The sequence below is a fragment of the Flavobacterium sp. N1719 genome (assembly GCF_025947045.1).
Classification (GTDB): Bacteria; Bacteroidota; Bacteroidia; order Flavobacteriales; family Flavobacteriaceae; genus Flavobacterium; species Flavobacterium stagni.
Genome location: NZ_CP109993.1, coordinates 1326445 through 1441787, shown reverse-complemented (window position 1 = coordinate 1441787; position 115343 = coordinate 1326445). Strand labels below are relative to the sequence as shown.

Here is a 115343-nt window from a genome sequence, read left to right as displayed (position 1 = left end):
AACTTGTGCCCGTCCGTATGAAGATTTCAGCAGCAGGGCACCTATCCCAAGGAGATACAGTACCTTTTTCATCTTACTTCATTTTTTGGATTAGCAATTCCACTTGAGCTTTTAAGGTCTCAATTTCTTTTTGTTGTTGGCTTAAAGTAGCTTGTTGTGTTTCAATTTTTTTATCTTGATCGATGATATAAAGTGTCAACTCTTCAATTTTTTCCATGTGTTTTGCTTGCATAGCAGCAAGATCCAAACCTTCAGCAGCTAATTGATCTGCAGAAGCTACACCGGGTAAATGTTTGTTTTTTTCAATAAATGTAGCAACTTCTTTTAAAGGCATTAATTTATAATCTTTTGCGAAAACATAATCCGCCCAGTTGTTTGAGCTACGTAATGCCACTTTCACTTTTTCAGTCAAAATACCTCCTTCTACATACAATCTATAATTTCCAGTTGTAGTTGGATAAGCCGTCGTATTTCCAATATAAATTTTTCCATTAACTGTACTAGTCGAAGTATTGAACCAAATATTTCTACTGTTCAAATTCACTACACGATTTGTACCTGTAGTTGTTGCTTGGTTGATGCTTCCATTAGCAGCATACAAACTTGTATCGATTGATGAAATCAAATACGGTGTTGCTGCAGAACCATTTCCTGACACGGAGATATTGGATCCGCCTTGAATTACCGTTTGCGGCAAAGTCACAGTATTACCATTCGATATTGCCAATACATTTCCAGTTAAAGAAAGAGTTTGTGCATCGGTATCCGTATCGGTTGGCAAAGTAAAAGACCCACCACCGTTGGAAAGAGTAACAACATTACCGTTTTGCGTCAATGTTTGTAATTCATTAGTCGGATTAGAATCTCCGTCGGCTGGTAATGTTACTGAGTTTCCATTTGAAATGGACAAGACATTACCCGCTAAAGCTAAGGTTTGTGCGTCAGTATCGGTATCTGTTGGTAAAGTTATGGTCCCACCACCGTTGGAAAGAATAACAACATTACCGTTTTGCGTCAATGTTTGTAATTCATTAGTCGGATTAGAATCTCCGTCGGCTGGTAATGTTACTGAGTTTCCATTTGAAATGGACAAGACATTACCCGCTAAAGCTAAGGTTTGTTCATCGGTATCAGTAGGGATTGGAATCGTAACAGGCGCACTGGCAACTCCATTAACAATAGTAGTTAATTGATTATTTTCTGCAAAAATAGTGGCTACTGAATTCACGATAGGTGCATTAGAAGACACCCCGTTTACAGTACTGGTCAATGTATTTTGATCGGACAATAAGGAATTTGTTGTTCCTACATTCTCTAAAACTACATCTCCTGATGCGTTTACAGTTAGAAATTTACGACTAACACTTGTAGTAGCTGGAACAAAAGCATTCGTTAGATTGGTAAAACGCAACCCTGAAAACCCATTTGTACCTTGGGTGATTTCTACTTTATTATTGGGAGTTGAAGTGCCAATTCCAACTCTTCCTTCAACGAGTAGACCATTTGCTGGTGCAGTTAAACCAGCCATCGGACTAGCATTTGAAACAAAACTTTTTCCAATGACTACTCCTCCATTTACTTCAAGTCGGTTGGACGATAAAACATTATTCCCTAATCCAATACCCACATTCCCTGTATTAGAGATTGTCATGCGTTGTGCTCCATAACCATCTGCAAAAATGATCGTTTTGTCCGCATCGTTCCCAATTAGAACTTGCGAAGATGCAAAAGGATTTACAATCACTTTTCCTAAAAAAACATTACCGTTTCCTCTTTCAAGGTTAACAGCCGTTTCTGTTCCAATAAATATATTATTATTTCCTGAAGCCAAATGTCTGGGTGAAAAATATCCCAATGCAATATTACCATCACCAGCATTGATTTTTAATGCTGAATATCCTATGGCTGTGTTCATATTCCCAGGCTCAGACAAATCTCCCATGGTTCTGTGTCCAATAGCTACATTGAAACTACCTGATAAATTGTTTTCTAATGTACGTGTTCCAAATGCTGAATTGAGCGAACCGGTATCATTACTCTTCATTGAACTTGCACCAAAAGCAGCATTAAAACCACCTTTCGGACTCATTAAAGCTTGAATACCGAAACCAGTATTACTATTACCCCCATTATTCATTAAGGTGTTTACACCAAATCCACAACTAAAATTCCCAGAATTATTAATCCCAGAATTTTGTCCATAAAACGTGTTGTTGAAAGTTTGTGTAGTCGTTGTTGTTTGTGCGAAAAACATAAAAGGAGCACCTAAGGTCAGGCACAACCATACTAAAGTAGTTTTTTTCGTTTTCATAGGCGATAGTTTAGATTTGGGACGAATTAAGTTTTTGTAATTTTTACATCTTAATTTATTAATTGAGTTTGACTTATAATGTGTGTGTTTTGATTATAACAAAGGAACATAAAAAAACCCTACCTATCAAGATTAAATACACGTTAAAATCGATATATTACACTGTTTTTAATTTTTTATATTATTTTTCTTACAAATATGAGCATATGCAAAAAAAAACTCCCCGAAGGGAGCTTTCTGTAAAAAATAACTTATTTTTTATCGTTTATTTATCTCAACAAATGAGCGCAACGGGTACCCTGTATAAACTTGACGAGGACGTCCAATTGGTTCTTTATTCACACGCATTTCTTTCCATTGCGCAATCCAGCCTGGTAAACGACCTATGGCAAACATTACCGTAAACATTTCTGTTGGAATTCCTAATGCACGGTATATAATCCCTGAATAAAAATCAACGTTTGGATATAGGTTACGTGATTTAAAATAGTCATCTTCCAAGGCAACTTGCTCTAATTGTTTTGCAATAGACAATAAAGGGTCATTAACACCCAATTTTGTCAACACTTCATCAGCCGCTTTTTTTATGATTTTTGCACGTGGATCAAAGTTTTTATATACACGGTGACCGAATCCCATCAAACGGAATGGATCATCTTTGTCTTTTGCTTTTAAAACATATTTGGCTACATCACCACCATTATTGTTTATTTCTTCAAGCATTTCTAAAACTGCCTGGTTAGCTCCACCATGAAGAGGTCCCCATAATGCCGAAACTCCGGCAGAAACTGAAGCAAATAAACCGGCATGAGATGAACCTACTATACGCACTGTAGAAGTTGAACAGTTTTGCTCGTGATCGGCATGAAGAATAAACAGTTTATCCAAAGCATCAACGATTACAGGATCCGTTACATACGGTCCAGTTGGCAATTCAAACATCAATCGCATAAAGTTTTCTACATATCCTTTTGTATTATCGTAATAATTTAAAGGATAACCCATTGATTTACGATAGGTCCATGTAGCAATTACAATGAATTTCGCCATTGTTTTACATACAGCAATGTACATTTCTTTTTCATTGTGTGGATCAACCGATTTTGGATTAAATGCCGTTAATGCACTGGTCAATGACGCAAGTACCCCCATTGGGTGCGCTGTTTTTGGAAAACCATCGATGATATTTTTCATCTCTTCATTCACCAAAGTATATTTGCGAATATCTTCTTCAAATTGATTTAACTGAGCCTGTGTTGGCAATTCTCCAAAAATTAACAAATAGGATACTTCCAAGAAGCTCGCTTTTTCGGCTAGTTCTTCAATGGAATACCCACGGTAACGAAGAATTCCTTCTTCACCATCCAAAAAGGTAATTTTACTTTCGCAGGAACCTGAATTTTTGTATCCTGGATCAATAGTAATCGCTCCTGTTAAGGCACGTAACTTTTCAATGTCGATGGCTGTTTCATTTTCACTCCCAACAATTACAGGGAACTCATACTTTTGGCCATCCAACTCTAATATTGCAGTTTTTGACATGATATAAATAGGAAATTAAATCTGATAAATAATATTTTAACAAATTTAGAGAATTAACATCGAATTAAAAAAGAAAGATTCTAACGATTTCGTTAAAAAAACAATAAATTTTGCAAGATTGCTATAGTTAAAAATTAAAGATTGTCTAAACACCTCGAAAGTCAATATTGAATCAAGGTGTTTAGCAACCTACTCTTTATTCTTTTACTACTTTTTTCACAACCATGCCTTCAGCTGTATATATTTTTAAGAAGTACGTCCCCACTTTATACGTTGAGAAATCCAATTGAACTGTTGGCATAGAATCAAAATGAATCTGAATTAATCGCCCTTGCACATCAAAAACCGCTACTTTATCAATAACTTGAGAAGCAACAATAGTTAAACTATTTACAATTGGATTCGGACTTACAGTACAAGTTATAGATTCTGGATTTTCCACCTGCAAATCTTGATAAACCGTCTGTGATATTCCAGTATCCACTGGATTACTATAATCGAAAAAGATATCAGCTCTTCCATTTACAAAATCTCCATTATTCAGATTGTCCTTAGAGCGCACTTTCATCAATACATTTCCATGACCGCCCGTATCAACTTGTAAGTTGGGAAAAAATATTTCTACAATATTATCCTTTTGACGGGTATAACTCGTGGCGGATGTTTCTAAAAGCTGAACAGAATCCACAGCATACTCGGCAGGATTAATATTTAATCGAACGACAACCTGTTGCGCTGTTTGTGATCCTGTATTTTCAAAATTAACCATGTAATGTAAATAAGAACCGACTGCACTTAACGGCAACTGATTCCCTTCCAGACAGATAATATTATTTGGCTCGTAGGTTGCTACCGCAGTTTCTGTAAAAACTAAGGCATTATCCTGTGGTTGTGCATCTGCACTAGGTGTCATCCCCACTTCAAATTGTAAAGAATCCCCCACATTAACCGCAGGAACTTGATTTGGAGAATTGACGTATACTTCTAATTCCACTAGTCGGGACTCAAAGGGTTGTAAATCGGTGTAAACCCAAACCCATTGCCCTTGGGTTTGATTAGTAGGCGGAACTGTTGATGATAAAAGGGTTACTTTACCCCATTCATAATTTAAATAAAAAAGTCCGTTAAGTATTTGATTCCCTTTATTGCGAATTAATAACCGCATCGTAGAAGTATATCCGGGGCGTAACCGTAATTCGGGCGCAATAGTAATTTCACCGTCGGGAAAATTCCCATTGGCACTAATGCAAAAATCTTGCGTACTCACTTGTCCATTGGGCTGTGAAAAACTCAAAATGGCTGCATTCGGATTAATCGAAAAATAGGAAGGATTTTCTAATTGTGGGAGTAATTGAATTGGAGTATTTGTTACTGTGGGATAAAAAGTATATCCATTACCAACAGCGCTGAATGTTGTTCCATTTTCGCTAGTATTTTGAAAATTAATTTTCACCAACGAAGCCAAACTATCAGCACTATCGCAACCATTTTGATCTCCATCGTAACGGAATACTCCAGTGACGGTGTTGTAATTTCCTCCCGGATATAACGTACAATAATCGTTTACTTGCGCATTGCTCCCTCCTAGGCTTACGGCTTGTTGGAATTCAGCAATGGTCGCTTGGTCGGTACAAACATATTGCAGCGACGAAAGACTTTGTAATGATAGCATTTGATAGAATGTTCTACCATTTTTAGCATTGATAAATTGTAATTGCGGTGCATTACTAATTTCCAGATAACTGAGCGCTGGCAAATCATCGACATTAACACTTTGCAACACATTACAATTGTTTAAAGTCAATGTATTTAAACTAGGCAAGGCAGGCAACACCAATTGTTGAAAGTTATTTTCACTCAAATCTACCAACAATAAGTTGCTATTGGTTGACAAATTAATAGTGGTCAACCCCATTCCTTTGGCTAATAGTGTTTTTAAATTCACTAAAGGATTTAAATTGGGGACAAACGCATTATCGGATATTTTCAAATAAATCAAATCAGGCACTTGATTAAAATCCAATCCCGTCAACTGACAACTTTGTAGCGATAATGTCGATAAATTGGAAACAAACTCCAAATTCACATTTTGCAACGGATTGAAGTCGGCTTTTAGTGATTCTAACAAACCTACCGGTTGCAAGTCTATTGCAGTCATTTGATTATTAGAACAATCCAAATCTTTTAATAATGGTACTCCTGATAAATTTAAACTAGCAATTGAATTTTGATTAACTTTTAACAGCTCAAGATTGGGAAGTGAAAAGTTAAAACTAGTCAAAGCATTATAACCCACCTGCATTTCTCTCAAATTATCAAAAGCTTCAATCCCGGTTAAATCGGCAATCGAAGTCGCATTGGGAAAGGATGTATTGTTGATTTTTAAACGTAGAACAGCTTGTGCTTCTACGACTTGGATTTCTCCGTCATCATTTGTATCTGCATCACCGTCATAAATCCCGTCATTATTAAAGTCAGCACACAATGTACTGGTCAATTTATTTTTAAAAATAGCATCCGGAATCACCACATTTTGTGCCGTTGCCGAAAGTCCCCCCCATAGAACCCAGAAAAGTAAAAGTTGCTTCATACGCCTGGATTTATAATGTTTTTGTTATCAATTCTTGTAACCTTTCTTTATTGCGTTGTGAAATGGGCAAATGCGTTTGATCCGCCATAATCACATAGCCTCCGTTTTTTTTGACATAACTCTTCAAAAAAGTTAGGTTAATCAAATGCGACTGGTGAATACGCACAAAACCATGATCACGGAGTAATTCTTCAAATTCTTTTAATGTACGAGACACTAAAACAGGTTTGTTATTTCGAATATAAAAGGTTGTATAATTATCTTCACTTTCACAACGAATAATATCGGCAATTTCAAACAAATGGATTCCGTCAGAATTAGTCAACGCAATTCGTTTGAAGCTGTTGGTTTGTCGTTTAATATTTTCCAACAACAATTCTACATGGGAAATACCCGTAGCATCATCTTGTGATTTTTTTACTTTTTCTATGACCGATCGTAAATCATCCGGATCAACAGGTTTTAGTAAATAATCCAACGCACTAAAACGGAAGGCTTTCACGGCATACTGCTCGTGAGCGGTAATGAAAACAACCTGACTTTCCAATCGGGTAGTACTTTGGGTAAAATGTTCGAGCACATCAAAGCCAGTACCGTCATTCAATTGAATATCCAAAAAGATAAGCTGCGGTTTCCACTTTTCAATAGCAGCAATTCCGGATTGCACATCTTCGGCTTCGGCCACAATTTCAACTTCAGGAGCAACCATGGATAAAAGCCCTTTCATTCCACTGCGTAGAATTGGGTCGTCGTCGATTAAAAGTGCGGATATTCTCATCTTATTGCTCTAAAAATTGCAACGGAATAGAAAGAACAACTTCCGTTCCTAAAACTTCTCCGTTTTGTGTTAATTCATTAATAGCTATTCCAGCGGATTTCCCCGTAGTTGAGGCGATTTTTTCCAAACGCATTCGAATAATTTCGATGGCCATGGATTTATGTACAGAAACCGATTTTTCCTTAATTTTTTGAGAGGCAGTGATTCCTATTCCATTATCTGTCACATAACATTTTAATTGGTCATCGACGACATCAAATTGAATGGAAATTACACCCGAATGTTTTTTGGGGACAATTCCATGTAAAATCGCATTTTCTACAAAGGGTTGAATCAATAAAGGAGGCAATCCCATATTGTCTTCAATCTCCTCAGATTTTTCTATTGTGAACGTAAAAACTGCATTAAAACGCAATTGTTCTAATTCCAAATAATTTTGTAATGCATCGATTTCTTTGTCAATTGAAATCAGGGATTCCTTCGAGAACTCAAGTGTGAGACGCATTAATTTGGAAAACTTAGCCAAGTATTTAACGGCCGATTCTTTTCCATTATTTACAATAAAACTTGAAATCGAACCCAAACAATTGAATACAAAATGCGGATTCATCTGTAAATGTAAGGCCTTTTGTTCATATTCTGCGAGTTCTTTTTGCAAAGTGAGCGTTTTTTTAATCTGTAAACGATTGTACCACAGGAATCCGAGTCCGAACAACAACACGGCAATCAACACCGAATATATTAATTGCAAGCGATTTCTCTTCGCTGATTCTTGTAGCAATAAGTCCTTTTTCAACAAGGCTTCTTTTTGCAACAAATTGCGTTTATCAAATTCAAAATTCAATTCGGCTTCTACTCCTCGTCGAATGGACGCTTCATTTTGAATACTGTCTTTGAGTTGGGTGTAGGCTTTATAATGCCGATACGACTCGTCTACATTGCCCTCTTTTTCGGCCAATTCGCTCAGCAACTTCTCTACCAACATTTGTTGTTCCAACACTTGATTGGTTTTCGCAAGCGACATGGTTTTTTGAGCAAAGGAACGAGAATTCGCGGTATTCCCTTTTGTTTTCCAATATTCCGCCAAATAATAATAGGTATCGGACAAACCAAATGTTTCACCAAATGTCGTAAACTCTTGTTCCGCATCTCGCCAAGCTTGTAAAGCGGCGGTATCGTTATGCAACTTTTGATGGAGTAAACCAAGGTTGTTGTAGAGTTCGCCCAATCCTCGCTTATCTTCATTTTTCTCTAAAATCGCTTTAGCTTTGGTATAATAGCCTTGTGCTTTTTCAAGCTGTCCTATCCCCATGTAAGAATTTCCAATATTGGTATACGTGACACCGAGTATGGGATCTTGCTTTTTCTTTAAAATTTTCTCTGTCTTGGCAAAATAAGACAAGGCCTTGTAATAGGATTTTTGGGATTGGTATAAAACACCAATATTATTGAAAAGCTTAGCACAACGATCTTGATCGCCAATAGCTTCATAAATCGTTACCGATTTCAGATAGAATTCGAGGGCTTTGGTATAATTACTTTGTTCCGAAAAAATAATCCCTAAACTCCCCAAAGATTTGGCTAAACCAATTTTCACCTCGGGATCAGACTGATTTTCAGTTTCGAAAATTTCTTTTGCTTTTTGAAATAAGGCTAAAGCTTTTCTGTAATCGGATTGCAAAACAAAAGAATTCCCCAGGTTAATGTAGGCATCACCTTGCCCTTTTCGATCATCAATCTTTTGAGACAATTCTAACGCTTGTTGGCCAAATTGCCGCATCTTTTCGGGCATGCTGGGCTTATAAGCATCACTTAGGGCGTTTAAAAGATGAACCCGATTCACTTCATTGTGTTCGGACTTCAAAATTTTCTGAATACTATCTGCTGCTCGGTTTTGTGCAAATGCACTTCCGAGTCCAAAAAACAAGAGTATCCATAAGTAGGTTCGCATCATGAAAAAAATCTGGAGAATCAAAGATAAATAAATCCTTTAATCAGCCACGAGTTAATGAGCATTTGCGGTCGAAAACCGAGAATTTGACGCATAAAAAAACCCTACTTGTTGAAAAGCAGGGTTTTTGCTATAAATTAGAAACTAAATTATTTCTGTTTGAACGCTTTTTCAGCTGGGAAATATGCCGTATCAGCCAGTTCCTCTTCAATACGAAGTAACTGATTGTATTTAGCCATACGGTCAGAGCGAGAAGCCGAACCGGTTTTTATTTGACCACAATTCAATGCAACAGCCAAATCAGCGATGGTCGTATCTTCAGTCTCTCCAGAACGGTGTGACATTACTGAAGTATAACCCGCATTGTGCGCCATAGAAACGGCAGCAATGGTTTCCGTCAAGGTTCCAATTTGGTTTACTTTAACCAAGATTGAATTAGCGATTCCTTTTTCGATCCCTGTAGACAAACGACTCACGTTCGTTACAAACAAATCGTCACCCACTAATTGAACGCGATCGCCAATTTTATCGGTTAACAATTTCCAACCTTCCCAATCGTCTTCGTACATACCATCTTCGATAGACACGATAGGATATTTTGTGGCTAATTCAGCTAAATAATCAGCTTGCTCTGCTGAAGTGCGCACTTTTCCTTGAGCCCCTTCAAATTTTGTATAATCGTATTTACCGTCTACATAAAATTCTGATGCCGCACAATCTAATGCAACTTTCACATCCTCTCCAAAGGTATAGCCCGCTTTTTCAACAGCCAACTTAATGGAATCCAAAGCGTCTTCTGTTCCTCCTGCAAGATTGGGAGCAAAACCTCCTTCATCACCTACAGCAGTGGATAAATTTCGATCGTGTAATACTTTTTTCAGGTTATGGAAAATCTCAGTTCCCATTTGCATAGCATGCGTAAAAGATTTTGCTTTTACGGGCATAATCATGAATTCTTGAAAAGCAATAGGCGCATCAGAATGTGATCCCCCGTTGATAATATTCATCATCGGAACCGGTAATGTATTGGCTGAAACACCACCTACATAGCGATATAAAGGCAATCCTAATTCATTGGCAGCCGCTTTTGCTACAGCTAAAGAAACACCTAAAATAGCGTTAGCACCTAAATTGGACTTGTTGGCTGTACCGTCCAATTCAATCATTGCTTTATCGATAGCGTTTTGTTCAAACACTGAAGTTCCAATAATTTCTGGAGCAATTTTAGTATTTACGTTTTCAACCGCATTTAACACCCCTTTACCCATATAACTTTTGCCGCCATCACGCAATTCAACAGCTTCATGTTCGCCAGTTGAGGCGCCACTCGGAACTGCAGCACGTCCTAACACACCATTTTCTGTGATAACATCAACTTCAACAGTAGGATTTCCACGGGAATCCAAGATTTGACGCGCATGTACTTTAATAATAATACTCATTATGTATGAATTTAATAGTTATTCGTTGTTTATTTCACAAATTTAATTAATCGTAAGTGACTAATTTATCAATTCATTAAAAACTTATAAACTCAAACGTTTTAGCTAAAATTTGACAGTAAAATGTTGCAAGAAAGGAAAAACAATCTACTTCATTTTTTATATGTATTTTCTTACTTTAAAACAAACTTTAACATTTACACCGATATTTTTAGACATTTTATCGATATTATATTTGGTAGATTGATTGAAAATGATGTATTTTTACTCAACCAAATCAAAATCAAACAATTCAAGGAATGAAAAACCTACTAAAAATCATCGTTTTTACATGGATTCTCTTTTGCAGTTCCATCCTTTTTGCCCAAAATTACCGCAATGCCAAAGCCTACATAAATGATTTTGGCAAGAATGAATTGTTTGTCAAAGAGTCGTTAATGGAATATTCAAAATCGATTATCGATTTTACACCCGACTCACGTGTAAATACTACTTTGGAACGGATTTATTTAAAGTTGGAGGACATTAATGAAAACTTACTTCGCAATGACAAAGGTGTTGATGGCGATATGACCTTACGCGATGCTTTTATTCGTTTGAACAACAAGACCATTGAATTACTTAAAAACAAATCATTAAAACTGAACGATTATCAGATTCAAAGTGGCCTAGACTACTCCGAAATTTTTAAAAATTTCGCGCACAAAGAAATAGAAATTTCAAAATACTATGCCGAAATCTTAGCCTATGAAACGGCGAAAAAAGAATTTGGATTAAAGCATAAAATCATTATTCGCAGTTTTAACAAACGTAATGTTTTTGAATACAATGCCTACCAGAACTTAATTTTCTACAAAATAAATGTTTTGGATGACAAATTGGTCCAATTACTGAAATACCGTGACACCGATAAAGTCATGGAATGTATCAATTTCATGAGTGGAATAGCTCAAGAATCCTTAGTAAAAACCGACCTGCTTAAAGACGATTACGAAGATCAATCCATGGTAGAAGCCAATATTGAATTTGTCAATTATATCATTCAACAAAACGAAACACTGCTGCCTTTATTTCAAAAATACGTTACGGTTTATGAAGATTTTCAAAAAATAAAAAAGCAATTTTTAGAAAGTAATACTCCGATTAAAGTAGAAGATTACAATGCGGAAGTACGCCGATATAATGAAATAAAAAACACTTTTTTTGACGCGCTTTATGTAAATCAGGTCAAAAAAAGTGATTTGATAAAACGTTGGTACATTACCAACAGTCAATTCTTAAAAAACAATATCGAGTTTGAAGATCTGTACGAGAAATTCACCAACGTCGATTAAACGTTTATTGTTTTTGTCTCGTGCATAGCGGCTACAAACTCGTCAAACAAATACGATGAATCGTGTGGTCCCGGACTTGCTTCAGGATGGTATTGCACTGAAAAACAAGATTTTGATTTCATTCGCATACCGGCTACAGTTTGATCATTCAAATGATAATGGGTGATTTCCAAATCGGGATGTTGTTCCAATTCTTCACGATTTACCGCAAATCCATGATTTTGAGAAGTAATCTCACCCTTACCCGTTTTAATATTCATTACTGGATGATTAATACCGCGGTGACCGTTAAACATTTTGTAGGTGCTAATACCATTGGCTAAAGCTATAATTTGGTGACCAAGACAAATACCGAATACGGGTTTGTCTGAAGCAATCATTTGACGTGCGGTCTCTTGGACTTGCGTTAACGGATCGGGATCGCCTGGACCATTGGATAAAAAATAACCATCGGGATTAATAGCAGCTAGTTTTTCAAAAGGAGTATCGTAGGGAAATACTTGAATATAACAATCACGTTTTGCCAAATTGCGCAGAATATTCTTTTTGATTCCTAAATCCAGTGCAGCAATTTTATACGAAGCCTTTTCATCTCCGAACGAATACATTTCTTGAGTAGAGACTTTAGAAGCTAATTCCAATCCTTTCATGTCTGGAATTAGAGCCAATTGCTTTTTCAATTCTTCAATTGGGGTGCCATCAGAACAAATTACCGCATTTTGCGCACCGTGATCTCTAATATAGCTTACTAAAGCTCGGGTATCAACATCGGCAATAGCTACACGATTTTGTTGGATAAAATAAGACAACAAATCGCCTTCTGAATCGGGACGAGAATGCGTAAAACTAAAATTTTTACACACCAATCCAGCAATTCTAATTTGATCCGACTCCGTTTCTTGGTTATTGACCCCATAATTACCAATATGTGCATTGGTGGTCACCATAATTTGACCAAAATAAGAAGGGTCGGTGAAGACTTCTTGGTAACCGGTCATTCCGGTATTGAAGCAAACTTCACCAAAAGTAGTTCCTGAAATACCAATGGATTTGCCATAAAAAATGGTTCCATCGGCCAATAATAAAAGTGCCTGAGGACGTGTAGTATATTTCATGAATGTTGTGTTGTTGGTTGCAAAATTAGGTTTTAGAATTTGGACTCAAAAATTCTTTTGTAAAACTTTATAAACAAAAAAAAGGATAAACTCGAAAGCTTATCCTTTATATTTAAAGTGATGAATTCATTATTCTGCACTTTCAGAAGTTTCTTCAGAAGAAGTTTCAGGTGCTTCAGGAGCAGCCTCAGCAGCTGGAGCAGCAGTTTCCGCTTTTTTAGCTTTACCACCACGACGGCTTTTTGCTTTTTTCTCTTCTTTCTTACCACCGTTGTATAGTTCGTTGAAGTCTACTAACTCGATCATTGCCATATCAGCGTTATCTCCCAAACGATTACCCAATTTAATAATACGAGTATATCCACCTGGACGATCACCTACTTTAGCAGCTACTTCTCTGAACAATTCAGAAACTGCGTATTTATTTCTTAAGTAAGCGAAAACGATACGTCTGTTATGCGTAGAATCTTCTTTTGATTTAGTGATAAGAGGCTCTACAAATACTTTTAGAGCTTTAGCTTTAGCAACAGTAGTGTTAATACGTTTGTGCTCAATAAGAGAACAAGCCATATTTGCTAACATTGACTTTCTGTGTCCGCTCTGTCTGCTTAAGTGATTTACTTTTTTACCGTGTCTCATTTTAAAATCTTTTTATTCAATAAAGAAACTAGTCTTTATCTAATTTATACTTTGACAAATCCATTCCGAACGTAAGGTTTTTGTTAGCAACCAATTCGTCCAATTCGGTTAATGATTTTTTACCGAAGTTGCGGAATTTCATCAAATCGTGTTTGTTAAAAGAAACCAAATCGCCAAGTGTTTCCACTTCAGCTGCTTTTAAGCAGTTCAAGGCTCTCACAGATAAATCCATGTCAACCAATTTGGTTTTTAGCAACTGTCGCATATGAAGTGATTCTTCATCGTAGGTATCCGTTTGTGCAATTTCGTCTGCTTCAAGTGTGATTCTTTCGTCAGAGAAAAGCATAAAGTGGTGGATCAAAACTTTAGCTGCTTCAGTCAGAGCATCTTTAGGATTGATAGAGCCGTCGGTTTTGATTTCGAATACCAACTTTTCATAGTCAGTTTTCTGTTCCACACGGAAGTTTTCGATGGCATATTTCACATTGATTACCGGAGTAAAGATGGAATCAATGTAGATCGTACCGAATGGAGCATTTTGTTTTTTATTCTCTTCAGCGGGAACGTAACCTCTACCTTTTTCAATAGTTAATTCAATATTGAAGTTCACTTTTGAATCAAGGTTACAAATTACCAATTCAGGGTTCAATACTTGAAAACCTGAGATGAACTTTTGGAAGTCACCCGCAGTAATCTGATCTTTACCGGATAAAGAAACGGTTACTGATTCGTTATCAATTTCTTCGATTTGACGTTTGAAACGCACTTGTTTCAAATTCAAAACGATTTCAGTTACGTCTTCTACAACACCAGAGATAGTTGAAAACTCATGCTCAACACCCTCGATTCTTACAGAAGTAATTGCGTAACCTTCTAAAGCTGATAACATTACTCGACGTAACGCGTTACCAACGGTCAATCCATATCCGGGTTCTAAAGGTCTGAATTCAAACTTACCTTCAAAATCGGTTGAATCGATCATGATTACTTTGTCTGGTTTTTGAAAATTAAATAATGCCATAATTTCGACAGGTGTCAGTTATTATTTGTTGTACAACTCTACGATCAATTGTTCTTTGATATTTTCAGGAATTTGAATTCTTGCAGGGACAGAAACAAAAGTTCCTTCTTTTGTATCATTGTTCCAAGTAATCCACTCATAAACTGATGATGAATTAGCTAAAGAACGCTCAATTGATTCTAGAGATTTTGATTTCTCACGAACGGCAATTTTATCGCCTGGTTTCAAATGGTAAGAAGGGACATTTACCACTTCACCATTAACGGTAATATGACGGTGAGATACGATTTGTCTAGCGGCTCTTCTTGAAGAAGCGATACCCATACGGTAAACCACGTTATCTAAACGTGCTTCACACAATTGTAAAAGGATCTCACCCGTTACTCCAGAAGCAGCAGATGCTTTTTCGTAAAGATTTCTAAATTGTTTTTCTAGGATACCGTACGTGTACTTCGCTTTTTGCTTTTCCATTAATTGTACTGCGTATTCTGATTTTTTACCTCTCTTTTTTGCCAAACCATGTTGTCCTGGAGGGTAATTTCTTTTTTCGAAGGCTTTATCGTCTCCGAAGATTGCTTCGCCGAATTTACGGGCGATTTTTGTTTTTGGACCAGTATATCTTGCCATTTTTGTTTTAATTTGGGATAGAGATTATGAATTCAGGTCAAATCCTCCGATAATCTGGAATCTATCCGAGTTATACTTTAAATTATACGCGACGTCTTTTTGGAGGACGACAACCATTGTGAGGCATTGGAGTTACATCAATGATTTCAGTAACTTCGATACCACCGTTGTGAATTGAACGGATGGCAGATTCTCTACCGTTACCTGGACCTTTAACATACACCTTTACTTTCTTAAGTCCGGCTTCCAAAGCCACTTTTGAACAATCTTCAGCAGCCATCTGCGCAGCATAAGGAGTGTTCTTTTTAGAACCTCTGAATCCCATTTTACCTGCAGAAGACCAAGAGATTACTTCACCTTTCTTGTTAGTCAAAGAAATGATGATGTTGTTAAAAGTAGCATTAATATGAGCCTCACCAGAAGATTCAACAATAACTTTACGTTTTTTTGTATTTGCTTTAGCCATACTACTTATTATTTAGTTGCTTTTTTCTTGTTAGCAACAGTTTTTCTCTTACCTTTTCTAGTTCTTGAGTTGTTTTTTGTTCTTTGACCACGTAATGGAAGACCCGCTCTGTGACGGATACCACGGTAACAACCGATGTCCATTAAACGTTTAATGTTCAAAGAAGTTTCAGAACGTAATTCCCCTTCAATTTTGTAGTAAGATACTGCATCACGGATCGCTCCGATTTCAGCGTCATTCCACTCTTGAACTTTTTTATCTTCGCTAACGTTTGCTTTCGCTAAGATTTCGCTAGCTCTGCTTTTACCTACACCGTAGATGTAAGTTAAAGCAATTACCCCTCTTTTATTTTTAGGTATATCTACCCCTGCTATTCTTGCCATAATTATCCTTGTCTTTGTTTAAATCTAGGATTCTTTTTGTTAATAACGTATAATCTTCCTTTACGACGCACAATGATACATTCTGCGCTTCTTTTTTTAACTGATGCTCTTACTTTCATTTTTTAATAACTTTAGTATCTGTAAGTGATTCTTGCTTTAGACAAATCGTAAGGGCTCATTTCCAGTTTCACTTTGTCGCCAGGCAACAACTTGATGTAATGCATACGCATTTTTCCAGAGATATGAGCAATTACTACATGCCCGTTTTCTAATTCCACACGGAACATCGCATTGGATAATGCTTCAATGATGGAACCGTCTTGTTCTATTGCTGATTGTTTTGCCATAAAAATTAAGCTACTGCTTTTCTATTTTTACCACTTTTCATCAAACTGTCATAATGTTGATTCAATAAATACGTATTGATTTGTTGAATCGTATCAATTGCAACACCCACCATGATGATCAACGAAGTACCTCCGTAAAACATCGCCCATGATTGTTGTACATCCACACTAACAACAATCGCAGGAAAAATAGCAATAAGTGCTAAGAATAACGAACCTGGGAAAGTTATTAATGACATGATTTTATCAAGGTAATCTGAAGTTTCAACTCCGGGTTTAATTCCGGGAATGAATCCACCACTACGTTTTAAATCGTCTGCCATTTTGTTTGTTGGAACTGTAATTGCAGTATAGAAATAAGTAAAAATGATGATTAGTAATGCAAAAACAACATTATACCACAAACCAAAAATGTTACTGAAAGCACCAGCAATGGATTGTGACGTATCTGATTTTGACAAACCTGCCACAACACCAGGAATGAACATAATTGCCTGAGCAAAGATGATTGGCATAACTCCAGAAGCATTTAATTTTAAAGGAATCCATTGTCTATTGCCACCTGTAGCATCCTGTTCAAATTCACCGGCAGTAGTTCTGCGAGCGTATTGTACAGGAATTTTTCTAACAGCCATTACTAACAGTACACATGCAATGATTACCAATAACCAAACAACAATTTCGAAAACCAAAAGCATTGGTCCACCGTTGTTGTTTGTCACACGAGATGAGAACTCTTGGAAAAGAGCTTGAGGTAATCGGGCTAAAATTCCGACCATGATTAACAGGGAGATCCCGTTTCCAATACCTTTATCCGTAATTTTTTCTCCTAACCACATGGCAAAAATGGTACCTGTAGTTAAAATTAAAACAGATGAAAATAAGAATGCAAACGAATCAAAACCTAATAAAAAGGCACTTGAAGGAATGGTTTGGTATAGGTTATAAATGTAACCAGGACCTTGTAACAAGGTGATACCGATGGTTAACCAGCGGGTGATCTGATTTAATTTCTTTCTCCCGCTTTCTCCATCCTTCTGTAACTTTTGAAGATAAGGAATTGCAATCCCCATTAATTGAACTACAATCGAAGCAGAAATGTAAGGCATGATACCCAAAGCAAATACAGAAGCTTTTGAGAAGGCTCCACCTGTAAACATGTCAAGGATTGAACCTAAACCTTTATCAGTTTGACCTGCTAAACTAGCTAATTGATTTGCGTCGATACCGGGAAGAGTTACGTGAGCGCCAAAACGATACACCAATAGTAAACCTAAAGTGAAAACGATTCGGTTTTTCAACTCTTCGATTCTCCAAACACTCTTAATTGATTCAATAAAATTCTTCATAAAGTCAGAATATTATAAAGTTACCGCTTCTCCACCAGCTGCTTCAATAGCCGCTTTTGCAGTTGCAGTAAATTTGTGTGCAGTTACTTTTAATTTTGCTTTCAATTCACCTCTACCTAAAACTTTTACAAGTTCGTTTTTAGTAGCTAAACGGTTTTCCACCAAAACTGTGAAATCTACAGTGTCAGTTACAAGTCCGTTGTCTACTAAAGCTTGAAGTGTATCAAGATTTACACCTTGATATTCTACTCTATTGATGTTTTTGAAACCAAACTTAGGAACACGTCTTTGAAGCGGCATCTGACCTCCTTCAAAACCAATTTTCTTAGAGTAACCTGAACGTGACTTAGCTCCTTTGTGACCTCTTGTAGAAGTACCTCCTTTTCCGGAACCTTCACCACGACCAACTCTTTTGTTTTGGTTATGCGTAGAACCTGCAGCAGGTTGTAAGTTACTTAAATTCATAACGTATCGTGTTATTTAACTTCCTCAACGGAAACTAAGTGTTTAACTTTATTTATCATTCCAAGGATAGCTGGGTTAGACTCATGCTCCACAACTTGTCCTATTCTACGAAGACCTAAAGCAACTAAACCTCTTTTTTGAGATTGAGGGCAGTTGATCTGACTTCTTACTTGTTTTACTAATAACTTTGCCATAGCGAATTATCCTTTAAAAACTTTATCCAAAGATACTCCTCTTTGCTTAGCTACAGTAGCCGCGCTTCTCATTTGTAATAAAGCATCAAAAGTTGCTTTTACTACGTTATGAGGATTGGATGATCCTTGGGACTTAGACAATACATCGTGAATTCCTACTGATTCTAATACGGCACGAACGGCACCACCGGCAATTACTCCGGTACCATGAGAAGCAGGCATTAAATAAACGCGAGCTCCACCAAATTTACCTTTTTGTTCGTGTGGTACAGATTGACCACTCAAAGGAATTCTAACTAAGTTTTTCTTTGCATCTTCAACTGCTTTCGCAATCGCTTCAGAAACATCTTTAGATTTTCCTAATCCGTGTCCTACCACGCCGTTTTCGTCACCAACTACTACGATAGCAGAGAAACCGAATGCTCTACCTCCTTTAGTAACTTTAGTTACACGATTAACACTTACCAAACGGTCTTTCAACTCTAGTCCGCTGGGTTTTACTAGTTCGATATTTTTGTACTTGTACATAAATTAGAATTTTAGTCCAGCAGCTCTAGCGCCTTCTGCCAATGATTTAACACGTCCATGGTATAAATAACCTCCACGATCGAAAGTTATCGTATCGATTCCGGCTTTCAACGCTTTTTCACCAACAAGTTTTCCAACTTGTTCTGCGATTTCAACGTTAGTACCTTTAAAATCTACTCCCTTATCTCTAGATGAAGCAGCTAATAAAGTAACACCATTTACATCGTCTATGAGCTGTGCATAGATTTCTTTATTACTTCTGAATACAGAAAGTCTTGGTTGGGTAGCAGTACCTTTCACAATCTTTCTGATTCTGAACTGAATTCTTTGTCTTCTTTCAGATTTTGATAATGACATAACCTTTATTTTTAAGCTGATTTACCTGCTTTTCTTCTTAATACTTCACCTACAAACTTGATACCTTTTCCTTTGTATGGTTCAGGCTTACGGAATCCTCGGATTTTCGCAGTTACCTGACCTAAAAGTTGTTTATCAAAAGAAGTAAGTTTTACGATAGGGTTTTTACCTTTTTCAGAGATTGTTTCAACAACTACTTCAGGAGCAATTTCTAAAACAATATTATGAGAGTAACCTAAAGCTAAGTCTAATTTTTGACCCGCGTTAGAAGCTCTGTATCCAACCCCTACAAGTTCCAATTCATTGGTAAAACCGGTAGATACACCTGTAACCATGTTACTGATTAACGCGCGGTATAAACCGTGTTTTGATCTTTGATCTTTGTAGTCAGATGATCTTTCAACTGTGATTTGATCACCTTCAACTTTTACAGTTACGTCCGAAAACTCCTGTGTAAGTTGACCTAATTTTCCTTTTACTGTAATCACACCTTCGCCTAGAGTTACCTCTACACCCGCTGGGATTGTAATTGGGCTTTTACCTATTCTTGACATCGTTTCCCCTTTTTATTAGTATACGTAACAAATAACTTCACCACCAACATTAAGCTGTCTTGCTTGTTTTCCAGTCATCAAACCTTTTGATGTAGAAACAATAGCAATACCTAAACCGTTTAAGATTCGAGGTAATTTAGCAGCACCGGCATATTTACGTAAACCTGGTTTACTAATTCTTTGGATATCTCTAATTACGGACTCTTTAGTGTCTTTGTCATACTTAAGAGCGATCTTGATGGTACCCTGAACGGTATTGTCCTCAAATTTGTAACTAAGGATATATCCTTGATCAAATAAAATTTTTGTGATTTCTTTCTTCATATTAGAAGCAGGAATTTCAACCACTTTGTGGTTGGCCTTTGCTGCATTTCTAATTCTCGTAAGAAAATCGGCAATTGGATCTGTATACATATTGATTTATTTGTGGTTATGGTTTTCGCAGAACCCTCAGTTCTGCGAACCTTTAACCCATTAAACTATTTTTTACCAACTAGCTTTTTTCACCCCTGGAATTAATCCTTGGTTGGCCATTTCACGGAAAGTTACACGTGAAATACCGAATTGACGCATGTACCCTCTTGGACGTCCAGTTAATTTACAACGGTTGTGTAAACGAACAGGAGATGCATTTTTAGGTAACTTTTGCAATCCTTCATAATCGCCAGCTTCCAAAAGAGCTTTTCTTTTCTCAGCATATTTCGCAACGGTTTTTTGTCTTTTAACCTCGCGGGCTTTCATTGATTCTTTAGCCATATCTTAATTCTTTTTAAAAGGTAAACCTAATTCAGCTAATAATGATTTTGCTTCTTTATCTGTAGCAGCAGATGTTACAAAAGTAATATCCATTCCGGCAATTTTATTTACTTTATCAATATCAATTTCTGGGAAAATGATTTGTTCAGTAACACCTAAATTGTAATTACCTCTACCGTCGAATCCGTTAGCTTTGATTCCACCAAAGTCACGTACACGTGGTAATGCAGAAGTGATCAAACGATCTAAAAACTCATACATTTTTTCACCACGTAAAGTTACTTTAGCACCAATTGGCATTCCTTTTCTTAATTTAAAAGAAGCAACGTCTTTTTTAGACAAAGTTGCTAATGCCTTTTGACCTGTGATTTTAGTTAACTCTTCAACAGCGTGATCTACTAATTTTTTATCAGATACAGCTGCACCTACTCCACGGCTTACAACAATTTTTTCAAGTTTAGGAACTTGCATTACATTTTTGTATCCGAATTCTTCTTTAAGAGCAGCGACTACGCGACTCTTATATTCTTGCTTTAGTCTTGGAATATATGCCATAACTATAATACTTGATTAGATTTTTTTGAAAATCTTACTTTCTTATCTCCTTCAGCTTTGAATCCAACTTTAGTAGCTTCTTTTGATTTTGGATCAACTAAAGCTAAGTTAGAAATGTGAATAGGAGCTTCTTTCTTAACAATTCCGCCTTGAGGATTTTTAGCACTTGGTTTAGTGTGTTTGGAAACCATGTTCACACCTTCAACGATTGCTTTATTATCTTCACGGATAACACGTACCACTTTACCTTCAGCACCTTTATGGTCACCTGCGATAACTTTTACTACGTCTCCTGATTTAATTTTAATCTTTGTCATCATCAATCGAATTAAAGCACTTCAGGTGCCAATGATACAATTTTCATGAATTGCTTCTCACGAAGCTCTCTGGCAACCGGACCAAAAACACGCGTACCTCTCATTTCTCCAGCAGCATTTAACAATACACATGCGTTATCGTCAAATCTGATGTAAGAACCATCGGCTCTGCGTACTTCTTTTTTGGTACGTACAACAACTGCAGTAGAAACCGCACCTTTTTTCACGTTTCCGTTTGGTGTGGCGTCTTTAATAGAAACTACAATTTTATCTCCAACAGAGGCATAACGACGTTTCGTTCCTCCTAACACGCGGATAGTTAGTACTTCTTTAGCACCTGTGTTATCCGCAACTTTTAATCTACTTTCCTGTTGTACCATGATTACTTCGCTCTTTCAATGATTTCAACTAATCTCCAACATTTGGTTTTACTTAATGGACGAGTCTCCATAATTCTTACTGTATCACCAATGTTACAGTCATTTTTCTCGTCGTGTGCAACATATTTCTTTGTTTTTAACACGAACTTACCATATAAAGGGTGTTTTACTTTTTTAGTTTCAGCAACAACAATGGATTTCGCCATTTTGTTACTAGTAACCACACCAACTCTTTCTTTTCTTAAATTTCTTTTTTCCATCGTTCAGCGGATATTACAATTATTGTAACTCTCTTTTGCTTAATTCAGTTGCCAATCGTGCCACTGCTCTTCTCATCGAACGGATTTGTAGCGGGTTTTGGATTGGAGAAATAGCATGTGCTATTCTTAAATCAGCATAAGACTTTTTCAATTCACTAAGTTTTGCTTGCAACTCAGCTGTAGACAGATTGATAATTTCTGATTGTTTCATAATAAAATTACTTGATTATGCTTCGAAATCTCTTGCAACAACAAACTTAGTTTTCACAGGAAGTTTCTGAGCAGCTAAACGTAAAGCTTCTTTGGCTACTGACAGAGGCACCCCTCCTACTTCAAACATGATTCTGCCTGGTTTTACAACGGCAGCCCAGTATTCAACGGCACCTTTACCTTTACCCATACGTACTTCAAGTGGTTTTTTGGTAATTGGTTTATCCGGGAAGATCTTAATCCATAACTGTCCTTCACGCTTCATGTAACGGGTAGCAGCGATACGAGCAGCCTCGATTTGACGGGATGTTAAAAATGCTGAATCCATAGATTTGATACCAAACATTCCGTTAGAAAGTACGTGACCTCTTTGAGACACCCCTTTCATTTTACCTTTCTGTACCTTGCGGTATTTTGTTCTTTTAGGCTGTAACATTTTTCTTTAGTTTAAAAAATTACTTTCTTTTACGGGCACCTCCCGATTTACCTGATTTACCATTTCTTGGCGCATCACCTTTTCCTCCAGCAGCTTGTTTTTTGTCCATGCCTACTAATGGAGATAAATCGCGTTTTCCGTAAACTTCACCTTTCATGATCCATACTTTGATACCCATTCTACCGTAAGTAGTATGTGATTCTGCCAAAGCATAATCAATATCGGCTCTGAAAGTGGATAGAGGAATACGTCCTTCTTTGAAATTCTCAGAACGTGCCATTTCAGCACCATTCAAACGACCTGAAATCATAACTTTGATTCCTTCCGCATTCATACGCATTGCAGCGGCAATAGCCATCTTGATCGCTCTACGGTATGAAATACGACTCTCAATTTGACGAGCAATACTAGAAGCCACTAAAAAGGCATCTAATTCTGGTCTTTTGATTTCAAAGATGTTAATTTGAACCTCTTTGTCCGTAATTTTCTTAAGTTCTTCTTTTAACTTGTCTACCTCTTGACCGCCTTTACCAATGATGATACCTGGACGAGCCGTAGTGATAGTAACGGTTACAAGCTTTAAAGTTCTCTCGATGATTACTTTTGATACACTAGCTTTTGATAAACGAGCATGGATATACTTTCTGATTTTATAATCTTCAGCGATTTTATCGCCGTAATCATTTCCACCATACCAGTTTGAATCCCATCCTCTGATGATACCAAGGCGATTTCCAATTGGATTTGTCTTTTGTCCCATACTGTTTATTAATTACTTTGTGTGTTATCTACTTGTCCTAACACGATTGTTACGTGATTTGAACGTTTTCTGATTCTGTGTGCGCGACCTTGTGGAGCTGGACGTAATCTTTTTAACATTACACCACCATCAACTTTGATCTCTTTTACAAATAAGCCTGCTTCAGCTACATTGCCTTCACTGTTTTTCTGCTCCCAATTATTGATTGCAGATAATAACAATTTTTCCAATTTTCTTGAAGCTTCTTTTGAGCTAAATCTTAGGATACTAAGTGCTCTTTCCACTTTCTGACCTCTTACCAAGTCTGCTACTAAGCGCATTTTTCTAGGTGAAGTAGGGCAGTTATTTAACTTAGCAAAAGCCAAAGACTTGTTCGCCTCTTTTCTTGCGTCTGCTGTATTTCTTTTACGAACTCCCATTTCTTCTTATTTTTTACCTTTATTTTTAGCTCCAGCATGACCTCTAAAAGATCTTGTTGGTGAAAATTCTCCTAACTTATGACCTACCATGTTCTCAGTTACATAAACGGGAACGAATTGGCGACCATTGTGAACTGCGATTGTTTGTCCAACGAAGTCTGGAGTAATCATTGAGGCTCTTGACCAAGTCTTCACCACATTTTTATTTCCATTCTCTGCGTTTTCTAAAACTTTCTTTTCTAATTTATAGTGAACGTAAGGTCCTTTCTTTAATGAACGTGCCATGTCTATCTAATTATTTCTTTCTGCGTTCAACAATATACTTGTTACTTGGATTAACTAAAGAACGTGTTCTATATCCTTTAGCTGGTAGACCTTTTCTAGAACGTGGGTGACCTCCTGAAGAACGTCCTTCACCACCTCCCATTGGGTGATCAACTGGGTTCATCGCTACTGGTCTTGTTCTTGGTCTTCTACCTAACCATCTGCTTCTACCTGCTTTACCAGATACGATCAATTGGTGGTCAGAGTTAGAAACTGCTCCAATTGTAGCCATACAAGTCAACAAGATTAAACGTGTTTCTCCAGAAGGCATTTTAATAGTAGCATATTTACCGTCTCTCGCCATTAATTGAGCGAAAGTACCTGCAGAACGAGCAATGATAGCTCCTTGACCTGGACGTAATTCAATACATGAAATTACAGTACCCAATGGAATTTTGCTTAACGGTAAAGTGTTTCCGATTTCAGGAGCAGCATTTTCTCCTGAAGTTACTGTCTGACCTACTTGAAGACCATTTTGAGCAATGATGTAGGTTTTCTCTCCATCTGCATAAGCTAATAATGCGATAAAGGCTGTTCTGTTTGGATCGTACTCAATCGACTTAACGGTTGCAGGGATACCAAACTTAGTTCTTTTGAAATCGATAATACGATATCTTTGCTTGTGACCACCGCCTGTATAACGCATGGTCATTTTTCCTTGACTATTTCTACCTCCTGAGCTTTTTTTCGGTGCGATCAACGAACGCTCCGGCTTATCAGTTGTGATGGCGTCAAAACCATTCACGACTCTAAAACGCTGGCCAGGGGTAATAGGTTTTAATTTTCTAACTGACATTGTTTAATTAGATATTAGAATAAAAATCAATTGTTTCACCTTCCTGTACTTGAACGATTGCTTTCTTGTAAGAAGCAGTTTTTCCTTGGATCAATCCACTTTTTGTATATTTAGTAGAACGATCAGGACGTACATTCATCGTATTTACTTCAACAACGGTAACGCCATAAGCAGCCTCAACAGCTTTCTTAATCTCAACTTTGTTGGCTTTCTTATCTACAACGAAACCAAAACGATTGAAAAGTTCACCATCTTTGGTCACTTTTTCGGTAATAATAGGTTTAATTATGATACTCATGGCTCTGTTATTTACTTAAATTTTCTACAATTCCCTCTACCGAACCCTCAGTAAGCACTAAACTATTAGCATTTAAAATGCTGTAAGTGCTTAATTCTGAAGAAGTTACAACCTTAGAGGCTTTTAAATTGCGTGACGACAAATATACATTTTTATTTGAATCACCCAACACGAATAAGGATTTTTTACCCTCTAACCCTAAAGCATTCAATACACTAAGGAAATTTTTAGTGCTTGGCGCGTCAAAGTTGAAATCCTCAACAACGATCAAATTCGACTCTTTTGCTTTCAAAGACAATGCTGATTTACGAGCTAATCTTTTTAAACCTTTGTTCAATTTGAACGAATAACTTCTTGGTCTTGGTCCGAAGATAGTACCTCCACCTACAAAAACTGGAGATTTAGCACTACCTGCACGAGCCGTACCGGTACCTTTTTGTTTTTTAATTTTGCGTGTACTTCCAGCAACCTCATTACGCTCTTTCGCTTTGTGAGTTCCCTGTCTTTGGTTAGCAAGGTATTGCTTAACATCAAGATATACCGCATGATTGTTTGGCTCAACACCAAATACAGCGTCAGAAAGTTGTACTTTTCTGCCTGTATCTTTTCCGTTAATATCTAAAACTTTTACTTCCATTACTTCTGAATGATTACATACGAGTTTTTGTGTCCAGGAATCGCACCTTTAACCACCAATAGGTTTTTGTCAGCTACGACTTTCAAAACTCTAAGATTTTGTACTTTAACATTTTGACCACCCATTCTTCCAGCCATACGCATTCCTTTGAATACACGTGATGGATACGAAGATGCACCTACAGAACCTGGCGCTCTTAAACGGTTGTGCTGACCGTGTGTAGACTGACCTACCCCACCGAATCCATGACGTTTTACAACCCCTTGGAATCCTTTTCCTTTAGACACTCCCTGCACATCCACAAACTCTCCTTCGCTGAACACATCAACAGTGATGTTATCACCAAGTTTGTACTCTGTTTCGAAACCTTGGAATTCAACGACTTTTTTCTTAGCAGAAGTTCCCGCTTTTTTAAAGTGACCTACAGCCGCTTTAGTTGCGTGTTTTTCTGTTTTGTCATCGAAACCAAGTTGTAACGCTTCATACCCGTCAACCTCTTTGGTTCTGACTTGGGTAACGACACATGGTCCAGCTTCGATTACGGTACAAGGAATGTTTTTCCCGTTCTCGTCGAAGATGCTGGTCATGCCGATTTTTCTTCCAATTAACCCAGACATAAAATTTATTAATTAATTAAACATTTATTAGTAATGGCAACTAGCCATTTTTTTGAGCGTGCAAATATAGAGATTAGAATCCATCAATCAAAATAATCTAAGTAATTATTTTTCAGCAAGTAATCCACAATTTATTATAGCTCAGAATTGATTATAAGTGAAAAACTCAATCAATCCCTAAAACCTAGTGATAGCAAGACTTAAGAGAAAAAACAATCTTTAATTTAATCAATTAGATAGCCTTATTTTTTAAAAAAATAGTTATCAACAAAATGCGACTCAACCCTTTCATCCTGATTTTTATCTCAAAAAAAAGCGCTAAGACTGTCTGATAATTACAAAAAAAATGACCGACTCAATAGCCGGTCATTCTATCTTTAAGAAGTGATCTATCACACTTTGATTTCAACTTCAACACCACTAGGCAATTCTAACTTCATTAAAGCATCAATCGTTTTTGAAGAAGAACTATAGATGTCTAATAAACGTTTGTAAGAACTAACCTCGAACTGCTCACGTGATTTTTTGTTTACGTGAGGAGAACGCAATACGGTGAAGATTTTCTTGTGTGTAGGAAGTGGAATTGGACCCGTTACTACAGCACCTGTGCTTTTCACTGTTTTTACGATCTTCTCAGCAGACTTGTCTACCAACATGTGATCGTAAGATTTCAATTTTATTCTGATTTTTTGACTCATTTTTTCTAAGATTAAGCGTTACCTTTTGCTTTTTTGATTACCTCTTCAGAGATGTTAGAAGGAGTTTGCTCGTAGTGAGAGAATTCCATAGTGGAAGTTGCTCTACCTGAAGACAATGTTCTCAAAGTAGTTACATAACCAAACATTTCTGATAATGGCACGTGTGCTTTGATCACTTTAGATCCCGCACGGTCACCCATGTCGTTCACTTGTCCTCTTCTACGGTTAAGGTCACCTACGATATCCCCCATGTTTTCTTCTGGAGTAATCACTTCAATTTTCATGATCGGCTCAAGGATTACAGCACCGGCTGCTTTCGCAACTTCTTTGTAACCTAACTTAGCTGCCATTTCGAAAGAAAGCGCATCCGAGTCAACAGGGTGGTACGAACCATCCAATAACGTAACTTTCAAGCTATCCACAGTATAACCTGCTAAAGGCCCTTGTTTCATTGCTTCTTTGAATCCTTTTTCAACAGCAGGAACATACTCTTTTGGTACGTTACCCCCTTTTACCTCGTTCACAAACTGAAGACCCACGAAACCTTCTTCGGCTGGCTCCAAACGGAAAACGATATCCCCGAATTTACCACGACCCCCTGATTGTTTCTTGTACACTTCACGGTGTTGAGCCGTTTTAGTGAAAGCTTCTTTGTACTCTACTTGAGGCTCACCTTGGTTTACTTCAACCTTGAACTCACGTTTCATACGGTCTATTAAGATATCCAAGTGCAACTCACCCATACCCGAGATAATAGTTTGCCCTGAAGCCTCGTCTGTACGTACAGTAAACGTTGGATCTTCTTCAGCCAATTTAGCTAAAGCCATACCCATTTTATCTACGTCCGCTTTTGTTTTAGGCTCAATAGCGATACCAATTACAGGATCAGGGAATTTCATCGATTCAAGGATGATTGGGTGTTTTTCATCACACATAGTGTCACCTGTTTTGATATCCTTGAAACCTACTGCCGCTCCAATATCACCTGCCTCGATGTATTCGATTGGGTTTTGCTTGTTTGCGTGCATTTGGTAGATACGAGAAATACGCTCTTTATTACCTGAACGCGTGTTCAAAATGTAAGAACCTGCATCCAAACGACCTGAATACGCTCTAAAGAATGCCAAACGACCTACATAAGGATCGGTTGCAATTTTGAAAGCCAAAGCCGCGAAAGGCTCCGTTACATCAGGACGACGTAAAATTTTTGTTTGCTCTTCTTCTGGAAGATCAGCATCATCAGGGTGGATACCTTGGATACCGTCTTTATCTACTGGAGAAGGCAAGTATTTACATACTGCATCCAACATGAATTGAACTCCTTTGTTTTTGAATGAAGAACCACACATCATCGGAATGATTGCCATGTCGATGGTAGCCGCACGCAAGGCATTGTTGATTTCTTCCTCAGTAATCGAGTTCTCATCTTCCATATACTTGTCAAGTAGATTTTCATCATACTCGGCAACTGCTTCAATTAAAGTTGAACGGTACTGACGTACTTCATCAACCATATCAGCTGGGATATCAATGATATCGAAAGTAGCTCCTTGTGATTCTTCATGCCATACAATAGCTTGATTTTTCACTAAGTCCACTACTCCTTTGAAATCTGCTTCTTCACCGATTGGCAAAGTAATCGCTACTGCGTTTGATTTCAACATGTCGCGAACTTGCTGACAAACAGCCAAGAAGTTAGATCCTTGACGGTCCATTTTGTTCACGAATCCCATACGTGGAACACGGTATTGATCCGCTAATCTCCAGTTGGTTTCTGACTGAGGCTCAACTCCGTCTACCGCTGAAAATAAGAATACCAATCCGTCCAATACACGTAATGAACGGTTTACCTCAACGGTAAAGTCAACGTGTCCGGGAGTATCGATAATATTAAAGTGATACCCTTTCGTATCTGCTAAGTTCTTTCCTTGTTCCGTTGGGAAATTCCAAGTACAAGTAGTAGCTGCAGAAGTAATGGTAATACCACGCTCTTGCTCTTGTGCCATCCAGTCCATAGTTGCTGCACCGTCGTGTACCTCACCAATTTTGTGTGATTTACCGGTGTAGAACAAAATACGTTCTGTGGTTGTCGTCTTTCCAGCGTCAATGTGCGCTGCAATACCGATGTTTCTGGTGTATTTTAAATCTCTTGCCATCGCTTAAATATTAAAATCTAAAGTGAGAGAATGCTTTATTTGCTTCAGCCATTTTGTGAGTATCCATTCTCTTTTTCACTGCAGCACCTTCTTCTTTAGCCGCAGCTAAAATTTCAGACGCTAAACGTGCAGCCATGGATTTCTCATTTCTTTTACGGGCATAAAGAATTAACCATTTCATCGCCATAGAGATTTTACGGTCTGGACGAATTTGCATTGGGATTTGGAAAGTAGCTCCACCTACACGACGAGAACGAACTTCTACGTGAGGCATTACGTTTGTTAACGCATCTTTCCAAATTTCTAAAGCAGATTTCTCTGCATCTTGTTTCTTAGTCTCTACGATGTCTAAAGCAGCGTAAAAAACGTTGAAAGCAATTGATTTTTTACCATCCCACATTAAGTTGTTCACAAAACGTGTTACCAATTGATCATTGAATTTTGGATCTGGTAAAAGAGGTCTTTTTTTGGCCTGTCTTTTTCTCATTTCTTCTGATTAAAAGTTCTTAATTACTTTTTGTCTTTTGGGCGTTTAGCACCGTACTTAGATCTTCTTTGTAGACGACCGTTAACACCAGCCGTGTCTAATGCACCACGTACAATGTGGTATCTAACTCCCGGTAAATCTTTTACCCTTCCACCTCTCACTAATACTATCGAGTGCTCTTGTAGGTTGTGTCCTTCTCCAGGGATGTATGCATTCACCTCATTACCATTTGTCAAACGTACACGCGCAACTTTACGCATTGCAGAGTTTGGTTTTTTTGGTGTAGTGGTGTAAACACGCGTACAAACCCCTCTTCTTTGAGGACAAGAATCCAAAGCAGCCGATTTACTCTTCTTAGTGATTTTGGCTCTTCCAGTTCTTACTAATTGTTGAATTGTTGGCATAATTTAAATAATAAATTTACTTATGTTTACTTTTACCCGCATTTTACGGGGTTGCAAATGTACTAATTAATTTCAATAAAAAAAATGTTGATAAATTATTTTTTACAACCATTAATTTACTGACTGTTAACCGACTATCAACCTCTGTAATTTTCTCTTTTTTTCAACGTTGTACACCAAAGAAAAATCTCAAAATTTATTTTTTTCCGCTACTTTTACAACAAATCCATGTTATGAATAAGCTCTTCGCGCTACTATTTGCTCTTGTTTCTTTCCTTTCAAACGGACAAGAATGGCAATTAAACATGGTAGGGAGCGAACCCAACGACCGCCAACTTCTTCTTAACTTCCCACATGAAAAGACTTTTGACACAGAAAAAGAGTTAGCAAAGTACACCCAACAATATTTAACCACTTTACACCAAGCTGGGTTTACCTCAGCCTTTTATCAATCTATTCAAAAAAACAGTCCAAATAGATATACATATATTATACATTTTGGAAACGCTATTCGCTACCTGTATATAAAGGAGTACAAATCATCCGCTACCACTGCTTTTGCTTTTATACCTAAAGAAAATATAATTCCATTCTCCAAAAGTGAACAATACCTAAATCAACTACTCCAAAACTTTGAAAAATCAGGCTATGCTTTTGCGAAAATTCAACTAACACAACTCCAAGCTCAGCATGACACTTTATACGCTCTTCTTGACTATGAGCCTGGAGTCAAAAGAAACGTCAATGCAATTGTCATCAATGGTTATGACAAATTCCCTGAAAGCCATAAAAAAGAATTGGAACGCCTATTTCGCAACAAAATCCTAAATCAAGTCACTATTGAAAAACTGCATAAGACGATCAATCAATTTCGTTTCGTTCGGTCTGTAAAATATCCCGAAATTCTTTTTACTAAAGACGCCTCCCAAATCTACACCTACGTAGAAAAAGTAAAAGCAAATACCTTTGATGGTTATATCGGATTTACCAACAATGAAAATGGCAAACTCATTTTTAACGGTTATGTTGATGGAAGCTTACTCAATGCGTTGAACAACGGAGAAAAAATCAATGTGTATTGGAAAAGCAATGGCCAAGCCCAACGCACCTTTAATTTACTCTGGGAACAACCCTATATTTTTAAATCGCCTCTAGCCCTAAAGGCGCAGTTGAATATTTTTAAACAAGACAGCACTTTTCAAACCACCCAAACCAATTTTGATCTAGGGTATTGCCTTTCTTTTAATTCCCGGATTTACCTAGGTTATCAGTCGGCCGAATCCAGTGACATCAAAAATGTGAATACCGCTAACTTAAAAGATTTTAAAAATAATTTTCTCACTGCCCAATGGAATTGGAATGTAAAAAATGACCAAGAAGATGCCGCTCTTTTTCCAGAACGGACTCTAATTAATTTCAAAATAGGAACGGGGAAAAGAAAAACGAGTTCGATTTCCAACACTCAACTCATGGCACAACTCGCTATTCAACATCAATTTTACATCAATCAGCGCAATAGTATCCAATTAAAAAACCAATCGTTCCTTCTCCAAAGCGAACACTACTTGACCAATGAATTATTTCGTTTTGGCGGAATAAACTCCGTGCGCGGATTCAATGAAAACACGTTACAAGCGAACTTCTTCTCTGCCTTATGTAGTGAATACCGCTATACCCTCTCAGATAATTTATACCTCCACAGTGTTATTGATTACGGCTATTTTCAAGACAAAACCACCCAAACTTCGGGCAACTTGCTCGGACTCGGATTCGGTTTTGGACTTTTGAATAAAAATGGACTGCTCAATTTTGTGTATGCCAATGGGTCTACCAACAATCAAGCTATAAAACTTGCTAACTCAATTGTGCAAATTAGTTTAAAAACTACGTTTTAAATTTTCTTTACAATTTGTACAGATAATGAATTGACTGTCATCATGAAATCATAAAACATCATTGAATAAAAACTCATAATATTTGGTGGTTTTTATAAATTAACATGTGCTTTCCTTGTTTTGTTAAGTTTTTTTTAAGAATTTTAACTTATTATTAACTATACCAAACAAAATAATGAAAAGAAAACTACATCAATTTTTAGTCCTGTTTGCAGTATTTATGCTGCAAAGTGCATTCGCACAAAGGACAGTCAGCGGAACCGTTTCCGATGACAGTGGGCTCCCTATTCCTGGAGCCAATGTTATGATTAAAGAAACCAAAACAGGGGTTCAAACCGACGCGGATGGAAAATTTTCTATCAAAGCGGAGGCAAATCAAACATTAGTTGTCAGTTTCATCGGCTACATTACCAAAGAAGTAGCCGCTAGTGAAACCAATTTAAAAATCAAACTGAAATCAGATGCCGTAGGTCTAGATGAAGTTGTAGTTACCGCACAAGGAATCAAGCGCGACAAAAAATCGTTGGGTTATGCTTCTCAACAAATTGCTGGTGGCGATCTAAACGGCGGGGCTTCTGATGCCAACGTTTCCAACTTACTTTCAGGTAAAATTGCTGGGGTTGAAATTCGCCGAAACAACAATATGGGTGGATCGACCAACGTAGTCATTCGCGGAAGCAAATCGTTAACAGGAAACAACCAAGCTTTGTGGGTTATTGATGGTGTGCCAATTGACAACTCCAACACGAACTTAACCAGCCAACAACAGGGTAGTTCAGGATACGACTATGGAAATACAGCCTCGGATATTAACCAAGAGGATATTGAAAGCATTAACGTTTTAAAAGGTGCTGCCGCAACGGCGCTTTATGGTTCTCGCGCTGCCAACGGTGTAATTTTAATCACTACAAAAAAAGGCCGTAGCAAAGACAAAGGAATTGGAGTAACTTTTAATTCAAGTTACACTGTAGGTTCTATTGATCGCTCAACTTTCCCTAAATATCAAGATAAATATGGTGCTGGTTATGGGATGTATTATGGCGACCCATCGGGATACTTTGATTACTTTGATGTCAATGGTGATGGTATTGATGACTTAGTGGCGCCAACCTACGAAGATGCTTCGTATGGAGCTCCATTTCAAGGACAGTCGGTTTACCAATGGACTTCTTTCACTCCGTATTCAAGCAATTATGGTCAACCTACTCCATGGAGAGCCGCTGCCAACGGACCAATTACATTTTTCAACAAATCCATCATTTCAAACAATAGTGTAACATTAGAAACAGCCAATGACAAAAGTTCGCTGTTGATGACATTGACAAACTATGATGAAAAAGGGATTATGCCCAATAGTAATTTGAAGAAAAATCAAATCAGTAGCCGCTTCAGTCATAAAGTGAACGACAGGTTTACTGTAAATTCTTATGCTTCTGTTACATTACAAAAAACAACAGGACGTAACTCAACCGGTTATAACGACAACATTATGTCCAATTTCCGTCAATGGTGGGAAACTAATGTAGACATCAAAGATTTGGAACAAGTTTACAATAATTCAGGAGGACAAAACATCACTTGGAACTTTGCAGATGTTTCAAGTCCTGATGGATTAGTGCCTATTTTCTGGGACAACCCTTATTTTACACGCTATAAAAACTATTCTAGCGACCGAAGAAATCGTTTAATCGGTTATATTTCGGGAACGTATGAAATCACAAAATGGTTAAATGCAACAGGTCGTATTTCATTAGACACTTACAATCAATTGCAAGAAGAACGTCGTGCGATTGGATCTATTGCAACAGGTTTCGGTTTATCTCCAGTAGATGAAAGTTCAGGATACCAACGTTATTCTAAAGGTTTCACAGAAATTAACTATGATTTCATGTTAAATTTCAACAAGAAATTTGGAGAAAACATCAGCCTTACCGGAGTTTTAGGAACCAATGTACGTCGTCAAAACCTTGATGCTGTTTTGGCTTCAACAATTGGTGGTTTAGTTGTTCCTGAATTGTATGCCTTATCGAATTCAATGTATGAATTACCTTTCCCAGTTGAGACTAAGTACCACTGGGGAGTTAACGGTATTTATGCCCAAGGCAGTTTAGGTTACAAAGACACTTATTTTATGGAAGCCTCATTACGTAGAGATGCCTCTTCAACACTTCCTGTAGGACAAAATGTGTATTATTATCCCGCCTTATCAGGTTCGGTTATTTTATCTAACTTACTAAAAGTTGATGCTTTAAATTTTGCTAAATTTAGAGCCAATTATGCTGAAGTAGGTAATGACGCTCCTCCATTAAGTCTAGTAAATACGTTCCAACGTGATTTAAATTTCCATGGAAATCCTGTGTATACTTTACCAAACGTCAACAAAAATCCTCAATTAAAACCTGAAAGAACAAAATCATTTGAGTTAGGTCTTGAAGCTAGTTTCTTGAAAAAACGTTTAGGTTTTGATGTGAGTTTCTACAATAACCGTTCGGTTGACCAAATCGTTTCAGGTGCAGTTTCTTCAGCATCTGGTGTAACCAATGCCGTAGTAAACGGTGGAGAAATCCAAAACCGTGGTTTGGAATTACAACTAACAGGTACTCCTGTAAAAACGAATGATTTCCAATGGAACGTTACTGTAAACTGGTCACGTAACCGCAATAAAGTAATTTCGTTACCCGCAGGTTTAGAAAACTTACAATTGGGTAGTTTCCAAGGAGGTATTACAATCAATGCTGCACCTGGTGAACCCTATGGCTCAATCAAGGGAACTGACTTCATTTACCATCCCAATGGACAACCTATTATCGATCAAAGTACAGGTCGATACTTAGAAACATCTACTTCTGATAACATTATTGGAAATATCAACCCAGATTGGATTGGTGGTATTCGTAATAATTTAACCTATAAAAATATAGCGTTAAGTTTCTTAATTGATATGCAAAAAGGGGGAGATATTTTCTCTCTAGACATGTATTATGGTTTAGCTACGGGTCTTTACCCAGAAACAGCAGACAATGGTGTTCGTGAAACAGGTGTTGTTCTTCCAGGTGTAGCGCCAAACGGTAGTCCGAACACCGTGTATACAATAGCACCAGAATATTACGGAAACAACTACGGTTACCGCCGTACTCCAGACAAAGCGTTTGTTTATGATGCTTCTTTTATCAAATTACGTGAAGTTGCGTTAACCTACAACTTCAATAAAAAATTCTTGAAAAATGCATTTATAAAAGATGCGAAAGTGAGTTTAGTAGGAACTAATTTGTGGATTATTCACAAAAATCTTCCTTACGCAGATCCAGAAAGTGGTTTAACTTCTGGTAACCTTTCTCGTGGTTACTCGGTAGGTTCTTTACCCACAACTCGTAACATTGGTGTTAACTTAACTTTAAAATTCTAGCCATGAAAAAGATCTATTTATTTTTGGGGCTTTCCCTTATGCTGACATCCTGTTCCGACAATATGGAATCGTTGAACAATGATGACAAGAATCCCGCTGTAGTTCCAGCAAGTACACTTTTTACTAGTGCAGAACGAACGTTGAGCGATCAAATGATTAACTCAAACGTGAATCGAAATATTTTCCGTTTGCTTTCCCAACAATGGACCGAAACTACCTATACCGATGAATCCAACTATGATTTTGTTACCCGTAAAATTTCGGATAACCATTGGAATGAATTGTATGCAGGTGTTTTGGCAGATTTATACAAAGCAAAAGAATATGTGACTGCAGAGTCAATTCCTGCTAACGACCCTGCCTTTGCTGAAAAAACAGCGATCAAAAACAACAAATTAGCGCAAATCGACATTTTGATAGTGTATACGTACCAAGTTCTGGTTGACACGTTTGGAGATGTTCCTTACACGCAAGCTTTATTAGGTGGTGCTAACTATCTACCCAAATACGACAAAGCTATCGACATCTACAAAGATTTGATCACTCGTCTTTCTAATGACGTCAATCAAATGGACAGTTCCTATGCTGGCTTTGATAGCGCTGATGTGATGTACCATGGCGACATGGATAACTGGATGTATTTCGCCAATTCTATCAAATTAAAATTGGGTGTAAATCTTTTAGCTTCTGGTCAAGAAAGTACAATTGCTACCAACGCCATTACTGCTGCAATTAATGATGGATTGATAACTTCAAATGCAGATAACGCAAAAGTACCTTACATGAGTGCTGTGCCAAACACCAACCCTATCTTTAATGATTTGGTAAACTCAGGACGTCACGACTTTGTGGTTACCAATGTGGTTGTAGATAAAATGTTGCCCTTGAATGACCCGCGTTTCTTAATCTATACCAATGGAAATCCAGATGGTGGAATTGTAGGGGAATCCAACAGTTTCTCAGGCAGTACTCAAGTGGGCGATAAAATCCAAGAACCTGATTTCAGTGGAACTTTATTGGATGCCGCCGAAGTAGAATTCTTATTGGCTGAAGCTGCAGAACGCGGCGTGGCTGCTGCAGGTTCTGCTGAAACACATTACAACAATGCCATCTTAGCTTCTATGGATGACTGGGGCGTAAGCGCTATTGATGCAGCTGCCTATTTAGCACAACCTGCTGTTGCTTACAGTACAGCAGCTGGAACTTGGCAACAAAAAATTGGAGAACAAGCTTGGTTAGGTTTGTATAACCGCGGATTTGAGGCGTGGACTTCTTACCGTCGTCTTAACTATCCTGCTCTTGTAGCACCTCCAACAGCGGATGCAGCCGCTGAAGGTTTAGTACCTGTTCGTATGCAATACCCAATTCGCGAACAAACCTTAAACCCTACCAATTACAATGCAGCAGCAACAGCAATTGGTGGTGATAAATTAACAACCCGTTTATTCTGGGACGCGAATTAATCCAAACCATAATAAACAACCTCATAAAACCGTCACTTCCGTGGCGGTTTTTTTTATCTTTGCCCCATGGAAAAAGAAAACCAAATCTTCGGCATCCGTGCCGTCATTGAGGCAATACATGCCGGTAAAGAAATCGATAAAATCTTCGTACATAAAGAAGCGCAAGGCGAATTGATGCGCGAACTCATGAAAACATTGAAGGCCAACAACCTTCCGTTCACCTATGTTCCCGTTGAAAAACTCAACCGCCTCACGCACCTCAACCACCAAGGTGTTGTAGCCACAATCGCACCCATCAAATTCCAATCCCTGGAAACATTGGTCGAAAATTTATTGGAAAACGAGAAAAAACCGTTACTACTTATTTTGGACCAACTCAGCGATGCCCGCAACTTTGGAGCCATCATCCGTACCGCCGAATGCACCGGAGTCGATGGCATAATTATTTCAAAAACCGGAGCAGCTCCCGTCAATGGCGATACCGTAAAAACCTCTGCCGGAGCCGTTTTTAATGTGCCCATTTGTAAAGTTGACCATATCAAAGACGCTGTCTTTTACCTGCAAGGTAGCGGCATTAAAACCGTAGCCGCAACTGAAAAAACGGACGATACGCTTTATGCCGTCGACTTTACCGAACCCGTGGCCATCATCATGGGAAGCGAAGACCGCGGTATCAATCCGTCCGTGTTGAAAATTGTGGATGAAAAAGCCAAACTCCCGCTATTTGGAACCATCGGTTCGTTAAATGTATCCGTGGCCTGTGGCGCCTTTTTATACGAAGCGGTACGCCAACGTTCCTAAAGATTGGGAGCATCATCCTATTGCTTTCTCGGGAAATAATCACCCGCTTTCCGCTGTATCCCTTCACTTCGTTACGGGGATGCCGCTGCAATCGGGGCTAAAATAGACCGCTTATCGTTCAAAACAAAAACGCCGAAGTACTATTCTTCGGCGTTTTTGTAAATATAATTGATTTGGACGGGAACAAAATGGGAACCCAATTCTTCTTCATAGTCAACCATAATTTCCTCGGGTTTCGGCGGATTCACAAATTGACCGTTTTCGTCAAAGCGCCGCATGAAGGGATCCAACTCAGGATCAAAGTCGGGACGCTCCCAGTCGTACCGGTATTCCGATACATAATCGGGAGTTTTAAACACAAAAGCAAATACCATCCCAGCAAGAAAGCCTCCCAAATGCCCTTCCCATGAAATTTTTGGATCGACCTCGGGAAAAACATACCACACCATGCCACCATAGACTATCACCACCGCAAACGATAACGCCATCAAGCGGTAATACCCCGTACGTAATCCTTTGAAGAAAATAAACGAAACCAACACATAAATCAATCCACTTGCACCAATATGCACACTGGACCGACCCACTGCCCACGTAAACAATCCCGAAAGCAACACTCCATATACCAAAACTTTCAACGACAACTCCCGATAGAAATAAACCAACGCCATCGTCAAGACAAACAAAGGCACACTATTATTGGTCAAATGCTGCCAGTCGGCATGCAAAAACGGACTCAACACAACGCCCTGCAAACCCGAAAATGTCCGCGGTACGATTCCATGATCATTCCCATGATAATGGCCATAAAGATTGATTAAAAAAGCACTCCAAATGGTGAGCAACAAAAAGGTAGGCACCAACCATACCGATGGAGAATATTTAAAAATTTGTGCGTCTTTCATACTTCAAGCTACACAAATATATAACCAAAGTTGGTTTTCTGCTAAAATGGCAGTAGTAGTTAAAAGTTTGAAATCTGAATCTTTCCTCCTTCCCTCCTTTTTTTTACCTTTATCCCACAAAACAATCCTCATGGAAGCACCCTTAGCCGAACGCGTTCGCCCGCATCAATTAGAAGATTACATCAGTCAGTTGCACTTGGTGGGACCGCACGGTTCGCTAACCCAGCAAATTGCCCGAGGCGTGATTCCTTCCATGATTTTCTGGGGTTCGCCGGGAACGGGTAAAACAACCTTAGCGCAAATCATTGCGCGTCAAAGCGACCGCCCGTTCTATGAATTAAGTGCGATCAATTCGGGAGTAAAAGACGTTCGGGAGGTAATTGATAAAGCCAAACAGAGCGGCGGAATTTTTACGGCTAAAAATCCCATTTTGTTTATTGATGAGATCCACCGTTTTAGCAAATCTCAACAAGACTCACTATTGGGTGCAGTAGAAAAAGGGTGGGTAACTTTAATCGGAGCCACTACCGAAAATCCGAGTTTTGAAGTCATCCCCGCATTGTTGTCACGTTGTCAGGTTTATGTGCTCAATCCGTTTACCAAAGAAGATTTATTGGCCTTGTTGGATCGCGCGATGAAAATTGATCCGCAGCTGTCCCAACGAAAAATCACCATTGAGGAACACGAAGCCTTGTTGCGATTATCGGGTGGTGACGGCCGTAAATTATTGAATATTTTCGAACTTGTGGTCAACGCCACAGCGGGTGACGAAGTGGTGATTACCAATACCAAAGTGCTAGATTTGGTCCAACAAAATACGGTTTTATACGACAAAACGGGAGAACAGCATTACGACATCATTTCGGCTTTTATCAAATCCATTCGTGGTAGCGATCCCAATGGAGCGGTGTATTGGTTAGCGCGCATGCTAGAAGGTGGCGAAGATGTGAAATTTATTGCCCGCCGGATGCTTATTTTGGCCAGTGAAGACATTGGTAATGCCAACCCTACAGCCTTAATTATGGCCAACAATACCTTTCAAGCCGTCACGGCGATTGGCTATCCTGAGAGTCGGATCATCCTGAGTCAGTGTGCGATCTATTTGGCTACTTCAGCCAAAAGCAATGCGAGTTATATGGCCATTGGCGAAGCACAAGCTTTGGTTAAACAAACAGACGACTTACCCATCCCGTTGCATTTACGGAATGCTCCCACGAAATTGATGAAAGAATTGGGCTATGGGGAAGACTATGCCTATGCTCATAATTACACGAATAATTTCGTAGCACAAGAATACCTTCCGGAAGCGATTCAAGAAACAAAATTTTACGAACCGGGAAATAATGCTCGGGAAAACGAACTGCGTAAATTTTTACAAAACCGTTGGAAGGACAAATACGGGTATTGATTAGAGCCCTTTGATGAATTGTTCTCTTGAAATCAATCGGTTGTTTTCATAATATTCCCAAAACCACTTTTGATTTTGATACAGCAAAACACCGGCTATTTTTCCGTTAACTTCTACCAGAAAACAGTCGCGCGAACTGGTTTTATACAACACCATTTCAGGTGAAGTTGCTTTTTTCTTAAACAATCCTATCGAAGATTCCGTAAGGGTTTGTGCTTGTAAATAAACATCTTCTTCGGTAATCATTGCAGGCATTTCATCAACTGCAGTAGATTTTGAAGGAGATTCAATCGGTTTAAGTGCTGGATTTGCCTCGGTTTGCGAAACAGGCAATGTATGATTCTTAAAGGCTGAAAATTGATCCATTGCATTACGTAAAGCGTTGATGTAAGCCATGCGTGTATTTTTATCGCGGTCACTCCCTTCGGGCGAACTGGCTACAATTGTACCATGACAATCAACAAATTGCACCGTGACTTTGGTGACAAACATATTGCTTTTGGTTGCTAATTTCACGCCCCATTCCTCACAATTCAAGGATTTCGGAAAAGCTTCTTCTTTCAAACCCACTTTCAACTCGGATGCATATTGGTATTTATCCATATACATTTGTAGAAGCGTTCCTAAACCGTAGAGATTGGGTTCGCGCATGAACGAAAACTGCTCTGGAATAATGATTTTCGGTTGATTTTGGGCGTAGCCCATGGTTGCAACAAAAAGTAAAAGTAAAATTCGTTTCATTTTAAAAGTAATTTTTTAATTGAGATAAATGTGTCACAGCAGTAATTCCGTTGGGTACCTCCACCTCAAACTCGTTAAAAAAAATTGCGCTCATTCCTACCTCCAACGCTCCTTGGACATCGGCTTCCAGGCAATCGCCAATCATGATGGATTGTTCAGGCAATGCGCCTGCCCGTTCCAACGCTTTTTCAAATATCATAGGATGGGGTTTCTTCACACCTGCGGTTTCCGAATTGGTCACCGTTTGAAAAAACTTCCCTATTCCTGAATTGTTCAATTTACCATCTTGCACGGATTGAAATCCGTTGGTAATAATATGCAAGCGGTAGTTGGGTTGAAGATAGGTCAACAAATCTGTAGTGCCCTCATACAAATGATTGTTCAACGGCAATTCTTGAATATACTCTTCGGACAATAGATGGATAACTTCGTCAGAAACCGCATAGCCTAATCGATCAAAAGTATCTTTCAACCGACCGTAACGCAGTGTTGCCTGTGTAACCAAATCTTTACGGTATTGCTCCCAATACCATTTGTTCAAGGGCACATAATGCTTTAAAAATTCGGGCAAAGCCACTTCGATGTTATTTCGATGAAGCACCGATTCGAATGCCAAGGCTGAATTGCGCTCAAAATCCCAAAGCGTGTGATCTAAATCAAAAAAAATATCGGTTATCTGTTGCACTTTTTTTATAAAATTCCTTCGTCGGCAAAACTGAGGTAGCCCGTTTCGGTAATGATTACATGATCCAAGACTAAAATATCCAACTGTTGTCCGGCTACTTTTAGGCGTTGGGTAATCTCTTTATCGGCATCGCTGGCTTGCAATTTTCCCGAGGGATGATTGTGTGTCAAAATTAGGGAAGTTGCTTTGTATTCCAATGCCGATTTGAAAATTAAACGAATATCGACGATGGTTCCCGTCATACCCCCTTTAGACATGAGTTCTTTATGCAGTATTTTATTGGAATTATTTAGAAACAACACCCAAAACTCTTCGTGCGGTAATTCTCCAATAATTGGCTGCATGATTTCAAAAACCGATTTGCTCGAACTGATCTTAAAGCGCTCTTGGACTTCTTCCTGTCGTCGTCTTCTCCCTAACTCAAGCGCAGCAGCAATGGTAATCGCTTTGGCTTCGCCGATGCCTTTAAATTCCATAAGTTGAACTACGGTGCGTTTGCCGAGTTCGTTGAGATTTTGCTGGGATTGGGATAAAATGCGTTGGGCCAATTGCACGGCACTTTCGTTGCGCGAACCCGAACCGAGTAAGATGGCTAATAATTCAGCATCGGATAATGCCGCTTTACCTTTTAATAAAAATTTTTCACGTGGGCGGTCGTCTTCGGCCCATTGGGGAATTGGTGTATACATAATATCTTGGCTTATATTGAATTACGAAATAACTGCTTTTTTTTATTTCTTCAAAATAAACTAATTAACAATAGCGTTTCTCTGTAAAATCAACCGTATGCCTTACTTATTAATCGTTGCCTTACTTTTTATTTCTTGCCAACAAAAACCAGAGCAAACAGGTCATGTGCGCACTGAAGTCCAAGAAAAAAACTCCGAAATTACGCCACTACCCCACCCTAAAAATTTTGGTGAACGTTTATCCAATGCTGCACTTCAAGTGATTGATTCCACAGTAGTTTATACGCCTGCTTATGTTTCCATTCCCTATCCCATGGGCGATGTGCCAGCCAAAACAGGAGTTTGCACCGATGTAGTCATTCGGGCATACCGTAAATGTACTATTGATTTGCAAAAAGAAGTCCATGAAGACTTGAAAGCACATTTTAATCTTTATCCTAATTTGAAAAAATGGGGACTTAAAAATCCGGACAAAAACATTGACCACCGAAGAGTACCCAATTTGGAAGTGTTTTTTACTCGAAAAGGAAAAAAACTTCCCGTAACCCAAAACAGTGCCGATTATTTACCCGGTGATATTGTAACTTGGATGATCAATGATAAATTACCGCATATTGGAATAGTAACCCATCTCAAAGAAGACGGCACACCTCTCGTCGTGCATAATATCGGCGGTGGGCAAAACCTTGAAAATTTTCTTTTCAACTACCCTATTGTAGGGCATTTTCGGTACGGTGAAAACTAAAAATCTCCGATACTTGACCGGAGATTTTTACTTATTGAATTAAACTTTTTACTTCATCAAAATGGAGTCCTCCGTAATTCCCCGAACTCATGAGCAACAAGGCGGTATTCTCGAGATTGTAATTGAACAAAAACGCTTTAAATTCCTCTGGATTTGTGTAAATGATTAAATCATTTCGTTGAAAGGATTGTGCAATTTGTTCGTAGGTGACTTCTTCCAATTGCTTGATTTTTACCGCATCGGGCGAATAAAAAACAACGGCTACATCAGCAGCATCAAGTGCACCTTCGTATTCTTTCAAAAACTCGGCATTCAAACTGCTATAGGTATGCAATTCCAAGCAAGCCACCAATTTTCGGTCGGGATATTGATTCTTCACGGCTTTGGTGGTAGCAGAAACTTTACTCGGGGAATGGGCGAAATCTTTGTAGGCTACTTTATTCGAACTCTCGGCAATTTTTTCCAACCGTTTGGAAGCGCCTTTAAAAGTGGCAATGGCTTCGTAGAAATCGGCTTCATCGACACCCATACACTGGCACACCCATTTCGCTCCGGCCAAATTATTTAAGTTATGCGCCCCAAAAACTTCAATGGGCATAGCGCCTTCGGGAGTTTCTAATAATGTCGTTCCATTTTCAACTGTGTATGCAGCCGTTTGGTATGGAATTTTACGAATGGTATTTTCAGAAGCTTCTGCGACTTTTTTAACGGTTGCATCTTCTTCATTATAAATCAAAATACCGCCTTTGGTAATTTGGTTGACAAACGTTTCAAATTGCTGTACATAATTTTCAAAGGTGGGAAACACGTTGATATGATCCCATGCAATACCCGACAATAAGGCTATATTGGGTTGGTACAAATGAAACTTGGGTCGGCGATCGATGGGTGACGACAAGTACTCATCACCTTCCAAAACGATAAAATCATTTTCTTCGGTAAGATGCACCATAGTGTCAAATCCCTCCAATTGGGCGCCTACCATATAATCCACTTGAACATTGTGGTAATGCATCACATGCAAAATCATGGACGTTATCGTGGTTTTTCCATGAGAACCGCCAATGACCACACGGGTTTTATTTTTGGATTGTTCGTATAAAAATTCAGGATACGAATAAATTTGCAACCCTAATTCTTGGGCGCGCAAGAGTTCGGGATTATCGGCTTTGGCGTGCATACCAAGAATTACGGCATCAATATCGGCGGTAATTTTCTCAGGGAACCAACCCATTGCAGCGGGCAACAAGCCGTGTTTTTGCAAACGCGACAAAGACGGTTCAAAAATCGCATCATCGCTTCCTGTAACGTGATACCCTTTATGATGTAAGGCCAAAGCCAAATTGTGCATGGCTGCGCCGCCAATGGCGATAAAATGTGTTCGCATATTATGATTCTTTTCCTTCGAAAGCTTCTTTCAATTTACGGGCTTTCTCGGTATTTTTTAATTTGATTGAATATAAAGTATACAACTTTTGATAGGTTGTTTTGGAATTTCCGATTTCGTGTGCTTTGATATAATGCACCTCAGCTTTGGCATAGCGTTTAAAATATTCGTCTATATATCCTTTGGACAAATAGCCATCGACTTTGGACAACGCCATTAATTCGGTGGCATATTTCTGCGCTTTGGTTTCGCTACCGCCCAGAATTCCGGGTAATTCAAGATACAACATGACCAAGGCCCATCGGGAATCGATATGTTTGGGATCCAGTTGGGCGGCTTTTAAAAAGGCAGCTTCCACATCGTCAATTAATCCTAAGGCTTTGAATTTATTCACGGATTTGGCTTTCATTCCCATGGCACCACCGTATTTGTACCAATAATTGGCATTTCCATTTTGCAGCGTTTTGAGTTGGCCATAGTATTTTATGGCTTCGTCCCAATTTTTCTGATGGCCAGCAATATCGCCCAAACATTCCAACACATAATTATTATTAGGTGAAGTTTTTAAACATTTTTCAAAAAGGACTTTGGCTTGTTCCCAACGTTGGGCTTTAAAATGCTGTTCTGCTTTTTCCATATCGGATTGCGCCGATGCGGAAAAAGTGATTACCAACAGTAACATTACTATATGCTTCATTGCCCAAGATTAAGTTATCAAAAATAAAAAAACTCCGGCGATTGACCGGAGTTTTTAAAATAGATTATGATAAAATTATTTTACCAAAGTCATTTCATCCACAATGTGTTTTGCGCCTGAGAAATTCTCGATTACCCAAAGTACATAACGGATATCTACGTTGATGGTGCGTTGTAATTTTTTGTCAAAAATAACATCTCCAGCCATCGCTTCAATATTTCCATCAAAAGCCAATCCGATTAATTCTCCTTTACCGTTTAATACCGGAGAACCCGAGTTACCACCCGTGATATCATTATCAGTTAAGAAATTAACGTGTAACGAACCGTCTTTATCGGCATAACGACCGAAGTCTTTTTTGGCATTCATTTCTAATACACGTGCAGGTAAATCAAATTCATGATCACCTTTTTTGTATTTTTTTACTTGACCTGCTAATGTAGTGTAGTTGTTAATTGCTACATCATTGCGTTTGTCAGCAGGTAAAGAGCGAACTTTTCCGTAGGTCAAACGTAAGGTTGAGTTGGCATCAGGATATTTGATCGAACCGATTTTCGATTCGCGTAACCCTTCAACCAACAAACGGAAAGCGGCACCAAAATCATTTTGGGCTTTGGCTACTTCGTCTGATTTTGAATTCATGTGTGTAATCAAATCACTTGACAACGCATATAATGGATCGTTAGTCAATTGACCTTCAGAAGGTACCACTAAAAAGGCTTTTACGCGCTCTGGCGAACTGAACATTGACAAATCAAAAGCGGCATTCACATACCCAGCAAATTCATTGTTGTTGGCCTCACCGATTTTTTTCACGGAAGGAGCAATGTTGTATCCCACCGATTTTGTAGCATACAATTTCAATTGAGCGGCTAAGATATCTTTCTCAGCTGGAATGTGCATTTCTTTGTACATTTCATCAATCATCTCAGTCAATTGAGGTAACATTTGTGCACGTTTAGCAGCGTCTGCTTTCGCATAAGCTTCCAATTGACGTCCTAAAGAACGAGAGATTGTTCCTATCGCTGATGTGCGCAACAATTGTTGTAAATAGTTATCGTGACGCGACTTTTCATTGGTTAAAGCATAATACTTGTTGATGGTTTCAACTACAGTTCCGTATTTTGCTTTGTTTTCGGGTTTGTTCGCCCATTTGTTGAATTTGGCTTCTTGAGCGGCTTTAGCTTTAGAAGTTTCAAATTTGGTTAACGCATCAATCATTCCTTGACGGTTTTTCCAATAGTTAGCCGTAGAAGCATATTTTGAAGCATAAACCAAGTTCAAAGCATCACTTTGATCCATGTATTTTTTCATGTTGTCCATACCTGTTTTAGCTCCTTCAACCCAAGCAGGATAAGCAAATTTTACATTTTGCTCAATTCCGCCAGCGGGCATCCAACGGTTGGTACGTCCTGGATAACCCAAGATCATTGCAAAATCATTTTCTTTTACACCACCTAAGTTTACAGGTAAGTAATGTTTGGGATGTAAAGGCACATTTTTATCGGAATAATCGGCTGGATTTCCGTTCGCGTCGGCATAAATACGGAACATCGAGAAATCAGCGGTATGACGTGGCCATTCCCAGTTATCGGTATCTCCACCGAATTTACCTAAGCTTTCTGGTGGCGTTCCTACCAAACGAACATCTTTATAATCTTGATAAACGAAATAGTAGTATTCATTTCCTTGGAAAAAGGAACGAACCGAAACCACATATTTTCCACCTTCGTTATTTTCTTTTTCGATTTTAGCAATTTCAGCAGCGATGGCTTTTTCGCGTTCAGCTTCCGTCATTTTATCGTTCACCACGCCTAAGATGCGTTTTGAACAATCGTCCATGCGCACGAAGAAACGCACAAATAAACTGGATGGTTTTAATTCGCCTTTTTTATCGGCAGCCCAATAGCCATCTTTCAAATAATTTTTTTCGGCAGAAGACAATTCTGCAATGGCATCGTAACCACAGTGGTGGTTGGTCAATACCAAACCGTCTTTTGAAATTAATTCAGCGGTACATCCCCCATTGAATTGCACGATAGCATCTTTCAAGCTATGGTGGTTGATACTGTAAATTTCTTCAGCGGTCAATTGTAGACCCATTTTTTGCATGTCGCGGTGATTCAAACGTTCGATAAACATTAAGAACCACATCCCTTCATCGGCCTTCATGGTGAAAGGCATCAATAGCACTGCGGATACCAGTGTAATTACAATTTTTCTCATTGTTGTTTGCTTGTTTTAATCTATAAAAAAAGAATTGTAAATAAACGGATTTACTTACAATTCTTCAATGCTTTTACGAAAATATTATTCTACGATTACTTTTTTAGTAACGATTCCTTCTTGGGTTCGAAGTGTAACAAAATACACTCCTCTTTGCGCTGAAGGTAACTGAATATTTTTTACCAAGTCTTGGTTGTTTGCATTCTCTTCATCCACCAATACACGACCTGTTGAATCGTATACTTGCATTGCGTAGTTGGCAACTGGATTGGCAAATTGAATAGCGAATGAACCTTTGTTTGGGTTGGGAGCAATCGCAAATTGGTTTTTCAACACTTCTTCGTTCCCTAAGGTATTCATATTAAATTGCGAAGAAATAGTATTGTACCATGCTTGCATACGTGTGGCTTGACCTGCTGTAAACATATACATACATGCATCTTGTACATAATCCATATAGTTCATGGTTAATTGAGGATCTCCCGTACAATTACTCGCTACCGAACCAGCTGGATCACAATTATAATAAGGAGTGCTTGTTGGTTCTGTATCACAAACACGATCTCCAGAAGTTAAACAGTTGGCACCGTCACAGGCTTGGAAGGTATGATTCAAGTTAAAAAAGTGACCCAACTCGTGTGTCAATGTTCGACCTAAATTATAAGGAGCTCCAGGCGCATATCCTGAACAAGTGGCAGGAGTCGTTGTCATTGTTTTACCGAAGGCATTGTTATCGATTACAACAGTCATCCCTGCTGATGGCGAACCTCCAAGTGGAGAATAACCTAAAATTCCACCTGAAATATTACGCACAACCAAGTTCATATATCCTGACCAAGTTGTATCGGTATCGGCATTACTTAAATAGTCGGTTCCAAAAGTAACCGCCATATCGCCATTCACTAAACCTGTCCCTGAAGGATGGTTTTGCGTTGCAATGATAAACTGAACATCCATCATTCCTGTATTAGTACCAGGATAATATTGGCTGTCTGCCGCCCAATTTGAAATATCGGCATTGGTACCGTTGTAATCAGCATTCAAGATATTTACTTGTGTTTGCGCTAAAGAACGTAAACAATCTTTTAATGAAGCTGAAGATGATGAAGCTACAGACGGATAGTGTACTGCTACAGGAATACGAAGTGTTACGTTAGGCGATGCAGTTGTAGCTTGACCCGAACGCGCTTCCAATTGTGCGGTAACCAAACGGCGTAATTCGTTTTCAAATTTTTCTTGTTGCTCCATGTATTGCTGCTTCATCATTGGATTCTCCATGATTTTTGCCATATACGCATCTACACCACACGTTCTTTGTTGGGCCCAACCCAATTGAACAAGACATAAAGCGAAAAGTAATCGTAATTTCATAAGTTGTTAATTTAGTTTTTTTGTTTTTTTCAAATTAATAGCGAACGGCAAATTTATTCTATTTTTCTTTAAATCAAAGCAATATGAACAAATGTTTACTAAATCTTTACGAATTTAACATCGACCACAGGCGATCTTTCAATTCTTGAATTCCTTGTTGCGCGACCGATGAAATAAATAAATAAGAAATCCCTTTAAATTCTTTATCTAAAAGCACTTTCATTTCAGCTTTTAATTCATCATCCAACATGTCACTTTTGGAAATGACTAAGAGACGATCTTTATCCAACAATTCGGGATTGTAGCGGCGCAATTCGTCCAATAAAATATCGTATTCTTTTTTGATATCATCGGCATCGGCGGGCACTAAAAACAACAACGTTGAGTTTCGCTCGATATGACGCAAGAAATAATGTCCCAATCCTTTCCCTTCAGCAGCACCTTCGATGATACCGGGAATGTCTGCCATCACAAACGATTGAAAATCGCGGTACGACACGATTCCTAAATTGGGTTTTAAAGTCGTAAATGGATAATCGGCAATTTTGGGTTTCGCCGAAGTCATCACCGACAACAAGGTTGATTTCCCTGCATTGGGAAAACCAACTAAACCGACATCCGCCAATACTTTTAATTCCAAAATAACATCCACTTCTTCGGGAGGCATACCGGGTTGGGAATAGCGGGGCGTTTGGTTGGTGGCACTGCGAAAATGCCAGTTTCCTAAACCACCTTTACCGCCACGGGCTACGATTTTCTCTTCGCCATGTTCGGTTATTTCAAACAAAACTTCTTCCGTTTCTTGGTCTTTCACTACAGTTCCCAGCGGCACTTCGATGATTTTATCTTCACCATCGTGGCCCGTACTGCGGCTGCTACCGCCGTCTCCGCCGTGACCTGCTTTTACGTGTTTGGTAAATTTCAAATGAAAAAGCGTCCACAGGTTTTTGTTACCGCGGAGGATAACGTGACCGCCACGACCCCCGTCGCCGCCATCGGGTCCGCCTTTTTCAATAAATTTTTCGCGATGTAAATGCGTAGACCCTTTCCCTCCTTTTCCGGAGCATACATAAATCTTTACATAGTCTACAAAATTTCCTTCTGTCATGATTGTATTCTTTGGCAAGTTGCCTTGCACTAGTGTTAATTTTTTTAGCCGAATGTCTTTGAACATTGGCACTTCCTATTTAGCCCCGATAGAGCCGGTATCCCCGAATTTATGAGGGATAAAGGCGAAAGCGGGAAGGCACTTGTAAAGTTCTCCTTACTTGTGCTCCTAATCTTCGTTTACATAAGGAGCCACCTTCACTTTTTCCACTTTGGCGCCTGCGGTTTCTAAAATGGTAAACAGCATTTTATTCCAAATGAGTTCCTCTCCTTGCTTCGGTATGTACCCCATTTCAGTGGTAATCAAACCACTTACGGTGGTCACTTCGTAATCGCCGATTAAATCGTCCATATCGAAATAGGTCAGGAAATCGTGCAACGAATATTGGCCGTCCACCGTCCAAGACCCATCCGCTTCCGCCACCAATTGGTACTCGTCTTCATCAAAATCGGACGCATCCCCCACCAGCGCTTCCAAAATATCATTCAGGGTAATAATTCCCTGAAAAATTCCGTGTTCGTCCACGATTAACGCTTGGTGATTTTTGGTGGTTTTAAAATTTTCTAAGGCCTTGTAAGCCGAAGTATGTTCGATTAAATACGACGCTTCGCGCGTGATTTCGTTCAATTTAAAATCCTTTTGCTCCAAGCCAGCGAACAAATCTTTCAAGAGTACGATTCCCGTTACCTCATCCAAATTGTCTTGACAAACGGGATAGACGGAATGCATTTCAGTTAAAATCTTCGCTTTGATTTCTTCAAACGAATCGGTATGCGTGAGATAGACCACATCGTTGCGGTGGGTCATGAGCGAATTGACTTTGCGGTCGCCAATGTGAAATACGCGTTCTACGATGTCTTGTTCGATTTCTTGGACTTCCCCGACTTCGGTACCTTCTTTGATAATCGCTTTGATTTCTTCTTCGGTGACTTTACCGTCGGCTGTGGGTTTGATTTGGAACAATTTCAACAAGCCTTCGGTGGAAGCGGTTAACAACCAAATGAACGGCATGGTGATTTTGGACACCAATTTCATGGGTACGGCCACGGCTTTGGCAATCCCTTCTGGAAAATTGAGTCCGATACGCTTGGGCAACAATTCCCCCAACACCAACGAGAAAAAAGTCAATACAACAACGACAATTCCAGTGGCTAATGAATCGGCATAGGGTTTTAAAATGGGAAAACTGGCTACAAAATCCTGAACATCTTGGGTTACTTTTTCTCCGGAATAGATACCGGTTAAAATTCCGATTAAGGTAATTCCGATTTGTACTGTTGATAAAAACTCATTGGGTGAATTGGCCAAATCCAAAGCGGCCTTCGCGTTGGCATTGCCTTTTTTGGCAGCAGTTTCCAAACGGTTTTTACGTGCGGATATCAGGGCGATTTCCGACATGGAAAACACGCCGTTGAGTAGAATCAAAAATAAAATAATCAGTATTTCCATGGTATAGTGTACAAAAAAAGAGCCCTCGTCCTATAGTCCGAAAATGCTCTTTTCTGGTGTGCAAATATCTTAAAAAATATTGAATACGCCTACTTTTCAGGCGTTTCCTTCTTAAAAAGTGTCCAATACAGCGCTTAAACGTGCGGTAACTTCTTCGATGGAACCGATTCCGTCCACGGCATAAAACTTCCCTTGACCTTCATAATACGCCATTAAGGGAGCGGTTTTTTCATTGTATTCTTGGTAGCGGTTACGAATTTTCTCTTCGTCTTGATCGTCAGGGCGACCGGAGGTTTTTCCGCGCTCCAACAAGCGTGCTACTAGAATTTCATCGTCCGCTTCTAAGGCTACTGTGGCACGAATGGATTCTCCTTTAGTAGCTAAAAACGCATCCAAAGCTTCGGCTTGAGCGATGGTTCGTGGAAATCCGTCGAATAAGAATCCGGCTGAATCTTGATTTTTATCCACTTCGCTTTGTAACATTTGAATGGTCACTTCATCCGGCACCAAATCGCCTTTATCCATATAGGTTTTGGCGAGTTTCCCTAATTCCGTTTCGTTTTTGATATTAAAGCGAAAAATATCACCGGTTGACAAATGTGTCAAATTGTATTTTGCTTTCAAAAATTCGGCTTGGGTTCCTTTCCCTGCTCCAGGTTTCCCAAAAAGAACGATGTTAATCATTACAAGAAGTTTAGATTTAGATTTTAGAATTTAGACTTTAGAATTTAGACTTTAGACTTTAGTCGTTGGACATTAGTCATTAGATTATTGGGCTAATTGGTAGACATCGGGCAAGTTGCGTCCGAGTCCGTCGTAATCCAACCCATAACCTACAATAAATTTATTCGGAATGCGAATGCCTACATAATCAATTTTCACATCGTGTTGGTAAGCTTCGGGTTTGAAAAACAAGGTAGCAATTTTAAGGTGTTTAACCTTTTGTGCTTTCAACAATTGTTTTAACTCCACAATCGTATTTCCTGTATCGATGATGTCTTCCACGATCACTACGGTGCGGCCTTCCAAATTTTCGTTGATGCCAATCAAATGTTTGATTTCGTTGGTGGTTTGTGTACCTTCATAAGAAGCTACTTTGATAAAACTTACTTCACACATCCCGCGATAGGCTTTCATCAAATCGCCCATCACCATAAAGGAACCGTTAAGAACTCCAATAAAAATTGGGGTTTCGTCAAAAAAATCATCAGCCATTTGTTTGGCCATATTTTGAATCGCAAAGTCAATTTCTTCAGAAGAAATAAACGGCTCAAAGGATTTGTCGTGTAAGTGAATCATGTGTTGTTGTGTTGGAAATAAAGGTGCAAATTTAGCAACTAAAACCTATTAAAAATCAAGTCGTTCGGAAAATTTGCAAATTTGATATATTTACGACATGAATTCGGAACACTATACCCAAATTGCAGGAATTAAAGCCTATCGAAAAACGCGGGATTACTACAAAGATAAGGCATTTTTGGAACCACTTTTTTTGGAAAGTTTGGTTGCTGTAGGTTGTAATCCAGCGGATAAAAACCATTACAAAGCCTTATGGATATTGGAGTTGGTTGCGGAAGAACAAATTACGCTGTTGTTACCTTATTTGGATTCGTTTTGTAGCCAATTATCACACTTTCATTTGGACCCCGCGGTGCGACCTGCAGCCAAAATTTGTTTGTTTTTGGTTTCAAAAAAAGGGGTCCAACTGAGTCCTTTTCAAGAAGAAAAAATCATTGAAGGTTGTTTGGATTTTATCATTCGGGAGGCCAAAGTAGCGACCATTGCCTATGCTTTACGGGCCTTGTTTCGATTGGGTAAAAAATATCCGTGGGTGCATGATGAGTTGCGCTTGATCCTTTCGCGCGAATTGGACAACCCTTCACCGGGAATGAAATTTGTAGTAAAAGAAACCTTGATGCATTTGAAAAATGCGGATAACGGTAGTTCCTAAAAGAAACGCGCCCAACACTTCCGAGAAAATTCTATCTTTGCGCCACAAACAACACAACCCATGAATTATTTCTCTTCTGATTTCCGATTAGGAATTTTGGGCGGGGGCCAATTGGGCAAAATGCTCCTTACCGACACCCGCAAATTTGACATTCAAACTTTTGTATTGGATCCAAGTGCCGAAGCGCCATCGCGTTTTGGCTGTACCGCTTTTTACCAAGGCAGTTTGTTGGATTATGACACGGTGTACAAATTTGGTAAACTGGTGAATGTGTTGACCATCGAAATTGAAAATGTCAATTTGGAGGCATTAGAGCAACTGGAATCCGAAGGGCTACCCATTTATCCGTCACCTAAAACCTTACGTTTGATTCAAAACAAAGGAAAACAGAAAGATTTTTATGTCCAACATGGGATTCCGACCTCAACGCATCAACGCTTTGTCGGAAAGGATGCTGTACACCAAGCACTTGCCGACGATTCGTTAAATTTTCCTTTTGTATGGAAAGCGGCTACTGGCGGCTATGACGGTAACGGTGTAAAAGTGTGTCGCTCCACTATGGATTTGCAAAACCTTCCCGATGTGGAATGTGTGGCTGAAGCGATGGTGGATTTTAAAAATGAATTGGCCGTCATTGTTAGTCGATCGGTATCTGGAGAAATACGTACGTATCCAGTAGTAGAAATGGAATTTCACCCCGAAGCCAACCAAGTGGAATATGTGATTTGTCCGGCGCGTATCGATGCCGCTGTGGCACTAAAAGCGCAAGAAGTTGCCTTGAAAGTGTCGGAAGCGTTTGACCATGTAGGATTGCTTGCAGTGGAAATGTTTCAAACCCAAGACGACCAGATTTTGGTCAATGAAGTCGCACCACGACCACATAATTCAGGGCACTACAGCATTGAAGCGAGTTATACTTCCCAATTTGAAAACCATTTGCGTGCGATTTTGAATTTACCTTTGGGAAATACCGAGAGTAAAGTCGCAGGCATCATGGTAAATTTAGTCGGCGCAGAAGGCCATTCGGGTCAGGTTGTTTATGAAAACATCGATAAAATCATGGCGATTGATGGGGTAACTCCGCATATTTATGGTAAACGCGAAACCCGTCCGTTCCGAAAAATGGGTCATGTGACCATTGTCAATGCGAATATGGCAGAGGCACGTCGTGTGGCAGAAGAAGTGAAGAATAGTATTCGGGTGGTTAGTATGCAGTAGGCAGTGGGCAGTGGGCATTGGAAAGTATAAAATAGCAAGCCGTAAAATTGTTTCAATAGAATTGAAATCTGTTGTCACTTTTTATCATTTCTATTTAAAAAAACCAAAGAAAATTGTTTTTGTCAACGAACTCTCTTAGTTGACATCAATTAGAAGTAAATCCAGAAGTTGCTGCATAAAATGTTTCCGGAATAGATTCACCTTGTTTTCGCTGTTTGGCTAATAAATTGTACCTTCGTATTCGATCATTTAAAATGTAAAATTTACAATTTATAATAACATGAAAGTAGCCATCGTCATGGGAAGTAAAAGCGACTTGCCCGTTATGCAAGAAGCCATTGATATACTACAATCCTTCGGAATTACGACTGAAGTTGATATTGTTTCGGCACACCGTACGCCTGAAAAATTAGTGGATTTTAGTTCGAACGCCCACCTCCGCGGCATTAATGTCATCATAGCAGGTGCCGGTGGCGCTGCCCACTTACCCGGAATGGTGGCGTCTATGAGTCCGCTGCCCGTCATTGGCGTTCCCGTTAAATCCAGTAATTCCATTGACGGATGGGATTCGGTACTTTCCATCTTACAAATGCCCGGTGGCGTTCCTGTTGCAACAGTGGCTTTGAATGGTGCTAAAAACGCCGGGATTCTAGCCGCCCAAATCTTAGGCAGTCAACATCCGGAAATCCTTCAGAAAATTGTCGATTACAAAAACGAATTGAAGGATGTGGTTTTGAAAGCTGCGGAGACACTAAAAGGGTAAAGAACCTCATTTCTTTTAAAATTTCATAAAAATCATAACGTTATTGCTCCGTTACTGAATTCAGTTCGGACGCCTTAATTTTTAGTAAAAAATGTTTACAGAAAAATTCAACACTCCCTATACCGCAGCTCCTTTTCGTCAAATACAACTCGACGATTATGTACCTGCTTTTGATCAAACGATTGCCCAAGCCCGCGCTGAAGTAGATGCTATTATCAACAATCCCGAAGCACCTACTTTTGAAAACACCATCGAAGCTTTAGAGTTTTCGGGACAAGCTTTGGATCGTCTATCGTCGATTTTCTTTAATTTAAATTCGGCCGAAACCAACGACACCATGCAACAGATTGCACAGGAAGTCTCCCCAAAACTAACGGCCTTTGGCAATGACATTGCTTTAAACGAAACCTTATTCCAACGGGTAAAAACAGTCTATGACCAACGCGATACTTTATCCCTTTCACCAGAACAATTGATGTTATTGGAAAAGAAATACAAAGGATTCAGTCGGAACGGTGCTTTGTTAAATGAAGAGAAAAAGAACCGCTTGCGCGAAATCGACACGGATTTGGCCCAACTCAAATTAACTTTTGGCGAAAATGTATTGGCCGAAACAAACAACTATTTCAAGCACATTACCAATGCTGAAGATTTGGCAGGTTTACCGGAAGGTGCCCAAGAAGCGGCTGCCGCTTTAGCACAATCCAAAGGACTCGAAGGTTGGGTCTTTACTTTGGACTTCCCGAGTTATATGCCGTTGATCACCTATGCTGACAACCGTGAGTTGCGTAAAGAGTTGGCCCTAGCCTTTGGGAAAAAAGCCTTTCAAGACAATGCCCATAACAATACCGAAATTTTGAAAAAAATTGTGGCATTGCGTCATGAACGCGCCCAACTATTGGGTTACGATTCCCATGCGCATTTTGTTTTGGAAGAGCGTATGGCACAACATCCCGAAACGGTAAAAACGTTTTTGAATGATTTATTAGCCAAAGCCAAACCGGCTGCCCAACGTGAATTTGCGCAGTTATCGGCATTCGCCAAAGAAAAAGACGGAATGGACCATTTGGAAAAATGGGATGGCGCTTATTATTCAGAAAAATTAAAACAAGAATTGTTTGATTTGGACGACGAACTCTTGAAACCGTACTTCCAATTAGAGAAGGTTCTGCAAGGTGCTTTTACGGTGGCGGAGAAGTTGTTCGGACTCACATTTCATGAAATCGATACGGTTGACAAATACCATCCCGATGTACAAACCTATGAAGTACGTGGCGAGGCGAATGAATTTGTGGCATTATTTTATGCCGATTTCTTTCCGCGCGCAGGCAAACGTCCCGGTGCTTGGATGACCTCTTTCAAACCGCAATACATTCAAAACGGAGTCAATGATCGACCACACGTGTCGATTGTTTGCAACTTCACGCCGCCAACAGCCTCCAAACCGTCGTTGTTGACGTTTAACGAAGTGACCACGTTGTTCCATGAATTTGGACATGCGCTTCATGGCATGTTGGCGAATACCACTTACCCGAGTTTATCGGGTACTTCTGTGTATTGGGATTTTGTCGAATTACCGAGTCAGGTCATGGAAAACTGGTGTTACGAACCCGAGGCATTGGCGTTATTTGCTCATCATTATGAAACGGGCGAAGTGATTCCGCAGACCTATGTCGATAAAATCAAAGAAAGTGCGAGTTTCTTGGAAGGCATGGCTACGGTGCGCCAATTGAGTTTTGGTTTATTGGATATGGCGTATCATGCACAAGTCCCTACAATTGACGATGTAAAAGCCTTTGAAGTGGCGGCGACACGTGAAACTGCTTTATACCCAGATGTTGCAGCCAATTGTGTAAGTCCGGCCTTTTCGCATATTTTCCAAGGCGGTTATTCGTCGGGATATTACAGTTACAAATGGGCCGAAGTTTTGGATGCCGATGCGTTTGCTTATTTCCAAGAAAAAGGAATTTTCAATAAAGAAGTAGGAACCCAATTTAAAGAAAACGTACTTTCTAAAGGTGGTACAGCCTTACCGATGGAATTGTATAAAAAGTTCCGCGGACAAGAGCCCAAACCGGAAGCGTTATTGAAACGCGCTGGACTATTGTAGTTATGAGTTATGAATTTAGAGTCGTGAAAGCGGCTCTTTTTTATTACTAATTACAGCTCCTAACAAACATTATCATCTCCCAAATCCATAAACCATAACCGCCCAAACCATCGGAAGTGCTTCTACCCAAAAGGCTGTAAACGATTTCGATTGGTGGGGCTGGGTTTTGTATATGGCTCCCATAATGAGTAGCGCAATACTTCCGGAAGTTAATACTTCTTGAGCACCATGATTAGAGCATACTAGTCCCCAATATACAACCACTAAAAAATACCCAAACCGCTTTGTCCATGATACTCCAAATCGTTGGGGTAATGTCCCTAATTGAGGGGGATCGTGTACACTATCATATATTTCAAAAGGTATCATCAAAGCGCTTAGTAATACGAAGCGAAGAAAACCTTCTAAAACTAGTATATTCAAAGGTTGTTTACAAGATAATAAAGGAACAACAACCGTAAAATACATAATTGTACCACTGACCCAAAATAGTTTAAGCCATCCTAACTTTCGAACCCATGGATAAAGAATTACAAGACAAAATCCTGTGACTAAACTTTTTTGAATCGCTATTGGCATCCTGAGAAAAGCCATGAGAAAAAAAAAGATTGCCAGAATAGTAATTCTATAAGTAAATCGATGTTGGAAGGAAATTGGTATTTGATACCACCAAATTTTTCCATATTTCAATCCATTATAAACGACAAGGGTCCCAGTAAACATAAGTCCAACATACCCTTGACTCAAGAGTATATCATTTTGCATGTAGGTAATTAAGGTTAAACAACCTACTGCGAGTGCAACATGCAAAGAAGCATTCAGGTAAACGTTTGTAACTTTATTTCCAAAAACCATGTTTCAAAAGTAATTCAACTTGTTAATAAGCACAGGATTCAGTTGAAAAATTCTCAAAATATTAGCAAATGTGCGCTGTAAAATAGAAGTTTAATAAGTACTTTTGTTTGCGATTTCGAATTTGAAAAAAATTCAACACAACACAACAAAACAGACTAATTTACCCAACTTTAATGAGAACAGATTTATTTGCATCACGTCACATTGGGCCGCGCGAATCCGACCTACAGCACATGTACCAAACCATCGGGGTGGCCGACATGGATCAATTAATTTATGAAACGATTCCAGATGATATTCGATTGAAACAACCGTTACAATTGGATGCTGCTTTGTCTGAATATGAATACCTAACCCATATCACTGAATTGGGTAAAAAAAATAAAGTATTCCAATCCTATATTGGTTTGGGCTACCACCCTACAGTCATTCCTGCGGTTATTCAACGTAATATTTTTGAAAACCCAGGATGGTATACCGCCTACACACCCTATCAAGCGGAAATTGCACAAGGTCGTTTGGAAGCGATTTTAAATTTCCAAACTACAGTAATTGAACTAACGGGAATGGAAATTGCCAATGCCTCACTTCTTGATGAAGGAACAGCTGCTGCTGAGGCGATGGCGCTTCTCTTTGATGTACGCACACGTGATCAAAAGAAAAACAATGCCAACAAATTCTTTGTTTCGGAAGATATACTACCACAAACGTTATCGGTTTTACAAACACGTTCGACTCCTATTGGTGTTGAATTAGTTGTGGGTAATCATGAAATGATAGAATTAACCGCTGATTTCTTTGGTGCAATTGTACAATACCCTGGCAAATACGGTCAGATTTACGATTACACAGGATTTATTGCCAATGCAAAATCGAAAGATATTAAAGTAGCTGTGGCTGCTGACATTTTATCATTAGCAAAATTAACGCCTCCTGGAGAAATGGGTGCGGATGTTGTAGTAGGAACTACCCAACGTTTTGGTATTCCTATGGGATATGGCGGACCACATGCCGGCTTTTTTGCTACGAAAGAAGAATACAAACGTTCGATGCCCGGACGTATCATTGGGGTAACTATTGACGCGAATGGGAACCGTGCTTTACGTATGGCTCTACAGACACGTGAACAACATATTAAACGCGAAAAAGCAACATCCAACATTTGTACCGCTCAAGTATTGTTAGCCGTTATGGCTGGAATGTATGCAGTGTACCACGGACCCAAAGGGTTACAATACATCGCCAATAAAGTACACGCTTCTGCAGTAACCTTAACCGACGCATTGAATCAGCTAGGCGTTTATCAAACCAATACGGCCTTTTTTGATACCATCGTGGTGAAAGCGGATGCTGCAAAAGTTCGCCCAATCGCAGAACAACACGAAATCAACTTCTATTATATTGATGGGGAAACCATTTCGATTGCGTTAAACGAAACGACTTCTATTGCGCATTTGAACCAAATCGTAAATGTATTCGCAACGGCTTTAGGCAAAGCACCTGTGACTGTTACTGAATTGAGTGCACAATCGCAAGTTCCAGCCCAACTTGAGCGTCAATCGGCATTTTTACAACATGAGGTTTTCAATAGTCACCATTCAGAAAGTCAGTTAATGCGTTATATCAAAAAATTAGAGCGCAAAGACTTATCCTTGAATCACTCGATGATTTCATTGGGTTCATGTACGATGAAATTGAATGCTGCCGCAGAAATGTTGCCTTTATCCATGCCCAATTGGAATAGCATTCACCCGTTTGCTCCAATTGAACAAGCGGAAGGTTATCAAATCATGTTGAAACAATTGGAACACCAATTGAATATTGTGACCGGATTTACAGGCACAACTTTACAACCCAACTCAGGTGCACAAGGAGAATATGCCGGATTGATGGCGATTCGTGCCTACCATTTATCAAGAGGCGACAATCACCGTACAGTGTGTTTGATTCCGTCTTCTGCCCACGGAACGAATCCCGCTTCTGCGGCGATGGCTGGTATGGATATCATTGTTACCAAAACAACCCCTGAAGGAAATATCGACGTAGAAGATTTGCGTGCTCGTGCCATCGAATATAAAGATCGTTTGTCAGCTTTGATGGTGACGTATCCTTCTACGCATGGTGTGTTTGAGAGTTCGATTATCGAAATCACCAATATTATTCATGAAAATGGCGGTTTAGTCTATATGGATGGCGCCAACATGAATGCCCAAGTAGGTTTAACCAATCCAGCGACCATTGGTGCGGATGTGTGCCACTTGAACTTACACAAAACCTTCTCCATTCCTCACGGTGGTGGTGGACCGGGTGTTGGCCCCATTTGTGTGAATGAAAAATTGGTTCCGTTTTTACCCACGAATCCGATTATCCCAACGGGTGGTGACCAAGCGATTACCGCTATTTCGGCAGCCCCTTACGGATCGGCTTTGGTTTGCTTGATTTCCTATGGTTACATTATGATGATGGGATCGGAAGGATTGACCAATGCTACAAAATATGCGATTTTGAATGCCAATTATATGAAAGCGCGTTTAGAAAACCACTACCCTGTATTGTATTCAGGAGAATGTGGACGTGCGGCTCACGAGATGATTTTGGATTGTCGTGAGTTCAAACAAAAAGGCATTGAAGTTACCGATATAGCCAAACGTTTGATGGACTATGGTTTCCACGCACCAACGGTTTCCTTCCCTGTTGCAGGAACGTTAATGGTGGAACCAACAGAATCAGAAGACTTAGCCGAATTAGATCGTTTTTGTGATGCCATGATTGCCATTCGCAAAGAGATTGAAGCGGCAACCGCAGAAGATACGAATAATGTTTTGAAAAATGCTCCACATACCTTAGCTATGTTAACGGCTAACGATTGGAACTTCCCGTATTCGCGTGAAGCGGCAGCATTCCCCTTGGAGTATTTGAGTGAAAACAAATTCTGGCCTAGCGTTCGTCGTGTAGATGATGCGTATGGTGACCGTAATTTGGTTTGTTCATGTGCACCGATTGAGGCGTATATGTAATTGAGTGATTAGTGATTAGTAATTAGTGACTAGTGACTAGTGACTAGTGATTAGTCTTAAAACTTTAGAAAATAAAAAAAACCGCTTTTAACAAGCGGTTTTTTTATGGGTTTACTTTAATTGCAAGGAATCAAAATAACCTTTCAATTCATCTAGGGTCGCTTTATCAACTAAATTGGTATCAATTACAATAGTTGTATCTTTTGAAGTGACCGTATGATCGCCGGCAAAATATCTATAAGCAGTAATTTCATGCACGCAAATTGTTTTCTTTTTAAAAAGTCCGTTGAAGACAATGAAATCCAGTGTGAGTTCGACCATCACTCTATTTTTGGTATAAAAATATTGAACGATAAAGACCAATCCTAGTCCGCCGAGCCCTACCAAATACTGACTAGCGGTTGTGAATAACGAACCAAACCCGATGATTACATTTCCGATTCCGATATATAATACCCGTTTTAACTGACTTTGATTGTGTAATATTTTCATATCGTATAGGTATCTTTTATTTCAATCGCTCCAGCTTCCCTTTGCGTTTTACAATATTTTTATAATCCCACTGAATGATTTGTGCCTTTTGCAACCAACGCACGAGGGCAACGGTATCTATTTGAGAAACATCCGTATAAAAAACCGAAGCATCTTTAAATTTTTCCCCTCGAATAGTTAAATCCGGTTCGTCAAAATCTTGCCCACTCCAAAACATTAAACGAATTCCGCGTTTCTGTTTACTGTACCCAACAATCGGATTCTCTTCAATAAACCAAACGGGATGCGAATGCCATATTTTTGACTCAGCTCCCGATAATTGGGACTGAATAATCGTACTGAGCTGCTCACAGATTAAGAAGTAATCTTCCTCTTGTAATTGGTTATAAGCAATGATTGAATTGTGTACCATTTTTCTTTTATAAAAAAATAAAGGTAAGAAAATAGTTGCGATATTTCTTTTTATCGTAATATTGCAATATAATTATACATCAAGAACAATGGGCGTTACTAAAACGGAACATTTTACCGAGTCACAAAATGAAATGGCTATTCTAATTAAAGCCCTTGCCCACCCGGCAAGGATTGCCATAATGGAATATTTATGCGAAGTCAATTCTTGCATCTGTGGAGCTATCGTTAACGAATTACCCTTATCCCAACCAACGATTTCCCAACATTTGAAAGAATTGAAAAACGCCGGGCTCATCAAAGGAACAGTTGAAGGCACCTCGATTTGTTATTGCATTGATGAAAAGGGAATTGCAAAATTGCAGTCTTATTTCAATCAATTTACAATGCAACTTCTTGATAAAAAACAATGTTGTTAACTAAAAATACCTACTTATGAAACTTTCTGCATTACAAAACCAATTAAAATCGCTCTCAAGCATCCAACTTCAATTACCTGACGGACAATGGGTACCAGAGCATTTTCACATAACCGAAGCGGGTTTAACAACCAAACGGTTTATCGATTGTGGCGGAACCTTTCGCACAGAAAAAACAATCAACATGCAAGTTTGGGTCGCTGAAGATGTGGATCACCGACTGACACCTACGAAACTTTTGGGGATTTTGAAAAAAGCCGAACCCTTGTATCAAGAAGAAGATTTGGAGGTAGAAGTTGAATACCAAGGCACGACAATTAGTCGCTATGGATTGACCTTTGAGAATGGAGTTTTTCGCTTCGAACCCAAATTCACGGATTGTTTAGCAAAAGACCATTGTGGTATACCAGAAAATCAGATGCCTCAAAAGAGAGAAACTTCAGTAACGGCTTCTTGCACCCCCGGAGGAGGTTGTTGTTAATTTTTCGACTGATGAAAAACGAACTTTTTCCCGACTTACGCCACTACCTTGAAGCGAGTGATTTTGAAAGTATAACACCTGAACGGTTGTCGTTGCTTGAACCTATAATAGCTTTAGGACGCGAGGAATTAAATGCTGGACGTTCTCTTGTATTGAATTGTATTTGTACCCACAATTCGCGACGCAGTCACCTTACACAGGTTTGGGCACAAGCTGCAGCCGATTATTATCGCATTCCGGTCACCGCGTATTCGGGAGGGACGGAGGCTACTGCACTTTATCCCGTCATTCTCGAAACACTACAGGTCGCCGGAATTCAGAGTCAGACCTTATTAACAGGCGAAAATCCAGTTTACGCCTTCCGAACGGGTCCAAACAACATCCCCATAATTGGATTTTCAAAACATTACGACCATCCATTCAATCCCCAAGCTGGATTTATTGCTTTGATGACCTGTTCGAGTGCCGATGAAGGCTGTCCTATTGTTCATGGAGCAAAGGCCCGTTTTCCACTTCGATACATCGATCCGAAACACGCCGATGGAACGCCGGAACAAGCAACGGTGTATAATGCAAGTAACCGACAAATTGCCACTGAAATGATGTATATAATGAGTCAAATTCAAACAACAATATAATGAGTGCTCAAGATTGTACCCCTGTCGTCAACCGAAAACGACTATCCTTTTTAGACCGTTACCTAACGCTTTGGATTTTCTTAGCCATGGCTTTAGGGGTGAGTTTGGGTCATTTTTACCCCTCTGTGAGTGAAGACATTGAAAACTTATCCCATGGTACGACCAATATTCCATTGGCTATTGGTTTGATTCTCATGATGTATCCTCCCTTGGCAAAAGTGAATTATAGCAAAATGAGACCCGTTTTTAGAAACATCAAAGTACTTTCGGCTTCCTTAATTCTGAATTGGATTGTAGGGCCTATCCTTATGTTTGCTTTGGCGTTGCTATTGCTACCGGATTATCCAGAATACCGTAATGGTCTGATATTAATCGGCTTAGCACGATGCATTGCCATGGTGGTTGTTTGGAATGATTTGGCCGAAGGAGACCGCGAGTATGGAGCCGGACTCATTGCTTTAAACAGTATTTTTCAAGTCCTTTTTTACAGTGTCTATGCCTATCTCTTTTTGGGCGTTTTACCTCCCTATTTTGGATTAACCGGAATAGAAATAAATTTATCTATAGGTGTCATCGCAGAAAGTGTGGGTATTTATTTGGGAATTCCATTTTTACTTGGTATAACTTCACGCTATGTTTTGATCCATCAAAAAGGGGAAACTTGGTTTCAAGAACGGTTTGTTCCGTTGATATCACCCTTTACTTTAATTGCTTTGTTAGCAACAATTGTATTGATGTTTAGTTTAAAAGGGCAACTCATTCTTGAAATTCCTTGGGATGTAGTGCGTATTGCAGTGCCTTTGGTAGTATATTTCGCCATCATGTTTGTGCTCAGTTTTATCTTGGGTCGTAACTTTGGTGCCAACTATGCCCAATCGACGGCAGTGGCTTTCACGGCAACGGGGAACAATTTTGAATTGGCGATTGCGGTTGCCATTGGTGTATTTGGATTACACAGTGGAGAGGCTTTTGCAGGTGTTATCGGACCTTTAGTCGAAGTCCCCGCTTTGATTGCACTTGTTCATTTAGCTTTTTGGTTTCGTAAACAATGGAGCATGAATTAGCAATACATTAGACAACTTTACATTTATTAATTACAATAAAAAGAAAATGACCGACATACAAACCCAAGAAGACATCTATCGCATAGTCGCTGAATTTTATAAAAAACTTTTTGCGGACGAACGCATCAGTTATATTTTCACCGATGTGATTCCGGTTCATGAAAAACTGGAAGAGCATTTGCAGATTTTGGTCAAATTTTGGTCGCAATCGCTTTTGGGGACAGGCGGTTATTTCAACAATCTTACCCAAATTCATTTGGATGTAGACACCCTCTCGGCACTTACTAAAGATCATTTTGACATTTGGTTATCACACTTCGAAACAGCAATTGATGAGAACTTTGAAGGTTTCACTTGTGAACGCATGAAGAATATGGCCCACAATTTATCCACGATTATGCAAATTAAAATCAAACAGAAGAACGGATGATTATTTAGAAATTCTAAATTTTAAATGCAGTCTATTGAAAATTCAATAATTCGAGTCGAAATCTCGTCCTCAAGAATTTCTCTTGAATGATTTATTACTAACTTCGTTGTAAATCAATAGGATTATGCAGATTAAAATTACCGGTTCGGGCTGTTACATACCCTCAGAAGTTATCACCAATCTTGACTTTGCCCGACATGAATTTTTGAACGAAGATGGCACACCATTTCCGTATTCCAATGAAGTTGTAGCTGAAAAATTTTTAGAAATTACAGGAATTCAAGAAAGGCGTTATGCCACTGAAAATTTACTGACTTCTGATATTGCAACCATTGCAGCACAACGCGCGATAGAAGATTCGGGTATTGACCCAGAAACATTAGACTATATTATTTTCGCTCACAATTTTGGCAATGTCAAACAAGGAGCGATTCAATCAGACATCTTACCGAGTTTGGCCACCCGTGTCAAATATGATTTGAAAATCAAAAACCCAAAATGTGTCGCCTACGACATTCTCTTCGGTTGTCCGGGTTGGGTAGAAGGTGTCATTCAAGCCTATGCATTTATTAAAGCGGGAATGGCCAAAAAATGTTTGGTAATTGGCGCTGAAACCCTTTCACGGGTCGTTGACATTCATGACCGTGATTCCATGATTTATTCCGATGGAGCTGGCGCTACTATCATTGAAGCAACGGATGCAACGGGTGGAATTTTGGCTCATGAGTCGGCTACATTCGCCCATGATGAAGCCTATTACTTATATTTCGGAAATTCTTTCAATAAGGACCACGACCCTAATGTGCGGTATATTAAAATGTATGGTCGCAAAATTTATGAGTTTGCGCTGAGCAATGTCCCCAAAGCGATGGCCGCTTGTTTGGAAAAAAGTGGCATAGACATCAGTCAGGTAAAAAAAGTGCTGATCCATCAAGCCAATGAGAAGATGGATGAAGCGATTATTCATCGTTTTTTCAAACTTTACAAACAAACCCCTCCCGAAGGCATTATGCCCATGAGTATTCATAAACTGGGAAATAGTAGTGTGGCGACTGTACCTACTTTATATGATTTATTGGTAAAAGGTCAAATTGAAAATCAAGCTTTGCATCCGGGCGACGTGGTTTTGTTTGCCTCAGTAGGCGCAGGAATGAATATTAATGCTTTTGTATATAAAATGTAAAACGAGGACCAAAATCCTCGTTTTTTTATTTAAAAATTAAAACACCTACTCCGAAAAGTCCGGCGTATAAAATAAATAACGTAATCTCTAGTCGGTATTTATTTATCATGATATTTTGTTTAGACTTTAAATTTACTAAAACCATTTGAATGGTTATGTTAAAATTTACAAGTAACTTTTATAAATTGGTGAACCAGGAAATTGGTTGAGAATTTGAGCAATACTAAATTATTTATAGGGCAAGAGGTAATTTATTTATAATTTTGTCCCGCTTCAAAATAAATTCTGAAGCTTCATTTCATGTACGAGAAAACATACCCTTCCAAACGATTCCGCATTACATTGGAATTTTTAAAAAAACATATTAACGTCCACGAACGCATTTTTGATTTGGGTGTACCCAATCCGTTTTCGAAAATCATGGAAGAACAGGGATATTCGGTACAAAACACTACAGGTGAAGACATCGATAACGATACAAGCGCATTGAAAAATAACGAATACGAGGTGTTTACTGCTTTTGAAATCTTCGAGCATTTATTAAACCCTTACACGGTTTTGCAAAATGTAAAGGCAGACAAAGTATTGATCTCCATCCCGCTGCGTTTATGGTTTTCACCTGCTTACCGCAGTAAAACCGATATGTGGGACCGTCATTATCACGAATTCGAAGATTGGCAATTGGATTGGTTGTTAGAAAAAACGGGATTCAAAATTGTAGACCGTATCCAATTTACTCATCCTGTAAAAAAAATTGGGATACGTCCTTTATTGCGTTGGATTACTCCGCGCTATTATTTGGTGTATGCCGAACGAATTAAATAATTAAAAGTGCTTACTAAATCATCCTTCGGGATGATTTTTTTATTCAAAAGAGTCATTTCTCCTTTTTAAAAGCAATCAAGAATCTTAAATTCTTACATTTTTATCAATTTTTCTTACAATTTATCCGATCTGATTATTTTATCTCCAAAATCTTAACGGAATCCATTTGTTTATTGCAATAGCCCTTTTGTAATCTTTTACTTGCTTTTTAGGTCATTTTTGAGTAATTTTATGCATTTCATCGATTTATTTTGTCACTTTGTCGAGCGTTGCCGTATGTTTGACCCGAAGTTAAACTCAACTCTAAATCTACTATTAATTATGAAAAAATTAGTTACCCTAACATTGACTATGGCAGTATCCACTGCATTTGCACAAAAATTATTCATTGTTAAATCCGATGAAAAATTTGGTATCATCAGTGAAACCGGAATTGAAATTGTTCCACCCAAGTACACTTCTATTGAAGAATACGACAAACTTCATGTAAATTGGGCCAAAATTGAATCCAACGGACTTTTCGGATTCGTGGATAAAAATGGTAAAATCGTGGTGGAAACCAAATACCAATCAGTTGGTAATTATGATGTATATAACCAAGGTTGGTCGTTAATTGAAAAAGATGGCAAATTTGGATTCATGAACGCTGCAGGTAAAGAAGTGGTTCCCCCAATCTATGACAAAATTGGTTCTTTTGGTGAATTCTCAAAAGAATGGGCAATGATTGAATCACAAGGCTTGAAAGGCTTTATCGACCGTGATGGAAACATTGTAGTTCCTGTTAAATATGTGGATGTTGCCAAATTTGACGATGTTCGTAAAAACTGGGCTTTGGTGAAAGACCGTAAAGAAAAATTAGGTTTCATCGACAAAACAGGAAAAGAAGTTATTCCTGTAGTTTACGACAACATCGAAGCTTTTGAAAAAAAGAAAACATCGCAAATCGCTGATGCCGATTAATTCAGCAACCCCTTAAACTAGTCTATATCTTTAAAGGATTTCCTTATGGGAAATCCTTTTTTTTATCTTGAAATGTTACTTTTGTAAACCAATAGTTATCCATGAAATATTCTATCATTATTCCGACCTACAATGAAGAGGCATTCATTCGACTCACTCTAGACTCTCTGGTGAATCAAACGGTGACGCCTTCCCAAATTATTGTAGTGAATGACAATTCAACCGATCAAACCGGAAAAATTGTAGATGAATTTGTGGCCAATTATCCATATATAAGTCAAGTACATAAACAATCGGATGCTATCCATTTACCGGGCAGTAAAGTCATTCAAGCGTTTCACGAAGGCGAAAAATACTGTATTTCCGATTTTGACATATTGGTCAAAGTTGATGCCGATCTGATTTTTCCCTCTAATTATTTTGAAAAAATAATCGGCCATTTTAATTCCGACTCAACCATTGGCATGGCGGGCGGATTTTGTTACATTGAAAAAAACGGGGAATGGGTACTTGAAAATTTAACCGACAAAGACCATATTCGCGGCGCGCTCAAAGCCTATCGAAAAGAAACCTATCTCCAAATTGGTGGATTGCGAGCTAATATGGGTTGGGATACGGTGGACGAACTGTTGTGCCAATTTTATGGATGGAAAATCAAAACAGACCCTTCATTAAAAGTAAAACATTTAAAACCAACCGGCGCGAGTTACAATCAAGCGGCACGCTATAAGCAAGGAGAAGCATTTTATACATTGGGCTATGGTTTTTGGATTACAGCCATTGCTTCGCTCAAATTGGCAATGCGCAAAAAGAAACCCTTGCTCCTATTGGATTATTTAAACGGATTTTGGAAAGCGAAACGCGAACAAAAAGCGCTTTTAGTGACTCCTGAACAAGCCCGATTCATCCGCAATTACCGTTGGCAAAAAATGAAAGCCAAATTGTTTTCCTAAGATCCATTGCGTGATTGTTGGAATGTTAATGCATTGCTGTATTCAAAAATAAGCCCTACTTTTGCGCATATACTTTATTATGATATTACTGCGCTATCTCACCCATATCGGTCGCTACTTTTTGATGATACGAGAAGTATTCGTAAAACCTACCAAATGGTCGGTGATGCGCGGATTAATTTTTAAAGACATCGACGACTTAGTCATTGATTCGTTGGGCATTGTTTGCTTCATTTCCTTTTTTGTGGGAGGTGTAGTTTCCATCCAAACGGCCCTAAATTTAACCAATCCTCTTATTCCAAAATACCTTATTGGTTTTGCTACTCGTCAATCGGTAATTTTAGAATTTGCACCCACTTTTATCTCCATTATTATGGCGGGGAAAATGGGGTCTTTTATTACCTCAAGTATAGGAACAATGCGGGTTACCGAGCAAATTGATGCCTTAGAAGTAATGGGGGTGAATTCACTGAACTATTTGGTTTTTCCTAAAATGGTCGCCTTAATCCTGTATCCTTTTGTTATTGGCATTTCTATGTTCCTGGGAATTCTTGGGGGCTGGATGGGCGGCGTTTATGGCGGATTTACAACCAGTGCGCAGTTCATTCAAGGAATTCAAACCGAATTTATCCCGTTTCACATTGCTTACGCATTTATAAAAACAATCATGTTTGCCTTTTTATTAGCCACCATTCCCTCCTACCATGGCTATTATATGAAAGGTGGCGCATTAGAAGTGGGTAAGGCAAGTACCGTTTCGTTTGTTTGGACATCAGTTGTGGTGATTTTATCCAATTATATTTTAACCCAATTACTTTTGGCATGATCGAAGTTCGCAACGTTGAAAAATCATTTGGCACTGCCAAAGTATTAAAAGGGATTACAACCACTTTTGATACTGGAAAAACCAATTTAATTATTGGGCAAAGCGGTTCGGGGAAAACGGTATTATTAAAATCTTTATTGGGAATACACACCCCTGATTCCGGCATAATCTCTTTTGATGGTCGGGTTTTATCTCAAATGGATTCGGACGAACGACGGGAATTACGAACTGAAATTGGAATGGTTTTTCAAGGAAGTGCTTTATTTGACAGTATGACGGTTGAAGAAAATGTGGCCTTTCCCTTGAAAATGTTTACCCAAAAAACACCAGCAGAAATTAAGGAGCGCGTTGATTTTGTAATTGATCGTGTCAATCTTGTTAATGCACACCATAAAAAACCCTCCGAACTTTCTGGAGGGATGCAAAAACGGGTCGCTATAGCCCGAGCGATAGTAAACAATCCGCGGTATTTATTTTGCGATGAACCCAATTCAGGATTGGACCCCAAAACTTCGATTGTTATTGATAATTTGATTCATGAAATTACCGTTGAATACAACATTACGACTGTAATTAATACACACGACATGAATTCAGTTATGGAAATTGGGGATAAAATTGTATTTCTTAAAGAAGGGATTTTAGCTTGGGAAGGGACTAAAAAAGATATTTTTAAAACGGATAACGAGGCCGTTACCGATTTTGTGTACTCGTCAAATTTGTTTAAAAAAATCAGAAAATCTCAGAATAAAGAAGATATCTAATTCCCTCTATTTACCATTACCCAACCGTTTTTATTATGCCCATCCCGTAAAGTAATCAAGTAATAATAGACGCCGTCAGGTAAAGTTCCGCCATGTTGATTTTGCCCTCGCCACTCGTTAATGTAATTGGATTTATCATACACCTTTCTTCCCCATCGGTTGTAAATTTCGAGTAACTTCACCTCAAATCCCGTCAAATCAAAAGCATCGTTATTTCCATCGTCATTGGGCGTGATTATGTTGGGAAAATCACACATCGTAGACGTGATTTCAAATGGCAAATTTGCGGTACATCCATTATTATCCGTTACCGTCACTGAATAATTCCCGGCGGGTTGTTGTTGCAAGAAAATAGGATTATCTGTTGAGGAAAAACTTGCCGGACCCGTCCAATTGTAGTTGGCCATAGTCGGATCAAATGAATTATTAAGTGGTAGCAATTCCACTTTGTATTGTCCACCAAAACAGCCTTGAACTAACGTAAATTCAGGCAAAGCATGAACGACCAATTCAACGGATGTTGTTTTTTGACAACCGTTTCGCGTAACTACTAATTGATATATTCCCGAATCTACAGCTGAAGTCGTCGAAAAACTGGGCTCTTGAACTACTGATGAAAATCCATTGGGACCCGTCCATAGGTATTGTGCATTGGTCACCGTTGTCATTGTAAACGCAACGGGGGTACCTGAACAGACTTCGATAAAATCGGTTCCAACTAAATCCGGTATGGGTTCTTTGAGAATTAATGTTAGTTGCGCTTCATCTAAGGTATTACAAACGCCTGCAACCTGATAGGTAAAAACATACGTTCCATGAGTTACTCCAGTTGCATCCCAAATTGCACCTGTCAAATTACCGCTCGGCACCACTTGATTCCAATTTCCACCAGCATCGAAATTACCTTGCAAAAGCGTTGCTAAATCGAGTGATGTTACAGCATCACAAAACTCTACTACGGTATCATTTCCTGCATAAGGCAATACTATAGGCTGTATAACATAGGTAAATTGCTGCGCTGTACAGGTGTTTGGGACGGTGGTATTTAATTCAACAACATAGGTCCCAGGTGTGGTTGCGTTGGTAAACGGATTTAAATTTAAAATATGAGACGTACTCAATATGTTAGAGGGATCCGTTGTTTTCCACCATTTGTAGGTATAAAAACTCAACAGGTCAATACTCAATTGAGCGGCCTGACCTTCACACAAATTTTGAGCTGTTATCGATGGAGGATTCAATTGAGTGATGTCATAATCCCTGTTCACAATATTCCCACAGCTATCTTCCACCGTGAAATTATAAATTCCGGGTTGCAATCCGACAAACTCATTATTGGTCCCATTACTAAAAACAAAAGGAGTCCCATTAAATGAAGTAATTGAATACTCAAGTGGAGGAATGCCTTGTGCAAAAATTTTCACTACAGAATTGGCATTCAAACAATTTACTCCGATTGCATTTATAATGAATAAATCATCCGTATAATCAAACTCCTTGACGGTTTGGTAGCATTTCTTATTCGAGAGAATTCCAAAATTATAATATTCAAAAACCGATAATATCCGAAAATGGCCTTCTGACATAATATTTGGATTTAAACCAAAAACCAAACCAAAGGAATTTGTTGCATTGGGAATAGTATTAGAAGTATAAACAACACCCGTAAATGGATGTGTCCATTGCCCGAGTGTTGAATTCCATTTTTGGAGCCAATATCGATGTGGAGTTGGATTATTATCTGTAACCTGAAGCAGCAAAGAAAAGGAATTACATTGTGGTATTATTTGACTTTGCTCCGAATAATGATAACCCAAAAATTGAAAATTTTCAACCCGAATGATACCGCATTGATCAATAGTTTTAATAGTATAATTACCTTCAGGAATGTCATTTAAATAAATGGCACCATTTGTGGCGATACCTGCATTTAAATTATGGGGCAAAGGAAAAGCATAAGCACTAGGGGCTGCAATAATTTCACAAGAAATATATGTGAAATTTGGGGTCGTCATCTTTATGGACAGATAACCTTCTCCACATCCCGTGAGTTCTGTATGTAATGAAGGTCCCGTATTCACTGCCGTACTTAAAGTCACTATCTTAGTTGTACTATTCCCGCAACTATCTGTAATGATAAAGGTATACGTTCCAAAAGGCACATTGTCTATTTGCGCGATTATCGCATCGGGAAGTTGTATTGTAGAGGAATAATCATACGGTAATGGATTTGGGTAATTTGGTGGCGCACTAACCAATTGGATGGTTTGTAATGTGGCACTAGGTTCAATCGTTATTTTTACATCACCAATTCCTTGATTCCCACATCCGTTTAAATTCAAAGGAAAAGCGCTAACACTTGGAATTATAGTTGAAATTTGAAATGAAAATGAAAAAGACACCCCACAACTATTAACTCCTGTAAATGTATATTCTCCTGCCGGCAAACTGGCATTCAAATAGCCCCCAACAATAAATGCCGATAAATCCAATGGCAATGTTGGGGTAAATGCTGGCGGAGCTACTGTTACTATAACGGTACCGCCCGGAGCGTTCGTTCCCAAATCCAAGTTAAAATCTGCCATTGTTTGACAGTCTACCACATTGATGGTATTGGTAAAAGAGGGAACAATATAATGCAGGTTTAATGACTGAATATCTACCCGACCACAGGCGTCTGTCACACGAATGGTATAATCCCCCAAAGGAATATTATTCGAAGTAGTAGAAGCATATACCACACTTGAATCTGTAAAAGGTCCTGGATGAGTACTGTTAAATAAACCGGGATTAAAACCCGCAGGTGCTTGTAAAAACTCAAGGGTATAAGGGGGTTTAAAATTACACACATTAACACTTAAAGAGGGTGAACAGCCATCAAAAACTTGGGCAAATGTTGCCGTTAACTTGGTGTTTAAAATATAATTTACCGATTGATGTACTATACCACAAGCGTCTGTAATTACAAATGAATACTGGTAGGCTTGATTATTGTAAAACGGCATCTGAATGGGTATAAACAAATCATGGTCATCCCCAGTGGCAACCGTTGTTGTGGTTGTAATTGTAGTTCCATTGTTAGGATCTAAAACTAGCGTTTCTACGGTCAAAGGGTAACGAAAAAAATCTAAATCCGTCATAGTTTCAACATGCAGTTGACCTGAAATCACATCGCATGTCACCAACTCACATTCGGTTGTAAAACTTAAAAAATTAATATTGGGTGGATTTTCAAAATCAATGGTAAACGACTGAACCAATCCTTCACCACAATTATCGACTACACGAACATTATACACCCCCGGAGGTAAATTAATAAAGCTATTGGAAGTTTGAGGAGGAATAGTTAGTGGCCCTGAAATTAATTCATACGTAACAGGTGCTCCAGAGGTAACATTCACCGTTACATCACCATTGAAACAACCATTTCTATTGATCTGTAATGTATAAGCAAGGGGATTTAATTGATTCCCAATCGTTGTAAACACCTGTTGTGTATTGGATAAATTGCCAAAAATTTGTGTAGCCACTACCAAATAGCCTCCAGCTGCAAGTCCGGTAAAATTACTCTGTCCCGTTACCGCTATCGGTGTAGTTGTATTGGGTAATTGATAAATCGCAAATGTAAACGTAGCTCCCGCAGTGGTATTACTCACAACAAACTCCATTGAGCCATTACCTGAACAGGTTTCAGAAATTGTATTTACCGTAAACATAAAAGTTGTCAACTGGCTATTTCCTTTGTTCCAAAACAATAAAAAACAAACCACGACGAAATAATTATGTAAACGTTGGGGCATATACAGATTTTTTATACTCAAATATACGAAAAAATAAGTAAAAGCTAACTTATTTGTAAATAATAACTTACATTATCATTTTAAAAACAAATAATCTTTAGTTTCCTATAATTGCAATCCACCCCTTCTTATTTTGCCCATCTCGGAATTCTAAAAGATAATAATAAACTCCATCGGGCAACAATTCTCCCTGCTGATTTTGCCCATGCCATTCGTTTATGTAATCCGCTTTATCATATACTTTTCTACCCCATCGGTTGAATATTTCAAGTCGATTGACCTCAAATCCAACCAAATCAAAACTATCGTTGGCACCATCTTGGTTTGGGGTGATTACATTGGGAATATCACAAATAATGGCAGAAAGCGGCACTGACAAATTCGTCACACAACCCGAAGCATCTTCAACCGATATTGTATACAATCCTGGTGAAACTTGGGTCAACAACAATGGATTCACTGCTGCTGAAAATCCAGACGGTCCTGACCATTGATAGGTTACAGCCATAGGATCAAAGGAATTATTGATCGGAATAACTTCAATTTTATAGCGCCCTCCGTTACATCCTTGTTCGATAGTAAATTCAGGCAAAGCATTAACTTGCAACTGTATTGTACCTGTTTTTTGACAACCTTCCCGACTCACTGTCAACACATACATTCCCGAATCATTTTCAGAAATAGCAGGGAAAATTGGTTCTTGCAAAGATGAAGTAAATCCATTGGGGCCAGTCCAAGAATAAGTCGCATTAGGAATGAAGGGGGCGTTCAATTGTACGGGAGTATTCGAACACACTTCCATTATATTCATCAAATTTAAATCGGGTATCGGTGCTTTAAGTTCTATACTTACTTGCGCGGTATCAAAAGCCCCACACAATCCGTCCACGCGATATTCAAACACATAAATTCCAAACGGTGCATTGGTTGCATCCCATAAATTCCCCGTCAATACACCCGAAGTGGATGTGGTTGTCCATTGGCCATTGGTCGAAAAGTTACCCTGTAAGATGGAAAACAAATCGATTGTTCCCACGGAAGTACAGTAAGCAATTTGCCCATCATCGCCAGCATCGGGATTGGGATTGGACGGAATTACATAGGAATATTGAAGATTAGCACAAGACGAGCCAGTATTGGCTTGCATTTGCACAATATAGGTTCCGGGTGAAGTACTACTTGAAAAAGGTGAAAACGTCAATATATTAGACGTACTTAAAATCACACTCGGGTTGGCCGCATTCCACCATTGATAAGTATAAGAATTGACCAAATCGATGTATAATTGTCCCACTTGACCGTCGCAAAAGTTTTGACCAGTAATACTCGGCTGTGTCAGTAACCCAATATCAAAATCGCGATTAACCACATTTCCACAATTATCAACGACCGTAAAATTGTATAAGCCTTGTGCTAAACCACTAAAAACATTATCCGTTCCATTATCTATTACAACTGGATTACCATTAAAAGCGGTGATTGAATAATGCAAAGGAGGAATTCCATTGGCGATAACTACAACTTGTGTCCCAGCATTTGGACAAACAATGGAAAAAGCAGTATCAATTGAAACAACATCAGAAAAGTCAAATTCTTTAACCGGTTGAACACACTGCACATTAATAGTACTGTTGGGATTAAAGGATTCGAAAACAGTTAAAATTCGGAAATGCCCCTCACTGGCAATATTGTTATTTATGCCCATGGTCAATAAATAGGAATTCAAGACGTCAGGTATATTTCCATTTACATAATCAAATCCCGTAATCGGATGTTCCCAAACCGATGTTTGCGGATTCCATTTTTGTAGCCAAAATTTGTGAACGGAGTAATTATTGTCCGTATACACTAGATCCAATGAAAACGAATTACAAGCAGGTAGCACTTGGATTTGTTCTTGAAAATGAAACCCTAGAACCGGTATATCTTCTATTCGTTCTACACCACAGGCATCCACCGTCTGAATCGTGTAAAGTCCCTCTGGCAAATCATTAACCACTATTCGCCCACTCAAATCAATGGCCGAATTTAAACTATAGGGCAACGGGAAATTAAAACTGGATGGTGCCGCTGTTATCGAAGCTGAAGTAATAATTCCGTTAGGAGAAACCAACTTTATAGAACCGAATCCTACACCACAACCGGACAACTGAAATAAATTATTCGGACTGGTATCAATCGCCAAATTTAAATCTACCACACGTTGATAGGAATTTCCACAGGTATCCGTAATCGTAAATGTATAACTACCAAAAGGCATTGAAAACAACAAAGCACTAGTCCCAGGTGGTTGAACAATAGAATTCGAAAAATCAAAAGGCAAAGGATTCGGAAAATTCGAAGTAGTACTCGTTAAAATTATGGATTGCAATTGGGTGCCTTGCGCTAAAAAACGAATCGTACCAATACCCGTAGTTCCACAACCACTTAAGTTAATCGGATCGACAGTTACATTTGGACTAATAGGAGGAATAAAAAAGGAATACGAAAACGGATTCCCGCAAACATCTGTTCCATTTATGGTGTAATTGCCACTGGGCAAAGCCAAATTAATGGAACCCGACACAATTTGTGAACTGACATTTAGCGGCAAATTGGTGGAATAGGCCGGCGGGGCATTGACTACAATAACTTGAGCCACTTGTGTTCCGTTTCCCAATGGCATTGTATAATTATAAACCGTTGCACAATCTTCAGTACTGGGTGACAATAAAAACCCCGGCTCTGCCGACAAAACATTCGTTGTAACTGTACTCACTCTCCCACAAGCATCTGTGATTTGAATCGTATAAGCACCAACCGGCAAACTATTCGATGCAGTTGAAGTATAAGATATGGTAGAAGTCATGAACGGTCCAGGATGTGTCGCGTTGAAATTCGTCGGATTAAAACCCGATGGAGCCGATAAAAAGGCTACTTGTAAAGGTAGTTTATAGGTGCAAGCCTCTAATTTTAAATTTCGTAAACACCCCACATTATTTGTTGTGACACTTACCGTAAAAGATTGATTTAAAAATGCAGTCGAACTCGTATATACATTTCCACAGGCATCCGTTATGGAAAAGGAATAGTTGTAACTCTGACCGTGATAAAAAGGGACTTGGACAGCAATATTCCCATCAAAAGCTCCGCCACTTGTTATGGTTTGGCTATAGGTTACGGGATTGCCCCCACCGGGTGGAATAGCAATGGATTGAACTACCAATGGATAGCGGATAGCTGAATTTGGAATGGAAGAAAAAATGTGTAAATCTCCTTGAATGCGATTACATACAGTAAGCTCACAACTGGGTGTAAATTGACCAATGTTTAAGTTAGGTGGATTGGAATAATTGACCGTATAGGTTTGTGAAACGCCGTCTCCACAAGCATCATTCACACGAATGGTGTAAGTGCCTGGCCCTAAATTGGGGAAATAATTTGACGCTTGAGGCGGAAATATTTGGGGACCAGAAATAATTTCATAACTCACAGGAGTGCCGGTAATTACCTGTACCGTTAAATTTGCATTGACACAATTTACTTGCTGTCCATTTAATTGATACGTTATAGTAGTAATCAAACTGTTTATTTGAACCAATGCACTTTGGGTATTCGATAACAATCCGAGTGTTTGTGTAGCGATTACTTGATAATTCCCCGCACTTAATCCGCCATAGGTGGGTAAACTTGTTGTTGCAATGGGAGTTGTACTGTTGGGCAGTAAATAGATCGCATAGGTAATTGTTGCTCCTGCAGTTGTATTGGCTACTGAAAATGAAAGCGAACCATTACCCGTACAGGTTTCATTGGTCGGAGTCACGGAGAATGTAAAATTCGTAAGCTGCCCTTTGACTGTAAAAAAACAGAAGAAAAAAAATAGTACTAATCCAAGTTGATATTTTTTGAATGGCATTGACGTTCTTTATTTTAAGATTCTAAAAATAAAGAATTAAATTCAATTTATCCCCTCAAATACTCATTGAAATGTTTAAATCACAAACTAAAAAAACGCAACAAAACAATTTTATAAATTCTGAGCAATCGAAGTAATACGCTTGATATCTTGCTCCTTACCCTTGGGATAAATCAACAACACATCGTCTTTATCGACTATGATAAAATCGTCCAAACCATCAACAATAACTAACTTTTTACCTTCTGCACGGATGATATTATTGGAAGCATTTTCCAAAATCACAGTAGCATTCACTACAGCATTATTCTGATCGTCTTTATCCAATTTTTCATGCAATGAACCCCAGGTCCCTAAGTCATTCCAGTCAAATGTAGCTGGCAATACATATACATTACTTGCCTTTTCTAAAATGGCATAATCAATAGAAATATTCTCAGCTTGGGGATAATTTTCTTGAATAAAAGAGGCTTCTCCAGAGGTATTGTATATCGATTCACCTTTTAAAAACAAGGTATTCATAGCGGGTTGAAAATGTTCAAATGCTGCAGTAATCGCTTGCACACTCCAAATAAAAATTCCGCCATTCCACAAGAAATTCCCCTGTTCTAAAAAATGCTTTGCCGTCTCGTAGTCGGGTTTTTCGCGAAATTGATTCACTTTTTTAACCGCATTTGAATCCGCTTTATCGTACTCAATATACCCAAAACCGGTATTCGGAAATGTTGGTTGAATACCCAATGTCATCAATGCATTTTCTTTTTCGCAAAAATCAAAACACTGTTGCAAATTTTGGGTAAATGCATGTTCATCTTCAATCCAATGGTCGCTTGGTGCCACCACCATAACTGCTTTTGGATTTTGCTTCTGAATCTTTAAAGAAGCATACAAAATACAAGGCGCCGTGTTACGCATCGCTGGCTCCAATACAACTTGTTCCGGTTTTACTTGTGGCAACTGTTCCAACACTATGTGATTGTAACGCTCATTGGTCAAAATCAAAATATTCTCTTCCGGAATTAATTTTGACAAACGACTAAAGGTTTTTTGAATTAAGGTCTCCCCCGACCCTAACATGTCGTGAAACTGTTTTGGAAAATCAGAAGTACTCACCGGCCAAAAGCGTGAACCCACTCCACCGGCCATCAATATTGCGTAATAATTGGAATTCATGTAAAAAAATATGCTACTGTCCTACTTGGACCATGACTGCAAATATATTTAATCCCAGTAGGATATGTATAAATAAGATTATAAAAAGATGAAATAATAGTAGGATTTATCCGCCCGGTACTATTTCGACCTCAGCATTAGCATTAAACAAAAACAATTTACCCGATGCGACTTCTTGGCAAATGTAGCGCTTGACGCGTAACCCTTGTTTTTGAAACACTTTGCCATTTTTTATTCTAAAATAGGCGCCATTGGGAACTTCATGAATGAAATACACATCCGACTTCCGTTCGTCAAATTGTTTTAAGGCAAAGGCCAATCGGGCATCGGTATCACTGGATGCGGTAGGATTTCGAAAATGTTGGGCCACCAAAGGCAACACCGAATGCGGAAAAATTTCTGGCCGAATAAACGGCACCATCAACCGCTGAAACGTCATTTTCCACTCTACACCATGCGGTTTAATCTGCCTCCCATATTGCTCAAACGCCACCAAATGGGCAATCTCGTGTACGAGCGTAATCAAAAAACGGTATTTATTCAAACTCGCATTTACCGTAATTTCATGCTTTCCATTCAATGCTTTTCGGTAATCACCATGACGGGTTTGCCGTTCATTCACGATTTTCAAGTGCACCGCATTGGCTTTGATTAACTCAAAACAAGGCATCACAGCGTGTTCGGGGAGGTATTTAGCGAGGACTTCCAAGAATAAAATTATGAATTATGAGTTATGAATTATACATTGAGTCGAGTTTCAAATTTCGTCTTGTTGTTAAAATAATGCTTCGCAATATCCGAAAAACTTCTTCACAATCCTTATTTAAACAATCAAATTGAACTTCAGTTATACGTTGAGTTGCCATCATTAATTCTAACCAACATTGCGTTTCTGCACATTCTTTTTGAGCAATATGAAGCTTATGAATAAAATCTAATTTCGACTGAGCATTTTGGGCTTCTCGCACATTAGCACCAACAGAAGTTATCGACCTCAAAAACTGTCGTTCCGTCACAAAATCTCTATTAGTTTGTAATACTTGTTGATAAAACTGTACGCCTTTTAAGGCTAACTGAAAGCTTTTTTCTGCAATTACACTATTCTTCATGGCTTATATATTAATTTTATTTTTAACAACTGTTCATTCAACTCATAATTCATCACTCATATCTCATCACTCAATTTAAGGTGTAGAGGACGAAACCTGAATAATCTTCCCATTATGAAAAGCATTCCCTTTTAAGGTAAAATCATAAATATAATCAGCCATTTGAGTGGCAGTAACGGGGGCTTGATACCCCGGAAAAGCTTCTTCTAACATTTCGGTTTGTACCGCGCCCAAAGCCAACACATTAAATGCGATACCGCGCTCTTTGTATTCTTCTGCTAATAATTCAGACAAGGTGATTATGGCGCCTTTGCTCGAACTGTATGCTGCCAATCCAGGAAACTTCATACTGCCTTGAATGCCGCCCATCGAACTCACACTCACCACATGGCTGCCCGCTTGCATGTAGGGCAAACAGACTTGTGTCAATAAAGCTACACCAAACACATTCACTTTATAAACGCGTTCAAAATCATCCAAACGTAATTGCTCAAAAGGTTTGTTTACCAAACTTCCGGCATTGTGTACGATACGATCAACGTGTTTCCAAGTGGACGCCAAAAATTCGGCCACTTGATTCAGATCATCTTCTATCGTTAAATCCAAAGCGAAACAAGTAACATTTGGGTTTTCCATTAACTCTTGCGGAATTTTTCGCGACAAAGCCAATACCTGATGGCCGTTATTGGCAAATTGCAATGCTAATTGTAACCCAATTCCGCGCGAAGTTCCTGTGATGATGATGTTCATAGTTAATTTGAATTACTTTTTATTTGGACTAATTTCGACCTTAAAACAGCAAAGTTAGGCATTTCAACCCACAAAAAAACCTCCACTTAGGGAGGTCTTTTCAATATACATATAAAAATTAAGTAATGAGTCCGCGTGAAATAACAATACGCTGGATTTCAGAAGTCCCCTCATAAATTTGGGTAATCTTCGAATCGCGCATCATACGCTCTACGTGGTATTCGGCTACATAACCGTTACCGCCGTGAATTTGTACTGCCTCATTAGCCACTTCTAAAGCTACTTCAGAAGCATATAATTTAGCCATCGCACCACTGTGTGCAATGTCTTTTCCTTCATCTTTTTCAACGGCAGCTTTCATCACTAACAGTTTAGCAGCTGTAGTTTTTACAAACATATCCGCCAATTTGAAAGCAATCGCTTGGTGTTTGAAGATTTCTTTTCCAAAGGCTTTGCGCTCTTGGGAGTATTTTAACGCCAATTCGTAGGCGCCATAAGCAATACCTAAAGCTTGTGAAGCAATACCAATACGGCCGCCATTCAAGACATTCATTGCAAAAGAGAATCCAAATCCGTCAGCACCAATACGGTTTTCTTTCGGAACTTTCACATCGGTAAACATCAAAGAATGCGTATCCGATCCGCGAATCCCCATTTTCTTTTCTTTAGGTCCGATTTCAAAACCTTCCAATCCGCGTTCCACAATAAACGCATTGATTCCTTTATGTCCTTTTTCAACATCGGTTTGGGCAATAACTAAATATGTAGAGGCAGTCGAACCGTTGGTAATCCAGTTTTTAGTACCATTCAATAGGTAGTAATCCCCCATATCAATGGCAGTCGTTTTTTGAGACGTAGCATCAGAACCCGCTTCTGGCTCAGACAAACAAAATGCCCCAATCACTTCACCTTTGGCCAGAGGGACTAAATATTTCATTTTTTGTTCTTCACTACAGTATTTTTCCATTCCGGCACAAACCAAGGAATTGTTCACTGACATGATTACCGCAGCAGAAGCATCTACTTTAGCAATTTCTGTCATTGCCAATACATATGAAACGCTGTCCAAACCAGCTCCACCGTATTTGGGATCAACCATCATACCCATGAAACCTAACTCACCCATCATTTTCACTTGCTCTGTGGGGAACTTCGAATGTTCGTCACGCTCGATAACGCCTGGCAACAATTCAGTTTGAGCAAAATCACGCGCCGCCTGCTGAATCATCAAATGCTCTTCGGAAAGATTAAAATCCATAAAAAATCGTGTTTGTTAAATCGTAAATTTTAATTTTGGTTTCCAAATGTATAATATAAAAAGCGAAACTTCAAACGTTTTCGTAATTTTAGAAAATGTCTAAACAAACCTATCATATCCTCGGTGTCATGTCGGGCACATCCCTTGACGGCATTGACTTGGCCGAACTATTTTTCACCTATGAAAATGGGCATTGGACCTATGAAATCGGGACAGCTGCAACTTTACCTTATCCTGAAATTTGGATTACCCAATTAAAGGCCGCGATCACCTTTTCAGAAAATGAGCTTCAACAAATCAATTTGGACTATACCACCTATTTAGGAGCTGTTATTTCAAAATTTATTGCTGATAATAACTTCCAAAATTTGGATGCGGTTTGCTCCCACGGCCATACCATTCTGCACCAACCTCAGCGTGGTATTACCTTGCAAATTGGCAATCTACCCGAAATTGCGACCTATGTGCGACAAACAGTTGTGTGTGATTTTCGCGTGCAAGATGTTAAAATGGGCGGACAAGGTGCACCGCTTGTACCCATTGGTGATCGGACTTTATTTAACGAATATACCTATTGCTTGAATCTAGGCGGATTTTCCAATGTTTCCTTTGAACACAACGGTCAACGACTGGCCTTTGACATTTCGCCTGTGAATACCGTATTGAATTATTATGCAAATCAACTCGGACTCCCTTATGACGAAAGTGGAAAAATTGCGGCATCTGGAAAAATCATTACCGAACTTTTCGAAACGCTCAATGCATACGATTACTACCAACAATCCTTTCCAAAATCGTTAGGATTTGAATTCGTTCGCGAAAAAGTATTGCCTGAAATGGAGAAATTTAATCCGACTCCCGAAGATGCGATGCGCACGTTTATCGAACATATCGGATGGCAAACCGCACGTGCCTTACCCGCAAAAAAAGGAAAACTTTTGGCAACCGGTGGCGGCGCCTACAATACTTTATTAATCGAACGTATTAAGTTCTATTTACCCGAAATGGAATTGATTATTCCCGATGCAAAAACCTTAGAATTTAAAGAAGCTTTGATTTTTGGATTACTGGGCGTCTTGCGTTTGCGCAATGAAATAAATGTTTTAGCAAGTGTGACAGGTGCGAAACAGGATCATTGTAGCGGGAAAGTTTTTAAGGTATAATTAAGGTTGATTAAAAATAATTCAAACTGCTTTTCGTTAACTTTATACAATAATCAAAATCAAGAAACCATGAAAAAAGTACTTGCATCCCTATTGTTGGCGGCTACCTTTACACTCAGTGCCGTAGCCCAACAACCGGCTAAAAAAGAAGACAAAGCCAAAAAAGAAGTCAAACAAACTCAAGGAAAAGCCAAAGGAAAAGAAACGGCTCCGCCACCTCCGCCACCTGCTCCTAAATTGAAAAAAGATGGAACCCCGGACAAACGTTTTAAAGAAAATAAAAAACCGGAAGGCCCCCTAAAAAAAGACGGTACAGCAGACATGCGTTACAAAGCCAACAAAGAAAAAGCGGCAAAAAAGAAATAATTACAAAACAAACGCCTCAGCAAAGGGGCGTTTTTTATTGGCATATCGTGAATGAATCCGTATTTTTGCCCCACAAACCAACCACAATGAAAGACTTACTTAAAAAATTCGAAAATAAACAACCCGAAATTGTATTCAACTGGAAAGATAGCGAAACCGATGCGGAAGGCTGGACGGTAATCAACTCCCTTCGTGGCGGTGCTGCCGGCGGTGGAACACGAATGCGCAAAGGACTTGACATGAATGAAGTGCTTTCATTGGCCAAAACCATGGAAGTAAAATTCACGGTTTCTGGTCCGGCTATTGGTGGTGCAAAATCGGGAATCAACTTTGACCCCAATGATCCTCGCAAAAAAGACGTATTGAAACGTTGGTACAAAGCGGTATCACCTCTTTTAAAAAGTTATTACGGTACGGGCGGTGACTTGAATGTGGATGAAATCCATGAAGTAATCCCGATGACGGAAGAATGTGGTGTTTGGCACCCGCAAGAAGGTGTTTTCAACGGTCATTTCAAACCTACCGAAGCAGATAAAATCAACCGTATTGGTCAATTGCGCCAAGGCGTTATCAAAGTAATTGAAAACCCAAAATTTTCTCCCGACGTTTTACGCAAATATACCGTAGCCGACATGATTACTGGTTATGGAGTAGCCGAAGCGGTTCGCCACTATTACAACACTTATGGCGGCGACTATCACGGTAAAAAAGCCATTGTTCAAGGATTTGGAAATGTGGGTTCGGCCGCTGCTTTTTATCTTGCCGAAATGGGGGTTAAAGTTGTTGGTATCATTGATCGTGAAGGCGGAGTGATCAATGAAAATGGTTTTAGTTACGAAGAAATCAAACGCTTGTTTTTAAACAAAGACGGGAATAAACTTGTAGCCGAAAACATGATTCCTTTCGAAGAAATTAATGCTAAAATCTGGTCCATCGGTGCGCATATTTTTGCCCCTTGTGCCGCTTCGCGCTTGGTGACGCAAGATCAAGTAGATGCCATGATAGGTAGCGGTTTGGAAGTCATCACTTGTGGTGCCAACGTACCTTTTGCCGATAAAGAAATTTTCTTCGGCCCTATTATGGAACAAGTTGACAGTCGGGTGAGTTTAATTCCCGACTTCATTTCCAACTGTGGAATGGCGCGTGTGTTTGCCTATTTCATGGAGAAAAAAGTTCAAATGACCGACGAAGCGATTTTCTACGATACATCAGAAACGATTAAAAAAGCAATCGAACGCGTGCACGATCGAAAAGCAGATAAACACACCATTAGTGCTACTGCATTTGAAATAGCACTACAACAATTAGTGTAAATGCAAATCACCAAATTATTTACTTCCTTTTTTGAAAGTGAAAAAGCGGGCGGACTGGTGCTTGTCATCTGTACCGCCGTTTCGCTTTTTTTAACCAATTCCAGTTGGTCGGAATCCTATATTCACTTGTGGCATACACCTATCGGAAATCAGCCGGCTGAGTATTGGATCAACGACGGATTGATGGCGATTTTCTTTTTGTTAATCGGACTCGAATTGGAGCGGGAAGTCTACATTGGTGAATTATCAAAAATCAAAGATGCGGCACTACCGCTTGCAGGTGCTTTAGGGGGCATGTTGATTCCGGCGCTATTGTTCACCTTTTTCAACCACAATACGCCCACTCACAAAGGATACGGAATCCCCATGGCTACCGATATTGCTTTTGCTATTGGCATATTATCCTTGTTGGGGAATCGTGTTCCGCCGGCATTAAAGGTGTTTTTAACCGCATTAGCAGTAATTGACGATTTGGGCGCCATTATCATGATTGCCCTATTTTATACCGATAATATCAATTTACTCAACCTTGGAATATCATTAGGCATTTTTGTGGTTTTACTCATTCTCAACCGATTAAAAGTAAACAATTTGTTATGGTACTTAATCGGCGGAATCTTCATGTGGTATTTTATGCTGCATTCGGGTGTTCACGCTACAATTACAGGTGTTTTATTAGCCTTTGCGATTCCTTTTGAAAATGGGAAACCCAACACCATCTCCTACCAACTCCAACATTGGCTGCACCATCCCGTAGCATTTCTAATCATACCCATTTTTGCTCTTTGCAATACTGCAGTTGTGATTGAAGGTGATTTTGCAAAAACTTTATCACAACCATACAGTTTGGGAATTGTATTCGGATTAGTTTTGGGAAAACCATTGGGCATCTTATTATTCAGTTGGCTAACTGTTAAATTGAAAATTACCCAATTGCCTGAAGGGTTCACTTGGAAGCGATTAACCGGACTGGGGATGTTGGGAGGGATCGGATTTACCATGTCTATTTTCATTACACTCTTGGCTTTTGCAGATGTTGAAATCATCAACAACAGTAAATTCGTGATTGTTATTGCGTCCACACTTTCTGGAATTTTGGGTTATTTTTGGCTCCAAAAAACACTACCTAAGAGCGTATAGTCGGGTTTACTATAATTTTTTGTATTTTTCAACGTTAAAAAAAAACAAACCGCAACACACATGAGTAAGATTGGTTTATTTAAAAGTCTTTTCAAGTTTTTACCACTCCCTGTTTTTTTGTTGGTCCTTTTTCCAGCACTATTCATAGTACTCTATAAATTTCTCCAAAAAACCCAACTCACAGATAAAAACAAATCGCGTATTCTCAGTACCTATTGCACTATCGCTTTTATGTTGTTTTTACGCTCGATTACGTTTTGGCCTCCTTCAGATGCGGAACTGGCAGCCATGATTGCTGGTGGTGGCGGTGGCGGTGGCGTTACTGTTAATTTTGGCGATAGTGATTTTGGATCAGGAACGAATTATCAAAGTGAAGAGCTTAATGTGTCCAATACCGCTAAATCCACTCCAACCGCGGCTCCCGAAGAAAGTATTATCTCGGAAGATACGGATGGCGATAAAACAGATGTGGTTGTTCCTAAAAATGAACCCATCAAAAAACCAACAACTACGGTTACACAACCTGTAAAAGTTACCAAACCCGTCGAAGTAAAACAACCCGTACGCAAAGTGGACGACGCTTTAGCCAATATCTTAAAAGGCAATAAAAAAGGCGGTGACGGTGATGATGCAGCCGGAGGAAACAAAGGAAAAACCAACGGGAGTTTGGGTTCCAATGGCTATTATGGTAGCGGTGGTTCTGGTGGCGGAACGGGCGGTGGAAACGGACCTGGCAATGGTACAGGCACCGGACCTGGAAGCGGAAGCGGTTCAGGCGGCGGAAATGGAAGTGGCCACGGACCTGGAAACGGACCCGGGTATTTTTTAAATGGCCGAAAAGCGTTGAACAAACCACAACCTGCTTATACCTGTAACGAATCCGGTTTAGTGGCTGTACAAATTACCGTGGATAAAAACGGAAATGTCATTGAAGCCAAGCCTGGTGCAAGGGGTACAACCAACCCCGCATCTTGTTTAGCCACACAAGCGAAAATTGCAGCGATGCAAACCAAATGGTCGGCGAGTCCTGATGGCGCTGAACGGCAAGTAGGAAAGATTGTCTATAATTTCAAATTGACCGAATAAAAGGAAAGCTCCAAAATGGGAGCTTTTTTTATTTTCCATTTTTGGCCTCTATCCATTTGGCCATGTACTTTGTACTCTGTAAGGAATGGTGATTCAACAATTGTCCAATAACATTTCGTTCCCGATGTGACTTACTATTAATAAGGCTTTCTGAAAAAGTATTCCAAAATTGATCTTGGAATTGCTCTTGGGAAAATTGATGTAAAAGTATTTCAAATCCGTTGTATTGTGCTTGCTCCCAAAGGATAGAATCGGTATAAAAGCGAACTGCTTGGTTGGCAAAATCATCCCAATCATTGGCAATTGCACCATTCCATAAATCCTCAAATTGCATTCCTTCCGCTCCGATAAATGTCGTTATGGAAGGCGTACCCACTTGCATTGCTTCTAACAGTTTCCCTTTGATTCCCGCTCCAAAACGCAAGGGTGCCAAAAGTAGTTTCGCTTCAGAAAGCACTTGTAATGCATCATCGGCCCTACCTTTAATAAAAAATCCTTGTGCTGGATTATGAAGTTGATTCACTTTATCAGTAGCATAAGCGCCATATATCTGTAATTGTGCCTTGGGTAGTTGTTTTCGAATGCGCGGCCAAACCTCTTGCTTGAGTATTTTCACGGCATCCCAATTGGGTTCGTGAATAAAATTTCCGATAAACACAAAGTCTGCCCGTCTCTCTAACGGAACAATTGCTGAAGATTTTTCACCAAACAACGGCAAATACAACAATTGTGTTGCGGGAAATTGCCATTCTTTTTGAAGCCAATCGTACTCAAACTGAGAAATTACGAGCACCCAATCACAACGATAATAGGAAGCCAATTCCCTCTTGGCCGTATCCGAGAGAAGAAGAGTTCGATCCAAAGGCTGTTCCTTTTTCACAGATTCTTGTCGGGCTAGGCGAAGAAAATGAACATCAATTGTATCTAAAAGTGTCATTGCATTTGGACAACATTCACGCACGCGCCACCCAAATTGTTCTTCGGTAATAAAACGGTCAAAAATCACTACATCTGGACAATAATCAGTTATCCAACGATCAAAAGCGGGATCATTTACTGCTATCGGTTGAAAGGCATAGCCTACATCGGCCATTGATGCTGAAAACTCTAAATTTTGAGCCGCTGAAGCCACCGTTATTGCATATCCTTGCGCCTGAAATAGGTCCAGCAATTGCAACGAGCGCGTTCCCGCCGCGGAGGATTTCGGTTCGGGCCACACGAGTCCGATAAAAAGTAGCTTTTTCTGTTCCATTACTACAAAGAAAACATTTAATTTTGTGGCATCAAAACGCAATCGTTATGCTTGGATTACAATTGGCTACTGACCCACGTTGGGTAAATATCGTGGAAACAAACATTGAAGAAATCTTAACCGATCACGCTTGGTGCGAACAGAAAGCCGCCTCCAATGCGATTTATATTATTGTCAACAATTCGGAGAAAGTAGATTTGGTTACGGAAATGTTGCGCATTGCCCGAGAGGAATTGGAGCATTTTGAAATGGTACACGAAGTCATCAAAAAGCGCGGGTTTGTTTTAGGCCGCGAACGCAAAGACGATTATGTGGGTGATTTGGTCAAATTCATGAAAAAAGACGGGAGTCGGAACGATGCTTTGATCGAGCGCTTATTATTTGCCGCCATGATTGAAGCTAGAAGTTGCGAGCGTTTTAAAGTGTTATCTAACAACATCAAAGACCCCGAATTGGCACAATTCTATCGGGAACTGATGATTAGTGAAGCGGGACATTATACTACTTTTTTAAATTTTGCCCGACAATATTCCGAAAATGTTGATGTGGAAAAACGCTGGAAAGAATGGATTGCCTATGAAACCTCGATTATTTCAAGATACGGCAATAAAGAAACAGTGCATGGGTAACCTATATTGAAAAAGCACATAGTTTACTTACCATTTCGAATTTATTCGCAAACAAAAAATCAATCGACACCTTCCTCATTGACGCGACTCAATCGGCGTTCCATTAAAATATGAACCAAAACCGTACCTGGCAACAGTAGTGCTAAAGTCCACACAGCATCATATCCTTTAGTTTCTAAAAACCAATTTAGGCCAAACGAAAATCCATACAATGCCATCAAATAGATGGGCGCTACTGCTTGGGCTACTTTCCAGTGTGCCCGACTCGCTTTTGCACTTCCCAATTGATACCCGTAGAAATAATTAGGTTTTGATGCTGGAAATAATTTTAGTACTAAAGAAAAAACAAATAAAAAGAGGAGTAGTGTTGACATAAAATTTTTATTAGTGCATTCGACACGAACATTCGTGATGCTCCTTGATGTAAGCAATAGTTTCTTGACAAAGTTGGTACAAAATTGGCAACTGAATATCTTCTAATTTTTTGATATAAATACACGCTTTACTTTTGGTGAATTTCCCCAATTGCGGCAACAGTTCCTGACTTTTCTCGGTATTAGAATACAAATATAAAGTAATTGCATTTTTACGAGGTGAAAAAGAAAGTACAGGTGCATCGCCTTGGTGTCCGCTTGCATATTGATAATGGTAATTCCCAAACCCGATGATACTTGGCCCCCACATCCGCGGCTCTTCACCGGTCCATTCTTGGAGTATTTTCACCAATTGAAAACTATCTTGACGCTTTTGTTCATTTTCAACAAATGATAGGATAAATTCAGGAACATCTTTCCCCGTGTATGTTGTTTTATTCTGAGCCATCTCAATTAATTAATGGATTACCCAATAATAGATTACTCCCCAAACCCCGAAGAAAAAGAATCCAGGCAAGACTTCTGTTCGCCATTTTTGACGAAACGATTTTTGAATAAACGCAATGTAAAACAGGTAACCAATAAAAAGGACCGCCAGCAGTATAGGAATATAAAGTCGCATCTTGGAAGGATTTAGTAGTATAAAAATACGCGTTTTTATCCAAAATATAAGAACAAAAAACTCCACCTTTTCAGATGGAGTTTTGATGTGGGTCATACGGGAATCGAACCTGTGACTTCTACCCTGTCAAGGTAGCACTCTGAACCGCTGAGTTAATGACCCTTGGTTGAAAACAAAAAACTCCCACATTTCTGAAGGAGTTTTGGTGGGCGATGAGGGGTTCGAACCCCCGACCCCCTCGGTGTAAACGAGGTGCTCTGAACCAGCTGAGCTAATCGCCCGTTAAGGGATGCAATCAATAGCACGTTTTGGATAAAAAAAGCAAGTCTTTCCGACTTGCTTTTTAGTGGGCGATGAGGGGTTCGAACCCCCGACCCCCTCGGTGTAAACGAGGTGCTCTGAACCAGCTGAGCTAATCGCCCGATTAGTGCTTGATTGCGGATGCAAATATAAGACTGTTTTTTGTTTCTGCAAGGAAATTTTTAAAAAAAATCAAAAAAGTTCGGCCACCACAAACGTACTTCCGCCCACATAAATCACGTCATCTGGACGTGCCTGTTCCCTTGCCTTTTGATAAGCATTTGAAACGGAATCATATACCTTTCCCGTCAATCCAAAATCGGAGGCTAACTGACCTAAAACGGAGGCGTCCAAACCTCTTGGAATATTCGGTTTGCAAAAGTAATAAAGGGCATCTTTGGGAAATAAGGGAAGGATTTTCGTCAAATCTTTATCATTGACCACGCCTAATACAATATGTAACCGTTGTTTGGGTTCTTCCATTAATTGTTGTAAAACAATGCGTAATCCATGTTCGTTGTGAGCTGTATCTGCAATAATCTTTGGCTGTTCTCCCAATACTTGCCAGCGGCCTAACAAACCTGTATTGGCAACTACATTTTCAAATCCGGCCTGAATTTGACTTTCTGTAATATCAAAATTGCTCACAGAATTTAATACAGTCAAAGCTTGTTGTACCGTTTTTTTATTGGCTTCTTGACAAGCCCCTTTCAAGGCTGAAGGATAGGTTTGCGTTTGTATGTCGGATGCAAAATAGATCGCACTCTGCGTTTGCGCTGCTTTTGTTTCAAATACCGCCCGCGTTTCAAGAGTATACTCCCCGATTACCACAGGGATACTTGCTTTAACAATACCCGCTTTCTCTCCTGCAATGGCTTCAAGGGTATCTCCAAGAAATTGGGTATGATCCAAACCAATGTTGGTAATCACAGACAACAACGGCGTGATAATATTGGTCGAATCCAATCGGCCACCCATACCCACTTCAATGATGTTGATATCGGTTTGTTCTTTAGCAAAAAACTCAAAGGCGAGTCCGACAGTCATTTCAAAAAAACTCAATTCTTGAGCTTCAAGGAAATTTTTGTGTTGAGCCACAAAATCGACCACAAACGATTCCGGAATCATGGCGCCATTAATTTTAATGCGTTCGCGATAATCCTTCAAGTGGGGCGAGGTATACAAACCTACTTTGTAGCCCGCTTCTTGCAAGACGGAAGCTAAAAAATGGGAGGTTGATCCTTTGCCATTGGTACCTGCAACATGGATGCAACGCAATTGTTTTTCGGGATTTCCCAAATGATTGGCTAAGGCTAACGTATTGGTTAGGTCTTTCTTATAGGCAGATGCGCCGACTTGCTGAAACATGGGCAAGCGATTGAACATCCATTCTACGGTTTCGGTGTAGTTCATTTCTTTTTTGATAACTATTTTTAAGACAAAATAATTTACTAAAAATTTAGTTTAGTATTGTAACTGCTTTTATCTTTAAGGCAAAATTGAGAATAATTCCATTACTAAAAAACTAAAGAAACATCATGAATCTATTTTTTCTTCAAGTTCAAAACGATTCTATCGCGCAAGCTACTGGAGCAGTGGTCCAAAACACGGTAGCTATTAAAGAAATTTCCGTTTTGGAATTTGTAACCAAAGGAGGATTATTTCTAATTCCGATTGCCCTTTTATTATTTTATACCTTATACATCATCATGGAACGCTGGATGTACATCAGCAAGCGCTCCAAAATCGACCCCAATTTAACCCGTGATGTTCGTGAAGCCTTAGGTGAAGGCGAATTAAAACGTGCAGTTGCGTTTACAGAGCGTAGCAATTCGGCTTCAGGATCGGTATTACGCGAAGGGATTTTAACCATTGGTCGCCCCATCGCAGAAATTGAATCGAATATGGAGCGTGCTGCTAATATTGAAGTGGGAGAAATGGAAAAGAAATTGGGCCATTTAGGACTTATTGCAGGTATAGCACCAACGTTAGGATTTATCGGAACCATTTCTGGGGTAATCAAAATCTTTTATAGCATTTCCCAAACGGAAGATATCAGTATCGGAAATATTTCAGGAGGTTTGTATGAAAAGATGATCAGTTCGGGAGCTGGTTTGGTAGTGGGTATCATCGCTTATTCAGCTTATCACTTATTCAACGGGAAAATTGACAGCTTTGTATTGAGCATTCAACGTCAAGTATTAGAATTTGTTAACATAATCCAACGTCCAAATGGTTCGTCGAAATAAACGTTTTCACGCAGAAGTCGCCACCTCTTCGTTGAGCGACATTATGTTCTTTTTGTTATTGTTCTTTTTGATTATTTCTACCTTGGCCAATCCTAACGTGATTAAAATGACGTTGCCCAAGTCAAAAAATAACGAAAAGACCAATAAGCAATTGATTAGTTTGTCTGTCACGGAAGACAAAAAATACTTTTTGGACAAACAGGAAGTTGCCTTTGACCAATTGGAATCGGAATTATTATCGAAAGTAACACCCGGTTCTGAAGAAACGATAGTCGTACGAATTCCTTACAATTTACAAGTACAAGACTTGGTTGATGTTTTACAAATTGGGGTAAAAAACAAATTGAAATTTGTGATTGCTACAAGTAATACGAAATAAAATCATCTTTATAGCAAATAAAAAATCCTGCCGTTGAGCAGGATTTTTTTATGATTATATTCTTTTGAGAATTAAGCCAACATCGTAACTGGATTCTCTAAGAAGGTACGTAAGGTTTGTAAAAACTCAGCTCCAGTGGCTCCGTCTACTGTACGGTGATCACAAGCAAGTGTCACATTCATCGTATGTCCTACCACAATTTGTCCGTCACGCACTACCGGTTTTTGGATAATGGCACCAACCGATAAAATTGCTGAATTGGGTTGGTTGATGATTGAAGTAAATTCTGTGATACCGAACATTCCTAAGTTGGAAACCGTAAATGTACTTCCTTCCATTTCTGAAGGTTGTAATTTTTTATTGCGTGCTTTACCTGCCAAATCTTTCACTGCTGCACCAATTTGAGACAAACTCATTTGGTCGGTAAAACGAACTACAGGAACGACTAATCCATCTTCAACAGCTACGGCTACACCTACATGAACATGATGATTGATGGTAATCGCCTCATCACTCCATTGTGAATTCACTTTCGGATGCTTTTTCAAAGCCATAGCACAAGCTTTGATGACCATATCATTAAAGGATACTTTAGTATCTGGAACTGTATTGATAACACCACGCGATTTCATTGCTTCATCCATAGCTACCTCAATCGTCAAATAGAAATGAGGTGCCGTGAAGATTGACTCGGACAAACGGCGCGCAATGGTTTTACGCATTTGCGAATTTTTGATTTGCTCAGAAAACTCAGATCCTGCTGGAACAAATGGCTTAACTGCTGGAGCAGCGGCTGTTGCTGGAGCAGCAGCTTGAACGGCAGGAGCAGCAGATGGTGCAGCAGTGAAGTTTTCAACATCACTTTTTACAATACGTCCATTCTCCCCAGAACCTTTCACTTGATTCAAATCAATTCCTTTTTCTTTAGCAATTTGACGGGCCAATGGCGAAGCAAACACGCGACCTCCTTCGTTTACAACGGATGTTGTAGCAGCCGTTGCTACTGGAGTTGCTGCAGGAGCTGCCGCGGGTGTTGATTGTGCAGGAGCAGCAACAGGAGCGCCACCAGCTTTTAAAGATTCTGCATACGCTGCAACATCCGTACCCGCAGGTCCGATAATTGCTAAAACGCTATCTACAGGAGCCGATTCTCCTTCTTGAATACCGACATATAATAAAGAACCTGAATGGAAAGATTCAAACTCCATGGTCGCTTTATCGGTCTCAATTTCAGCTAAAATGTCGCCTTCTTTAACAACATCACCTACTTTTTTCAACCAAGTGGCTACCGTACCTGTGGTCATGGTATCACTTAAGCGAGGCATGGTGATGACTTGAATTCCGGCTGGAGCAGCTGTATTAGTTGCATTTGAAGCAGGTACTTCGGCGGCTACAGGAGTGGCTTCAACTGCAACAGCTGGAGCACTTCCGTTTAGCAGTCCGCTAATATCTTCACCGGCTTGACCAATAATGGCTAGAAGTGAATCAACAGGCGCCGATTGTCCTTCTTGAATTCCGATATGTAAAAGCACTCCGGCGTTGAAAGATTCAAACTCCATGGTTGCTTTGTCAGTTTCAATTTCAGCAAGGATATCTCCTTCTTTAATGGTATCACCCACCTTTTTCAACCAAGTGGCCACTGTCCCTTCGGTCATGGTGTCACTCAAGCGGGGCATCGTAATTACTGTTGCCATAATTGCTTATAATTTATGGGGTAAAAATGGATAATTCGGTTCTTCGTAAACCACATCGTATAATTGGTTTACTTCAGGGAATGGCGATTCTTCTGCAAATCGTTCACATTCGTCTACCAAGTTTTTCACACGTTCGTCAATCGCCTCGATTTCTGCATCGGTAGCATAACCGTTCGCTTTGATTACGTCTAAAACCTGAATAATAGGGTCGATTTTTTTGTATTCTTCCACTTCATCTTTTGAACGATACAATTGTGCATCAGACATCGAGTGACCGCGGTAACGGTACGTTTTCATTTCCAAGAATGTAGGTCCGTCACCACGACGCGCACGTTCAATGGCTTCGTGCATGGCTTCTGCTACCTTCACAGGATTCATTCCGTCAACAGGACCACAAGGCATTTCATAGCCTAAACCTAATTTCCATACATCGGTGTGGTTTGCCGTACGCTCTACTGAAGTACCCATAGCATACCCATTATTTTCACAAATAAAAACTACGGGTAATTTCCAATTCATAGCCATGTTGAATGCTTCGTGAAGCGAACCTTGGCGCGCAGCACCGTCACCAAAATAAGTTAAGGTAACACCGCCTGTATTGAAATATTGATCAGCAAATGCCATACCAGCACCCACAGGGATTTGTGCTCCTACAATACCATGTCCTCCATAAAAACCATGTTCTTTGGAGAAAATGTGCATTGAACCACCCATACCTTTGGAAGTACCGGTTACTTTTCCATACAATTCGGCCATAACTTTTCGCGGATCCACACCCATCCCAATCGGCTGAACGTGATTGCGATAAGCGGTAATCATTTTATCTTTGGACAAATCCATTGCGTGCAATGCACCGGCTAAAACCGCTTCCTGTCCGTTATATAAGTGAAGGAAACCTCTAACTTTTTGTTGAATATATACAGCGGCTAGACGGTCCTCGAACTTTCTCCAGAACTGCATATCTTCATACCACTTAAGGTAAACTTCTTTGGTAATTTCTTTCATTGTGACTGAATTACTGCGTTTTACAAATTTTTGATGACCTTCCTTTACGAAAATGAAAATTTCGCCGGTTAATCGGAATGCAAAAATAGAATAATGATTGTAGAAGTAAAAATTTAATGCCTTAAAAATACAGAATTTACAAACTGTTTACAGCAGAAATATCAACTACATCGTTATAGCTTAGAGTGATGTCTTATCGAATGTCAAAGGCAATAAATTGGCAATGGATTGTGATCGATAGACTTCTCCTTTTTCACCCATAAAATAAATTTCAATCGGATCCTCTTGACGAAACTCATATTCTGCAATGGATTGGCGACACGCTCCACAGGGTGGAATAGGTGACAAGGTCGGATTGGTATCCGAGGCTGCACTAATAGCCAATTGCAGAATTTTTGCCTCAGGATACAAAGCACCTGCTTGAAAAATCGCTACCCGTTCTGCACATAATCCAGAGGGATACGCCGCATTTTCTTGATTCGAACCGACAACTACCGCACCATTATCCAAGAGCAAAGCAGCACCCACACGAAAACGAGAATACGGAGCATACGCATTTTTACGTGTTTCAATGGCTTTCTCCATTAATGAAACCACATCTACAGGCAATTGTGCTACCGATTCAAAAACTTCAAATTTTGTTTCAATTTTAATTTCTTTCATTGTGTATAGAGGAAAAAAAATCCAAATTTCAAAAATCGAAATTTGGATATTTATTATTGGTTTTTTTATTTCTAAAAATCATCGTATTTATCACCGAAGTTAAAGGTAAGTGAGAATCGAAGCGTGTTCTCTAACGGGTTTTTCACACGACTTGCCGAAAACAAGTAGGAAACATCGACTTTAACAATATTGTATTTAAAACCTGCCCCAAGAGCAAAGAACTTACGTCCACCTTTGTCTTTACTTTCATTAAAGTACCCTAAACGCATTGCGAAAGAATCCTGATAATTGTACTCCGCGCCTACCGAATAATTCACTTCGCGAAGTTCTTCTGAGAATCCTCCAGGTGCATCTCCGAAAGACTTGAAGATACCCGAAACCCAGTTGATTCTTTTGTATTCTTCGGTAGCCAATTGCATATCAGTTGCATCAATAGTTCCGTCACCATTCATGTCTTTTCCGTTATACGTTCCGTCGTTATAGCCCACTTGTGGAGTGGGGACTAACAATTTAGACACCTCCGCATTTAAAGCCACTTTATTGTATTCGTCTAAGATAAAATCAAATCCTCCACCCAAACGCATATTAGCAGGAATGAAATTCGAATTTAAATCACTTTGATCGTTATCATAACTAATTTTTGGGCCTAAATTCTGGAAATTGAATCCTAAACGGTAACGTCCGTTGAAATCTTCTAAGGCAAACTCTTCCGATTGAAAGTAACCCGCCACGTCAAAAGCAAAGGTATTCGCTGCTTTCGCATCGGTATTTACATCGGCAAGTTTTAAATTGGAACGAATGTATCGCCCAGCGACTGCCATACTAAAATGATCACTCAAACGCAAGGAATACGAACCATCCAATGCCAATTCGTTGGGCTTTACCACATTGGCCGGATCATCAAAACTTTGACGCAACTCAATTTCTCCCAAGCTGAAGAAACGCAAACTACCAGCAAAAGCACTTCGTTCATTAAAGCGATTGTAATAGGTAACCTGACCTAGCGAAATATCATTTACTAACTGCGTTAAATAGGGGGTATAATTCAGCGAGAAACCTTGCTTTTCTACAGCGAAAGCAAATTTTGCTGGATTCCATTGTTGCGAATAGGCATCTGCCGTAGTAGCCACACCTTGGTCGCCCATACTGGCTGCACGCGCATCGGCTGCAATCATTAAAAACGGAACTCCGGTGGTAATCACCCTTTGTTGTGCGGTAATCGTAGCGCTTACACCGAGTAAACTAAGCACCCAAAAGATCTTCTTCATCTTTGCAATTTAAAAAGTTAACAAATATAGTATTTTTTATAGTATAACCAATTTTTCAATTTTTTCTGCGGTATTTCCATTTACCGTTGAGCGTACCTTTAGTTTATAAACATACACTCCTTTCCCAATTTTACTACCAAAATCATCCAGTCCATCCCATTTAATTTCTCGAGAAAGAAACCCGTCAGTCGTTACGGTTTGATTAATGGTTTTAACAATTTTTCCCGTTACCGTAAAAATCTGGACTTGTACTTCCAACGGTTCTAATGGACGGTTATGATTGAACCAAAATTCGGTATAATTCACAAAAGGATTGGGATAATTCAACACATTGGTTAACGTAATTCCATTTCCATCTGCCACTACAAAATGTATCTCAGCGGTTACTGGATTATTATACACATCCCAGGCTTTGAAAGTAATCGTATGAAAGCCTTTCGCTAAATCACGGAATGGGAATCGAATTTTTCCTTTGGTATAATCATTTAATTGTGTTTCATAATAATCATTCAATACATACGGATTAGTTTCATCCCCATCCAAAATAGCCACAATATCATGCCCAATTCCGCTCGCTGTATTAATTCCGTGTTCATCTTCTAAAAAAGCCAAGAAATAAGGTGACGCATTGGTAATTCCGCCATCCACAAAACTTTCATCGTTCATGTACAGGCGCACTCGAGGGCCCACATTGTCCACTTCTGCTGCCGTATTTACTCCGCCGACACGAATATCAAAGCTATAGCCGGTATGATCTTGATTGACATTATTTTCTTTGGAATAAAAACTCACCCTTCCATTGCCGATAGGAATTCGAATATCCCGAGGAACCACAAAATTCACATCAAATTGTCCATTGACAACCGACACATTGCCTCTAAAAATAGTTTCTCCCAAATTCGAGAAAGTAAGTGGCGTACTGAATCCGTCGTTATTTAACACATCTTTGGTGTAGGGTTTATCAAATACATTGATGGCCAACTCTCCATTATAATTCGACTGAAGCACTCCGCTCTCATTCTGCACTTCGCCACTCAATTTCACGACACCCAACGCTTTTAAATCGTCGGTAGGTTGAGAAATAGGGACATCATTTATTTTGGTCAACACTATTTTTGGCTTAGCAATGGCCAATTTTAAAGCGGGATCCCCAAGATAAAAAACGACTCGGGTTGCCGAGTTATTATTGGACATGGCTTTAGCCTGACGCATGGATTCGGCGATGGACCAATACGAGTTAGAACCGTAGGCAAATAATTTAGATGACAAATTATCATTAAAATTTTCTGCTTGAAATTGACCAATAGAACGAATGGTTGTGATTAATGAAATTGCGCCTCCTTTGGGATTCCAATACGTATATTCTCCTGCTGTAGGACGTTGAGGGTTATCGAATCGGGAAAATTCACAAGTAATCGTGATAAACAGTGGGTATCGATAACGATTCATATAATCATAACCGTCAAATTTGTCCCAAAGCCGTTCTGCGGTAAGTCCATCTTCTCCTCCATGCCCTAAATAATTAAAGACTAGGGCGCCTTTTTCAAAAGCATTATTTAAATCCAATTTTGCCTGTGGATAACGATCACCTCCAGCTGTTGTTTGCTGCACATACGAATCCATGAAGATTTTCTTATAATTGATAAAAGCCTTTTGGGTGTAAATTTCATCCGTTAGCTCATTTTGTCTTACTTGCAAACTGGCATCCGGATCTTTATCGGCATCATCGGAAATGGACACGTAATTATTGCGCCAACTTCCAAATGATTTTTCGTCATGGTACTCGATGACCTTATTCACCATTTCAGCGGCTTGCTGCGGGGTGGAAACCAACATTCGCCCGACAGCAATATCAGCAGCAAATCCATAAATAGGATCTCCTTCAGTATCATCCATTAAGGCAAAAAAGTCATCTGAAGCAAAGGAAGTTTCTCCAGAATAATAACTATTTACCGCGTGATAAATAGGAACGATATTCGTATTGTTCGCAATTCTGTTTTTGAAATCGTAAGAGGCATCGCCGAATAAATTCAAATATTTCACTCGGTTTGTGGGTGAAGAGGCATTGTAATATATGTATCGCATCATATTACGAATAGCCCCGATATCTTGTTTACCGCCACTAAACTCTTGATATATCATCGGCAAAGTCACTACACGAACTGTATAATTACTGTAGGAACGATGAAATTCGGCCAATTGATCCGCCTGCGTTTTTAAAAAATCAGGAGTTACAATGACATAATCGACATCTTCAAAATCACCATTGGCATCTTTTAACAAAGTTCCTTTTAAATCTTGATTGGCAACTGAAGTATCCGATTCTTTAAGTGGAGTAAACACATCGGAGTCCACAACGGTGATGAAGCGTCGTTCTGTACCTAAATTAACTTTAAAATTAAGCGATGCAGCCGTATTCACAATACCTGAAACATTGTAAATATCGGTAATGTCCCAAACCTGCTGAATGCCCGCTGCATTTGTAATTTGATATTCTCCTATTCCGTTTGTAAAAGCCGCATTGGCATCATAAAAACGGTATTGCTTTCCAGTGCCTGTTAAATTCGACTTCGTCTTAATTATTATATAATCAAGAAACGCTTTGGCTGTAGGCACACCTTGGTTATCGTATTCCAATTTTACCGTATAATTCTGTGAGGTTGGAATATTTGAATTCAAATAACTGTGTGATGCTTCAGTACCCGCATTGGGGATAACTGCTGAAAGAAGTACAGTTCCCGTTGTTTGACCATTTACTGAGACTTTAAAATTGGAGTCGGCAAATGAATTGGCACCTACATGCACGGTAATTCGGGAAGTAGCTGTATTTACTGCATTCGGAAAAGCAAAAGTAAATTCCTGACTTGTAGTTGTAGCAAAACTTTCTCCAAACCATAGCCTTCCTAGTTTTCCTATGTTTGTTAAGTCAACTTCATGAAACTGATAGTCATCAAAAGTTGTAAATGTTTGCGTAGGAGCACCTGAAGGTTGCGTCATCGATTGAATACGCTTTCCAGCATCAGCGGCGACCGTCACATAGTAAAAGGATTTGTCTGCATAGAGATTGAGGTGGGTTTCGTTTTCATCACTCCAATTATCCATACCTTCACAATACATTAAAATATAATCCGAATCATTAAAAACACCATCGTCTTCACCTACCACTTGGATTGCATTTTCTTCCAAATCGAAAGGGTAATTTTCTTGATTGGACAAGGGAACCATTCGGCCGCCATTCCCATAGACTTTTAATTTACGGGGATCGATTCCATTGGTCGTAATGCCAATACTATTTAAAAAACTCTTGGAAAGTTTATAAACTCCCGATTTTTCAACATAAAAACGTTTAAAGGTTCCGGTTGCCAAAACGGATTGCGAAACTGTTGGAACAGTATTTAAAATATTGGGATTACTTTTTGCAGATGTTACAACTTGATAGGTAAATCCGGTTAATTTTTGAAAACCTCCTGCTACTTTTATGATAGGCGCAATGGAAACTTCAGCAATAGGTTGCTCCCGGTTTTTGTAAGCATACACCTTTAAATCATGATTGTCTAAAATCTTAGAAATATCCAATTGCCCCAATTCTTGTGTAGTTACTGGGGAATAGGTCAGCCCCTGTAATTGCACATCACTTTGTTGAATATTGGCTACATCAAAAATTTTGAAGGAATACCGAACCGAACGTGATGGCACATCATATCGAAATCCTTCATTTATTACACTCGGGATTATAAATTCTGTCAATCCTTGTGAATAGGTGCGTTTCGAACTCCAATTCAAAGCGATTGTCTTTTGAATTTGAGCCGAAATACTCACAGAAAATAATAAAATGAAAAGTATAGCAATTTTTTTCATCAACCTTAAAACGCTTCTATTGACAATATATTTTGTGTGTGTAAAATTAATTTTTTTAAATGGTATACAATAAGGATATTAACCTTTCGTTTACATAGTGAGGAACAAAAAATTGATATTATTAAAAAAGTTGTTGCAATGTCAAGGTTAATTCTTATATTGCGCCACTAAAATTAATTACCTACTAACGAGTATGAAAGTAAACAAATTTATGGCAATGCGATGGTTTTTTGCGGTAATTTTGCTGGCCGGACTCTCTAGTTGTAGCAAAAAATCGAGCTCTAATACAGGTTCGAAAGCTACCGGCTGGAAGATTAACGACAAAAAAGGAGGATTTCAATATGCCTCTAAATTCAAAAAACAAGAAACCGGTCCTGGATTGGTTTTAGTTGAAGGAGGTACCTTTACCATGGGTAAAGTCGCTGATGATCCTATGCACGACTGGAACAACACCCCAAATCAACAGCACGTGCAATCGTTCTACATGGATGAAACTGAAGTAACGAATTTGATGTACATGGAGTACTTAGATTGGTTAAAGCGTGTTTTCCCCCCAGAAGAAGAAAATTACAAAAACATTTACGAAGGTGCAATTCCAGATACTTTAGTTTGGAGAGATCGTTTAGGATATAACGAAACGATGACCAATAACTATTTGCGTCACCCGGCTTATGCTGAATACCCTGTAGTAGGTGTTAACTGGATTCAAGCTACTGAATTTGCAAAATGGAGAACCAATCGTGTAAACGAGGCCGTTTTGGAAAGAGAAGGATACTTGAAAAAAGATGCTAAAGTAACTGAAGCAAAAGCGGATGCTACTTTCGATACTGAAACCTACCTTGCTGCACCAACCAAAACTTTTGGTGGTAACGAAGAAGTGGTTTTAAAAGGACGAAGAGGTTCTAAAGCGAAAGCAACTACAACCAATTCAAAAGGTGAAACTCAAGAAGCTAAAAATGTGTATGCACAACGTACTTCTGGTTTAATTTTACCCGAATACCGTTTACCTACGGAAGCGGAATGGGAATATGCTGCAGCCGCTGATATCGGACAACGTGAATACAACATTTACAAAGGACAAAAGAAATATCCTTGGTCTGGTGGTTACACTCGTTCTAACAAACGTCAGATTCGTGGTGACCAATTGGCTAACTTCAAACAAGGTAAAGGAGATTACGGTGGATTAGCAGGATGGTCTGATGATGGTGCTGATATCACTAATAAAGTTAAATCGTATCCTCCGAATGACTTTGGTCTTTATGACATGGCTGGTAACGTAGCCGAATGGGTTGCTGACGTTTACCGTCCTATCGTTGATGATGAAGCGAATGACTTTAACTACTATCGTGGTAACGTGTATACCAAAAACAAAATTGGTGAAGACGGTAAAGTAGAATTGGTAACAGCTGAAACGCAAAAGTTTGACACAATGCCAAACGGTAAAGTAATATCAAGAAACTTTATTGGTCAGATTGCACAAGTTCCAGTAGATGATAAAGAAACGTATTTACGCCAAAACTTCGATAAAAGTGACCATAGAAACTACCGTGATGGTGATAAACAATCTACACGTTATTTTGATTTTGGATCTGAAGGAGGTGCTGAAGCCAAATTAAAAGATGATCAAAGAATGTACGATTCTCCAAAACACAACGTAAGCGTTGACTCTATTGGAAACATGATTCGTAAATTCGACCGTTCTAACAAACGTACTACATTAATTAATGACGATGTACGTGTTTACAAAGGCGGTTCTTGGAGAGATAGAGCGTATTGGTTAGATCCAGCTCAAAGACGCTATTTCCCTCAAGACATGGCAACTGATTACATCGGTTTCCGTTGTGCGATGTCGAGAGTAGGTCCGAAATCAGATCACAAAAAGACTGCACGTAATAAAAGATAATTTATTATTTCAATACAGAAAAGCCCTAATTTTTTAGGGCTTTTTTTATATCTTGTCACTATGAATATGGACACCATTTACCAAGCTTTTTTAAGCTGTAAGACGATTTGTACAGACACACGAACTATTAGTGAAAACTGTTTATTTGTAGCTTTAAAAGGCGAACGATTTGATGCCAATACCTTTGCAAAAGAGGCACTTGAAAAAGGAGCAAGATATGTCATAATAGATAATCCTGAATACCAAATTGACAATCGAACTATACTTGTTGAAAACAGTCTTGATACACTTCAAAAACTAGCGCAACACCACCGTCGTCAATTGGGTTTACCTATCATCGCTCTAACGGGGAGTAATGGTAAAACAACAACTAAAGAATTAATAAACGCTGTTCTATCCAAGAAGTTTAAAACAGTCGCTACAATTGGCAATTTAAATAACCATATTGGTGTACCTCTAACGCTTTTAAGTTTTACAAAAGAAACTGAAATGGGAATAGTAGAAATGGGCGCCAACCATCAAAAAGAAATTGAATTTCTTTGCTCAATTGCTGAACCCGATTTTGGATATATCACTAATTTCGGCAAGGCTCACTTGGAAGGATTTGGAGGTGTAGACGGTGTAATCAAAGGTAAAAGCGAAATGTTTAGCTATTTATTCGCTAACAGTAAAATGGCTTTTATCAATAATGATGATCCTATCCAAGTACAAAAATCTGCCGGTTTTCATCACTACTGTTTTAGTTTGCAAAACAATGAGGCTTCTGTTCAATTTACAGAGATCAAAGCAAATCCCTTTGTGACACTTTCCTTTCAGAATATAAAAATACAATCGCACTTAATTGGGTTATATAATGCTACAAATATTTGCGCAGCCATTACCATTGGTCATTATTTCAACATTTCGTCAAAAGATTTGAAAGACGCTATTGAAGGGTATATTCCAACCAATAACCGCTCCCAAATTGTTAAAAAAAACGGTCATGAAATCCTATTAGATGCTTATAATGCCAATCCCAGTAGTATGAAATTGGCCTTAGAAAATTTCATGCAACTCGATACAACACCGAAAATGGCCATTTTAGGGGATATGTTTGAATTGGGTGCAAACAGTGTTGACGAACATAAAAGTATTGTTGATTTAGTTCCTGAAATCGAAAATTTTACTTGTTATTTTATTGGCAAATGGTTTAATACAGTTGCGAAAGCCCAAAAAAACCTTCACTTTTATCCCGATTTCGAATCTTTTCAATCAAGTTTTACTGTGACAAATCCAAGCCTACTTCTAATTAAAGGCAGTCGTGGTATGGCATTAGAACGAACGTTAGAATTACTCTAGAATTTAGAATCTAACATTCATAATTTAAAATTCATAATTATCATAGCGTGTCCCTCCGGGTCGGGCTATCCGTTGCAAGTCCGCGCTCCGTTGCACTGCGCTGTGGGCTTTCCACTACTATCCCTCACGCGGGTGAGTGCGTTTATCAACATTTTTTTAACCTGCTAATGAGCAGGTGCTACGAATCATTTATCATTTATAATTCATAATTCATTCCGCCGCACGGATAAAAAAAATGAGGCCCTTCAAATTGAAGGGCCTCACTAAAAGAAGGCGGCGACATACTCTCCCACAGTTATGCAGTACCATCTGCGCAGTCGGGCTTAACTTCTCTGTTCGGAATGGGAAGAGGTGAGCCCCGACGCAATAACCACCTTAAGTTGTGGCTTTGAGCTAATCGGATTAGCTAAAGCGCGTATTGCTACGCTTATATTTTAACATACTAAGATAAGATAAAAGAACAAAGCTGACCCGTCCCGATTGCTCGGGACGGTATCGATACATAAGCTTACGGGTTATTAGTACTACTCGGCTATGACATTACTGCCTTTACACCTATAGCCTATCAACGTGGTCATCTTCCACGACCCTTAAAAGAAATCTCATCTTGTGGTGGGTTTCGCGCTTATATGCTTTCAGCGCTTATCCCTTCCCGACGTAGCTACTCTGCGGTGCCCCTGGCGAGACAACAGATACACTAGAGGTCAGTCCAATTCGGTCCTCTCGTACTAGAATCAGATCCACTCAAATTTCTAACGCCCGCAGTAGATAGAGACCGAACTGTCTCACGACGTTCTGAACCCAGCTCGCGTGCCACTTTAATGGGCGAACAGCCCAACCCTTGGGACCTTCTCCAGCCCCAGGATGTGACGAGCCGACATCGAGGTGCCAAACCCCCCCGTCGATATGAGCTCTTGGGGGAGATCAGCCTGTTATCCCCGGCGTACCTTTTATCCTTTGAGCGATGGCCCTTCCATGCGGAACCACCGGATCACTATGCTCTACTTTCGTACCTGATCGACCTGTATGTCTCTCAGTCAAGCTCCCTTATGCCATTGCACTCTACGCACGGTTACCAAGCGTGCTGAGGGAACCTTTAGAAGCCTCCGTTACTCTTTTGGAGGCGACCACCCCAGTCAAACTACCCACCAAGCAATGTCCCCCGCAATACGGGGTTAGGCCTCAGATAAGCAAAGGGTGGTATTTCAACAATGACTCCCCGAATCCTGGCGAACCCGGTTCATAGTCTCCCACCTATCCTACACATCACTTATCCAAGGTCAATACTAAGCTATAGTAAAGGTGCACAGGGTCTTTTCGTCCCACTGCGGGTAATCGGCATCTTCACCGATACTACAATTTCACCGAGCTCATGGCTGAGACAGTGTCCAGATCGTTACACCATTCGTGCAGGTCGGAACTTACCCGACAAGGAATTTCGCTACCTTAGGACCGTTATAGTTACGGCCGCCGTTTACTGGGGCTTCAATTCAATGCTTCTCCGAAGATAACATCTCCTCTTAACCTTCCAGCACCGGGCAGGTGTCAGGCCCTATACTTCATCTTACGATTTTGCAGAGCCCTGTGTTTTTGATAAACAGTCGCCTGGACCTTTTTACTGCGGCCAGCATTGCTGCTGGCGACCTTTCTCCCGAAGTTACAGGTCTATTTTGCCTAATTCCTTAGCCATGAATCTCTCGAGCACCTTAGGATTCTCTCCTCGACTACCTGTGTCGGTTTACGGTACGGGTACTTATAATCTAAGTTTAGAGGTTTTTCTTGGAAGCCCTTAGGTACACTATCACTTTGTCCGAAGACGCCGTGTACTATCGTATTTCACCAGTCCCTGCGCATTTAACTACAAGGCCTTTAGTTACGTACTTTAACCAACTATTCCGTCAGTTGGCGGTACTTTCATCACTCCGTCACCCCATCACAATTATAAGTAGTACGGGAATATTAACCCGTTATCCATCGACTACTCCTTTCGGATTCGCCTTAGGCCCCGACTAACCCTCAGCTGATTAGCATAGCTGAGGAAACCTTAGTCTTACGGTGTGCGGGTTTCTCGCCCGCATTATCGTTACTTATGCCTACATTTTCTTTTCTAACCAGTCCAGCATAGCTCACGCTACACCTTCGGCCCTGTTAGAATGCTCCCCTACCACAGAATATTCTGTCCATAGCTTCGGTAGTATACTTATGCCCGATTATTATCCATGCTCGTCCGCTCGACTAGTGAGCTGTTACGCACTCTTTAAATGAATGGCTGCTTCCAAGCCAACATCCTAGCTGTCAATGCAGACAAACCGCGTTTGTTCAACTTAGCATACATTTGGGGACCTTAGCTGATGGTCTGGGTTCTTTCCCTCTCGGACATGGACCTTAGCACCCATGCCCTCACTGCTGATTATATTATATAGCATTCGGAGTTTGTCAGGAATTGGTAGGCGGTGAAGCCCCCGCATCCAATCAGTAGCTCTACCTCTATATAACTCAACATCAGCGCTGCACCTAAATGCATTTCGGGGAGTACGAGCTATTTCCGAGTTTGATTGGCCTTTCACCCCTACCCACAGGTCATCCGAAGACTTTTCAACGTCAACCGGTTCGGACCTCCACTATGTGTTACCACAGCTTCATCCTGCCCATGGGTAGATCACACGGTTTCGCGTCTACCACTACTGACTCAAGCGCCCTATTCAGACTCGCTTTCGCTACGGATCCATACCTGAAGTACTTATCCTTGCCAGCAACGGTAACTCGTAGGCTCATTATGCAAAAGGCACGCCGTCACCCCTCTAAAGGGCTCCGACCGCTTGTAAGCGTATGGTTTCAGGTTCTATTTCACTCCGTTATTCACGGTTCTTTTCACCTTTCCTTCACAGTACTGGTTCACTATCGGTCTCTCAGGAGTATTTAGCCTTACCGGATGGTCCCGGCAAATTCAGACAGGGTTTCACGTGCCCCGCCCTACTCAGGATACCACTATCAATAACTTCCCTTACCTGTACAGGACTATCACCTTGTATCGTCTACCTTTCCAGGTAGTTCCAGTTCAGTTAGCATCAAATCTCGTGGTCCTACAACCCCAAAATTGCCGTAACAACTTTGGTTTGGGCTCCTACGCTTTCGCTCGCCACTACTCACGCAATCACTATTGTTTTCTTCTCCTCCGCCTACTTAGATGTTTCAGTTCAGCGGGTTCGCCCTCCTATCGGAGTAATACATCTTCAATGTATTGGGTTGCCCCATTCGGATATCTGCGGATCAACTCGTGTGTGCCAATCCCCGCAGCTTTTCGCAGCTTATCACGTCCTTCATCGCCTCTGAGAGCCTAGGCATCCCCCATACGCCCTTATTTTGCTTATGTATGTTGGTGCTTACTATAATTAGCAAGCGCCTGTGCTTTCTACTTTGTTTGTATTTTATCTTATCCCAATATGTCAATGAACTTTTATTAATTTGAAAATTTAATGATTTGAGAATTTGAAAATGAATCTTCAAATCTTCAAATTGATTAATCTTCAAATCAATTCGTGGAGAATATCGGAGTCGAACCGATGACCTCCTGCGTGCAAGGCAGGCGCTCTAGCCAGCTGAGCTAATCCCCCGTTTTCCAGTGTTCAGTTAACAGTTTTCAGTTAACAGTACTTCAAACGGTTACTCAACCTCTAGAATTTCCTTTTTAAGCATTTCAGTAGTCCCGGGCAGACTCGAACTGCCGACCCCTACATTATCAGTGTAGTACTCTAACCAGCTGAGCTACGAGACTCTGTAATTATGCTTATCTTTTTTTTTGAACTAACAGCGAGAGTAATACTAATCTCTTTTCCTAAAATCAATTCCCCTTTAACGTCTCTAGAAAGGAGGTGTTCCAGCCGCACCTTCCGGTACGGCTACCTTGTTACGACTTAGCCCCAGTCACTAGTTTTACCCTAGGCAGCTCCTTACGGTCACCGACTTCAGGTACCCCCAGCTTCCATGGCTTGACGGGCGGTGTGTACAAGGCCCGGGAACGTATTCACCGGATCATGGCTGATATCCGATTACTAGCGATTCCAGCTTCACGGAGTCGAGTTGCAGACTCCGATCCGAACTGAGAACGGTTTTATAGATTCGCTCCTACTTGCGTAGTGGCTGCTCTCTGTACCGTCCATTGTAGCACGTGTGTAGCCCAAGGCGTAAGGGCCGTGATGATTTGACGTCATCCCCACCTTCCTCACAGTTTACACTGGCAGTCTTGTTAGAGTTCCCGACATGACTCGCTGGCAACTAACAACAGGGGTTGCGCTCGTTATAGGACTTAACCTGACACCTCACGGCACGAGCTGACGACAACCATGCAGCACCTTGAAAAACGTCCGAAGAAATATCTGTTTCCAAATACGTCGTTTCCCATTTAAGCCTTGGTAAGGTTCCTCGCGTATCATCGAATTAAACCACATGCTCCACCGCTTGTGCGGGCCCCCGTCAATTCCTTTGAGTTTCAAACTTGCGTTCGTACTCCCCAGGTGGGATACTTATCACTTTCGCTTAGTCACTCAGATTGCTCCAAACAACTAGTATCCATCGTTTACGGCGTGGACTACCAGGGTATCTAATCCTGTTCGCTCCCCACGCTTTCGTCCATCAGCGTCAATCAACTGTTAGTAACCTGCCTTCGCAATTGGTATTCCATGTAATATCTAAGCATTTCACCGCTACACTACATATTCTAGTTACTTCACAGTAATTCAAGTCTAACAGTATCAATGGCAGTTTGATCGTTGAGCGACCAGATTTCACCACTGACTTATTAAACCGCCTACGGACCCTTTAAACCCAATGATTCCGGATAACGCTTGGATCCTCCGTATTACCGCGGCTGCTGGCACGGAGTTAGCCGATCCTTATTCTTACGGTACCGTCAGGCTCCTACACGTAGGAGTGTTTCTTCCCGTACAAAAGCAGTTTACAATCCATAGGACCGTCTTCCTGCACGCGGCATGGCTGGTTCAGACTTGCGTCCATTGACCAATATTCCTCACTGCTGCCTCCCGTAGGAGTCTGGTCCGTGTCTCAGTACCAGTGTGGGGGATCTCCCTCTCAGGACCCCTACCCATCATCGTCTTGGTAAGCCGTTACCTTACCAACTAACTAATGGGACGCATGCTCATCTTTTACCGTTGGAACTTTAATATACCAAACATGCGAATGATATATACTATGAGGTATTAATCCAAATTTCTCTGGGCTATCCCTCTGTAAAAGGTAGATTGCATACGCGTTACGCACCCGTGCGCCGGTCTCAAAGGAGCAAGCTCCTTCTACCCCTCGACTTGCATGTGTTAGGCCTGCCGCTAGCGTTCATCCTGAGCCAGGATCAAACTCTTCATCGTAGATTTTTGATTTTTTTTGACTCGGGTTCTAGCTTAATTCTAATCGATTCAATTAGCCTTACTCTCTCTTATTTTGCTGTCAATCCAATATGTCTATGAACTTGTCTTCTCTATTCTTACCAACCTCTCTCGGTTAGCGGGTGCAAAAGTAAAACTCTTTTTTTAATTAGCAAATACTTTCGCAATTTTTTTTCGAAATCTTTTACCTCAATCCCGAACCCCAATTCTTCCGTTTTGGGAGTGCAAATATAGAAACCTATTCCCTCTTATTCCAAATTTAAAATCACCTTTTTTTTATCTTTTTTTCTATCGGCTTGTTTCCAACTACTTACAACGCCACTTTTTTCTACCCAATACCGCAAAACAACCCTCCTATGGGCTTATTCGCTGCTTTTAGCCTATAATTCCTTTGAAAAATTCACTTGGAAAAAAGTACCTTTTGTTCATAACACTGATTTTTTTCGAGAAATTAAATCTGAAAAAAAAGCGAACTTCTTCACTCGGTTGCCTAAAAAAAGGCTTTATAAATTGGCATTTCCCACTTTAGCCCCGATCGAAGCGGCATCCTGACCATGGCCCCAAGCCATGGGCAGATACAGCGAAGAGCGGGAAGGCAATTCATTAGTACTATAAATGGGGGCTCCAAGAAAAAAACACTACCTTATATATAAGGATATGGTTTTAATCAAATCGAATGGTTTTGGAAGGGACAATTCGGGTAATAATATAGGAAGGCAATAATAATACGATTAAACAAATGAGTATGGTGCCGACGTTGAGCGCAAGTATGTGAAGCGGATTAATGGCAACTGGAGCAACGGTGACATAATAACTTTCGGGGTTGAGATGAATGACTCCGAAAAATTTCTGTATGGACAATAGCAATAAGGCCACGCCATTCCCCCAAAGCAAACCGCGTACGATTAAATGAAAAGCATTGTAGAGGAAGATTTTCCGGATGGACCAATTGTTGGCGCCCATCGATTTTAGAATTCCGATCATTTGGGTTCGCTCTAAGATCAACACCAACAAGGCTACCACCATATTAATGGTTGACACCACAATCATCACTATTAAAATAATCAAGATATTGGCATCAAACAAAGTGAGCCAGTCAAAGATGTAATAGTATTTTTCGGTTATGGTTTCTGAATTCAGGGTGGAAGAGGTTTCGTCATAAACTTCTTCCCCTTTTTGGGCGATTTGGTCAAAATCGGATACAAACACTTCGAAGGCCCCTACTTCATCAGGACGCCAATGGTTGATGCGCTGCACCTGACGGATATCTCCAATCAAATACGCCGAATCAAATTCTTTGACTCCCGAATTATAAATTCCCGAAACGACAAATCGGCGGGCTTTGGGCAATTTGTTCTGACCTTGAGCAAAAAAGAAGGTGTTGAATTTACTCCCGACTTTCAATTGCAGTCGATTGGCTAGAAACTCGGAGATCAACACTTCATTGGAATAGGCACCCGACATAGATGGGATCTTACCAGCGACAAGGTACTCTGACAACACATCCCAGCGGTAGTCTTTTCCTACTCCTTTATATATTATCCCTTCGAACGAAGAAGCGGTACGAATAATCCCGGCCTTGGCGGCAACGGCTTGTACATGATCGATGCCTTGCACATTTTTAAAACGGGGATAGAATTTTTGATGTATCGAAATCGGATCGGTACTTACATCCGACTCATTCCCATTGAATCCAGAGATAATAATATGTCCGTTGAACGCCGCAATCTTATCACGGATTTTCTGTTGGAGTCCGACCCCCGTCGACACTGAAATCAGCATCATAAACATACCCAATGCAATTGCAATGGTTGCAATTTTTATAATTGGCGCGGAAATACTACTTTTATCCCTCTTGGAAGCCGTAAGTCGTTTTGCTATGAAAAATTCTAAATTCAATCCTATGTGTAATTGGGTGCTCAAAAATACTGTTTTATTCTTGGTTTTGCTAATGGTTTCGTGTGGTAGTGCACAAAACAAAACCGCAGTAACCGAAAAACCAAAACCAACTAAAAAAGAAGTGTCGACAACAGACTTTCTAACAGGTATACGAACAGGGGCAGAAAACACCAAAGCTTACATCGGCTTATTGAAAAATAAAAAAGTAGGCATCGTGACCAATCAAACAGGAACCTTTAGAACGTTTGAAGTCGTTCAGGCTAGCTCAAGTTTGACACAAAACCCTGGCGCTTATACCGAAACAATACATTTGGTCGATTTTTTATTGAGGCAAAACATCAAGCTTACCAAAATATTCGCTCCGGAGCACGGCTTTCGCGGCACTGCCGATGCGGGCGAACATATTGTAGACGGCAAAGACACCAAAACGGGTTTGCCGATTATTTCTTTATACGGGAACAATAAAAAACCGAAACCCGAGCAATTGGCCGGAATTGACATTATGGTTTTTGACTTGCAAGACGTTGGCGCGCGTTTTTACACTTACATTTCCTCCTTACATTATATTATGGAAGCTTGTGCTGAAAACCATATTCCGTTGCTTGTTTTGGACCGACCCAATCCGAATGGCGGTATAGTGGACGGGCCTGTTTTGGAAAAGGAACACAGCAGTTTTGTGGGCATGCACACGATTCCTGTTCTTCACGGAATGACCATAGGTGAATATGCCCAAATGATTAATGGAGAAAAATGGTTGAAAGACGGGAAACAATGCGAACTTACTGTGATTCCCTGCCTGAATTACAAACGGGATATGGAATACAGCTTACCCGTTCGGCCTTCGCCCAATTTACCCAATGACCAATCCATAAATTTATATGCAAGTTTGTGCTTCTTTGAAGGCACGAATGTAAGTGTGGGTCGGGGCACCGATTTACAATTTCAAATCTACGGTTCGCCCTTCCTCAAAAACATGCCTTTTCGATTTACGCCTCAACCCAATTTAGGTGCCAAAGAGCCTATGCACAAAGGGCAACTTTGTTATGGAGAGGATTTGTCGATGGTTAAAAAAGTGAATCGCCTTGAATTAAAATGGCTTTTGAAAGCGTATGCGAACACTGAAGATAAAACCAAATTCTTCAATGATTTTTTCACCAAATTAGCGGGAACAAAACAGTTGCGCCAACAAATTGAAGCAGGACTGACCGAAGACGCGATTCGGGCAACTTGGCAAAAAGACCTGGAAGCCTTTAAAAAAATGCGTCAGCCTTATTTATTGTATTAGGCCAAGCGGCGTTCCATCAGATGTTTGAGGAGTTTAAAACTAAAAAACAGCGCGTAAAAAATACTAGTTAGCAATCCGAAGACGATAACCGACATGCAAAAAATTTCTAATCCAAAAGAAAGCTTACTAGGGTTGGGCGCATCGGTATCGATATAGGCCCCAAATAAAGTGAGAGCCAATCCTACCGCATAAATCCCAAGAAGGATAAATACATGTCGCATAACTAAGGGTGTTTTTTACACAACGAAAACGACAGAAAAATATTACTTCACGGGAATTCTTTTTTTCATTTCCTCGACAATATTGAAAGCTGCCGGACAAATGGACACGTTCTGCAAGGTCAAATTCGCGATTTGATAAAACTTCGTGCGATCCGTGTGCGGGTATTCCCGACAAGCTTTGGGACGCACCTCATAAATCATGCAATAATTATCCGCATCCAAAAACGTACACGGTACACTTTTCAACACATAATCGTTATCTTCATCAATGCGTAAATAGTGATCTATAAATTGCTGCGGCTTTTGGCGAAAATGCTTCGCAATCCGTTCGATATCGGCTGAAGTAAATAAAGGCCCCGTAGTTTTACAGCAATTGGCGCATTGCAAACAATCCGTTTTTTTGAATTCCCGTTCATGCAATTCCTGCATTTGGTAATCCAAATCGCGCGGCGGATTCTTTTTGAGTTTATCAAAATACTTTTTGTTCTCACTCTGGCGCTCTTTCGCCAATTTCGCTAATTCGTGTAATGCTGGTTTCACCATTGTACGGTATCTTTGTGCAAAAATACAATCATGTTGGATTTATTCGGCCAAGCCATCCTCGATTTTTATACCCAAAACAATCCACAACCCTTACTTACGGAAACTTCGATTTCTGAAGAAGACGAAATGGACGTAGCGTATTTGTTTCGTACGTTTAAAAATATGCCCAAAATCGAGCAAAAAGCACTCCAACTCGCCAAAGGAAAAATTTTAGACATTGGTGCAGGTGCGGGTTGCCATGCTTTGTATCTTCAACAAAAAGGAATGGAGGTAACGGCATTGGACCAATCTGCCCATGCTATTGAAGCTTGTCGATTGCAAAATATTCAACACTGCGTACAAAGTTCGTTACTTGATTACAAGTCCGAAACTCAATTTGACACGTTGCTATTACTCATGAACGGTACAGGAATTTTTGGCAAACTGAACCAAACCGCCACGTACCTTCAGAAATTAAAATCCCTTTTGAGTCCGGGCGGCCAAATTCTAATTGACAGTTCGGACCTGATTTACATGTTTGATGAAGACGAAGACGGCGGACGATGGATTCCCGATACCGGTTATTATGGC

The 115343-nt window shown here is 39.6% G+C and carries 109 protein-coding genes, 5 tRNA genes and 3 rRNA genes (2 of these 117 only partly in view); 35 read left to right on the top strand and 82 right to left on the bottom strand.

Annotation, left to right across the window (positions count from 1 at the left end; translation table 11 throughout):
* The 7 genes from OLM45_RS06095 to eno all read right to left on the bottom strand — a co-directional run.
* Positions 1-72, bottom strand: the 5' portion of a protein-coding gene (locus OLM45_RS06095) for a T9SS type A sorting domain-containing protein (protein WP_264512772.1). Its footprint begins 1908 nt before the window's first position; only the first 72 of its 1980 coding nucleotides appear in the window; its start codon is at positions 70-72; its stop codon lies beyond the left edge, outside the window.
* Position 73: 1 nt separating this feature from the next.
* A complete protein-coding gene (locus tag OLM45_RS06090) occupies positions 74-2311 on the bottom strand; it encodes a SlyX family protein (RefSeq protein WP_264512770.1) in 2238 nt (745 codons plus the stop codon).
* A gap of 258 nt (positions 2312-2569) precedes the next feature.
* Positions 2570-3853 (bottom strand): citrate synthase, encoded by a 1284-nt coding sequence (locus OLM45_RS06085; RefSeq protein ID WP_264512768.1) that lies wholly within the window; start codon positions 3851-3853, stop codon positions 2570-2572.
* Between the two features lie 196 nt (positions 3854-4049).
* Entirely contained in the window at positions 4050-6443 is a 2394-nt protein-coding gene (locus OLM45_RS06080; RefSeq protein ID WP_264512766.1) for a T9SS type A sorting domain-containing protein, read from the bottom strand.
* Positions 6444-6453: 10 nt separating this feature from the next.
* Positions 6454-7221 carry a LytR/AlgR family response regulator transcription factor gene (locus tag OLM45_RS06075; protein ID WP_129461882.1) on the bottom strand — a complete coding sequence of 256 codons (768 nt, stop codon included), beginning with the start codon at positions 7219-7221 and terminating at the stop codon, positions 6454-6456.
* Position 7222: 1 nt separating this feature from the next.
* Positions 7223-9175, bottom strand: a complete 1953-nt coding sequence (locus OLM45_RS06070; protein ID WP_264512764.1) for a tetratricopeptide repeat protein — start codon at positions 9173-9175, stop codon at positions 7223-7225.
* Between the two features lie 146 nt (positions 9176-9321).
* Positions 9322-10614 (bottom strand): phosphopyruvate hydratase, encoded by a 1293-nt coding sequence (eno, locus tag OLM45_RS06065; protein WP_129461884.1) that lies wholly within the window; start codon positions 10612-10614, stop codon positions 9322-9324.
* A 299-nt stretch (positions 10615-10913) separates the two neighbouring features.
* Here eno and OLM45_RS06060 point away from each other — a divergent pair, with 299 nt between their 5' ends.
* Entirely contained in the window at positions 10914-11948 is a 1035-nt protein-coding gene (locus OLM45_RS06060; protein WP_264512762.1) for a hypothetical protein, read from the top strand.
* On the opposite strand, the gene carA is transcribed toward OLM45_RS06060, so the two are convergent.
* The 33 genes from carA to rpsL all read right to left on the bottom strand — a co-directional run bounded on the left by carA (position 11945) and on the right by rpsL (position 30503).
* Positions 11945-13063, bottom strand: a complete 1119-nt coding sequence (gene carA, locus OLM45_RS06055; protein WP_264512760.1) for a glutamine-hydrolyzing carbamoyl-phosphate synthase small subunit — start codon at positions 13061-13063, stop codon at positions 11945-11947. The two genes, OLM45_RS06060 and carA, sit on opposite strands and share 4 nt — an antisense overlap.
* A gap of 129 nt (positions 13064-13192) precedes the next feature.
* Entirely contained in the window at positions 13193-13702 is a 510-nt protein-coding gene (gene rplQ, locus OLM45_RS06050) for a 50S ribosomal protein L17 (protein WP_264512759.1), read from the bottom strand.
* A 28-nt stretch (positions 13703-13730) separates the two neighbouring features.
* Entirely contained in the window at positions 13731-14723 is a 993-nt protein-coding gene (locus OLM45_RS06045; protein ID WP_129461888.1) for a DNA-directed RNA polymerase subunit alpha, read from the bottom strand.
* Positions 14724-14744: 21 nt separating this feature from the next.
* Positions 14745-15350: a 30S ribosomal protein S4 gene (gene rpsD, locus OLM45_RS06040; protein WP_129461889.1), complete on the bottom strand. Its 606-nt coding sequence runs from the start codon at positions 15348-15350 to the stop codon at positions 14745-14747.
* Between the two features lie 82 nt (positions 15351-15432).
* Positions 15433-15816 (bottom strand): 30S ribosomal protein S11, encoded by a 384-nt coding sequence (rpsK, locus tag OLM45_RS06035; RefSeq protein WP_073361281.1) that lies wholly within the window; start codon positions 15814-15816, stop codon positions 15433-15435.
* A gap of 8 nt (positions 15817-15824) precedes the next feature.
* Positions 15825-16199, bottom strand: coding sequence for a 30S ribosomal protein S13 (gene rpsM / locus OLM45_RS06030; protein WP_264512757.1), 375 nt, complete (start codon positions 16197-16199; stop codon positions 15825-15827).
* Positions 16200-16201: 2 nt separating this feature from the next.
* Positions 16202-16318, bottom strand: coding sequence for a type B 50S ribosomal protein L36 (ykgO, locus tag OLM45_RS06025; protein ID WP_002987490.1), 117 nt, complete (start codon positions 16316-16318; stop codon positions 16202-16204).
* 12 nt (positions 16319-16330) lie between these two features.
* Entirely contained in the window at positions 16331-16546 is a 216-nt protein-coding gene (gene infA, locus OLM45_RS06020; RefSeq protein ID WP_026714631.1) for a translation initiation factor IF-1, read from the bottom strand.
* A 5-nt stretch (positions 16547-16551) separates the two neighbouring features.
* A complete protein-coding gene (secY, locus tag OLM45_RS06015) occupies positions 16552-17895 on the bottom strand; it encodes a preprotein translocase subunit SecY (RefSeq protein ID WP_129461891.1) in 1344 nt (447 codons plus the stop codon).
* 12 nt (positions 17896-17907) lie between these two features.
* Complete coding sequence (gene rplO / locus OLM45_RS06010) at positions 17908-18360, bottom strand: 50S ribosomal protein L15 (protein WP_129461892.1); 453 nt, start codon at positions 18358-18360, stop codon at positions 17908-17910.
* Between the two features lie 11 nt (positions 18361-18371).
* Complete coding sequence (gene rpmD, locus OLM45_RS06005; RefSeq protein ID WP_129461893.1) at positions 18372-18554, bottom strand: 50S ribosomal protein L30; 183 nt, start codon at positions 18552-18554, stop codon at positions 18372-18374.
* Positions 18555-18560: 6 nt separating this feature from the next.
* A complete protein-coding gene (gene rpsE / locus OLM45_RS06000; protein ID WP_129461894.1) occupies positions 18561-19082 on the bottom strand; it encodes a 30S ribosomal protein S5 in 522 nt (173 codons plus the stop codon).
* A gap of 3 nt (positions 19083-19085) precedes the next feature.
* Entirely contained in the window at positions 19086-19439 is a 354-nt protein-coding gene (gene rplR / locus OLM45_RS05995; protein ID WP_129461895.1) for a 50S ribosomal protein L18, read from the bottom strand.
* Positions 19440-19450: 11 nt separating this feature from the next.
* The gene (gene rplF / locus OLM45_RS05990; protein WP_129461896.1) at positions 19451-19993 is read right to left on the bottom strand and encodes a 50S ribosomal protein L6; all 543 of its coding nucleotides are present in this window, start codon (positions 19991-19993) and stop codon (positions 19451-19453) included.
* Positions 19994-20008: 15 nt separating this feature from the next.
* A complete protein-coding gene (gene rpsH / locus OLM45_RS05985) occupies positions 20009-20407 on the bottom strand; it encodes a 30S ribosomal protein S8 (protein ID WP_129461897.1) in 399 nt (132 codons plus the stop codon).
* Positions 20408-20479: 72 nt separating this feature from the next.
* Complete coding sequence (gene rpsN / locus OLM45_RS05980; protein WP_073361301.1) at positions 20480-20749, bottom strand: 30S ribosomal protein S14; 270 nt, start codon at positions 20747-20749, stop codon at positions 20480-20482.
* 3 nt (positions 20750-20752) lie between these two features.
* Positions 20753-21304 carry a 50S ribosomal protein L5 gene (gene rplE / locus OLM45_RS05975; protein ID WP_129461898.1) on the bottom strand — a complete coding sequence of 184 codons (552 nt, stop codon included), beginning with the start codon at positions 21302-21304 and terminating at the stop codon, positions 20753-20755.
* Between the two features lie 2 nt (positions 21305-21306).
* Entirely contained in the window at positions 21307-21621 is a 315-nt protein-coding gene (rplX, locus tag OLM45_RS05970) for a 50S ribosomal protein L24 (RefSeq protein ID WP_129461899.1), read from the bottom strand.
* Between the two features lie 11 nt (positions 21622-21632).
* Positions 21633-22001: a 50S ribosomal protein L14 gene (gene rplN, locus OLM45_RS05965; protein WP_007803649.1), complete on the bottom strand. Its 369-nt coding sequence runs from the start codon at positions 21999-22001 to the stop codon at positions 21633-21635.
* 2 nt (positions 22002-22003) lie between these two features.
* Positions 22004-22261: a 30S ribosomal protein S17 gene (rpsQ, locus tag OLM45_RS05960; protein ID WP_129461900.1), complete on the bottom strand. Its 258-nt coding sequence runs from the start codon at positions 22259-22261 to the stop codon at positions 22004-22006.
* A 19-nt stretch (positions 22262-22280) separates the two neighbouring features.
* Positions 22281-22472, bottom strand: coding sequence for a 50S ribosomal protein L29 (gene rpmC, locus OLM45_RS05955; protein ID WP_264512755.1), 192 nt, complete (start codon positions 22470-22472; stop codon positions 22281-22283).
* Positions 22473-22487: 15 nt separating this feature from the next.
* On the bottom strand, positions 22488-22907 hold the full coding sequence (gene rplP / locus OLM45_RS05950) for a 50S ribosomal protein L16 (RefSeq protein WP_129461902.1): 420 nt from the start codon (positions 22905-22907) through the stop codon (positions 22488-22490).
* Positions 22908-22926: 19 nt separating this feature from the next.
* Positions 22927-23667, bottom strand: coding sequence for a 30S ribosomal protein S3 (rpsC, locus tag OLM45_RS05945; protein ID WP_129461903.1), 741 nt, complete (start codon positions 23665-23667; stop codon positions 22927-22929).
* Between the two features lie 8 nt (positions 23668-23675).
* Complete coding sequence (gene rplV, locus OLM45_RS05940) at positions 23676-24086, bottom strand: 50S ribosomal protein L22 (protein WP_073361313.1); 411 nt, start codon at positions 24084-24086, stop codon at positions 23676-23678.
* 6 nt (positions 24087-24092) lie between these two features.
* Positions 24093-24371 (bottom strand): 30S ribosomal protein S19, encoded by a 279-nt coding sequence (gene rpsS / locus OLM45_RS05935; RefSeq protein ID WP_073361315.1) that lies wholly within the window; start codon positions 24369-24371, stop codon positions 24093-24095.
* A gap of 10 nt (positions 24372-24381) precedes the next feature.
* A complete protein-coding gene (gene rplB / locus OLM45_RS05930) occupies positions 24382-25206 on the bottom strand; it encodes a 50S ribosomal protein L2 (protein ID WP_129461904.1) in 825 nt (274 codons plus the stop codon).
* Positions 25207-25213: 7 nt separating this feature from the next.
* Positions 25214-25504 (bottom strand): 50S ribosomal protein L23, encoded by a 291-nt coding sequence (rplW, locus tag OLM45_RS05925; RefSeq protein ID WP_129461905.1) that lies wholly within the window; start codon positions 25502-25504, stop codon positions 25214-25216.
* A 7-nt stretch (positions 25505-25511) separates the two neighbouring features.
* Complete coding sequence (gene rplD / locus OLM45_RS05920) at positions 25512-26141, bottom strand: 50S ribosomal protein L4 (protein ID WP_129461906.1); 630 nt, start codon at positions 26139-26141, stop codon at positions 25512-25514.
* Positions 26141-26758, bottom strand: a complete 618-nt coding sequence (rplC, locus tag OLM45_RS05915; protein WP_129461907.1) for a 50S ribosomal protein L3 — start codon at positions 26756-26758, stop codon at positions 26141-26143. The genes rplD and rplC overlap by 1 nt, the downstream gene beginning before the upstream one ends.
* Positions 26759-27150: 392 nt before the next feature.
* Positions 27151-27456, bottom strand: a complete 306-nt coding sequence (gene rpsJ, locus OLM45_RS05910) for a 30S ribosomal protein S10 (RefSeq protein WP_023579610.1) — start codon at positions 27454-27456, stop codon at positions 27151-27153.
* A gap of 11 nt (positions 27457-27467) precedes the next feature.
* Positions 27468-29612, bottom strand: a complete 2145-nt coding sequence (gene fusA / locus OLM45_RS05905) for an elongation factor G (protein ID WP_264512752.1) — start codon at positions 29610-29612, stop codon at positions 27468-27470.
* 10 nt (positions 29613-29622) lie between these two features.
* A complete protein-coding gene (rpsG, locus tag OLM45_RS05900) occupies positions 29623-30099 on the bottom strand; it encodes a 30S ribosomal protein S7 (RefSeq protein ID WP_129461909.1) in 477 nt (158 codons plus the stop codon).
* Between the two features lie 23 nt (positions 30100-30122).
* Positions 30123-30503: a 30S ribosomal protein S12 gene (gene rpsL, locus OLM45_RS05895; protein ID WP_072781281.1), complete on the bottom strand. Its 381-nt coding sequence runs from the start codon at positions 30501-30503 to the stop codon at positions 30123-30125.
* 233 nt (positions 30504-30736) lie between these two features.
* Here rpsL and OLM45_RS05890 point away from each other — a divergent pair, with 233 nt between their 5' ends.
* From OLM45_RS05890 to rlmB, 4 genes are all read left to right on the top strand, one after another.
* Complete coding sequence (locus OLM45_RS05890) at positions 30737-32398, top strand: outer membrane protein assembly factor (protein WP_264512751.1); 1662 nt, start codon at positions 30737-30739, stop codon at positions 32396-32398.
* Positions 32399-32573: 175 nt separating this feature from the next.
* Positions 32574-35804: a SusC/RagA family TonB-linked outer membrane protein gene (locus OLM45_RS05885; RefSeq protein ID WP_264512749.1), complete on the top strand. Its 3231-nt coding sequence runs from the start codon at positions 32574-32576 to the stop codon at positions 35802-35804.
* A 2-nt stretch (positions 35805-35806) separates the two neighbouring features.
* Positions 35807-37267, top strand: a complete 1461-nt coding sequence (locus tag OLM45_RS05880) for a SusD/RagB family nutrient-binding outer membrane lipoprotein (protein ID WP_264512747.1) — start codon at positions 35807-35809, stop codon at positions 37265-37267.
* 66 nt (positions 37268-37333) lie between these two features.
* A complete protein-coding gene (gene rlmB / locus OLM45_RS05875) occupies positions 37334-38068 on the top strand; it encodes a 23S rRNA (guanosine(2251)-2'-O)-methyltransferase RlmB (RefSeq protein ID WP_264512744.1) in 735 nt (244 codons plus the stop codon).
* Between the two features lie 140 nt (positions 38069-38208).
* On the opposite strand, the gene OLM45_RS05870 is transcribed toward rlmB, so the two are convergent.
* Positions 38209-38973 (bottom strand): rhomboid family intramembrane serine protease, encoded by a 765-nt coding sequence (locus OLM45_RS05870; protein WP_264512742.1) that lies wholly within the window; start codon positions 38971-38973, stop codon positions 38209-38211.
* 130 nt (positions 38974-39103) lie between these two features.
* Between OLM45_RS05870 and OLM45_RS05865 the strand changes: the two genes are divergently transcribed.
* Positions 39104-40381, top strand: coding sequence for a replication-associated recombination protein A (locus tag OLM45_RS05865; protein WP_264512740.1), 1278 nt, complete (start codon positions 39104-39106; stop codon positions 40379-40381).
* On the opposite strand, the gene OLM45_RS05860 is transcribed toward OLM45_RS05865, so the two are convergent.
* The 3 genes from OLM45_RS05860 to radC are packed head-to-tail and all read right to left on the bottom strand — an operon-like array spanning position 40382 to position 42496.
* Complete coding sequence (locus tag OLM45_RS05860) at positions 40382-41122, bottom strand: hypothetical protein (RefSeq protein ID WP_264512738.1); 741 nt, start codon at positions 41120-41122, stop codon at positions 40382-40384.
* A gap of 1 nt (position 41123) precedes the next feature.
* Entirely contained in the window at positions 41124-41807 is a 684-nt protein-coding gene (locus OLM45_RS05855) for a YjjG family noncanonical pyrimidine nucleotidase (RefSeq protein ID WP_264512736.1), read from the bottom strand.
* A gap of 5 nt (positions 41808-41812) precedes the next feature.
* Positions 41813-42496, bottom strand: coding sequence for a RadC family protein (radC, locus tag OLM45_RS05850; RefSeq protein ID WP_264512734.1), 684 nt, complete (start codon positions 42494-42496; stop codon positions 41813-41815).
* 97 nt (positions 42497-42593) lie between these two features.
* On the opposite strand from radC, the gene OLM45_RS05845 reads away from it, so the two are divergent.
* Positions 42594-43241, top strand: a complete 648-nt coding sequence (locus OLM45_RS05845; protein WP_264512732.1) for a DUF1287 domain-containing protein — start codon at positions 42594-42596, stop codon at positions 43239-43241.
* Between the two features lie 31 nt (positions 43242-43272).
* Here OLM45_RS05845 and OLM45_RS05840 read toward each other — a convergent pair whose 3' ends face one another.
* The 8 genes from OLM45_RS05840 to hpt all read right to left on the bottom strand — a co-directional run bounded on the left by OLM45_RS05840 (position 43273) and on the right by hpt (position 52778).
* Positions 43273-44628 (bottom strand): UDP-N-acetylmuramate--L-alanine ligase, encoded by a 1356-nt coding sequence (locus OLM45_RS05840; protein WP_264512730.1) that lies wholly within the window; start codon positions 44626-44628, stop codon positions 43273-43275.
* Position 44629: 1 nt separating this feature from the next.
* The gene (locus OLM45_RS05835; protein ID WP_264512728.1) at positions 44630-45325 is read right to left on the bottom strand and encodes a tetratricopeptide repeat protein; all 696 of its coding nucleotides are present in this window, start codon (positions 45323-45325) and stop codon (positions 44630-44632) included.
* A 75-nt stretch (positions 45326-45400) separates the two neighbouring features.
* The gene (locus OLM45_RS05830; protein WP_264512726.1) at positions 45401-47551 is read right to left on the bottom strand and encodes a S46 family peptidase; all 2151 of its coding nucleotides are present in this window, start codon (positions 47549-47551) and stop codon (positions 45401-45403) included.
* An 84-nt stretch (positions 47552-47635) separates the two neighbouring features.
* On the bottom strand, positions 47636-48922 hold the full coding sequence (locus OLM45_RS05825; protein WP_264512724.1) for a zinc-dependent metalloprotease: 1287 nt from the start codon (positions 48920-48922) through the stop codon (positions 47636-47638).
* Positions 48923-49028: 106 nt separating this feature from the next.
* On the bottom strand, positions 49029-50030 hold the full coding sequence (gene obgE / locus OLM45_RS05820) for a GTPase ObgE (RefSeq protein ID WP_129461930.1): 1002 nt from the start codon (positions 50028-50030) through the stop codon (positions 49029-49031).
* 168 nt (positions 50031-50198) lie between these two features.
* Positions 50199-51479 (bottom strand): hemolysin family protein, encoded by a 1281-nt coding sequence (locus OLM45_RS05815; RefSeq protein WP_264512722.1) that lies wholly within the window; start codon positions 51477-51479, stop codon positions 50199-50201.
* A 111-nt stretch (positions 51480-51590) separates the two neighbouring features.
* A complete protein-coding gene (locus OLM45_RS05810; protein WP_235829055.1) occupies positions 51591-52163 on the bottom strand; it encodes an adenylate kinase in 573 nt (190 codons plus the stop codon).
* Positions 52164-52247: 84 nt separating this feature from the next.
* A complete protein-coding gene (gene hpt, locus OLM45_RS05805; RefSeq protein ID WP_264512720.1) occupies positions 52248-52778 on the bottom strand; it encodes a hypoxanthine phosphoribosyltransferase in 531 nt (176 codons plus the stop codon).
* 97 nt (positions 52779-52875) lie between these two features.
* Between hpt and OLM45_RS05800 the strand changes: the two genes are divergently transcribed.
* The 4 genes from OLM45_RS05800 (at position 52876) to OLM45_RS05785 (ending at position 57521) form a co-directional block, all read left to right on the top strand.
* A complete protein-coding gene (locus OLM45_RS05800) occupies positions 52876-53430 on the top strand; it encodes a hypothetical protein (RefSeq protein WP_264512718.1) in 555 nt (184 codons plus the stop codon).
* A gap of 60 nt (positions 53431-53490) precedes the next feature.
* Positions 53491-54648, top strand: coding sequence for a 5-(carboxyamino)imidazole ribonucleotide synthase (locus OLM45_RS05795; RefSeq protein WP_264512716.1), 1158 nt, complete (start codon positions 53491-53493; stop codon positions 54646-54648).
* A 280-nt stretch (positions 54649-54928) separates the two neighbouring features.
* Positions 54929-55411: a 5-(carboxyamino)imidazole ribonucleotide mutase gene (gene purE, locus OLM45_RS05790; RefSeq protein ID WP_264512714.1), complete on the top strand. Its 483-nt coding sequence runs from the start codon at positions 54929-54931 to the stop codon at positions 55409-55411.
* A gap of 91 nt (positions 55412-55502) precedes the next feature.
* On the top strand, positions 55503-57521 hold the full coding sequence (locus tag OLM45_RS05785) for a M3 family metallopeptidase (RefSeq protein WP_264512712.1): 2019 nt from the start codon (positions 55503-55505) through the stop codon (positions 57519-57521).
* 72 nt (positions 57522-57593) lie between these two features.
* Here the strand turns inward: OLM45_RS05785 and OLM45_RS05780 are convergent, their stop codons facing one another.
* A complete protein-coding gene (locus OLM45_RS05780; protein ID WP_264512710.1) occupies positions 57594-58376 on the bottom strand; it encodes a hypothetical protein in 783 nt (260 codons plus the stop codon).
* 173 nt (positions 58377-58549) lie between these two features.
* On the opposite strand from OLM45_RS05780, the gene gcvP reads away from it, so the two are divergent.
* Positions 58550-61393 carry an aminomethyl-transferring glycine dehydrogenase gene (gcvP, locus tag OLM45_RS05775; protein ID WP_264512708.1) on the top strand — a complete coding sequence of 948 codons (2844 nt, stop codon included), beginning with the start codon at positions 58550-58552 and terminating at the stop codon, positions 61391-61393.
* A 111-nt stretch (positions 61394-61504) separates the two neighbouring features.
* Here gcvP and OLM45_RS05770 read toward each other — a convergent pair whose 3' ends face one another.
* Both OLM45_RS05770 and OLM45_RS05765 read right to left on the bottom strand, forming a co-directional pair.
* Positions 61505-61885, bottom strand: coding sequence for a hypothetical protein (locus tag OLM45_RS05770; RefSeq protein WP_264512706.1), 381 nt, complete (start codon positions 61883-61885; stop codon positions 61505-61507).
* Between the two features lie 16 nt (positions 61886-61901).
* Positions 61902-62297 carry a DUF1801 domain-containing protein gene (locus OLM45_RS05765; RefSeq protein ID WP_264512704.1) on the bottom strand — a complete coding sequence of 132 codons (396 nt, stop codon included), beginning with the start codon at positions 62295-62297 and terminating at the stop codon, positions 61902-61904.
* An 88-nt stretch (positions 62298-62385) separates the two neighbouring features.
* Here OLM45_RS05765 and OLM45_RS05760 point away from each other — a divergent pair, with 88 nt between their 5' ends.
* The 11 genes from OLM45_RS05760 to OLM45_RS05710 all read left to right on the top strand — a co-directional run bounded on the left by OLM45_RS05760 (position 62386) and on the right by OLM45_RS05710 (position 70839).
* Positions 62386-62715: an ArsR/SmtB family transcription factor gene (locus OLM45_RS05760; protein WP_264512703.1), complete on the top strand. Its 330-nt coding sequence runs from the start codon at positions 62386-62388 to the stop codon at positions 62713-62715.
* Positions 62716-62731: 16 nt separating this feature from the next.
* Positions 62732-63196 carry a DUF6428 family protein gene (locus OLM45_RS05755; RefSeq protein WP_264512701.1) on the top strand — a complete coding sequence of 155 codons (465 nt, stop codon included), beginning with the start codon at positions 62732-62734 and terminating at the stop codon, positions 63194-63196.
* Positions 63197-63207: 11 nt separating this feature from the next.
* Positions 63208-63834 (top strand): protein-tyrosine-phosphatase, encoded by a 627-nt coding sequence (locus tag OLM45_RS05750; RefSeq protein WP_264512699.1) that lies wholly within the window; start codon positions 63208-63210, stop codon positions 63832-63834.
* On the top strand, positions 63834-64898 hold the full coding sequence (gene arsB, locus OLM45_RS05745; RefSeq protein WP_264512697.1) for an ACR3 family arsenite efflux transporter: 1065 nt from the start codon (positions 63834-63836) through the stop codon (positions 64896-64898). The genes OLM45_RS05750 and arsB overlap by 1 nt, the downstream gene beginning before the upstream one ends.
* 46 nt (positions 64899-64944) lie before the next feature.
* A complete protein-coding gene (locus OLM45_RS05740) occupies positions 64945-65328 on the top strand; it encodes a group III truncated hemoglobin (RefSeq protein ID WP_264512695.1) in 384 nt (127 codons plus the stop codon).
* 124 nt (positions 65329-65452) lie between these two features.
* A complete protein-coding gene (locus OLM45_RS05735; RefSeq protein ID WP_264512693.1) occupies positions 65453-66511 on the top strand; it encodes a 3-oxoacyl-ACP synthase III family protein in 1059 nt (352 codons plus the stop codon).
* 300 nt (positions 66512-66811) lie between these two features.
* Positions 66812-67336, top strand: a complete 525-nt coding sequence (locus tag OLM45_RS05730) for a class I SAM-dependent methyltransferase (protein ID WP_264512691.1) — start codon at positions 66812-66814, stop codon at positions 67334-67336.
* 321 nt (positions 67337-67657) lie between these two features.
* Entirely contained in the window at positions 67658-68296 is a 639-nt protein-coding gene (locus OLM45_RS05725; RefSeq protein ID WP_264512689.1) for a WG repeat-containing protein, read from the top strand.
* Between the two features lie 101 nt (positions 68297-68397).
* Positions 68398-69249 carry a glycosyltransferase gene (locus OLM45_RS05720; protein ID WP_264512687.1) on the top strand — a complete coding sequence of 284 codons (852 nt, stop codon included), beginning with the start codon at positions 68398-68400 and terminating at the stop codon, positions 69247-69249.
* A gap of 79 nt (positions 69250-69328) precedes the next feature.
* Positions 69329-70075 carry an MlaE family ABC transporter permease gene (locus tag OLM45_RS05715; protein WP_264512685.1) on the top strand — a complete coding sequence of 249 codons (747 nt, stop codon included), beginning with the start codon at positions 69329-69331 and terminating at the stop codon, positions 70073-70075.
* Entirely contained in the window at positions 70072-70839 is a 768-nt protein-coding gene (locus OLM45_RS05710; protein ID WP_129461981.1) for an ABC transporter ATP-binding protein, read from the top strand. Before OLM45_RS05715 ends, OLM45_RS05710 begins: the two co-directional genes overlap by 4 nt.
* On the opposite strand, the gene OLM45_RS05705 is transcribed toward OLM45_RS05710, so the two are convergent.
* The 7 genes from OLM45_RS05705 to OLM45_RS05675 form a co-directional block, all read right to left on the bottom strand.
* Positions 70836-74639 (bottom strand): gliding motility-associated C-terminal domain-containing protein, encoded by a 3804-nt coding sequence (locus OLM45_RS05705; protein ID WP_264512683.1) that lies wholly within the window; start codon positions 74637-74639, stop codon positions 70836-70838. The two genes, OLM45_RS05710 and OLM45_RS05705, sit on opposite strands and share 4 nt — an antisense overlap.
* 97 nt (positions 74640-74736) lie before the next feature.
* Positions 74737-78441 carry a gliding motility-associated C-terminal domain-containing protein gene (locus OLM45_RS05700; RefSeq protein WP_264512681.1) on the bottom strand — a complete coding sequence of 1235 codons (3705 nt, stop codon included), beginning with the start codon at positions 78439-78441 and terminating at the stop codon, positions 74737-74739.
* A gap of 204 nt (positions 78442-78645) precedes the next feature.
* On the bottom strand, positions 78646-79707 hold the full coding sequence (locus OLM45_RS05695) for a mannose-1-phosphate guanylyltransferase (protein WP_264512679.1): 1062 nt from the start codon (positions 79705-79707) through the stop codon (positions 78646-78648).
* Between the two features lie 106 nt (positions 79708-79813).
* Positions 79814-80377, bottom strand: coding sequence for a SprT-like domain-containing protein (locus OLM45_RS05690; protein WP_129462022.1), 564 nt, complete (start codon positions 80375-80377; stop codon positions 79814-79816).
* Positions 80378-80438: 61 nt separating this feature from the next.
* Positions 80439-80816 carry a four helix bundle protein gene (locus OLM45_RS05685; RefSeq protein ID WP_264512677.1) on the bottom strand — a complete coding sequence of 126 codons (378 nt, stop codon included), beginning with the start codon at positions 80814-80816 and terminating at the stop codon, positions 80439-80441.
* Between the two features lie 75 nt (positions 80817-80891).
* Complete coding sequence (locus tag OLM45_RS05680) at positions 80892-81566, bottom strand: SDR family NAD(P)-dependent oxidoreductase (protein WP_264512675.1); 675 nt, start codon at positions 81564-81566, stop codon at positions 80892-80894.
* Positions 81567-81684: 118 nt separating this feature from the next.
* Complete coding sequence (locus tag OLM45_RS05675; RefSeq protein ID WP_264512673.1) at positions 81685-82824, bottom strand: acyl-CoA dehydrogenase family protein; 1140 nt, start codon at positions 82822-82824, stop codon at positions 81685-81687.
* Positions 82825-82919: 95 nt separating this feature from the next.
* Between OLM45_RS05675 and OLM45_RS05670 the strand changes: the two genes are divergently transcribed.
* The 5 genes from OLM45_RS05670 (at position 82920) to OLM45_RS05650 (ending at position 87892) form a co-directional block, all read left to right on the top strand.
* Positions 82920-83987 (top strand): anhydro-N-acetylmuramic acid kinase, encoded by a 1068-nt coding sequence (locus OLM45_RS05670; protein WP_264512671.1) that lies wholly within the window; start codon positions 82920-82922, stop codon positions 83985-83987.
* Positions 83988-84056: 69 nt separating this feature from the next.
* On the top strand, positions 84057-84353 hold the full coding sequence (locus OLM45_RS05665) for a hypothetical protein (protein WP_129462000.1): 297 nt from the start codon (positions 84057-84059) through the stop codon (positions 84351-84353).
* Between the two features lie 86 nt (positions 84354-84439).
* Positions 84440-85666, top strand: coding sequence for a Glu/Leu/Phe/Val dehydrogenase dimerization domain-containing protein (locus OLM45_RS05660; RefSeq protein ID WP_264512669.1), 1227 nt, complete (start codon positions 84440-84442; stop codon positions 85664-85666).
* Positions 85667-86806 carry a Na+/H+ antiporter NhaA gene (gene nhaA / locus OLM45_RS05655; RefSeq protein WP_264512667.1) on the top strand — a complete coding sequence of 380 codons (1140 nt, stop codon included), beginning with the start codon at positions 85667-85669 and terminating at the stop codon, positions 86804-86806.
* A gap of 60 nt (positions 86807-86866) precedes the next feature.
* Positions 86867-87892 carry an energy transducer TonB gene (locus tag OLM45_RS05650; protein WP_264512665.1) on the top strand — a complete coding sequence of 342 codons (1026 nt, stop codon included), beginning with the start codon at positions 86867-86869 and terminating at the stop codon, positions 87890-87892.
* A gap of 28 nt (positions 87893-87920) precedes the next feature.
* Here the strand turns inward: OLM45_RS05650 and OLM45_RS05645 are convergent, their stop codons facing one another.
* A complete protein-coding gene (locus OLM45_RS05645; RefSeq protein ID WP_264512663.1) occupies positions 87921-89144 on the bottom strand; it encodes a glycosyltransferase family 4 protein in 1224 nt (407 codons plus the stop codon).
* A gap of 47 nt (positions 89145-89191) precedes the next feature.
* On the opposite strand from OLM45_RS05645, the gene OLM45_RS05640 reads away from it, so the two are divergent.
* Positions 89192-89773, top strand: coding sequence for a tRNA-(ms[2]io[6]A)-hydroxylase (locus OLM45_RS05640; protein ID WP_264512661.1), 582 nt, complete (start codon positions 89192-89194; stop codon positions 89771-89773).
* A 59-nt stretch (positions 89774-89832) separates the two neighbouring features.
* Here the strand turns inward: OLM45_RS05640 and OLM45_RS05635 are convergent, their stop codons facing one another.
* The 6 genes from OLM45_RS05635 to OLM45_RS05610 form a co-directional block, all read right to left on the bottom strand.
* Positions 89833-90147, bottom strand: coding sequence for an SdpI family protein (locus OLM45_RS05635; protein ID WP_264512659.1), 315 nt, complete (start codon positions 90145-90147; stop codon positions 89833-89835).
* Positions 90148-90157: 10 nt separating this feature from the next.
* On the bottom strand, positions 90158-90595 hold the full coding sequence (locus OLM45_RS05630; protein WP_129462006.1) for a DUF1801 domain-containing protein: 438 nt from the start codon (positions 90593-90595) through the stop codon (positions 90158-90160).
* A 262-nt stretch (positions 90596-90857) separates the two neighbouring features.
* A tRNA-Val gene (locus tag OLM45_RS05625) sits at positions 90858-90931 on the bottom strand.
* 41 nt (positions 90932-90972) lie between these two features.
* Positions 90973-91050 (bottom strand) — tRNA-Val (locus OLM45_RS05620).
* 66 nt (positions 91051-91116) lie between these two features.
* A tRNA-Val gene (locus OLM45_RS05615) sits at positions 91117-91191 on the bottom strand.
* 70 nt (positions 91192-91261) lie between these two features.
* Entirely contained in the window at positions 91262-92482 is a 1221-nt protein-coding gene (locus OLM45_RS05610) for a bifunctional folylpolyglutamate synthase/dihydrofolate synthase (protein WP_264512657.1), read from the bottom strand.
* Positions 92483-92607: 125 nt separating this feature from the next.
* On the opposite strand from OLM45_RS05610, the gene OLM45_RS05605 reads away from it, so the two are divergent.
* Positions 92608-93318 (top strand): MotA/TolQ/ExbB proton channel family protein, encoded by a 711-nt coding sequence (locus tag OLM45_RS05605; RefSeq protein ID WP_264512655.1) that lies wholly within the window; start codon positions 92608-92610, stop codon positions 93316-93318.
* Positions 93302-93697 (top strand): ExbD/TolR family protein, encoded by a 396-nt coding sequence (locus OLM45_RS05600; protein WP_129462009.1) that lies wholly within the window; start codon positions 93302-93304, stop codon positions 93695-93697. Before OLM45_RS05605 ends, OLM45_RS05600 begins: the two co-directional genes overlap by 17 nt.
* Positions 93698-93768: 71 nt before the next feature.
* On the opposite strand, the gene OLM45_RS05595 is transcribed toward OLM45_RS05600, so the two are convergent.
* From OLM45_RS05595 to porU, 5 genes are all read right to left on the bottom strand, one after another.
* Positions 93769-95391, bottom strand: a complete 1623-nt coding sequence (locus tag OLM45_RS05595; RefSeq protein ID WP_264512653.1) for a pyruvate dehydrogenase complex dihydrolipoamide acetyltransferase — start codon at positions 95389-95391, stop codon at positions 93769-93771.
* A gap of 6 nt (positions 95392-95397) precedes the next feature.
* Complete coding sequence (pdhA, locus tag OLM45_RS05590) at positions 95398-96396, bottom strand: pyruvate dehydrogenase (acetyl-transferring) E1 component subunit alpha (RefSeq protein WP_129462011.1); 999 nt, start codon at positions 96394-96396, stop codon at positions 95398-95400.
* Positions 96397-96576: 180 nt separating this feature from the next.
* Entirely contained in the window at positions 96577-97059 is a 483-nt protein-coding gene (gene cdd, locus OLM45_RS05585; protein WP_264512651.1) for a cytidine deaminase, read from the bottom strand.
* A gap of 71 nt (positions 97060-97130) precedes the next feature.
* A complete protein-coding gene (porV, locus tag OLM45_RS05580; RefSeq protein ID WP_264512649.1) occupies positions 97131-98327 on the bottom strand; it encodes a type IX secretion system outer membrane channel protein PorV in 1197 nt (398 codons plus the stop codon).
* Between the two features lie 36 nt (positions 98328-98363).
* Positions 98364-102185, bottom strand: coding sequence for a type IX secretion system sortase PorU (gene porU, locus OLM45_RS05575; protein WP_264512647.1), 3822 nt, complete (start codon positions 102183-102185; stop codon positions 98364-98366).
* 193 nt (positions 102186-102378) lie between these two features.
* Between porU and gldJ the strand changes: the two genes are divergently transcribed.
* The gene (gene gldJ, locus OLM45_RS05570; RefSeq protein WP_264512645.1) at positions 102379-104088 is read left to right on the top strand and encodes a gliding motility lipoprotein GldJ; all 1710 of its coding nucleotides are present in this window, start codon (positions 102379-102381) and stop codon (positions 104086-104088) included.
* Between the two features lie 60 nt (positions 104089-104148).
* A complete protein-coding gene (locus tag OLM45_RS05565; protein WP_264512643.1) occupies positions 104149-105426 on the top strand; it encodes a UDP-N-acetylmuramoyl-tripeptide--D-alanyl-D-alanine ligase in 1278 nt (425 codons plus the stop codon).
* Between the two features lie 268 nt (positions 105427-105694).
* Here the strand turns inward: OLM45_RS05565 and rrf are convergent.
* From rrf to OLM45_RS05535, 6 genes are all read right to left on the bottom strand, one after another.
* A 5S ribosomal RNA gene (gene rrf / locus OLM45_RS05560) occupies positions 105695-105804 on the bottom strand.
* A 120-nt stretch (positions 105805-105924) separates the two neighbouring features.
* Positions 105925-108799, bottom strand: a 23S ribosomal RNA gene (locus OLM45_RS05555).
* A gap of 167 nt (positions 108800-108966) precedes the next feature.
* Positions 108967-109040, bottom strand: a tRNA-Ala gene (locus OLM45_RS05550).
* Between the two features lie 87 nt (positions 109041-109127).
* A tRNA-Ile gene (locus tag OLM45_RS05545) sits at positions 109128-109201 on the bottom strand.
* Positions 109202-109291: 90 nt separating this feature from the next.
* Positions 109292-110807 (bottom strand): 16S ribosomal RNA (locus tag OLM45_RS05540).
* Together the 16S, 23S and 5S rRNA genes with 2 tRNA genes alongside form the textbook arrangement of a ribosomal RNA operon.
* Positions 110808-111488: 681 nt before the next feature.
* A complete protein-coding gene (locus OLM45_RS05535; protein WP_264512641.1) occupies positions 111489-112724 on the bottom strand; it encodes an ABC transporter permease in 1236 nt (411 codons plus the stop codon).
* On the opposite strand from OLM45_RS05535, the gene OLM45_RS05530 reads away from it, so the two are divergent.
* A complete protein-coding gene (locus OLM45_RS05530; protein ID WP_264512639.1) occupies positions 112705-114009 on the top strand; it encodes a DUF1343 domain-containing protein in 1305 nt (434 codons plus the stop codon). The genes OLM45_RS05535 and OLM45_RS05530 overlap by 20 nt on opposite strands.
* On the opposite strand, the gene OLM45_RS05525 is transcribed toward OLM45_RS05530, so the two are convergent.
* Together OLM45_RS05525 and OLM45_RS05520 are read right to left on the bottom strand one after the other, a co-directional pair.
* The gene (locus OLM45_RS05525; protein ID WP_264512637.1) at positions 114006-114230 is read right to left on the bottom strand and encodes a hypothetical protein; all 225 of its coding nucleotides are present in this window, start codon (positions 114228-114230) and stop codon (positions 114006-114008) included. The two genes, OLM45_RS05530 and OLM45_RS05525, sit on opposite strands and share 4 nt — an antisense overlap.
* A gap of 42 nt (positions 114231-114272) precedes the next feature.
* A complete protein-coding gene (locus OLM45_RS05520) occupies positions 114273-114773 on the bottom strand; it encodes a YkgJ family cysteine cluster protein (RefSeq protein ID WP_413614193.1) in 501 nt (166 codons plus the stop codon).
* Between the two features lie 30 nt (positions 114774-114803).
* Between OLM45_RS05520 and OLM45_RS05515 the strand changes: the two genes are divergently transcribed.
* Positions 114804-115343: the 5' portion of a class I SAM-dependent methyltransferase gene (locus tag OLM45_RS05515; RefSeq protein WP_264512635.1), read on the top strand. It continues 162 nt past the right edge of the window; only the first 540 of its 702 coding nucleotides appear in the window; the start codon lies at positions 114804-114806; the stop codon falls past the right edge of the window.

Coding starts and splice junctions, on each gene's coding strand:
- OLM45_RS06090 (WP_264512770.1), bottom strand. CDS start 2,311: ATGAAAACGAAAAAAACTACTTTAGTATGGTTGTGCCTGACCTTAGGT.
- OLM45_RS06085 (WP_264512768.1), bottom strand. CDS start 3,853: ATGTCAAAAACTGCAATATTAGAGTTGGATGGCCAAAAGTATGAGTTC.
- OLM45_RS06080 (WP_264512766.1), bottom strand. CDS start 6,443: ATGAAGCAACTTTTACTTTTCTGGGTTCTATGGGGGGGACTTTCGGCA.
- OLM45_RS06075 (WP_129461882.1), bottom strand. CDS start 7,221: ATGAGAATATCCGCACTTTTAATCGACGACGACCCAATTCTACGCAGT.
- OLM45_RS06070 (WP_264512764.1), bottom strand. CDS start 9,175: ATGATGCGAACCTACTTATGGATACTCTTGTTTTTTGGACTCGGAAGT.
- eno (WP_129461884.1), bottom strand. CDS start 10,614: ATGAGTATTATTATTAAAGTACATGCGCGTCAAATCTTGGATTCCCGT.
- OLM45_RS06060 (WP_264512762.1), top strand. CDS start 10,914: ATGAAAAACCTACTAAAAATCATCGTTTTTACATGGATTCTCTTTTGC.
- carA (WP_264512760.1), bottom strand. CDS start 13,063: ATGAAATATACTACACGTCCTCAGGCACTTTTATTATTGGCCGATGGA.
- rplQ (WP_264512759.1), bottom strand. CDS start 13,702: ATGAGACACGGTAAAAAAGTAAATCACTTAAGCAGACAGAGCGGACAC.
- OLM45_RS06045 (WP_129461888.1), bottom strand. CDS start 14,723: ATGGCATTATTTAATTTTCAAAAACCAGACAAAGTAATCATGATCGAT.
- rpsD (WP_129461889.1), bottom strand. CDS start 15,350: ATGGCAAGATATACTGGTCCAAAAACAAAAATCGCCCGTAAATTCGGC.
- rpsK (WP_073361281.1), bottom strand. CDS start 15,816: ATGGCTAAAGCAAATACAAAAAAACGTAAAGTTATTGTTGAATCTTCT.
- rpsM (WP_264512757.1), bottom strand. CDS start 16,199: ATGGCAAGAATAGCAGGGGTAGATATACCTAAAAATAAAAGAGGGGTA.
- ykgO (WP_002987490.1), bottom strand. CDS start 16,318: ATGAAAGTAAGAGCATCAGTTAAAAAAAGAAGCGCAGAATGTATCATT.
- infA (WP_026714631.1), bottom strand. CDS start 16,546: ATGGCAAAACAATCAGCAATAGAACAAGACGGTTCCATCATTGAAGCA.
- secY (WP_129461891.1), bottom strand. CDS start 17,895: ATGAAGAATTTTATTGAATCAATTAAGAGTGTTTGGAGAATCGAAGAG.
- rplO (WP_129461892.1), bottom strand. CDS start 18,360: ATGAATTTAAGTAACTTACAACCTGCTGCAGGTTCTACGCATAACCAA.
- rpmD (WP_129461893.1), bottom strand. CDS start 18,554: ATGGCAAAGTTATTAGTAAAACAAGTAAGAAGTCAGATCAACTGCCCT.
- rpsE (WP_129461894.1), bottom strand. CDS start 19,082: ATGTACAAGTACAAAAATATCGAACTAGTAAAACCCAGCGGACTAGAG.
- rplR (WP_129461895.1), bottom strand. CDS start 19,439: ATGTCATTATCAAAATCTGAAAGAAGACAAAGAATTCAGTTCAGAATC.
- rplF (WP_129461896.1), bottom strand. CDS start 19,993: ATGTCAAGAATAGGTAAAAGCCCAATTACAATCCCAGCGGGTGTAGAG.
- rpsH (WP_129461897.1), bottom strand. CDS start 20,407: ATGTATACAGATCCAATTGCCGATTTTCTTACGAGAATTAGAAATGCA.
- rpsN (WP_073361301.1), bottom strand. CDS start 20,749: ATGGCTAAAGAATCAATGAAAGCCCGCGAGGTTAAAAGACAAAAAACC.
- rplE (WP_129461898.1), bottom strand. CDS start 21,304: ATGGCATATATTCCAAGACTAAAGCAAGAATATAAGAGTCGCGTAGTC.
- rplX (WP_129461899.1), bottom strand. CDS start 21,621: ATGACAAAGATTAAAATTAAATCAGGAGACGTAGTAAAAGTTATCGCA.
- rplN (WP_007803649.1), bottom strand. CDS start 22,001: ATGGTACAACAGGAAAGTAGATTAAAAGTTGCGGATAACACAGGTGCT.
- rpsQ (WP_129461900.1), bottom strand. CDS start 22,261: ATGGAAAAAAGAAATTTAAGAAAAGAAAGAGTTGGTGTGGTTACTAGT.
- rpmC (WP_264512755.1), bottom strand. CDS start 22,472: ATGAAACAATCAGAAATTATCAATCTGTCTACAGCTGAGTTGCAAGCA.
- rplP (WP_129461902.1), bottom strand. CDS start 22,907: ATGTTACAGCCTAAAAGAACAAAATACCGCAAGGTACAGAAAGGTAAA.
- rpsC (WP_129461903.1), bottom strand. CDS start 23,667: ATGGGACAAAAGACAAATCCAATTGGAAATCGCCTTGGTATCATCAGA.
- rplV (WP_073361313.1), bottom strand. CDS start 24,086: ATGGGAGTTCGTAAAAGAAATACAGCAGACGCAAGAAAAGAGGCGAAC.
- rpsS (WP_073361315.1), bottom strand. CDS start 24,371: ATGGCACGTTCATTAAAGAAAGGACCTTACGTTCACTATAAATTAGAA.
- rplB (WP_129461904.1), bottom strand. CDS start 25,206: ATGTCAGTTAGAAAATTAAAACCTATTACCCCTGGCCAGCGTTTTAGA.
- rplW (WP_129461905.1), bottom strand. CDS start 25,504: ATGAGTATCATAATTAAACCTATTATTACCGAAAAAGTGACCAAAGAT.
- rplD (WP_129461906.1), bottom strand. CDS start 26,141: ATGGAAGTAAAAGTTTTAGATATTAACGGAAAAGATACAGGCAGAAAA.
- rplC (WP_129461907.1), bottom strand. CDS start 26,758: ATGTCTGGGTTAATTGGAAGAAAAATCGGCATGACCAGCATCTTCGAC.
- rpsJ (WP_023579610.1), bottom strand. CDS start 27,456: ATGAGTCAAAAAATCAGAATAAAATTGAAATCTTACGATCACATGTTG.
- fusA (WP_264512752.1), bottom strand. CDS start 29,612: ATGGCAAGAGATTTAAAATACACCAGAAACATCGGTATTGCAGCGCAC.
- rpsG (WP_129461909.1), bottom strand. CDS start 30,099: ATGAGAAAAAGACAGGCCAAAAAAAGACCTCTTTTACCAGATCCAAAA.
- rpsL (WP_072781281.1), bottom strand. CDS start 30,503: ATGCCAACAATTCAACAATTAGTAAGAACTGGAAGAGCCAAAATCACT.
- OLM45_RS05890 (WP_264512751.1), top strand. CDS start 30,737: ATGAATAAGCTCTTCGCGCTACTATTTGCTCTTGTTTCTTTCCTTTCA.
- OLM45_RS05885 (WP_264512749.1), top strand. CDS start 32,574: ATGAAAAGAAAACTACATCAATTTTTAGTCCTGTTTGCAGTATTTATG.
- OLM45_RS05880 (WP_264512747.1), top strand. CDS start 35,807: ATGAAAAAGATCTATTTATTTTTGGGGCTTTCCCTTATGCTGACATCC.
- rlmB (WP_264512744.1), top strand. CDS start 37,334: ATGGAAAAAGAAAACCAAATCTTCGGCATCCGTGCCGTCATTGAGGCA.
- OLM45_RS05870 (WP_264512742.1), bottom strand. CDS start 38,973: ATGAAAGACGCACAAATTTTTAAATATTCTCCATCGGTATGGTTGGTG.
- OLM45_RS05865 (WP_264512740.1), top strand. CDS start 39,104: ATGGAAGCACCCTTAGCCGAACGCGTTCGCCCGCATCAATTAGAAGAT.
- OLM45_RS05860 (WP_264512738.1), bottom strand. CDS start 41,122: ATGAAACGAATTTTACTTTTACTTTTTGTTGCAACCATGGGCTACGCC.
- radC (WP_264512734.1), bottom strand. CDS start 42,496: ATGTATACACCAATTCCCCAATGGGCCGAAGACGACCGCCCACGTGAA.
- OLM45_RS05845 (WP_264512732.1), top strand. CDS start 42,594: ATGCCTTACTTATTAATCGTTGCCTTACTTTTTATTTCTTGCCAACAA.
- OLM45_RS05840 (WP_264512730.1), bottom strand. CDS start 44,628: ATGCGAACACATTTTATCGCCATTGGCGGCGCAGCCATGCACAATTTG.
- OLM45_RS05835 (WP_264512728.1), bottom strand. CDS start 45,325: ATGAAGCATATAGTAATGTTACTGTTGGTAATCACTTTTTCCGCATCG.
- OLM45_RS05830 (WP_264512726.1), bottom strand. CDS start 47,551: ATGAGAAAAATTGTAATTACACTGGTATCCGCAGTGCTATTGATGCCT.
- OLM45_RS05825 (WP_264512724.1), bottom strand. CDS start 48,922: ATGAAATTACGATTACTTTTCGCTTTATGTCTTGTTCAATTGGGTTGG.
- obgE (WP_129461930.1), bottom strand. CDS start 50,030: ATGACAGAAGGAAATTTTGTAGACTATGTAAAGATTTATGTATGCTCC.
- OLM45_RS05815 (WP_264512722.1), bottom strand. CDS start 51,479: ATGGAAATACTGATTATTTTATTTTTGATTCTACTCAACGGCGTGTTT.
- OLM45_RS05810 (WP_235829055.1), bottom strand. CDS start 52,163: ATGATTAACATCGTTCTTTTTGGGAAACCTGGAGCAGGGAAAGGAACC.
- hpt (WP_264512720.1), bottom strand. CDS start 52,778: ATGATTCACTTACACGACAAATCCTTTGAGCCGTTTATTTCTTCTGAA.
- OLM45_RS05800 (WP_264512718.1), top strand. CDS start 52,876: ATGAATTCGGAACACTATACCCAAATTGCAGGAATTAAAGCCTATCGA.
- OLM45_RS05795 (WP_264512716.1), top strand. CDS start 53,491: ATGAATTATTTCTCTTCTGATTTCCGATTAGGAATTTTGGGCGGGGGC.
- purE (WP_264512714.1), top strand. CDS start 54,929: ATGAAAGTAGCCATCGTCATGGGAAGTAAAAGCGACTTGCCCGTTATG.
- OLM45_RS05785 (WP_264512712.1), top strand. CDS start 55,503: ATGTTTACAGAAAAATTCAACACTCCCTATACCGCAGCTCCTTTTCGT.
- OLM45_RS05780 (WP_264512710.1), bottom strand. CDS start 58,376: ATGGTTTTTGGAAATAAAGTTACAAACGTTTACCTGAATGCTTCTTTG.
- gcvP (WP_264512708.1), top strand. CDS start 58,550: ATGAGAACAGATTTATTTGCATCACGTCACATTGGGCCGCGCGAATCC.
- OLM45_RS05770 (WP_264512706.1), bottom strand. CDS start 61,885: ATGAAAATATTACACAATCAAAGTCAGTTAAAACGGGTATTATATATC.
- OLM45_RS05765 (WP_264512704.1), bottom strand. CDS start 62,297: ATGGTACACAATTCAATCATTGCTTATAACCAATTACAAGAGGAAGAT.
- OLM45_RS05760 (WP_264512703.1), top strand. CDS start 62,386: ATGGGCGTTACTAAAACGGAACATTTTACCGAGTCACAAAATGAAATG.
- OLM45_RS05755 (WP_264512701.1), top strand. CDS start 62,732: ATGAAACTTTCTGCATTACAAAACCAATTAAAATCGCTCTCAAGCATC.
- OLM45_RS05750 (WP_264512699.1), top strand. CDS start 63,208: ATGAAAAACGAACTTTTTCCCGACTTACGCCACTACCTTGAAGCGAGT.
- arsB (WP_264512697.1), top strand. CDS start 63,834: ATGAGTGCTCAAGATTGTACCCCTGTCGTCAACCGAAAACGACTATCC.
- OLM45_RS05740 (WP_264512695.1), top strand. CDS start 64,945: ATGACCGACATACAAACCCAAGAAGACATCTATCGCATAGTCGCTGAA.
- OLM45_RS05735 (WP_264512693.1), top strand. CDS start 65,453: ATGCAGATTAAAATTACCGGTTCGGGCTGTTACATACCCTCAGAAGTT.
- OLM45_RS05730 (WP_264512691.1), top strand. CDS start 66,812: ATGTACGAGAAAACATACCCTTCCAAACGATTCCGCATTACATTGGAA.
- OLM45_RS05725 (WP_264512689.1), top strand. CDS start 67,658: ATGAAAAAATTAGTTACCCTAACATTGACTATGGCAGTATCCACTGCA.
- OLM45_RS05720 (WP_264512687.1), top strand. CDS start 68,398: ATGAAATATTCTATCATTATTCCGACCTACAATGAAGAGGCATTCATT.
- OLM45_RS05715 (WP_264512685.1), top strand. CDS start 69,329: ATGATATTACTGCGCTATCTCACCCATATCGGTCGCTACTTTTTGATG.
- OLM45_RS05710 (WP_129461981.1), top strand. CDS start 70,072: ATGATCGAAGTTCGCAACGTTGAAAAATCATTTGGCACTGCCAAAGTA.
- OLM45_RS05705 (WP_264512683.1), bottom strand. CDS start 74,639: ATGCCCCAACGTTTACATAATTATTTCGTCGTGGTTTGTTTTTTATTG.
- OLM45_RS05695 (WP_264512679.1), bottom strand. CDS start 79,707: ATGAATTCCAATTATTACGCAATATTGATGGCCGGTGGAGTGGGTTCA.
- OLM45_RS05690 (WP_129462022.1), bottom strand. CDS start 80,377: ATGCCTTGTTTTGAGTTAATCAAAGCCAATGCGGTGCACTTGAAAATC.
- OLM45_RS05685 (WP_264512677.1), bottom strand. CDS start 80,816: ATGAAGAATAGTGTAATTGCAGAAAAAAGCTTTCAGTTAGCCTTAAAA.
- OLM45_RS05680 (WP_264512675.1), bottom strand. CDS start 81,566: ATGAACATCATCATCACAGGAACTTCGCGCGGAATTGGGTTACAATTA.
- OLM45_RS05675 (WP_264512673.1), bottom strand. CDS start 82,824: ATGGATTTTAATCTTTCCGAAGAGCATTTGATGATTCAGCAGGCGGCG.
- OLM45_RS05670 (WP_264512671.1), top strand. CDS start 82,920: ATGTCTAAACAAACCTATCATATCCTCGGTGTCATGTCGGGCACATCC.
- OLM45_RS05665 (WP_129462000.1), top strand. CDS start 84,057: ATGAAAAAAGTACTTGCATCCCTATTGTTGGCGGCTACCTTTACACTC.
- OLM45_RS05660 (WP_264512669.1), top strand. CDS start 84,440: ATGAAAGACTTACTTAAAAAATTCGAAAATAAACAACCCGAAATTGTA.
- nhaA (WP_264512667.1), top strand. CDS start 85,667: ATGCAAATCACCAAATTATTTACTTCCTTTTTTGAAAGTGAAAAAGCG.
- OLM45_RS05650 (WP_264512665.1), top strand. CDS start 86,867: ATGAGTAAGATTGGTTTATTTAAAAGTCTTTTCAAGTTTTTACCACTC.
- OLM45_RS05645 (WP_264512663.1), bottom strand. CDS start 89,144: ATGGAACAGAAAAAGCTACTTTTTATCGGACTCGTGTGGCCCGAACCG.
- OLM45_RS05640 (WP_264512661.1), top strand. CDS start 89,192: ATGCTTGGATTACAATTGGCTACTGACCCACGTTGGGTAAATATCGTG.
- OLM45_RS05635 (WP_264512659.1), bottom strand. CDS start 90,147: ATGTCAACACTACTCCTCTTTTTATTTGTTTTTTCTTTAGTACTAAAA.
- OLM45_RS05630 (WP_129462006.1), bottom strand. CDS start 90,595: ATGGCTCAGAATAAAACAACATACACGGGGAAAGATGTTCCTGAATTT.
- OLM45_RS05610 (WP_264512657.1), bottom strand. CDS start 92,482: ATGAACTACACCGAAACCGTAGAATGGATGTTCAATCGCTTGCCCATG.
- OLM45_RS05605 (WP_264512655.1), top strand. CDS start 92,608: ATGAATCTATTTTTTCTTCAAGTTCAAAACGATTCTATCGCGCAAGCT.
- OLM45_RS05600 (WP_129462009.1), top strand. CDS start 93,302: ATGGTTCGTCGAAATAAACGTTTTCACGCAGAAGTCGCCACCTCTTCG.
- OLM45_RS05595 (WP_264512653.1), bottom strand. CDS start 95,391: ATGGCAACAGTAATTACGATGCCCCGCTTGAGTGACACCATGACCGAA.
- pdhA (WP_129462011.1), bottom strand. CDS start 96,396: ATGAAAGAAATTACCAAAGAAGTTTACCTTAAGTGGTATGAAGATATG.
- cdd (WP_264512651.1), bottom strand. CDS start 97,059: ATGAAAGAAATTAAAATTGAAACAAAATTTGAAGTTTTTGAATCGGTA.
- porV (WP_264512649.1), bottom strand. CDS start 98,327: ATGAAGAAGATCTTTTGGGTGCTTAGTTTACTCGGTGTAAGCGCTACG.
- porU (WP_264512647.1), bottom strand. CDS start 102,185: ATGAAAAAAATTGCTATACTTTTCATTTTATTATTTTCTGTGAGTATT.
- gldJ (WP_264512645.1), top strand. CDS start 102,379: ATGAAAGTAAACAAATTTATGGCAATGCGATGGTTTTTTGCGGTAATT.
- OLM45_RS05565 (WP_264512643.1), top strand. CDS start 104,149: ATGAATATGGACACCATTTACCAAGCTTTTTTAAGCTGTAAGACGATT.
- OLM45_RS05530 (WP_264512639.1), top strand. CDS start 112,705: ATGAAAAATTCTAAATTCAATCCTATGTGTAATTGGGTGCTCAAAAAT.
- OLM45_RS05525 (WP_264512637.1), bottom strand. CDS start 114,230: ATGCGACATGTATTTATCCTTCTTGGGATTTATGCGGTAGGATTGGCT.
- OLM45_RS05520 (WP_413614193.1), bottom strand. CDS start 114,773: ATGGTGAAACCAGCATTACACGAATTAGCGAAATTGGCGAAAGAGCGC.